The 97,197-nt window shown below is 65.4% G+C and carries 91 protein-coding genes and 1 pseudogene (1 of these 92 cut by a window edge); 52 read left to right on the forward strand and 40 right to left on the reverse strand.

Translation table 11 applies throughout. The annotated features are described in order from the left end of the window. Together ACODSM_RS13800 and ACODSM_RS13805 are read left to right on the forward strand one after the other, a co-directional pair. Nucleotides 1-309, forward strand: partial view of a glutaminase gene (locus ACODSM_RS13800; RefSeq protein WP_042423665.1) — the 3' end only. Its footprint begins 618 nt before the window's first position; 309 of the gene's 927 nt are visible here — the last part of the coding sequence; its start codon lies off the left edge, out of view; the stop codon is at nucleotides 307-309. Nucleotides 310-780: 471 nt separating this feature from the next. Continuing rightward, on the forward strand, nucleotides 781-1,383 hold the full coding sequence (locus ACODSM_RS13805; protein WP_488805655.1) for an isochorismatase family protein: 603 nt from the start codon (nucleotides 781-783) through the stop codon (nucleotides 1,381-1,383). A gap of 85 nt (nucleotides 1,384-1,468) precedes the next feature. On the opposite strand, the gene chrA is transcribed toward ACODSM_RS13805, so the two are convergent. Then, entirely contained in the window at nucleotides 1,469-2,821 is a 1,353-nt protein-coding gene (chrA, locus tag ACODSM_RS13810; RefSeq protein WP_015014045.1) for a chromate efflux transporter, read from the reverse strand. A gap of 186 nt (nucleotides 2,822-3,007) precedes the next feature. Between chrA and ACODSM_RS13815 the strand changes: the two genes are divergently transcribed. Then, nucleotides 3,008-4,909, forward strand: a complete 1,902-nt coding sequence (locus ACODSM_RS13815; protein WP_488805656.1) for a propionate--CoA ligase — start codon at nucleotides 3,008-3,010, stop codon at nucleotides 4,907-4,909. Between the two features lie 51 nt (nucleotides 4,910-4,960). Here ACODSM_RS13815 and ACODSM_RS13820 read toward each other — a convergent pair whose 3' ends face one another. From ACODSM_RS13820 to ACODSM_RS13840, 5 genes are all read right to left on the reverse strand, one after another. Then, nucleotides 4,961-5,407, reverse strand: coding sequence for a GNAT family N-acetyltransferase (locus ACODSM_RS13820; RefSeq protein WP_295938900.1), 447 nt, complete (start codon nucleotides 5,405-5,407; stop codon nucleotides 4,961-4,963). A gap of 97 nt (nucleotides 5,408-5,504) precedes the next feature. Further along, nucleotides 5,505-9,323, reverse strand: coding sequence for a sensor domain-containing protein (locus tag ACODSM_RS13825; RefSeq protein ID WP_488805657.1), 3,819 nt, complete (start codon nucleotides 9,321-9,323; stop codon nucleotides 5,505-5,507). Between the two features lie 169 nt (nucleotides 9,324-9,492). Beyond that, nucleotides 9,493-10,419, reverse strand: a complete 927-nt coding sequence (locus ACODSM_RS13830) for a DMT family transporter (RefSeq protein WP_015014049.1) — start codon at nucleotides 10,417-10,419, stop codon at nucleotides 9,493-9,495. Then, entirely contained in the window at nucleotides 10,416-10,967 is a 552-nt protein-coding gene (locus ACODSM_RS13835) for a methylated-DNA--[protein]-cysteine S-methyltransferase (RefSeq protein ID WP_015014050.1), read from the reverse strand. The genes ACODSM_RS13830 and ACODSM_RS13835 overlap by 4 nt, the downstream gene beginning before the upstream one ends. Before the next feature lie 80 nt (nucleotides 10,968-11,047). Next, nucleotides 11,048-12,655, reverse strand: coding sequence for a DNA-3-methyladenine glycosylase 2 family protein (locus ACODSM_RS13840; RefSeq protein ID WP_488805658.1), 1,608 nt, complete (start codon nucleotides 12,653-12,655; stop codon nucleotides 11,048-11,050). Between the two features lie 163 nt (nucleotides 12,656-12,818). Between ACODSM_RS13840 and ACODSM_RS13845 the strand changes: the two genes are divergently transcribed. Genes ACODSM_RS13845 through ACODSM_RS13855 form a run of 3 tightly spaced genes read left to right on the forward strand, consistent with a single transcriptional unit; the run spans nucleotide 12,819 to nucleotide 16,377 of the window. Then, nucleotides 12,819-14,207, forward strand: coding sequence for a phosphomannomutase/phosphoglucomutase (locus ACODSM_RS13845; protein ID WP_488805659.1), 1,389 nt, complete (start codon nucleotides 12,819-12,821; stop codon nucleotides 14,205-14,207). A gap of 20 nt (nucleotides 14,208-14,227) precedes the next feature. Beyond that, nucleotides 14,228-15,007: a carbon-nitrogen hydrolase family protein gene (locus ACODSM_RS13850; protein WP_488805660.1), complete on the forward strand. Its 780-nt coding sequence runs from the start codon at nucleotides 14,228-14,230 to the stop codon at nucleotides 15,005-15,007. Continuing rightward, the gene (locus tag ACODSM_RS13855) at nucleotides 15,004-16,377 is read left to right on the forward strand and encodes a 3-deoxy-D-manno-octulosonic acid transferase (protein ID WP_488805661.1); all 1,374 of its coding nucleotides are present in this window, start codon (nucleotides 15,004-15,006) and stop codon (nucleotides 16,375-16,377) included. The genes ACODSM_RS13850 and ACODSM_RS13855 overlap by 4 nt, the downstream gene beginning before the upstream one ends. 55 nt (nucleotides 16,378-16,432) lie before the next feature. On the opposite strand, the gene ACODSM_RS13860 is transcribed toward ACODSM_RS13855, so the two are convergent. The 6 genes from ACODSM_RS13860 to ACODSM_RS13885 form a co-directional block, all read right to left on the reverse strand. Then, entirely contained in the window at nucleotides 16,433-17,767 is a 1,335-nt protein-coding gene (locus tag ACODSM_RS13860) for a TolC family outer membrane protein (protein WP_488805662.1), read from the reverse strand. Nucleotides 17,768-17,869: 102 nt separating this feature from the next. After that, nucleotides 17,870-18,211 (reverse strand): rhodanese-like domain-containing protein, encoded by a 342-nt coding sequence (locus ACODSM_RS13865; RefSeq protein WP_015014056.1) that lies wholly within the window; start codon nucleotides 18,209-18,211, stop codon nucleotides 17,870-17,872. Nucleotides 18,212-18,244: 33 nt separating this feature from the next. Further along, nucleotides 18,245-18,958 carry a protein-L-isoaspartate O-methyltransferase family protein gene (locus ACODSM_RS13870; protein ID WP_422846711.1) on the reverse strand — a complete coding sequence of 238 codons (714 nt, stop codon included), beginning with the start codon at nucleotides 18,956-18,958 and terminating at the stop codon, nucleotides 18,245-18,247. Nucleotides 18,959-18,999: 41 nt separating this feature from the next. Next, a complete protein-coding gene (locus ACODSM_RS13875) occupies nucleotides 19,000-22,182 on the reverse strand; it encodes an efflux RND transporter permease subunit (RefSeq protein ID WP_488805663.1) in 3,183 nt (1,060 codons plus the stop codon). Nucleotides 22,183-22,197: 15 nt separating this feature from the next. Next, nucleotides 22,198-23,391 (reverse strand): efflux RND transporter periplasmic adaptor subunit, encoded by a 1,194-nt coding sequence (locus ACODSM_RS13880; protein WP_488805664.1) that lies wholly within the window; start codon nucleotides 23,389-23,391, stop codon nucleotides 22,198-22,200. A 2-nt stretch (nucleotides 23,392-23,393) separates the two neighbouring features. After that, nucleotides 23,394-24,152, reverse strand: coding sequence for a TetR/AcrR family transcriptional regulator (locus ACODSM_RS13885; protein ID WP_422846708.1), 759 nt, complete (start codon nucleotides 24,150-24,152; stop codon nucleotides 23,394-23,396). Nucleotides 24,153-24,384: 232 nt separating this feature from the next. Here ACODSM_RS13885 and ACODSM_RS13890 point away from each other — a divergent pair, with 232 nt between their 5' ends. The 15 genes from ACODSM_RS13890 to msrA all read left to right on the forward strand — a co-directional run bounded on the left by ACODSM_RS13890 (nucleotide 24,385) and on the right by msrA (nucleotide 40,176). Continuing rightward, entirely contained in the window at nucleotides 24,385-25,197 is an 813-nt protein-coding gene (locus tag ACODSM_RS13890; RefSeq protein ID WP_015014064.1) for a GntR family transcriptional regulator, read from the forward strand. Between the two features lie 47 nt (nucleotides 25,198-25,244). Further along, nucleotides 25,245-26,447 (forward strand): ABC transporter substrate-binding protein, encoded by a 1,203-nt coding sequence (locus ACODSM_RS13895; RefSeq protein ID WP_488805665.1) that lies wholly within the window; start codon nucleotides 25,245-25,247, stop codon nucleotides 26,445-26,447. 96 nt (nucleotides 26,448-26,543) lie between these two features. Beyond that, complete coding sequence (locus ACODSM_RS13900) at nucleotides 26,544-27,416, forward strand: branched-chain amino acid ABC transporter permease (RefSeq protein ID WP_110959148.1); 873 nt, start codon at nucleotides 26,544-26,546, stop codon at nucleotides 27,414-27,416. Further along, complete coding sequence (locus tag ACODSM_RS13905) at nucleotides 27,413-28,384, forward strand: branched-chain amino acid ABC transporter permease (RefSeq protein WP_343736262.1); 972 nt, start codon at nucleotides 27,413-27,415, stop codon at nucleotides 28,382-28,384. The genes ACODSM_RS13900 and ACODSM_RS13905 overlap by 4 nt, the downstream gene beginning before the upstream one ends. Continuing rightward, nucleotides 28,374-29,135 carry an ABC transporter ATP-binding protein gene (locus ACODSM_RS13910; RefSeq protein WP_110958648.1) on the forward strand — a complete coding sequence of 254 codons (762 nt, stop codon included), beginning with the start codon at nucleotides 28,374-28,376 and terminating at the stop codon, nucleotides 29,133-29,135. The genes ACODSM_RS13905 and ACODSM_RS13910 overlap by 11 nt, the downstream gene beginning before the upstream one ends. After that, on the forward strand, nucleotides 29,132-29,848 hold the full coding sequence (locus ACODSM_RS13915) for an ABC transporter ATP-binding protein (RefSeq protein ID WP_488805666.1): 717 nt from the start codon (nucleotides 29,132-29,134) through the stop codon (nucleotides 29,846-29,848). Before ACODSM_RS13910 ends, ACODSM_RS13915 begins: the two co-directional genes overlap by 4 nt. A 67-nt stretch (nucleotides 29,849-29,915) precedes the next feature. Beyond that, nucleotides 29,916-30,881 (forward strand): tripartite tricarboxylate transporter substrate binding protein, encoded by a 966-nt coding sequence (locus ACODSM_RS13920; protein WP_488805667.1) that lies wholly within the window; start codon nucleotides 29,916-29,918, stop codon nucleotides 30,879-30,881. After that, complete coding sequence (locus tag ACODSM_RS13925) at nucleotides 30,878-32,164, forward strand: 3-isopropylmalate dehydratase large subunit (RefSeq protein ID WP_488805668.1); 1,287 nt, start codon at nucleotides 30,878-30,880, stop codon at nucleotides 32,162-32,164. The genes ACODSM_RS13920 and ACODSM_RS13925 overlap by 4 nt, the downstream gene beginning before the upstream one ends. Then, nucleotides 32,161-32,661, forward strand: coding sequence for a LeuD/DmdB family oxidoreductase small subunit (locus ACODSM_RS13930; RefSeq protein WP_060984377.1), 501 nt, complete (start codon nucleotides 32,161-32,163; stop codon nucleotides 32,659-32,661). The genes ACODSM_RS13925 and ACODSM_RS13930 overlap by 4 nt, the downstream gene beginning before the upstream one ends. Further along, nucleotides 32,654-34,375: a hydantoinase B/oxoprolinase family protein gene (locus ACODSM_RS13935; RefSeq protein ID WP_296337652.1), complete on the forward strand. Its 1,722-nt coding sequence runs from the start codon at nucleotides 32,654-32,656 to the stop codon at nucleotides 34,373-34,375. The genes ACODSM_RS13930 and ACODSM_RS13935 overlap by 8 nt, the downstream gene beginning before the upstream one ends. Beyond that, a complete protein-coding gene (locus tag ACODSM_RS13940) occupies nucleotides 34,372-36,456 on the forward strand; it encodes a hydantoinase/oxoprolinase family protein (RefSeq protein WP_488805669.1) in 2,085 nt (694 codons plus the stop codon). The genes ACODSM_RS13935 and ACODSM_RS13940 overlap by 4 nt, the downstream gene beginning before the upstream one ends. Continuing rightward, nucleotides 36,453-37,100, forward strand: coding sequence for a cysteine hydrolase family protein (locus tag ACODSM_RS13945; RefSeq protein WP_488805670.1), 648 nt, complete (start codon nucleotides 36,453-36,455; stop codon nucleotides 37,098-37,100). The genes ACODSM_RS13940 and ACODSM_RS13945 overlap by 4 nt, the downstream gene beginning before the upstream one ends. Before the next feature lie 8 nt (nucleotides 37,101-37,108). Then, nucleotides 37,109-38,533, forward strand: a complete 1,425-nt coding sequence (locus ACODSM_RS13950) for an FAD-dependent oxidoreductase (RefSeq protein WP_295938818.1) — start codon at nucleotides 37,109-37,111, stop codon at nucleotides 38,531-38,533. A gap of 4 nt (nucleotides 38,534-38,537) precedes the next feature. After that, on the forward strand, nucleotides 38,538-39,401 hold the full coding sequence (locus ACODSM_RS13955; protein ID WP_488805671.1) for an isocitrate lyase/PEP mutase family protein: 864 nt from the start codon (nucleotides 38,538-38,540) through the stop codon (nucleotides 39,399-39,401). Between the two features lie 229 nt (nucleotides 39,402-39,630). Beyond that, nucleotides 39,631-40,176: a peptide-methionine (S)-S-oxide reductase MsrA gene (msrA, locus tag ACODSM_RS13960; protein WP_488805672.1), complete on the forward strand. Its 546-nt coding sequence runs from the start codon at nucleotides 39,631-39,633 to the stop codon at nucleotides 40,174-40,176. A 30-nt stretch (nucleotides 40,177-40,206) separates the two neighbouring features. On the opposite strand, the gene ACODSM_RS13965 is transcribed toward msrA, so the two are convergent. Next, nucleotides 40,207-40,653, reverse strand: a complete 447-nt coding sequence (locus ACODSM_RS13965) for a GNAT family N-acetyltransferase (RefSeq protein WP_488805673.1) — start codon at nucleotides 40,651-40,653, stop codon at nucleotides 40,207-40,209. A gap of 294 nt (nucleotides 40,654-40,947) precedes the next feature. Between ACODSM_RS13965 and ACODSM_RS13970 the strand changes: the two genes are divergently transcribed. From ACODSM_RS13970 to ACODSM_RS14005, 8 genes are all read left to right on the forward strand, one after another. Beyond that, nucleotides 40,948-41,373 carry a transcriptional repressor gene (locus ACODSM_RS13970; RefSeq protein WP_488805674.1) on the forward strand — a complete coding sequence of 142 codons (426 nt, stop codon included), beginning with the start codon at nucleotides 40,948-40,950 and terminating at the stop codon, nucleotides 41,371-41,373. Next, on the forward strand, nucleotides 41,370-42,053 hold the full coding sequence (locus tag ACODSM_RS13975; RefSeq protein ID WP_488805675.1) for an ABC transporter ATP-binding protein: 684 nt from the start codon (nucleotides 41,370-41,372) through the stop codon (nucleotides 42,051-42,053). Before ACODSM_RS13970 ends, ACODSM_RS13975 begins: the two co-directional genes overlap by 4 nt. Next, complete coding sequence (locus tag ACODSM_RS13980; protein WP_488805676.1) at nucleotides 42,050-43,288, forward strand: ABC transporter permease; 1,239 nt, start codon at nucleotides 42,050-42,052, stop codon at nucleotides 43,286-43,288. Before ACODSM_RS13975 ends, ACODSM_RS13980 begins: the two co-directional genes overlap by 4 nt. 65 nt (nucleotides 43,289-43,353) lie before the next feature. After that, nucleotides 43,354-43,605 (forward strand): hypothetical protein, encoded by a 252-nt coding sequence (locus ACODSM_RS13985; RefSeq protein WP_488805677.1) that lies wholly within the window; start codon nucleotides 43,354-43,356, stop codon nucleotides 43,603-43,605. Nucleotides 43,606-43,647: 42 nt separating this feature from the next. Continuing rightward, a complete protein-coding gene (locus tag ACODSM_RS13990) occupies nucleotides 43,648-44,277 on the forward strand; it encodes a DUF3299 domain-containing protein (protein WP_488805678.1) in 630 nt (209 codons plus the stop codon). A 74-nt stretch (nucleotides 44,278-44,351) separates the two neighbouring features. After that, a complete protein-coding gene (locus tag ACODSM_RS13995) occupies nucleotides 44,352-44,804 on the forward strand; it encodes a hypothetical protein (RefSeq protein ID WP_488805679.1) in 453 nt (150 codons plus the stop codon). 484 nt (nucleotides 44,805-45,288) lie between these two features. Further along, the gene (locus ACODSM_RS14000; RefSeq protein ID WP_488805680.1) at nucleotides 45,289-47,406 is read left to right on the forward strand and encodes a TonB-dependent receptor domain-containing protein; all 2,118 of its coding nucleotides are present in this window, start codon (nucleotides 45,289-45,291) and stop codon (nucleotides 47,404-47,406) included. 298 nt (nucleotides 47,407-47,704) lie between these two features. After that, nucleotides 47,705-49,327 (forward strand): PAS domain-containing protein, encoded by a 1,623-nt coding sequence (locus tag ACODSM_RS14005; protein WP_488805681.1) that lies wholly within the window; start codon nucleotides 47,705-47,707, stop codon nucleotides 49,325-49,327. Between the two features lie 41 nt (nucleotides 49,328-49,368). Here ACODSM_RS14005 and modC read toward each other — a convergent pair whose 3' ends face one another. From modC to modA, 3 genes are read right to left on the reverse strand one after another with little or no spacing between them, the layout of a single operon-like run. Further along, nucleotides 49,369-50,457 carry a molybdenum ABC transporter ATP-binding protein gene (gene modC, locus ACODSM_RS14010; RefSeq protein ID WP_488805682.1) on the reverse strand — a complete coding sequence of 363 codons (1,089 nt, stop codon included), beginning with the start codon at nucleotides 50,455-50,457 and terminating at the stop codon, nucleotides 49,369-49,371. Then, nucleotides 50,454-51,137 (reverse strand): molybdate ABC transporter permease subunit, encoded by a 684-nt coding sequence (gene modB / locus ACODSM_RS14015; RefSeq protein WP_488805683.1) that lies wholly within the window; start codon nucleotides 51,135-51,137, stop codon nucleotides 50,454-50,456. Before modB ends, modC begins: the two co-directional genes overlap by 4 nt. Before the next feature lie 38 nt (nucleotides 51,138-51,175). Next, nucleotides 51,176-51,883: a molybdate ABC transporter substrate-binding protein gene (gene modA, locus ACODSM_RS14020; protein ID WP_488805711.1), complete on the reverse strand. Its 708-nt coding sequence runs from the start codon at nucleotides 51,881-51,883 to the stop codon at nucleotides 51,176-51,178. A gap of 155 nt (nucleotides 51,884-52,038) precedes the next feature. Here modA and ACODSM_RS14025 point away from each other — a divergent pair, with 155 nt between their 5' ends. After that, a complete protein-coding gene (locus ACODSM_RS14025) occupies nucleotides 52,039-52,791 on the forward strand; it encodes a TOBE domain-containing protein (RefSeq protein WP_209819638.1) in 753 nt (250 codons plus the stop codon). 65 nt (nucleotides 52,792-52,856) lie between these two features. Here ACODSM_RS14025 and ACODSM_RS14030 read toward each other — a convergent pair whose 3' ends face one another. Next, nucleotides 52,857-53,252: a DUF2845 domain-containing protein gene (locus ACODSM_RS14030; RefSeq protein WP_488805684.1), complete on the reverse strand. Its 396-nt coding sequence runs from the start codon at nucleotides 53,250-53,252 to the stop codon at nucleotides 52,857-52,859. 138 nt (nucleotides 53,253-53,390) lie between these two features. On the opposite strand from ACODSM_RS14030, the gene ACODSM_RS14035 reads away from it, so the two are divergent. The 5 genes from ACODSM_RS14035 to ACODSM_RS14055 all read left to right on the forward strand — a co-directional run bounded on the left by ACODSM_RS14035 (nucleotide 53,391) and on the right by ACODSM_RS14055 (nucleotide 58,511). Then, complete coding sequence (locus ACODSM_RS14035) at nucleotides 53,391-54,116, forward strand: response regulator transcription factor (protein ID WP_060985401.1); 726 nt, start codon at nucleotides 53,391-53,393, stop codon at nucleotides 54,114-54,116. Next, a complete protein-coding gene (locus tag ACODSM_RS14040) occupies nucleotides 54,113-55,510 on the forward strand; it encodes a sensor histidine kinase (protein ID WP_488805685.1) in 1,398 nt (465 codons plus the stop codon). Before ACODSM_RS14035 ends, ACODSM_RS14040 begins: the two co-directional genes overlap by 4 nt. 1 nt (nucleotide 55,511) lies before the next feature. Next, nucleotides 55,512-56,612 carry an ABC transporter ATP-binding protein gene (locus ACODSM_RS14045; protein ID WP_488805686.1) on the forward strand — a complete coding sequence of 367 codons (1,101 nt, stop codon included), beginning with the start codon at nucleotides 55,512-55,514 and terminating at the stop codon, nucleotides 56,610-56,612. 84 nt (nucleotides 56,613-56,696) lie between these two features. Next, on the forward strand, nucleotides 56,697-57,401 hold the full coding sequence (locus ACODSM_RS14050; protein ID WP_488805687.1) for an HAD family hydrolase: 705 nt from the start codon (nucleotides 56,697-56,699) through the stop codon (nucleotides 57,399-57,401). Between the two features lie 153 nt (nucleotides 57,402-57,554). Beyond that, a complete protein-coding gene (locus ACODSM_RS14055; protein WP_488805688.1) occupies nucleotides 57,555-58,511 on the forward strand; it encodes an AEC family transporter in 957 nt (318 codons plus the stop codon). A gap of 27 nt (nucleotides 58,512-58,538) precedes the next feature. On the opposite strand, the gene pdxH is transcribed toward ACODSM_RS14055, so the two are convergent. Further along, nucleotides 58,539-59,180 (reverse strand): pyridoxamine 5'-phosphate oxidase, encoded by a 642-nt coding sequence (gene pdxH / locus ACODSM_RS14060; RefSeq protein ID WP_488805689.1) that lies wholly within the window; start codon nucleotides 59,178-59,180, stop codon nucleotides 58,539-58,541. Nucleotides 59,181-59,284: 104 nt separating this feature from the next. Between pdxH and ACODSM_RS14065 the strand changes: the two genes are divergently transcribed. The 3 genes from ACODSM_RS14065 (at nucleotide 59,285) to ACODSM_RS14075 (ending at nucleotide 62,763) form a co-directional block, all read left to right on the forward strand. Continuing rightward, the gene (locus ACODSM_RS14065) at nucleotides 59,285-59,857 is read left to right on the forward strand and encodes a TetR/AcrR family transcriptional regulator (RefSeq protein WP_260667284.1); all 573 of its coding nucleotides are present in this window, start codon (nucleotides 59,285-59,287) and stop codon (nucleotides 59,855-59,857) included. Nucleotides 59,858-60,003: 146 nt separating this feature from the next. Next, entirely contained in the window at nucleotides 60,004-60,465 is a 462-nt protein-coding gene (locus ACODSM_RS14070; protein WP_056744839.1) for a (2Fe-2S)-binding protein, read from the forward strand. A 15-nt stretch (nucleotides 60,466-60,480) separates the two neighbouring features. Then, the gene (locus ACODSM_RS14075) at nucleotides 60,481-62,763 is read left to right on the forward strand and encodes a xanthine dehydrogenase family protein molybdopterin-binding subunit (protein ID WP_488805690.1); all 2,283 of its coding nucleotides are present in this window, start codon (nucleotides 60,481-60,483) and stop codon (nucleotides 62,761-62,763) included. Between the two features lie 213 nt (nucleotides 62,764-62,976). Here ACODSM_RS14075 and ACODSM_RS14080 read toward each other — a convergent pair whose 3' ends face one another. The 4 genes from ACODSM_RS14080 to ACODSM_RS14095 form a co-directional block, all read right to left on the reverse strand. After that, nucleotides 62,977-64,134: a Shedu immune nuclease family protein gene (locus tag ACODSM_RS14080; protein ID WP_488805691.1), complete on the reverse strand. Its 1,158-nt coding sequence runs from the start codon at nucleotides 64,132-64,134 to the stop codon at nucleotides 62,977-62,979. A 146-nt stretch (nucleotides 64,135-64,280) separates the two neighbouring features. After that, entirely contained in the window at nucleotides 64,281-64,490 is a 210-nt protein-coding gene (locus ACODSM_RS14085) for a hypothetical protein (RefSeq protein ID WP_488805692.1), read from the reverse strand. Between the two features lie 29 nt (nucleotides 64,491-64,519). Beyond that, nucleotides 64,520-64,936, reverse strand: a complete 417-nt coding sequence (locus ACODSM_RS14090) for a hypothetical protein (RefSeq protein ID WP_488805693.1) — start codon at nucleotides 64,934-64,936, stop codon at nucleotides 64,520-64,522. A gap of 448 nt (nucleotides 64,937-65,384) precedes the next feature. Next, nucleotides 65,385-66,620 carry an alpha-hydroxy acid oxidase gene (locus ACODSM_RS14095; RefSeq protein WP_488805694.1) on the reverse strand — a complete coding sequence of 412 codons (1,236 nt, stop codon included), beginning with the start codon at nucleotides 66,618-66,620 and terminating at the stop codon, nucleotides 65,385-65,387. Between the two features lie 119 nt (nucleotides 66,621-66,739). Here ACODSM_RS14095 and ACODSM_RS14100 point away from each other — a divergent pair, with 119 nt between their 5' ends. Together ACODSM_RS14100 and ACODSM_RS14105 are read left to right on the forward strand one after the other, a co-directional pair. After that, nucleotides 66,740-67,639, forward strand: coding sequence for a LysR family transcriptional regulator (locus ACODSM_RS14100; RefSeq protein WP_395454625.1), 900 nt, complete (start codon nucleotides 66,740-66,742; stop codon nucleotides 67,637-67,639). 87 nt (nucleotides 67,640-67,726) lie between these two features. Further along, entirely contained in the window at nucleotides 67,727-68,290 is a 564-nt protein-coding gene (locus tag ACODSM_RS14105) for a nucleotidyltransferase family protein (protein WP_476016686.1), read from the forward strand. A 28-nt stretch (nucleotides 68,291-68,318) separates the two neighbouring features. On the opposite strand, the gene ACODSM_RS14110 is transcribed toward ACODSM_RS14105, so the two are convergent. Beyond that, the gene (locus ACODSM_RS14110; RefSeq protein ID WP_488805695.1) at nucleotides 68,319-68,843 is read right to left on the reverse strand and encodes a superoxide dismutase family protein; all 525 of its coding nucleotides are present in this window, start codon (nucleotides 68,841-68,843) and stop codon (nucleotides 68,319-68,321) included. A 99-nt stretch (nucleotides 68,844-68,942) separates the two neighbouring features. Then, nucleotides 68,943-69,536 carry a gamma-glutamylcyclotransferase gene (locus tag ACODSM_RS14115; protein ID WP_488805696.1) on the reverse strand — a complete coding sequence of 198 codons (594 nt, stop codon included), beginning with the start codon at nucleotides 69,534-69,536 and terminating at the stop codon, nucleotides 68,943-68,945. Between the two features lie 106 nt (nucleotides 69,537-69,642). Here ACODSM_RS14115 and ACODSM_RS14120 point away from each other — a divergent pair, with 106 nt between their 5' ends. Beyond that, nucleotides 69,643-70,164, forward strand: a complete 522-nt coding sequence (locus ACODSM_RS14120) for an OmpA family protein (RefSeq protein ID WP_488805697.1) — start codon at nucleotides 69,643-69,645, stop codon at nucleotides 70,162-70,164. A gap of 114 nt (nucleotides 70,165-70,278) precedes the next feature. On the opposite strand, the gene gloA is transcribed toward ACODSM_RS14120, so the two are convergent. Both gloA and ACODSM_RS14130 read right to left on the reverse strand, forming a co-directional pair. Continuing rightward, nucleotides 70,279-70,692 (reverse strand): lactoylglutathione lyase, encoded by a 414-nt coding sequence (gene gloA / locus ACODSM_RS14125; RefSeq protein ID WP_015014110.1) that lies wholly within the window; start codon nucleotides 70,690-70,692, stop codon nucleotides 70,279-70,281. After that, nucleotides 70,689-71,240 (reverse strand): PaaI family thioesterase, encoded by a 552-nt coding sequence (locus ACODSM_RS14130; protein ID WP_422849595.1) that lies wholly within the window; start codon nucleotides 71,238-71,240, stop codon nucleotides 70,689-70,691. The genes gloA and ACODSM_RS14130 overlap by 4 nt, the downstream gene beginning before the upstream one ends. A gap of 73 nt (nucleotides 71,241-71,313) precedes the next feature. Between ACODSM_RS14130 and ACODSM_RS14135 the strand changes: the two genes are divergently transcribed. The 4 genes from ACODSM_RS14135 to ACODSM_RS14150 are packed head-to-tail and all read left to right on the forward strand — an operon-like array spanning nucleotide 71,314 to nucleotide 74,990. Beyond that, nucleotides 71,314-71,793 (forward strand): MarR family winged helix-turn-helix transcriptional regulator, encoded by a 480-nt coding sequence (locus tag ACODSM_RS14135; protein WP_476016682.1) that lies wholly within the window; start codon nucleotides 71,314-71,316, stop codon nucleotides 71,791-71,793. Then, complete coding sequence (locus tag ACODSM_RS14140; RefSeq protein WP_488805698.1) at nucleotides 71,783-73,042, forward strand: MFS transporter; 1,260 nt, start codon at nucleotides 71,783-71,785, stop codon at nucleotides 73,040-73,042. The genes ACODSM_RS14135 and ACODSM_RS14140 overlap by 11 nt, the downstream gene beginning before the upstream one ends. Before the next feature lie 36 nt (nucleotides 73,043-73,078). Further along, nucleotides 73,079-73,582 carry a MaoC family dehydratase gene (locus ACODSM_RS14145; RefSeq protein WP_488805699.1) on the forward strand — a complete coding sequence of 168 codons (504 nt, stop codon included), beginning with the start codon at nucleotides 73,079-73,081 and terminating at the stop codon, nucleotides 73,580-73,582. A 31-nt stretch (nucleotides 73,583-73,613) separates the two neighbouring features. Further along, complete coding sequence (locus ACODSM_RS14150; protein ID WP_488805712.1) at nucleotides 73,614-74,990, forward strand: MATE family efflux transporter; 1,377 nt, start codon at nucleotides 73,614-73,616, stop codon at nucleotides 74,988-74,990. Nucleotides 74,991-75,065: 75 nt separating this feature from the next. Here the strand turns inward: ACODSM_RS14150 and ACODSM_RS14155 are convergent, their stop codons facing one another. The 6 genes from ACODSM_RS14155 to ACODSM_RS14180 all read right to left on the reverse strand — a co-directional run bounded on the left by ACODSM_RS14155 (nucleotide 75,066) and on the right by ACODSM_RS14180 (nucleotide 79,405). Next, entirely contained in the window at nucleotides 75,066-75,863 is a 798-nt protein-coding gene (locus ACODSM_RS14155) for an SDR family NAD(P)-dependent oxidoreductase (protein WP_488805700.1), read from the reverse strand. A gap of 185 nt (nucleotides 75,864-76,048) precedes the next feature. Next, complete coding sequence (locus ACODSM_RS14160) at nucleotides 76,049-77,788, reverse strand: SulP family inorganic anion transporter (RefSeq protein WP_488805701.1); 1,740 nt, start codon at nucleotides 77,786-77,788, stop codon at nucleotides 76,049-76,051. 16 nt (nucleotides 77,789-77,804) lie between these two features. Continuing rightward, entirely contained in the window at nucleotides 77,805-78,161 is a 357-nt protein-coding gene (locus ACODSM_RS14165) for a protein tyrosine phosphatase family protein (protein WP_488805702.1), read from the reverse strand. A 1-nt stretch (nucleotide 78,162) separates the two neighbouring features. Then, nucleotides 78,163-78,612, reverse strand: a complete 450-nt coding sequence (locus tag ACODSM_RS14170; protein WP_488805703.1) for a DUF6691 family protein — start codon at nucleotides 78,610-78,612, stop codon at nucleotides 78,163-78,165. 32 nt (nucleotides 78,613-78,644) lie between these two features. Next, complete coding sequence (locus tag ACODSM_RS14175; protein ID WP_488805704.1) at nucleotides 78,645-79,076, reverse strand: YeeE/YedE family protein; 432 nt, start codon at nucleotides 79,074-79,076, stop codon at nucleotides 78,645-78,647. Beyond that, nucleotides 79,070-79,405, reverse strand: a complete 336-nt coding sequence (locus ACODSM_RS14180; protein ID WP_488805705.1) for an ArsR/SmtB family transcription factor — start codon at nucleotides 79,403-79,405, stop codon at nucleotides 79,070-79,072. The genes ACODSM_RS14175 and ACODSM_RS14180 overlap by 7 nt, the downstream gene beginning before the upstream one ends. Nucleotides 79,406-79,505: 100 nt before the next feature. Here ACODSM_RS14180 and ACODSM_RS14185 point away from each other — a divergent pair, with 100 nt between their 5' ends. The 7 genes from ACODSM_RS14185 (at nucleotide 79,506) to ACODSM_RS14215 (ending at nucleotide 86,474) form a co-directional block, all read left to right on the forward strand. After that, nucleotides 79,506-80,366 carry an MBL fold metallo-hydrolase gene (locus ACODSM_RS14185; protein WP_488805706.1) on the forward strand — a complete coding sequence of 287 codons (861 nt, stop codon included), beginning with the start codon at nucleotides 79,506-79,508 and terminating at the stop codon, nucleotides 80,364-80,366. A gap of 46 nt (nucleotides 80,367-80,412) precedes the next feature. Further along, nucleotides 80,413-80,793 carry a rhodanese-like domain-containing protein gene (locus tag ACODSM_RS14190; protein WP_108498613.1) on the forward strand — a complete coding sequence of 127 codons (381 nt, stop codon included), beginning with the start codon at nucleotides 80,413-80,415 and terminating at the stop codon, nucleotides 80,791-80,793. 85 nt (nucleotides 80,794-80,878) lie between these two features. Next, the gene (locus ACODSM_RS14195; RefSeq protein WP_015014124.1) at nucleotides 80,879-81,070 is read left to right on the forward strand and encodes a YgaP family membrane protein; all 192 of its coding nucleotides are present in this window, start codon (nucleotides 80,879-80,881) and stop codon (nucleotides 81,068-81,070) included. A gap of 65 nt (nucleotides 81,071-81,135) precedes the next feature. After that, nucleotides 81,136-81,501: a carboxymuconolactone decarboxylase family protein gene (locus ACODSM_RS14200; protein ID WP_488805707.1), complete on the forward strand. Its 366-nt coding sequence runs from the start codon at nucleotides 81,136-81,138 to the stop codon at nucleotides 81,499-81,501. Between the two features lie 139 nt (nucleotides 81,502-81,640). After that, nucleotides 81,641-82,177 (forward strand): putative pterin-binding protein, encoded by a 537-nt coding sequence (locus ACODSM_RS14205; protein ID WP_488805708.1) that lies wholly within the window; start codon nucleotides 81,641-81,643, stop codon nucleotides 82,175-82,177. Nucleotides 82,178-82,204: 27 nt separating this feature from the next. Continuing rightward, nucleotides 82,205-85,291: a hybrid sensor histidine kinase/response regulator gene (locus ACODSM_RS14210; RefSeq protein WP_488805709.1), complete on the forward strand. Its 3,087-nt coding sequence runs from the start codon at nucleotides 82,205-82,207 to the stop codon at nucleotides 85,289-85,291. Further along, nucleotides 85,284-86,474 carry a response regulator gene (locus ACODSM_RS14215; protein WP_209819665.1) on the forward strand — a complete coding sequence of 397 codons (1,191 nt, stop codon included), beginning with the start codon at nucleotides 85,284-85,286 and terminating at the stop codon, nucleotides 86,472-86,474. Before ACODSM_RS14210 ends, ACODSM_RS14215 begins: the two co-directional genes overlap by 8 nt. 26 nt (nucleotides 86,475-86,500) lie before the next feature. On the opposite strand, the gene bioB is transcribed toward ACODSM_RS14215, so the two are convergent. The 8 genes and pseudogenes from bioB to ACODSM_RS14255 all read right to left on the reverse strand — a co-directional run bounded on the left by bioB (nucleotide 86,501) and on the right by ACODSM_RS14255 (nucleotide 97,106). Next, the gene (gene bioB / locus ACODSM_RS14220) at nucleotides 86,501-87,544 is read right to left on the reverse strand and encodes a biotin synthase BioB (protein WP_488805710.1); all 1,044 of its coding nucleotides are present in this window, start codon (nucleotides 87,542-87,544) and stop codon (nucleotides 86,501-86,503) included. A 620-nt stretch (nucleotides 87,545-88,164) separates the two neighbouring features. Continuing rightward, nucleotides 88,165-88,515 (reverse strand): Tn3 family transposase post-transcriptional regulator TnpC, encoded by a 351-nt coding sequence (gene tnpC, locus ACODSM_RS14225; protein WP_219165064.1) that lies wholly within the window; start codon nucleotides 88,513-88,515, stop codon nucleotides 88,165-88,167. Further along, on the reverse strand, nucleotides 88,512-91,550 hold the full coding sequence (locus ACODSM_RS14230) for a Tn3 family transposase (protein ID WP_219165066.1): 3,039 nt from the start codon (nucleotides 91,548-91,550) through the stop codon (nucleotides 88,512-88,514). Before ACODSM_RS14230 ends, tnpC begins: the two co-directional genes overlap by 4 nt. A 19-nt stretch (nucleotides 91,551-91,569) precedes the next feature. Beyond that, nucleotides 91,570-91,760: pseudogene (tnpA, locus tag ACODSM_RS14235) on the reverse strand (IS200/IS605 family transposase); the annotation flags it as partial. Between the two features lie 144 nt (nucleotides 91,761-91,904). Beyond that, nucleotides 91,905-92,237: a DMT family transporter gene (locus ACODSM_RS14240; protein WP_219165068.1), complete on the reverse strand. Its 333-nt coding sequence runs from the start codon at nucleotides 92,235-92,237 to the stop codon at nucleotides 91,905-91,907. 87 nt (nucleotides 92,238-92,324) lie between these two features. Further along, nucleotides 92,325-95,423: an efflux RND transporter permease subunit gene (locus tag ACODSM_RS14245; protein ID WP_219165070.1), complete on the reverse strand. Its 3,099-nt coding sequence runs from the start codon at nucleotides 95,421-95,423 to the stop codon at nucleotides 92,325-92,327. Then, nucleotides 95,420-96,532 (reverse strand): efflux RND transporter periplasmic adaptor subunit, encoded by a 1,113-nt coding sequence (locus ACODSM_RS14250; protein ID WP_105749573.1) that lies wholly within the window; start codon nucleotides 96,530-96,532, stop codon nucleotides 95,420-95,422. Before ACODSM_RS14250 ends, ACODSM_RS14245 begins: the two co-directional genes overlap by 4 nt. A 19-nt stretch (nucleotides 96,533-96,551) precedes the next feature. Next, entirely contained in the window at nucleotides 96,552-97,106 is a 555-nt protein-coding gene (locus ACODSM_RS14255) for a TetR/AcrR family transcriptional regulator (RefSeq protein ID WP_105749572.1), read from the reverse strand. Nucleotides 97,107-97,197 lie beyond the last annotated feature (91 nt).

Raw genomic sequence — 97,197 nt, forward strand, 5'->3', positions numbered from 1 at the left:
CAGCAATTGGCCAGCGTCGGCCGGTTCCTGGCCGGCTTCGACTCCGCAGCCCACCTGCTGAGCCCAGCTCAGGCACGCAGTGTCAACGCCTTGATGCTGGTCGCGGGGCACTATGATGGTTCAGGCGACTTCGCCTATTCGGTCGGCTTCCCCGGCAAGAGTGGCGTCGGAGGCGGCATTCTTGCCGTCGTTCCGGGACATGCATCGATCGCTGTCTGGTCTCCTGGCCTGAATGCGTTTGGCAATTCACTGCTCGGCACGCGCGCGCTGCAAGAGTTGTCAGAGTTCACTGGCTGGTCGGTGTTCTGAGGTGCAGACTTTATCGTTTACCTCGACATGAACAGCCCCGGATTTTGAGCAGGCTGGTTGGTTTGAATGAAGGTCGGTGAGACTGCCTCGCCCGCCGATTGCCGCCAGACGGCTTGGAGCTCCGGCATGATCGGCCAGCCTGAGCAAGGCAATCCCAGCGACTCTGCGATGACGTTGCACTCCAGCTTGGCAAGGCACTCCTGAATCAACGGAGGCCCGGCAAGACCGGCCCGTGATGTTGCCCTTTGCGTCATCCCGGGTGGTCATGGCGACCGCCGGCCCGGATTCCAGCGGGTAAGAGCCTTGTTCAGAGCCAAGGGTTGCATGAAGCTACCGCCCAGCTCCTGCCAGACAAGCGCGCTGGGGCCTGCCCGCAAAGTTCAAGATACGCCTGCTGGTGCAAAGCCCCCGGCGCTGCGCCACGGCTGCGACAATCCGGCCCTTGCACCCACCAGAGAGAAAGACCCTGCCATGCTGCTTGACGCCGCCGAATCCCAACTCGTCCTGGTCGACTACCAGGAGCGCCTGATGCCCGCCATCCACGAAGGCCCCGCCGTGCTGGCCAACGCCCGCCGCTTGGCCGAGATCGCCCGCATGCTGGACGTGCCCGTGTGGGGCACCGAGCAAAACCCCTCTCGCCTGGGCGCCAACGACGCCGCGCTGCGCGCCCTGTGCCAGAAGACCCTGGCCAAGATGCACTTCAGCGCCGCCGAAGAAGGCCTGGGCGAATGGCTGCGCCCACCGGCCAAGCCCCAGGGCGGCAACGCGCGCAGCCTGCCCAAGCACCTGCAAAAGCCCGCCCAGCAGGCGCCCGAGCGTGGCACCATCGTCATTGCCGGGTGCGAGGCCCATGTGTGCCTGCTGCAAACCGCGCTGGACCTGATCGACGACGAGTTTGAAGTCTGGGTGGTGACCGACGCCTGCGGCTCGCGCACCGAACGCAACCGCGACGCCGCCTTCGACCGCCTGGCCGGCGCAGGCGCTGAGCTGGTGACCACCGAGATGGTGGCGTTTGAATGGCTCGGCAGCTGCGAGCACCCGGCGTTCAAGGACGTGCTGGGGCTGATCAAATAATCAGTTTTGAGCCAAATTGGCTGCTAGCGCTTGATATTCAAGCGCTAGCAGCTATCAAAATCATAGTGATTGGAGTGAGTTTCGGTCAGGCGAAGTAGGGCACGGCCACTTTGACCAGCAACCCCACCACCGCACAGCCGCCCAGCAGCGGCATGACGCCTAGCTTGAAGCGGAACAGCGCCACCAGCGCCCCCACGGCGATGACGGCCGATACGGCGTCAAAGCGGCCACCAAAGCCCTGCGGCCACAGCAGGTGGTAGGCAAAAAACAGCGCCAGGTTCAGGATCACGCCCACCACAGCGGCTGTGATCGCCGACAGCGGCGCCGTAAAGCCCAGCTTGCCGTGCGTGGCCTCCACCAGCGGGCCGCCGGCCAGGATGAAGATGAACGAGGGCAAAAAGGTCACAAAGGTCACGATCGTGGCCGCCGCCACGGCGCCTGCAAAGAGGGCGTCCGGCCCCCACACCTGCTGCAGCCAGCCGCCCACAAAACCCACAAACGCCACCACCATGATCAGCGGGCCGGGCGTGGTCTCACCCAGGGCCAGTCCGTCAATCATCTGCGGGCCGCTGAGCCACTGGTAGTGCTCTACCGCGCCCTGGTACACATACGGCAGCACGGCGTACGCGCCCCCAAAGGTGAGCATGGCCGCCTTGGTGAAGAACCAGCCCATCTGCGTGAGCGTGCCTTGCCAGCCCTGCGTAGCCACCAGCAGGCCCATGGCCGCCAGCCACAGCCCCAGCCCTGCCAACAATACCTTGACCAGGTGGACGCGGGAGAAGCGCGCATGGGTGGGCGTTGGCGTGTCGTCATCGATCAGCGCCGGGCCATAGCCCTTGTGGGCGTTGGCATGGCCGCCCCCCAGCGCAAACACGGCGGGCCAGCGCTGCGCGCCAAAGTAGCCGATCAGCCCGGCCGCCAGCACGATGGCCGGAAAGGGGGTGTCGAACGCAAAGATGGCCACAAACGACGCGGCAGCAATGCCCCACATCCAGCCGTTCTTGAGCGCGCGGGTGCCGATGCGGTGGGCGGCATGCAGCACCAGCGCCGTCACGGCGGGCTTGATGCCGTAGAAGATGCCCGCCACCACCGGCACATCGCCAAAACGCAGATACACCCACGACAGCCCGATCAGGATGAACAGCGAGGGCAGCACAAACAGCGCCCCCGCCACGATGCCGCCCCAGGTGCGGTGCATGAGCCAGCCGATGTAGGTGGCCAGCTGCTGCGCCTCGGGGCCAGGCAGCAGCATGCAGTAGTTGAGGGCGTGCAAGAAGCGGTTTTCGCTGATCCAGCGGCGGCGTTCCACCAGCTCGGCGTGCATGATGGCGATCTGGCCTGCAGGCCCGCCGAAGCTGATGAACCCGAGCTTCAGCCAGAACAGAAAGGCGTCGCGGAACGGGACGGACGTGGGGGCAGGGGACGGTGCTGGGTGCATGGTCCGGGAGTGTGACAGGCCGGTATGACGTTTGCCGACATATCAATATGCCTGCTGCATCTGGAGCCATGGATGATGAGGCAGAGGGTTGGCTGCGTCAGTTTGCCGCAAGCCCGTCATGAATAATTATGAATTCAAAACCTGCTGTCCTGGCAGGGCGAGAGAGATGCCGAGGAGACACCCACAATGACCGCACACAGCACCTACGCCGACTTCTACCGCCAGTCCATCGACCACCGCGACACCTTCTGGAGCGAGCAGGCGAAGCTGATCGACTGGAAGACGCCGCCCCAGCAGGTGTGCGACTACAGCAATCCGCCGTTTGCCAAATGGTTTGTGGGCGGCACCACCAACCTGTGCCATAACGCGGTAGACCGGCACCTGGCCACGCGAGCCAGCCAGGCGGCGCTGGTGGCGATCTCCACCGAAACCGACACCGAGCGCAGCTACAGCTTTGCCGAGCTGCACGCCGAGGTGCAGCGCATGGCGGCTGTGCTGCTGTCGCTGGGCGTGAAGAAGGGCGACCGCGTGCTCATCTACATGCCCATGATTGCGGAGGCCGCCTTTGCCATGCTGGCCTGCGTGCGCATTGGCGCTCTGCATTCGGTGGTGTTTGGCGGCTTTGCCTCGGGCTCGCTGGCCTCGCGCATCGAAGACGCCGAGCCCGTGGCTGTGGTCAGTGCCGATGCCGGGTCGCGCGGCGGCAAGGTGGTGCCCTACAAGCCACTGCTGGACGAGGCCATTGCGCTGTCCAAACACAAGCCCGCCGCCGTGCTGATGGTGAACCGGGGCCTGGCGCCCATGCACCTGCAGGCGGGCCGCGACCATGAGTGGGCGCCGCTGCGCGAGCAGCACCTGAACACCGTCGTGCCCTGCGAATGGGTCGAATCCACCCACCCCAGCTACACGCTGTACACCAGCGGCACCACCGGCAAGCCCAAGGGCGTGCAGCGCGACACGGGCGGCTACACCGTGGCGCTGGCGGCGAGCATGAAGCACATCTTTGATGCCAAGGCGGGCGATGTGTACTTTGCGACCAGCGACATCGGCTGGGTGGTGGGGCACAGCTACATCGTCTACGGCCCGCTGATCGCGGGCATGACCACCATCATGTACGAAGGCCTGCCCACGCGGCCCGATGCGGGCGTGTGGTGGAGCATTGTCGAGAAGTACCAGGTCACGCACATGTTCTCGGCGCCCACGGCGGTGCGGGTGCTCAAGAAGCAGGACCCGGCCTACCTCGCCAAATACAACGTGAAAAGCCTCAAGGCCCTGTGGCTGGCGGGCGAGCCGCTGGACGAGCCCACCGCCCAGTGGATCAGCGACGCGCTGCAAGTGCCTATCATTGACAACTACTGGCAGACTGAAACCGGCTGGCCCATTCTGACCCTGGCCAATGGCGTGGAAAAACAAACCACACGTTTCGGCAGCCCGGGCAAGGCCATGTACGGCTACGGCGTGAAGCTGATCGATGAGGCCACGGGGGAAGAGCTGACAGGCCCCAACCAGAAAGGCGTGGTCGCCATCGAAGGCCCGCTGCCCCCCGGCTGCATGCAGACCGTGTGGCGCGACGACGCCCGCTTTGTGAACACCTACTGGAAGAGCATCCCCGGCCGCCTGATCTACAGCACGTTCGACTGGGGCATCCGCGATGCGGACGGCTACCACTTCATCCTGGGCCGCACTGACGACGTGATCAACGTGGCCGGCCATCGCCTGGGCACGCGCGAGATCGAGGAGAGCATTGCCTCCCACCCCAACATCGCCGAAGTGGCTGTGGTGGGCGTGGCGGACAGCCTCAAGGGCCAGGTGGCCATGGCGTTTGCCGTGGTGCGCGACGCCTCGGGCCTGACCGATGACGCCGCACGCCTCAAGCTCGAAGGCGAGGTGATGAAGCAGGTGGATCACCAGCTGGGCGCCGTGGCGCGACCGTCGCGCGTGTACTTCGTGACCGTGCTGCCCAAGACCCGCAGCGGCAAGCTGCTGCGCCGCGCCCTGCAGGCCGTGGCCGAGCGGCGCGACCCGGGCGACCTGACGACGATGGAAGACCCGGCTGCGCTGCAACAGGTGAAGGACCTGGTGGGCTGATTTCAACTCACCGCCAACCAGCAGGGTGGGCGCCGTGCTGGTCCTGCCGAGTCACTGCGGTGGCTTGGCCACAAACGCCTGTTTGCCGTGCCGGTCAAACCCCGCTTGCTCGTAAAAACGCAGGGTGTGTTCGTCCTTGCGGCCCGTCATCAGCATGACCTTGTAGCAGCGCTCCCGCCAGGCATGTGCCAGGGTGTGCTGCAGCAGCGCGTGCCCCCAGCCCTGATTGCGATGGGCCGAGTGCGTCACCACGTTCTCGATGACGCCATAGGGGCGGCAGGCGCGCGTGAGGTTGGGGATGACGGTCAGCGTGCAGGACGAAACCAACTGGCCTTCATCCCACCCTCCAAAGTACCGAATGCGTGGGTTGGCGAGCGCCTCAGTCCATACGGCTTGCACCTCGGGTCCAGAGGGCAGCGGGTCGTCATGCTCGTGCAGGTGGGTGTACAGGCCAAGCAGAGGGGCAAGGTCTTCGGCGCGGAGTTCGCGGATGTTCAAGGCCAGCCTCCAGGAGACGAAGAGAATGCTTGGTTACTACCAAAATCATAGCTTCCGGCGCATATGGCACTAGCGCTTGGCAACGATTTCAGTGTTTTCAAATGGGCCGGTTGCGCTGCCACCCTGCAGGGGGCTGCCAATGGGGTGTCCAGCCGATGAAGTCCTCCAGCGGCATGGGCCGGGCGATGCAGTAGCCCTGCGCCTGCAAACAGCCCAGCTGCAGCAGCATCTGCCCCTGTTCGACGGTTTCCACCCCCTCGGCAATCACCCGGTAGCCGAACGAGCGGGCCAGGCCGATCACGCCCTGAACGATGGCCAGGTCGCCGGGGTCACCCATCATGCCGTGCACAAAGCTCTGGTCGATCTTGAGCGTGTCCATGGGCAGGCGGCGCAGGTAGGTCAGCGACGAGTAGCCGGTGCCAAAGTCGTCCAGTGCCACCGTCACGCCCATGGCGCGCAGGGCGTTCAGGGTGTCGGCCACGGCGCTCAGGTCGTACAGGGCAGCGCTTTCGGTGATCTCGATCTCGACCAGGTGCGCGGGCACGCGGGGGTGCCGCGCCAGGCAACCGGCAACCCAGTCGGCAAAGCCCGGCTGCTGCAGGTGCTGGGCGGCAATGTTGATGCTCAGCGGCATGGGCATGCCCCGATCCTGCAACTGCTCCAGCACCGTGAGTGCCGCCTCGGCCACCCATTCGCCAAAGCCGATCTCCAGATCGGTGCCCTCCAGCAGCGGCAAGAATTCGCCCGGTGGCACCAGGCCCCGCTCGGGGTGTAGCCAGCGCGAGAGCACTTCGGCGCCCACCACGGTGCCGCTGCGCATGTCCACCTTGGGTTGCAGGTACAGGGTGAACTGGGCTTGCGCCAGCGCCTCGCGCAGGTAGTGCCCCTGGGCGCGCAGCAGTTGCACGGCGCGCTCCTGGGCGGCGTCGAACTGGTGAAAACGGTTGCGCCCGGCCTGCTTGGCGGCATACATGGCCTGGTCGGCATGGCGCAGCAGGGTGTCGGCGTCGGCGTCGTCCTGCGGGAAGATGGTGTAGCCAATGCTGGCCGTGACGACCACGCGCTCGGTGTCCAGCGTATAAGGGGCCGAGACGCTTTCCATCACGCGGCCCAGAATGCGTTCGCAGTCGGCCACCGACTCCAGCCCGGGCATCAGGATCACGAACTCGTCGCCCCCCAGCCGGGCCACCGTGTCCACCGGCTGCAGTGCGCGCGTGAGCCGGCCGCCCACCACCACCAGCAGGCGGTCGCCCGCGCCGTGGCCCAGGCGGTCGTTCACGGGCTTGAAACCGTCCAGGTCCAGGTAGGCCACGCCCAGCTGCTTGCCGGTGTCACGGGCCTGGGCCATACATTCCTGCAGCTTGCGCGCCAGCAGCACGCGGTTGGGCAGGCCGGTGAGGGCGTCGTACAGCGCCAGGCGCTGCAGCATGACCTCTTGCTCGCGTTGCGGGGTCACGTCGATGGCCACACCCAGCATGCGGGCTGGCCGGCCTTGCTCGTCAAAGCCGACGATCTTGCCCAGGTTGCGCACCCAGCGCACCGGTTCGCTCGGCTGGTTCAGCCGCCAGGTGGCGTCGAACGGTGTGCCCAGGTGGGCGGTGTGGCGCGCCAGTTCCGCAGTGATGCGGTCGATGTCGTCCGGGGCGATGGCCGTGGTCCATTGCACGGCCGCCGTGGTGTCGCCGGTCGCCGCCAGCCCGCGCATTGCGCGCCAGCGGCGGTCGCCTGTGACCAGGCCGGTCTGCAGGTCCCAGTCCCACAGGCCCAGCGATGCGGCGGAGATGGTGAGCGACAGCAGGGCCTCGCGTTCACGCACCTGTACCTCGTTGCGCTTGCGGTCGGTGATGTCGTGCACCGAGAACAGCCAGCAGGGCTCGCCGTCAAACTCGGTGGCGCGCATCGACTGCAGCACCGTGCGTCGGGGGCCGTTGCGCACGTTCAGCGTCACTTCGTAGTCGCTGAGGTGGCCGGTCTGGCTGATTTGCTCCATCAGGCGTTGGCGGTCTTCGGCCGTGAAGATGCCCAGCTCCACGGCGGTGCGGCCAATCGCTTCCTCGCGGGGAATGCCCAGCATGTCGACCCAGGCGGGGTTGATGTCCACATAGCGGCCGTCGCTGCGGTGCGACAGGCCCATGGGGTAGGGCATGAGGTGGAAGATGCGGGAGAAGCGCTCCTCGGACTGGCGCAGGCGCTGGTCGGCGCGCTTGGCCTCGTCGATGTCTTGCATCACGCCGCGCACCTTGACCACGCGGCCGTTCTCGATCACCGGTTCGCCGCTTGCGCGCACCCACAGCAGGTGGCCGTCGGCGTGATAGACCTCCATCTCCATGCTCCACTCGGTGCGCGAACGGATGCTCTGGCGGAACTTTTCGCGCAGCGCCTCGCGGTACTGCGGGGCCACATGGCGGTCGATGTAGTCGCTGGGCGGCGGCTGGTTGGGGGACAGGCCGTGGATGTCAAAACACACGTCCGACCAGTACACCAGTCCGCGCCCGCGCTCGTCCTCCCACGCGCCCAGCCGGGCCAGGCGGCCGGCTTGCTGCAACTGGTGGTACAGCGCCCGAAGTTCGTCGCTGGTGCGTTGGGCTTCGGTCATGTCGTGGAAAACGAAAACAAAACAGTTTTCGCCATTCACAAGCACAGAGCGTGCCGACATCAGGCCCGGCACCTGCACCCCTTTGCTTTGCGCGACCAGGGGCAACCGGTCCACCTTGCCCTCGCGCTGGTAGGTCTCGAGCAGCCGCTTGCGCTCGTGCTCGTTGGCCCAGACCTGCAACTCTGACGAGGTGCGGCCCAGAACCTCCTCGCGCGTGAAGCCCAACAGCTCGCAGAACGCGGGGTTCACGTCGATGTAGCACCCGTCGGCAATGCGGGTGATGCCCGCCGGGTCGGGCAGCGTTTGGTAGAAGGTGGTGTATTTGGCCTCGGCAGACTGCAGCGCCTCCTCGGCCTCGCGGTGGGCGGTGATGTCCACGTCCATGCCGATCAGGCTGGCCGGGCGGCCCTGGGCGTCGCGCTTGGCAACAATGCCGCGCGACATCAGCCAGCGCCATTGGCCCTTTGCGTCCATCACGCGGAACTCGGCCTCGTAGCTGTCCTCCAGCCCGTCCATGGCGCGCGCCAGCTTGGCGGCATTGCGTTCGGCGTCCAGCGGGTGTCGCCGGGCGTACCAGCGCTGCCAGAGGTCGGGCGACTGCATGTCGGCACGGGTGATGCCGTAGGCCTCGTAAAACCGGCCATCACACGAAAACCGGCGCTCGACCACATCCCACTGCCAGCGGCCACCCCCCAGGGCGTCCAGCGCCAGGCGCAGCTGGTGCTCTTGCTGGCCCAACTTCTGCTGGATCTCGCTGCGCGCCAGCTTGGCGCGAGCCCTGTCTGCGATCACCAGCCAGCCAATCCCCAGCATTAGCACGCCAGCGCCGTGATGCCAGTGCAGGGTCTGGGTGCCCAATCCGGCGTCCGTTGTGGCGCCCATGGCCAGCGAAACCACCAGCGGCAGCGTGAGGGTCAGGCCCGCCAGCGGTGCCCAGTCGGGCCAGGCCCAGCGCCTGCCCAGTCTGCGCCAACCCCAGCCAGTGGCCAGAGCGCCCCCCAGAACGGTGGTGGCGGGCCAGGCGGTGGAGGTGTCGGTCCAGAGCGAGGCCTGCAAGGCCAGCAGGGCGGTGATGGCCGCCGCTGGCACGCCATAGAACAGCGCCATGAACGCCGTGGCAGTGGGGTACGCCACGATGTGCAGCTCGGGCGCGTTCCAGCGCAGGGCCTCAAAGGCGGCGATGGAGACCAGCCCACCCGCTACGCCGAGCAGGATCAGGGTGCGCCGGGAGGGGTGCAGCGACTCTTGTGGTGACAGCCAGACCGGCACCAACAGCAGCAGCATGAGGGTCGCGCCTGCCAGCAGCGCGTTGTTACCCATGGCGTTTTCCTTGGGCGGCCTGGTGCCGCGAATACGCCTTAGAGGGGGCTGGAGGGGCGCTAACGACTGGCGGGCGACCCTGCGGGAGGAGCGGGGGCATGTCGCGACCCGTGTCGCATGGGGCTTTCCTCAGAAAGCATGCACCCGATAAAAAAACCATGTGTCAAGTTTAGGCCTGTTCTGAGGCGGCCCGGGCGGGACGCAGCGTCCTGATAAGTCCGGTTGACAAGAGGGTGCCACACACGATCACCAGTGCGCAGCCCACCATCCATGGCGTGATGCTCTCGCCCAGGAACAGCGTGCCATACAGCACGGCAAACACGGGTGTGATGAACGTGACGGCCAGCGCCCGGCTGGGGCCTGCGTGCTCAATCAGGCGAAAGTAAAGGATGTAGGCAATGCCGGTGCACAGCACGGCAATGGCCAGGATGGCCGCCCAGGCACGTACGCCGGGCATCTGGGCCGGCCACAGCCACAAGGTGGGCAGGGCCAGGCCGAGCGCCGCGCCCAGCTGGCTGCCGGCGGCCGTGGCCAGCGGCGGCAGGCCCGTGAGGTGGCGCCGCGCAAAACTGGCCGACACGCCGTAGAACGCCGACGCCAGCAGGCAGGCCGCAATGGCCCAGTGAGCATGGTCGGTCTTGAACCCGGCACCAGCGGGGGCGCGCCAGGCCAGCAGGGCCACGCCCACAAAACCCAGCGCCAGCCCCACCCAGCGCAGGCGGTTGATGCGGTCGCCCAGCCACATCCAGGCAATCAACGCGCCAAACAGCGGCACGGTGGCATTGAGGATCGAGGTCAGGCCCGTGGCAATGTGCAACACCGCCCACGAGAACAGCGAGAACGGAATCGCCGAATTGATGACGCCCGCAAACAAAATGGGCCGCCAGTGCGCGCGCAGCGCAGGCCAGTGGCCCTGGCGCAGCATGATGGGCCACAGGAACACCGTGGCCAGCGCCACCCGCAGGCCGGCAGTGGGCAGCGGGCCAAAGTCGGACGCGCCCAGGCGCATGAACAGGAACGACGCGCCCCACAGTGCGGCCAGCAGGATGAATTCACCGATCCAGGTGGAGACGGGCCGGGTGGCGGGGCTGTTCATGCAATGGCTTTCATGGGAGGGGTGGCGGCGGCAAAAAGGGGTGCATTCTCCAGTGTCAGCAAAGCCCTCTTGCGATCGAGGCCGCCCGCGTAGCCGGTCAGGCTGCCATCGGCACCCAGCACGCGGTGGCAGGGCACCACCACGCTCAGCGGGTTGCGGCCCACCGCCGCGCCCACGGCCCGCACGGCGCTGGGGTTGCCCAGCTGGCGGCCCAGCGCTCCGTAGCTGGTCGTCTGGCCCCGGCCAATCTGCAGCAGCGCGCGCCACACGGATTGCTGGAATACCGTGCCGCCCGACAGATCCAGCGGCAGGTCGAAGTGCTGGCGCTCTCCGGCCAGGTACTGCTGCAGCTGGTGCGCGGCCTCTTGCAGCACGGGGTGATTGCCTAGCACCAAAGCCCAGGCGCTAGTGCCGTGCAGGTGGGCGGTGGGCTCGTGGCGCTGACCTTCAAACCAGACGCCCGACAAGCCGGTGGGGGAGGCGGCCAGCCGGACGGGCCCCAGCGGGGTGTCTGCCCGTGCCTGCACGGTGAGGGGGTGAAACTGCATATGGAGCGGTCGCTAGAGGGTGATGGGGGACGTTTTGGGGCGAAATCGGCACCATGCGCTAGTGCCTATTGCCTGAGGTGCTATGGTTTTGATAGTTTCTGGGCGTCTGCAGGTGCAGGCGTGCCGGCACCGCTGCTGCCAGCGGCCCAGGCGCGCAACACGGCATAGCTGCGCCAGGGGCGCCAGGCTTGCGAGGCTTCTTGCGCCGCGCGTGCCGGGTTTTTGTGCTGCTGTACCCCCAGCGCTTTGTGCAGCGCCACGTCACCGGCCGGAAAGGCGTCGGGCCAGCGCAGCACCCGCATGGCGATGTAATGCGCCGTCCAGTCGCCAATGCCGGGCAGGGCGCACAGGGCGACGGTGGTGCTGGGCACGTCGGCGCCCGCATGCAGGGCGAGGGCGCCGCTGTCCACAGCGCGGGCCAGCGCCACGATGGCCGCCTGCCGCTGGCGCACGATGCCCAGCTGCCCCAGCATGTCGCCATCAGCGCGGGCCAGGGTGGCTGCGGTGGGGAACAACCGGTGCAGCTCGGGCCAGGGCGTGGCGATGGGCTCGCCCAGCCGCTCCACCAGCCGCTGGCCCAATGTGCGGGCGGCTGCCACGGTGATCTGCTGGCCCAGCACCGCGCGCACAGCCAGTTCAAAGCCGTCAAATGCCCCGGGGACGCGCAGGCCGTCGCCGTCCGGGAAATGCGGGTGCAGTACGGCGTTGATGGCCGCCGGGTCTGCGTCCAGGTCCAGCATGGCACGCACGCGGCGGATGACCAGCGGCAGCACCGGGTACAGGCTGTCGCTGGTCTGCAGCAGCACTTGGTGGCGCGTCACGTCAAAGCGGGCGCTGAACCAGCCCGTGGATTCCGTGGGCTGGCCTGCGCTGCCCGAGGCCGGATGCTGCAGGCGCACTGTGCGGCGCAAGGTGGCCTCCTGGGGCAGCACCCATTCCACCCCGTGGAACTGGCGCCGCTCAAAAAACGCCAGCAACGCTGCCACATCGAACGGCGGCCGCCACGCCAGGCGCAGCGTGCTGCTGGCGCCGGGCCCGTCTGTGCGGACGGGCGCCGCTCCACGGCGGCGCAGTTGGGTGGGGTTTAGGCCGTAATGCCCCACAAAGGCTGCATTGAACCGCCGCACGCTGGCGAACCCGCTGGCCAGCGCCACCTGCGTCACGGGCATGCCGGTGTCGGTGAGCAGCTGCTTGGCCGTGAGCAGCCGCCGCGTTTGCAGGTATTGCAGCGGCGATACGCCCAGGGCGGATTCAAAAATGCGACGCAGGTGCCGGTCGCTCACGCCCAGCCGCTCGGCCAGGCGGGCCACGGTGGCGCTGCCCTCGCCGGGTACAGCCGGTGTGGGCCAGAGGTCGGGGGCATCCAGCAGGCGCACGGCCTGCTGCACCAGGATGCCGCTGGCGTCTTGCACCGACCACGCCATCGCCTGGGGGGCCAGCTCGGGCCGGCAGCGCAGGCAGGGGCGAAACCCGGCGCTTTCGGCCTGCGCTGCCAGCGCAAAAAACCGGCAGTTTTCGCGCCGGGGTGTGCGCACGGCGCAGACAGGGCGGCAGTAGATGCCGGTGGACGTCACCCCGGTGAAAAAATGCCCGTCAAACCGCGCATCGCGCGCCTGCAGCGCCAGGTAGCGGCCTTCGTCGGCTGCCGTGTCGGCGGTAGGGTTGGAGGGCAGGGCGGTGGAGGTCATGGGCCAGATCATAGGAGTCTGGCGCCAGGCCACTGGCCGTTTTCGGACCTGTGCCTTGGGAGGGTGTGGGGCTGGCGCCTGCGGCATTGACTGACAAACACCGGCGAGGCCGCCGCCTACAATGCAGCGGACTTTTCAACCCCTCCGCGAAAGGCCCCCCTGCGTGCAACCGACCCCCGCCATCTTCAAAGCCTATGACATCCGCGGCATCGTGCCGTCCACCCTGAACGAAGACGTGGCCCTGGGCCTGGGCCGGGCCTTTGGCACGGCAGCCCGTGCGGAAGGGCAGACCACCGTGGCGGTGGGGCGGGATGGCCGCCTGTCAGGCCCCGCCATTTCGGCGGCGCTGATCCAGGGGCTGGTGGAGGCGGGCATCGAGGTGATCGACGTGGGCCTGGTCACCACGCCGTTGCTCTACTTTGCGGCCAGCACGCTGTGCAGCAGTGGCATCCAGGTTACCGGCAGCCACAACCCCAAGGACTACAACGGCTTCAAGATGGTGCTGAACGGCCGCGCCATCTATGGTGACGAAATCCAGGCCCTGCGCCGCACCATGGAGCAAGAAAGCTGGCAGCTGGTGCCCGGCGGCGTGGTGCGCCATGTGGATGTGCTGCCTGCGTACCGCGAGCGCATTGTGGGCGATGTGAAGCTGGCCCGCCCCCTCAAGATCGTGGTGGACTGCGGCAACGGCATTGCAGGCGCCTCGGCGCCCGCCATCTTCCGGGCGCTGGGCTGCGAGGTAACCGAGCTGTACTCCGAGGTGGACGGCAACTTCCCCAACCACCACCCTGATCCGAGCAAGCCCGAAAACCTGCGCGACCTGATCGAGGCGCTGAAGACCAGCGACGCCGAACTGGGCCTGGCGTTTGACGGCGATGGCGACCGCCTGGGTATCGTGACCAAGGACGGCACCAACATCTTCCCCGACCGCCAGATGATGCTGTTTGCGCAAGACGTGCTCTCGCGCGTGCCGGGTGGCGAAATCATCTTCGACGTGAAGTGCACCCAGCGTCTGGCACCCACGATTGCGGTGGCCGGCGGCGTGCCGGTGATGTTCAAGACTGGCCACTCGCTGATCAAGGCGCGCATGAAGGAGACGAACTCTCCCCTGGGCGGTGAGATGAGCGGCCACATCTTCTTCAAGGAACGCTGGTACGGCTTTGACGACGGCACCTACGCCGGCTGCCGCCTGCTGGAGATCCTGAGCCGCAGCAGCGACCCCAGCGGCGTGCTGAACGCGCTGCCCACCAGCTTCTCCACCCCCGAGCTGAACGTGGCCTGCGCCGAGGGCGAACCGCACCGCCTGACGGCCGAACTGCAGGCCCTCGCGGCCGAAACCTTTGCCGACCCCGCCGCCATCAGCACCATCGACGGCCTGCGCGTGGACTGGCCCGATGGCTTTGGCCTGATCCGCGCCAGCAACACCACGCCCGTGCTGGTGCTGCGCTTTGAGGGCCACACCCCCGAAGCCCTGGCCCGCATCGAGGCTGCCATGCTGGCGCTGCTGCACCGGGTCAAGCCCGACGCCCATGTGGGCGCAGCCAGCCACTGACATTGCCTGCCGCACGCCCGATGCTCTCGCTCTCCACCCCCCTGTGTGTCGCAGCCGCCCAGACGCCGTCGGCGCCCGGTGATCTCCAGCGCAACCTGCAAACGCACCTGGCCTGCGTGCGGGCCGCTGCCCATCAGGGCGTGCAACTGCTGCAGTTCCCGGAGCTGTCGCTCATCGGCTACGAGCCTTCGCTCATGGCCGACCATGTGCTGACGGCCGACCACCCCGTGCTGGCAGCCTTGCGCCAGGCGGCCCAGAGCCATGGCATGGCGCTGGTGGTGGGTGCTCCGGCAGCACCGGTGGAGCCAGGCGCGCTGCCCGCCATTGGGGCCTGGCTGCTGGGGCCGGATGGCAGCGTGGCGCTGTACCGCAAGCGCCATCTGCACGACAGCGAAGAACAATTTGCCAGCGCGGGCTCGGACGACGCACAGGTGCAGCTGGTGGCGGGCGAGCCCACGGCACTGGCCGTGTGCGCCGACATCACCCACCCCGCGCATGCCCAGGCCGCCCGTGGCGCTGGCGCAGCGCTGTATGCGGCGGGCGTGCTGATTTCTGAGAAGGCCTACGCAGCGGAATCGGCCATGCTGGAAGGCTACGCGCGCGACCACGACATGGCGGTGCTGGCGGCGAACTACAGCGGCACGTCCGGCGGCTACGTGAGTGCGGGGCGCAGCGCCTTTTGGGCGCCCGGTGGCCGCTGTGTGGTGGCTGCGCCGGATGACGCGCCCTGCATCGTCTGGGCTGCGCGCAGCGACAGCGGCTGGGCGGGTGGTGTGCTCAGCCTGTCTGTGCCCGCATGAACGTCGCGCGGGCCCTGTATTCGCTGCTGACCTGGAGCGCGCAGCCGCTGCTGCGCCGCAAGCTGCGCCGCCGTGCGGTGGCCGAGCCAGGGTACGCCCACGCGGTGGGCGAGCGCTTTGGTCGCTACCCGGCCCCCATCGACAGCCTGATGCCCCACAGCAGCACCGACCCGCTGGGCCGGTTTGTGTGGGTGCATGCGGTGTCGCTGGGCGAAACCCGGGCCGCCGCCATCTTGTTGGCCCAGTTGCGCGAGCAACTGCCGGGCATGCGCCTGCTGCTCACCCACGGCACCGCCACGGGGCGGGCTGAGGGCGAAAAGCTCCTGCTGCCCGGTGACGTGCAGGTGTGGCAGCCCTGGGACACGCCGGGTGCGGTGGGGCGTTTCCTGCGCAAGTTCCGCCCGGCCATCGGCATCCTGATGGAAACCGAGGTGTGGCCCAACCTGGTGGCGGGCTGCCGGCAGCGGCGCATTCCGCTGGTGCTGGCGAATGCACGCTTCAACGAGACATCGCTGCGCAAGGCTCAGCGCCTGTCGGCCCTGGCGCGACCCGCCTACGCAGGGCTCGCGGCCGTCTGGGCCCAGACCCAGGAGGACGCCACGCGGCTCGCAGCCATCGGTGCGCCGGTGCGTGGCGTGCTGGGCAACCTCAAGTTCGACGTGGTGCCCGACGCACAACTGCTGGAGCGGGGCCGCGAGTGGCGCACCCGCACCGGCCGCCCCGTGGTCTTGCTGGCCAGCAGCCGCGAGGGCGAAGAGGCCATGTGGCTGGAGCAGATCCAGAAAATACGACAAAAATCGCCCCAAGCGCTAGTGGATCATGCCTCGGCAGCTATCAATAGTGAAGCGTCTGGCGATGATCTGCCGCCCGTGCAATGGCTCATCGTGCCGCGCCACCCGCAGCGGTTTGATGAGGTGCACCAGTTGCTGCAGCGCGCAGGCCTGTCGGTGTCGCGCCGCAGCACCTGGGCCGCAGCGCCTGGAGTGGCTGACGTGTGGCTGGGGGACTCGATCGGCGAAATGGCGCTGTATTACGGCTTGGCCGATGTGGCCTTGCTGGGGGGGAGTTTTGCACCGCTGGGCGGCCAGAACCTGATCGAGGCGGCCGCCTGCGGTTGCCCCGTGGTGCTGGGCCCGCACACCTTCAACTTTGCCGAGGCGGCCGAACTGGCGTGCGCGGCAGGGGCTGCACAGCGGGTGCCTGACCTGGCGCAAGGGATAGCGAAAGCTGCAGCGCTGGCAGGGGCTGCCCGCGCGCACGAAGAAGCCAGCGAGCGGGCCACCCGCTTTGCCGCAACGCACCGAGGGGCTGCGCAGGCCACGGCGCGTGCGATCGTGGCGATGGTGCAGCCCGAGGGTAGCCTGCACTAGGCTTCAGCAGCAGTTCACGCACCCGATGCACCCCGGCGCGGGGCGCAAGGATCTATTACTTGGCCAGCAGTGCGTTGACCGCTTCGATGTCCTGCTGCGACAGCGTGCCCGCCGCCTGGCGCAGCTTGAGGCCGCCCAGCAGCACGTTGTAGCGGGCCTGGGCCAGGTCACGCTTGGTCTGATAGAGCTGGCTTTGGGCGTTGAGCACGTCGATGTTGATGCGTACACCCACCTGGTAGCCCAGCTTGTTGGCGTCCAGCGCGCTCTGGCTGGAGGCTTCGGCTGCTTCCAGGGCCTGCACCTGGCCCTGGCCGGACTGCACGCCGTAGAACGCGGCGCGCGTGGCCTGGGCCACGTTGCGGCGGGCGGTCTCCAGGTCGGCTTCGGCCTTGGTTTCCAGCGCCAGGGTTTCCTTCACGCGGTTTTGCACGGCAAAGCCGGCAAACAGGGGCAGGTTCAGCGCCACGCCCACGCTGGCGGCATTGCTGCGGGCCGTGACGCCGGGCGAGGTGATGGTGCCGTGCAGGTTGCGCGTGACGTTGTAGCCCGCCTGCAGGTCCACCGTGGGCAGGTGGCCAGTTTCGGCCTTTTTGGTTTCCAGCCGCGCGATGTCGAGCGCGATGACAGCCTGGCGCACACCGGGCTGCTGGTCGCGGGCGGTGTCCACCCAGGTGGTGAGGTTGTCAGGCACCACGCTGGGCAGTTGCACGGGCAGGGCCAGGGGCTGGGGCTTGGTGCCGGTGATGCCGACCAGCTGGTCCAGCGCCAGGCGTTTCACGCGCAGGTCGTTTTCGGCAGCGATCTCCTGGGCAATCACCAGGTCGTAACGGGCCTGTGCTTCGCGCGAATCGGTCACCGTGGTGGTGCCGACTTCAAAATTGCGCTTGGCAGCAGCCAGTTGCTCGGACACGGCAGCCTTTTGGGCCTGCACAAAGGTGAGCGTGTCTTGCGCCGCCAGCACATCAAAGTAGGCCTGGCTCACCCGCACCAACAGGTCTTGAGTGGCGGCATCCAGCTGCGCCTGGGCTACATCCACACCGCGCTGGCCTTGCTCCAGCGTAATGCGGTTGGCGGGGCGGTACAGTGGCTGCGAGGCGTTGATGCCCACCGTCTGCGCCGTACCGGTGTTCTCGATCTTGGGTTTACTCAGCTCCACGTTGGAGCGGGTAAGGCCCCCGGTCAGTGCGGCCGAAGGCAGCAGGCCGGCGCGGGCCTGGTCGGCTTTGCGGGCGGCGGCGTCCAGCTGCGCACGCGCCGACTGCCAGGCCGTGTCATAGGTACGGGCGGATTCCACCAGCTCCAGCAGGCTCTGCGCCTGGGCCGGCGCACACAGCGCTGCGCCCAGCGCCAGGGACAGGATGGACAGGGACAGGGGCCTAAACGGTGTCATCGGGGGGTCCTTCGGAAGAGTCTGCGAATCGAATCAGGGCGGGCAACGGCGGGCAGCAGGGGGCCACAAGCTGAAAAGTGCGGTCCATACAACCCCATGGCATCAGTAGCGTGGCACCGCCGGGTCGCTTTCGTGCGACCAGGCGTCGATGCCACCGGTGATATTGGCCAGATGCTCGAACCCGTGGTGCTGCAAGAACGAGGCCACGCGCAGGCTGCGGGCGCCGTGGTGGCACAGGCAGGCGATGGGACGCGCGGGGTCCAGCTCAGCCAGGCGCGCGGGCAACTCGCCCATGGGGATGGCCACCAGCTCAAACCCGTCGGCGCGCACACTGGCGGTCTGCAGCTCCCAGGGCTCACGCACGTCCAGCACCAGGGGCCGGCTGCCTTCCGGCGCGGAGGCAAACCAGGCAGACAGCTGGGCGGGGCGGACGTGATCGATCATGCAAAACTCCGAAGACAACCGAAGGGCAGGGGGTCAGAACGTGAAGCCAGAGGGCTCGGGGAAGTTCACCAGGCGCGGCGCGATGGTGTCCCACGGCGACGTGGTCTCAAAGCGGTCGCCGGTGCGGCGGGTAACGGTGAAACGCATCACGGGCTCGCTGCCCACGATGGCGCCCAGTCGGCCACCGTCACGCAGCAGGGCCAGCAGGTGGCTGGGCACCTCGGCCACGGAGCCGCTGAGCACGATCACGTCGAACGGACCGTCCGGGATCGCATCGCGGGCACCGTCGCCCTGGCGCACGTCGGCGTTTTGCACGCCGGCATCGCGCAGGTTCTCGCGGGCCATTTCGGCCAGCTCGGGGTCGATTTCGAGGGAGACCACACGTTCGGCACGAGCAGCCAGTAGGGCGGCCATGTAGCCCGAGCCTGCGCCGATTTCGAGCACGCGGTCGGTGGGCAAAACCCGCAGGTCTTGCAGAATGCGGGCCTCTACGCGGGGCTGCAGCATGCTGTGTCCCTTGCGGACGGCCTCTTCGGCGTCATTGCCCAGCAGCGGGACTTCAATGTCCATGAAGGCCATGCTGCGGTAGGCCGGGGGCACAAAGTCTTCGCGGCGCACCACGGCCAGCAGGTCCAGCACGTCGGCATCGAGCACGTTCCAGGGGCGGATCTGCTGCTCGATCATGTTGTAGCGGGCCTGGGCGACGGGGTCGCTGATGTTGGCGGACGTGTTCAGGGGCAGGTTCATGGGATTTCTCCGTGGGGCAGATGTAAGGCCGATCGGGACGATCAGGACAAACCTTCGATTTTAGGCGCTGCCGGAGCGCGTCCCATCTTGCGAAGGGCCCACTGGGCCAAGTCGTCCATGTAGCAATACACCACCGGCACCACCACCAGGGTCAACAGGGAAGACGTAATGACGCCGCCAATCACCGCCTGGCCCATGGGCGCGCGCTGTTCCGAGCCTTCGGACAGCGCAAACGCCAGGGGCACCATGCCGAAGATCATGGCCAGCGTGGTCATAAGGATGGGGCGCAGCCGCACGCGCGCGGCCAGCAGCAGGGCGTCGGCGCGGGGCAGGCCGGGCGCGGTCTGGCCCTGGTCGTTCACGTGCTCCTCGCGGGCGCGGATCGCAAAGTCCACCAGCAGGATGGCGTTCTTGGTCACCAGGCCCATCAGCATCACTACGCCAATGATGGAGAACATCGACAGCGTGGAGCGGAACATCAGCAGCGCCAGCACCACGCCGATCAGCGTGAGCGGCAGCGAGGTCATGAGCGCCAGCGGCTGCAGGAAGCTCTTGAACTGGCTGGCCAGGATCATGTAGATGAAGATGATGGCCATGGCCAGCGCCGAGATGGCGTAGCCAAACGATTCGGCCATGTTCTTCGTGGAGCCGCCAAACTGGTAGCGATAGCCCGGCGGGAAGGTCACGGTCTCCAGCGCCTTCTTGATGTCGTTCGACACTTCACCGGCCGAGCGCTGGGACACGTTGGCGTTCACCGCCACTTCGCGGGTCAGGTCGCGCCGGTTGATTTGGTTGGCGCCGGTGGATTCGGTGACGCTGGCGACCTGGTTCAGGCGCACGATGCGGGTCGTGCCGTCGGCGGCGGCCAGGGCAAAGGGCAGGCGTTCCAGGTCGGCCGGGGTGGTGCGGGCCTCCGGCGCCAGGCGCACGTTCACGTCATAGGTCTGGTCGTCGGGTGCGCGCCAGTTACCCACGGTGGTGCCTGCCACCAGCGTGCGCAGCGACGCCGCCATGGGCGCTACCGACAGCCCCAGGTCCGACGCCACTTCGCGCTTCACATCCAGCGCAATCACGGGCTTGTCGGGCTTGGCACTGGTGTCCAGGTCCACCAGGCCCGGGATGCCGCGGATCTTCTCGGTAACGATTTTGGTCAGACGCTCGAGCTCGCGCAGGTCAGGCCCCTGCAGCGAGAACTCCACCTGCTTCTGTCCGCCCACTGCATCCAGCAGCCCCACATGGGTCACGGTGATGCCGGGCACGGTCTTGAGGCGTTCGCGCAGCACGTCCGACATCTGGTCCACGCTGCGGCTGCGGTCCTTGCGGTCCACCAGCCGCACATAGATGCTGGCGTACATCTTGCCCTGGGCGTTGCCGGTGTTGATGGTGGACAGCGTGTAGCGCACCTCGGGCATCTCGCGCAGGATGGCTTCCACCTGCTTGGCCTTCGCTTCGGTGGCTTCGAGCGACGAACCCACAGGGGTGTAGAAGTTCAGCGTGGTTTCCGAAAAGTCGGCCTTGGGCACGAACTCGGTGCCCAGCAGCGGCACCATGACCACGCTCAACACGAACACCACCAGCGCGATCACCATGGTGGCCAGCTTGTGCACCAGCGACCAGCGCAGGATGTGCTGGTAGCCCTCGGCCAGCGCATCGGTGGCGCGGTCAAACCAGCCGGTGACGCGGCCAATGGTCTTGTCGTAGAAGGTGACGGGCGCCGTCTTGTGGCCGTGCGCATGGATGCTGGGGTCGTGCCACACGCTCGACAGCATGGGGTCGAGCGTGAAGCTCACAAACATCGAGATCATCACCGCCGCGACGATGGTGATGCCGAACTCGTGGAAGAACTTGCCGATGATGCCGCCCATGAAGCCGATGGGCATGAACACCGCCACGATGGACAGCGTGGTAGCCAGCACCGCCAGGCCGATCTCCTGCGTGCCGTCCATGGCGGCCGCGTAGGCGCCTTTGCCCATTTGCACATGGCGCACGATGTTCTCGCGCACCACGATGGCATCGTCGATCAGCAGGCCCACGCACAGGCTCAATGCCATCAGCGTGATCATGTTGATGGTGAAGCCGAACATGTTCATGAACAGGAACGTGCCGATCAGCGCGATGGGCAGGGTCAGCCCCGTGATGACAGTGGAACGCCAGGAGTTCAGGAACAAAAACACGATGAGCACCGTGAGGATGGCCCCCTCGATCAGCGTCTGGCGCACGTTGTTCACTGCCACGCGGATGGGGCGGGCACTATCGCCAATGGTTTCGAGCCGCACGCCGGGCGGCAGCTGGTTCTTCAGTTCCACCACGGCGGCGTTCAGGCCATCGACCACCTCGATGGTGTTCTCGCCCTGCGACTTTTGCACCGACAGCAGCAGCGTGCGCTGGCCGTTGTAAAGCGCCAGGCTTTCCACCTCTTGCGCGCCGTCGTTCACGCGGGCGACCTGGTCCAGGCGCACCGGCGCTCCGTTCTTGCGGGCGACGATGATCTTGCCGAAGTCCTCGGGCCGCTCCATGCGCGCGTCGATCTGCACCACGCGCTCCTGCGCCAGCGACCGGATCGCGCCCACGGGCAGGTCCTGGTTCTCGTTGCGCACGGCATTGGCTACCTGGTCGGGCGTCACGCCAAAGGCCTCCAGCGCCTGCGGATTCAGGTAGATGTTGATTTCGCGCTTGGTGGCGCCCACCAGGTTCACCGCGCCCACGCCACGCACGTTCTCCAGGCGCTTTTTCAGGATCTGCTCGGCCCAGGTGGTCAGTTCTACCGCGCTGCGGTCCGACTTTTCGTCAGGCAACACGGCCAGGGACCACACGGCGCGGCTGGCGGGGTCGAAGCGCAGCACGCGCGGCTCCTTCACTTCGGTGCGCAGCAGGGGGCGCACGGTGGCCACCTTTTCACGCACGTCTTCAGCGGCCTTGCGGCCGTCGATGTGCAGTTGGAACTCAATGATGACAACCGCCGTGCCCTCGTAGCTGCGGGAGGTGAGGGCGTTGATGCCCGCGATCGAGTTGACGCCTTCTTCGATCTTCTTGGTGACCTCGCTCTCGACGACTTCAGGCGACGCGCCGGGGTAGTCCACGGTGACCACCACCACCGGGAAGTCGATATTGGGGAACTGATCGACCTTGAGGCGCTGGTACGAGAACAGGCCCAGCACGACGATGGCGAGCATCACCATCGTGGCGAACACGGGGTTTTTGAGGCTGACTTTGGTGAACCACATGGCGAGTCAGCCCGCTCAGGGTGTCGTGCGCGAGGCAGCTTGCGCGGGCGCAGGCGCGGAGGCCTGGGGCACGACAGCGGCCTGCGCTGCGGTCACGGGCGTGCCTTCGCGCAGCGAGCCCATGCGGCCCGCAATGACGGTGGTGCCCACGGTCACGCCATCCACCGCCACCAGGGTCTGTCCGTTGACCATGGCGCGGGCGCCGGTCTGCACCGGTGCATAGGCCACGCGGCCGTCCTTGATGGTCTGCAGGTAGGGGGCTGGCTTGTCGGTGCGCACAGCGTCCAGCGGCACGGTCAACACCTGGGCGCTGCCGGTGGTCAGCAGGCCTTGCACAAACAGGCCCTGGCGCAGGCTGGCGGTTTGGGCCGGCTGGTCTACCCGCAGATAGACCGGCACCGTGCGGCTGCCCGTCTGGGCGCTGGGGTTGATGCGCACCACCGTCGCTTGCACCGGGGTTGTCGCGCCTTCCACCGTCAGTTGGGCCTTCTGGCCCACGCGCACGGCCAGCGAATCGGCGGGGGTGAGCAGGGCTTCGAGTTCCAGGCGGGACAGGTCCACCACTTCAATGATGCGGGCGTCCACCGGCACCCGCTCGCCCGGCTGGGCAAGGCGCTGCGCGACCAGGCCGCTGATCGGGCTCTTGAGCACGGTGTCCTCCAGCGCCTTGCGCGCCACGTCAGCAGCCGACACAGCGGCCTGGTAGCTGGACTGCGCTGCCTCCAGGCTGGCCTGCGAAGTGACCAGCGCGGTGGCGGAGATAAAGCCCTGGTCCACCAGCGCGCGGTTGTTGTTGTACTGCCGCTGGTTGATGTCCACCTGCGACTTGGCGGCGTCGGCTTGCTGCTGGGCCTGGCGCAGTCGAGCGCGGGCTTCGGTGGGGTCGATTCGTGCCACTTCCTGGCCCGCCTTGACGGTATCGCCCTCGCGCAAGGTCAGGCCCTGCAGTTCGCCCGCCACACGGGCCTTCACCATGGCCGAGTCCACCGCGCGCAAAGAGCCCGACACCGGCACCCCCAACGAGAGCTGGGACGACTGCACGGTGACCACCTCATCGGCAGCCAGTTGCAGCGGAGCCTCGGCGCGCTGGGTAGATGCCTCGGCCAACGCCTTTTGCTGCGCCTGCCGCGCCGCCATGGCCCGCCACACGCCACCACCGAGCAACACTACAACGATGGCCGCAGCCATCCAGGGAATCCAGCGTTTCATGGTCAGGAGGTGCGCGAGCGCTTGGCGGAGGGGGTGAGAGAAGAGGGGGAGGGTTGTGCGCCAGCCGACGGATCGTGACTGGCGCTTGTGCCGGCGGATGCCTCAGGGCGCACACACAGGCCGTGGAGGATGTTGTCCGCCTGGGTCTCGATGTACTGCTCGGGCGTCATCTCCATCGAGTCGGGTACGCAGGCGCCCAGCGAGTGTTTCCACAGCGTCAAAAAGATCATGGGCGCCAGCACCAAGTACACCGCGTAGTCCAGGTTCACCGGGCGGAACTCGCCCCGGGCAATGCCCCGCTCCAGGATGCGTCGCACCAGCGCCTGGCCGGGAAGGATGACCTCTTGCTGATAGAACTGGGCGATTTCGGGGAAGTTTTGCGCCTCGCTCAGCATCAGCTTGGTGATGCCGGATGCCTTGGTGGCGCCGATGCGCTCCCACCAGACCTGATAGCAATACCGCAGCACCTCGCTGGTGGTGCCCACGAAGCTTTCCAGCTCGTTGTTCCATTCGGCAAAGCGCCCGGCGATGTTCTCGCGAACCACCGCCTTGAAGAGTTCTTCCTTGCTGGGGAAGTACAGAAACAGCGTGCCTTTGGACACTCCGGCGCGCGCCGCCACCTCGTCCACCCGTGTGGCGGCAAACCCCTTCTCGACAAACAGGTCGAGTGCGGCCTCCAGCAGCTCTCCCGGGCGGGCTTCCTTGCGGCGCTCGCGTTTGGTGCTGGTCGTGGCAGTGGAGGTTGGGGGGGGAGTGGTCAAACCGGCTATTTTTAATGACTGACTGGTTAGTAATGTAGCCAATGCCTGTAGGTGCGTCAATGCGGCCGTGCCCTGTGCCGCCAAAAAAGGCGCGTGTTGGGTGTCGAAGCGCCGTTGGCTGGCACGGCGGTTGCGTGCACTCGGTGCTGTGCACCGGCAACGCAAATGTCCTCAGCATGGCAAATTTCACTCCTAAATGTCTTATTGACAGGACATTAGAACTATTCCTAATATGACCTCCATGCCGTCCAACAACCTGCCACTCCCCAAGTACCACCAGATCTATCTGGTGCTGCGCGAGCAGTTGCAGGAGGGCCGGTTTGCCGATGGCCTGCCGGGCGAGCTGGCGCTGATGCGGCAGTTCGCTGTGGCGCGTGTGACGGTGCGCCGCGCGCTGGAGCTGCTGGAGGGCGAGGGCATGATCTCCCGCGAGCCCGGCCGGGGCACCCGGCCGGTCCCCCCCGCTGCGACCCACGCAAACGACGCAGGTGGCGACGGCGAAAACAGCCGGGCGCACCTGACCGGCCTGCTGGAGAACCTGGTCAGCATGGGCCTGCGCACCTCCGTCAAGGTGCTGGATGTGGATACCGTTACCGCGTCCCGCGCGGTGGCCGGGGCGCTGAACATCGCAGTCGGCGATGCCGTGCAAAAAGCGGTGCGCGTTCGTAGCACCAAAGAGGGGCCGCTGTCGCATATCACCACCTATGTCCCTGCCGACATAGCGCGCCAGTTTGGGCGGCGTGAGCTGGCACGCAAACCCATTCTGGTGCTGCTTGAAGAATCCGGCGTCAAGGTAGGCCGCGCGCACCAGACCATTTCGGCCAAGCTGGCCGATGCCGTGGTGGCCAGGCACCTGGATGTCTCGGTGGGATCGGCGCTGCTGGCCGTGCGCCGCCTTATCTATGACGACCAGGAGCGCCCGGTGCAATGGCTGCACGGGTTGTACCGGCCCGACCGCTACGAATACGAAATGCAGCTGTCCCGCGTGGGCAGCATCGATGCCAAGGTCTGGGTCAGCAAAGAGCTGTCGGCCCAGTTTCACTGAATTTCATCCCCCACCTCCAACCCTACCTACCTGCCAGGAGAATGCCCATGAGTACTCGCCGCCATTTCATCTCCCAGTCGGCCGCCGCCGCGTCGGCACTGGCCTTCCCACTGGTGGGCGGTGCCCAGGCCAAGTCCGTCAAGGTGGGGGTGCTGCACCCCGTGACCGGGGCACTGGCCTATTCGGGCCAGCAATGCCGTGAAGGCGCGATGATGGCCATCGAGGACATCAACAAGGCGGGCGGCATCAAGGCCCTGGGCGGTGCCAAGCTCGAAGCGCTGCTGGGCGACGCGCAGTCGCAGCCCCAGGCCGGTGCCGCCGAGGTCGAGAAGATGAATGAAGCGGGCGTTTCAGCCGTGGTGGGGGCGTTTGCCTCGGCCATCTGCCTGGCCACCACGCAGGCCGCCGCCAAATACAACCTGCCGCACATCGTGGACGTGGGTGTGGCCGACCAGATCGTGGAACGGGGTCTGAAGAACACCTTCCGTTTTGGCCCGGGCTACAAGAAGTGCACTGAAACCGCCATGGCCAACCTGCATGTGCTGAACACCGCAGCCGGCAAGCCCGCCAAGACGGTGATGATCATCCACGAGGAATCGCTGTTTGGCTCAGGCACTGCTCAGCTGCTGTCGCGCGAACTGCCGGGCTACGGCTACGAAGTCAAGGAGGTCATCAAGCACGCCAATCCCACGCGCGATTTCAACAACATCGTGCTGCGCATGAAGGCGGTGAACCCGGACATCGTCATCCCCGCCAACTACTACAACGAATACGCGCTGCTGGTGCGCACCATGCAGCAGCAAAAAGTCACGCCCAAGGCCATCTATTCGGTGCTGGGCGGTGCGGCGTCGAGCTACAAGTTCGTCAAGGAGTTTCCGGACGCAGCCAACGGCATCATCGACTGCAACCACTGGTTCAACCCCAAGGACAAGCGCGCGCAGGACCTCAAGAAGCGCGTCGAGGCCAAGGGCCTGTTCTTCAGCTACGAGCTGTTCATGACTTACACCTCGATGTGGCTGCTGGCCGATGCGCTGGAGCGTGCCAAGTCGGCAGACCGCGCGGCGCTGATCGACGCACTGGAAAAGAGCACCTTTGCCGATCACATCATGCCGTACGGCCCCACCAAGTTCGTGGCCGGGCAGAACCAGGGCGCCCAGCCGCTCATGACCCAGGTGCTGAACAAGGACATCAAGGTCATCATCCCGCGCGACTACCGCGAAGCGGACCCGCTCTTTCCGCTGAAGGCCTGACACCCACCAACTTTCAGCCCTGACGACAGGGGCTGCGGGGCGCTCTTCGCCGGGGCGCCAGGCCGCGCCTTTGCCTGCCGGGCGCCAACTCCCTCCATGTTCGACCTCAGCATCCTCTTTCCGTCGGTCCTCAACGGCCTGACCACGGGCGCGGTGTATGCCCTTATCGCGCTCGGGCTCACTCTGATCTATGGCGTGCTGCACATCATCAACTTCGCGCATGGCGCGTCGCTGATGCTGGCGCTGTACGCGGTGTACCTGCTCAAGCAGCACTTCGGGCTGGACCCCTATCTGGCGCTGCCCATCCTTGTGCCGGGCATGTTTGCCCTGGGTTATGCGCTGCAGCGCCTGGTCATCAACCGCGCCAGCCATGGCAAGGACGAAAACATCCTGCTCGTCACGCTGGGCATTTCCATCGTGATGGAAAACCTCGCGCTGCTGTTCTTCAAATCCGACACGCGCACCATCGACACGGCCTACACCCTCACCACCGTGGCGGTGGGGCCCGCCATGATCGCCTTGCCCAAGCTGGTCGCCTTTGCTGGCGCGCTGGTGGTGTCGGCCGTGCTGCTGTGGATCGTGGGCCGCACCGACCTGGGCCGCGCCATCCGCGCCGTGGCCAAGGAGAAGCACGGCGCCAAGCTCATGGGCATCAACGTGGACCATGTGTATGCCATGAGCTTTGGAATTGGTCTGGCCTGCCTGGGCGCTGCCGCCTGCTTTCTGCTGCCCGCGTACTACGTGAACCCGCAGGTGGGCAGCGGCTTTGTCCTGGTCGCGTTCACCATCGTGGTGTTGGGCGGCATGGGCAGCTTTACCGGCGCGCTGGTGGGCGGTCTGCTGATCGGGGTGGTGGAGTCGCTGGGCGGCCTGTACCTGGGTGAATCGCTGGGCCAGATCGGCATCTTTGCCATCTTCATCGCAGTGTTGCTGTTCCGCCCGCAGGGCTTGTTTGGAGCCAAGGCATGAAGCAGCTTGCAAGCATTGGATTGTTTGCCGTCGTCGTGGCGGCCATCGCGGCGTTTTCCGACTCCGGCGTGTTGCTCAACTTCGTGATGATGTCGCTCTACGCGGCACTGCTGGCGCAGGCGTGGAACATCCTCGGGGGCTTTGGCGGTCAGTTCTCGTTCGGGCACGCATTGTTCTTCGGAACGGGCGCCTACATCCAGGCCATTGCCCAGATGCAAGGGGGCATCAACCCCTGGGTGGCTTTGCCCATGGCGGTGGCTGGTAGCGCGCTGGTGGGGCTGTTCGTGGGCGGGCTGTCGTTCCGCTACGGGCTCAAGGGCTCGTACTTTGCGCTGGTCACGCTGGCTTTTGCCGAGGTGTTTCGCATCCTGGCGCTGTCGGTGCCGTTCACCGGCGCAGGCGTGGGGCTGATGCTGCCGCTCAAGGAGTCGCTCTCCAACATGCAGTTTGGCTCGCGCAAGGGCTTTGTCTTCCTGATCCTTGCGCTGGTCACGCTGGCGCTGCTGGTCAGCTGGTGGCTCAAGAACTCGCGCTTTGGTGCCTGGCTGCAGGCCGTGCGCGACAACGAAGACGCGGCGCGCGCCATCGGCGTCAATCCATTCGGCGTGAAGATGGGCGCCATTGCCCTGTCGGGCGGCTTCATGGGGGCAGCCGGGGCGTTCTATGTGCAGGTGTTCCAGTACATCGACCCAGGCATTGCCTACGGTTCGGTCACGTCGGTAGAGGCCCTGGTGGCGGCCATCGTGGGTGGCATTGGCACTGTCTGGGGGCCTGTGCTGGGTGCGCTGGTGCTGCACATCCTGGCCGACGTCACGCGCAACCTGTTCGGCCAGCTGCCCGGCATCAACATGGTGATTTACGGCGTGGTGCTGGTGCTCATCGTGATGTTCCTGCCCCGTGGCATTGCGGGCATCGGACAGTCGGTGGTGGCGGTGTGGAAACGTTCGGGAGGCCGCCATGGCGAATGACCTGTTGCAGCTCAGCGGGCTGAGCAAATCCTTCGGCGGCCTGAAGGCCGTGCAAAACGTGAGCCTGGCGGTGCCTGAGGGTTCGTTGACCGCACTGATCGGCCCCAATGGAGCAGGCAAGACCACGCTGTTCGCCCTGATGTCGGGCTTTGTGCGGCCCGACACAGGCACCGTGCGCTTTGCGGGCCAGGACATTACCGGCCAGGCCCCGCACCTCAACGCCCGACTGGGCATGACGCGCACCTTCCAGATCGTGCAGCCATTCGCAGCGCAGACCGTGCGTGAAAACATTGCCGTGGGCGCCCACCTCAAGGAGCCCAATCGCCGTGCCGCCCTGGAGTTGGCCAGCGAAGTCGCAGCCCGTGTAGGCCTGGCCCCGCAGCTGGACAAACCCGCGGCCGACCTCACGGTAGCCGGCCGCAAGCGCCTGGAGCTGGCGCGCGCCCTGGCCACCCGGCCGCGCCTGCTGCTGCTCGATGAAGTGCTGGCCGGCCTCAACCCCCAGGAGATTGCCGAGATGATTCCCGTGGTGCGCGGCATTGCCGATGGTGGCGTGACCGTGTTGATGATCGAACACGTCATGCAGGCCGTGATGAACCTGGCCGAGCATGTGTGGGTGCTGGCCCAGGGCCAGCTCATCGCGCAGGGCAACCCCGCGCAGGTCACCTCGGACGAGCGCGTGATCGAGGCCTATCTGGGCCACGGCACCGCCGCCCGTTTGCGCGCCGCCGCACCGCAGGAGGCTGCATGAGCACCTCTCCCTTGCTGGAAATCACCGGCCTGCGCGGCGGCTACGGCCGGGTGGAAGTGCTACGGGGTGTGGATCTGCAGGTGCTGCCTGGCGAAACCGTGGCGCTGCTGGGCAGCAACGGCGCAGGCAAGTCCACGCTCAACAACGTGGTCTGCGGCATCTACAAGGCCTGGGCGGGCAAGGTGGCGTTTGATGGGACCGACCTCAGCGGCGCCCACTACACCGACGTCGTCAAGGCGGGTCTGATCCAGGTGCCCGAAGGCCGCAAGATCTTCCCCAACCTGAGCGTGATGGAGAACCTGGCGCTCGGCAGCTTCACCCGGGCACGCGAGCGCCGCGCCGAGAACATCGATAAGGTGTTTGCCACCTTCCCGCGCCTGAAGGAGCGCACCCTGCAGCTCGCCGGCACCATGAGCGGCGGCGAGCAGCAGATGCTGGCCATTGGCCGCGGAATGATGGCCGAGCCGCGCCTGCTCATCCTTGACGAGCCTTCGTTGGGCCTGTCGCCGCTGCTGGTCGAAGAGATGTTTGGCCTGATCCGACAGTTGCGCTCCACAGGCCTGGCGGTAATGCTGGTGGAGCAGAACGTGGGCCAATCCCTCGAAATCGCCGACCGCGCCTACGTGATGGAAAACGGAAGCATACGCTTCTCGGGTGCCCCCGCCGATCTGTTGCGCAGCGACGACCTGCGCCGCGCCTATCTGGGGCTGTGATGCCTGCACTTGCCCCGCAAGCCACCACCCCACAAGTCACAAAACCACAGGATTGGAGACACACCCCATGACTTTACGCCGTCACATCTTGGTTGCCCTGGGCGCCGCGCCCGCCCTGTGGCAGGGCCCGCTCGCGCTGGCCCAAGGCAATACCCCCATCCGCATCCTGGTGGGGGCGCCAGCCGGTGGCTCCACCGACACGCTGGCGCGCACCCTGGCCATCGAAATGGGCCGCCTGCTGGGCCGCACCGTCATTGTCGAGAACCGGCCTGGCGCGGGCGGCAACATCGCGGCCGACGCAGTGGCCAAGGCCGCGCCCGATGGCAATACCCTGCTGATGAGCTTCACCAGCCATGCCATCAACGCCAGCCTGTACAAGACGCTGCCGTTCGACCCCATCAAGGACTTCACGCCGCTGACCTGCGTGGCGACCTCGCCCTCGGTGCTGGTGGCCAACCCCGCCGTGCCCGCCAAGGATGTGCGGGAGCTGATCGCCCTGGCCAAGGCCAAGCCCGGCAAGCTCAACTTTGCGATCGGCGCCGTGGGCTCGTCGCTGCACCTGGCGGGGGACGCGTTCAAGATGCAGTCGGGTGCTTACATCGTCAACATTCCGTACCGGGGTACTGCGCCCGCGCTGCAGGATGTGCTGGCCGGGCAGGTGGAGCTGATGTTTGCCGCCGTGGGCAACGCCCAGGCGCAGATCCGCGCGGGCAAGCTCAAGGCGCTGGGGGTGACCAGTGCGCAGCGCCTGCCCGCGTTCCCCGATGTGCCCGCGATTGCCGAGGTGCTGCCCGGTTATGAGTCCAGTGCCTGGTTCGGGCTGTTCGGCCCGGGGCAGATGAACCCGGAGCTGGCCAAGCGCATCAGCGATGCCGCGCGCCAAGCCATAGCCTCGCCCGATGTGAAGCGGCGCCTGGAGCACGAAGGTGCCGTGCCCGTGGGCAACAGCCCCGAAGAGTTTGCGCGCTTTGTGCAGGCCGAGATCCCGCGCTGGGCCAAGGTGGTGCAGTTTTCCGGAGCCAAGCCCGAATGAGCCTCCCATCCAGCCCCCCGAGCACGCTGGCGCAGAAGCTCGTGGCCCGCGCCAGTGGCCGCGACCGCGTCACGCCCGGCGAGATCGTCAATTGCCGCGTCGATCTGGCCATGTTCCACGACTCGTCCGGCCCGCGCCGGCTCAAGCCCATGCTGGAAGAGCTGGGCGCCCAGATCTGGGACAAGCGCCGCGTGGTCTTGGTGATGGACCACTACCTGCCCGAGCGCGACGACGAATCCCGCCGCATCGTGCGCATCGCCCGCGACTGGGCGCGCGAGCAGGATTTGCCCCATGTGTACGACGGCCAGGGCATCTGTCATGTGGTGGTGCCGCAGCACGGCCACATCCGCCCCGGCATGTTCTGCGTGGGTGGCGACTCGCATTCGCCCACGGGCGGCGCGTTTGGCGCGTATATGTTCGGCATCGGCAGCACAGAGATGCTGGGCGTTGTCGTGACCGGAGAAATCTGGCTGCGCGTGCCGCACACCCTGCAGATGCACTGGAGCGGCCAGCTGGCTGCGGGCGTGACCGCCAAGGACATGATGCTGCACATGATTGGCCGCTTTGGCATGAACGGCGGCCAGTACCAGGCCGTGGAATTTGCCGGGCCCGCCGTGCAGGCACTGGGCATGCAAGAGCGCATGACCCTGTCCAACATGAGCGCAGAGCTGGGCGCCCAGGCCGGGCTGATTGCCCCCGACGTCACGACAAGCGACTCGCTGCGGGCTGCGGGCGTGCCCGATGCGGACCTGCAGGGGCTGGATGCCTGGCGCACGGACGAAGGCGCCGACCTGACCCGCCACACTTTCGACGCCACCACACTCACGCCCCATGTCGCCGCCCCGCACAGCCCCGCCAATGCAGCCCCCGTGGCGCAGCACACAGGGCAGGGCATCGATGTGGCGTACATCGGCGCCTGTACCGGTGCCAAGCTGGACGACCTGCGCGCCGCCGCCAGCGTGCTGCGCGGCCAGCGAGTGGCGCCCGGCGTGCGCCTGATGGTGGCGCCCGCCAGCCAGCGCGACCAGGCCGCTGCCCAGGCCGAAGGTGTGCTGCAGGTGCTGCAGGACGCAGGGGCCGAGCTGTTTCCCACCACCTGTGGGGCCTGCGCGGGCTATGGCGACACGGTGGGCGACGCCACCAACGTCATCTCCAGCACGGCGCGCAACTTCAAGGGCCGCATGGGCTCGCCCACGGCGCAGGTGTACCTGGCCTCGCCCTACACGGTGGCGGCCTCGGCCCTGCGCGGCTGTATTACCGACCCCCGGGAGGTGCTGGCATGACGAGTATCCACCGCGTCTGGAAGTTGGGCGCTGACATCGACACCGACGTACTGGCCCCCGGCCACGCCATGAAGCACGGCATTGACGTGCTGGCACGGCACTGCCTTGAATCCGTTCGCCCCGACTTCGTGGGAGGAGTGCGCAAGGGCGACGTGATCGTGGCTGGGCCCAACTTCGGCATTGGCTCCTCGCGCGAGCAGGCGGCTGCCGTGCTGGTGCGCCTGGGCGTGGCGGCGGTGATTGCGCCGTCGTTCAGCGGCCTCTACTTTCGCAACGCATTCAACCTGGGCCTGCTGCTGCTGACCTGCCCTGAGGCCGAGTCCATCGGGGAGGGGGAGGGCATCACCCTGAACGAGCAGACACCTTCGGTCACCACCGCCCAGGGGCGTGTGCTGGCCTGCGACCCGATTCCCCCGTTTCTTTTAGACATGGTGCGCGCCGGTGGGCTGATGAACCAGCTGCGCGCCCGCTTTGGCAAGGAGCCCCTGCATGGCTGAACACACACCCACCCCGCGGCCCATGGACCCAGTCATGGACCCGGTCACCTTGGCCGTGCTGCGCGGTCGGCTGGAACAGATCGCCGACGAGATGGACGCCACGCTCTACCGCAGCGCGTTCAATCCCATCATTGCCGAGGCGCATGACGCCTGCCACGGCCTGTACGACGCCACCACGGGCGACACGCTGGTGCAAGGAAAGTCCGGTCTGCCGGTCTTTGTGGGTGCCATGGCCTTTGCCGTGCGCGCGGCCATGCGGGCGGCGGGCGAGCGCGGCGGCATCACGGCGGGGGATACCTGGCTGTTCAACGACCCCTACGAGGGCGGCACCCACGCCAACGACTTCAAGCTGGTGCGCCCGTTCTTCCGCAACGGGCAGCTGTTCTGCTTCCTGGCGTCGGCCGCGCACTGGCACGACGTGGGCGGCAACGTGCCCGGCAACTACAACCCGGCTGCTACCGAGTGCTGGCAAGAGGCAGTGCAGATTCCGCCCGTGCGCATCGTGCGCGGCGGCGTGTTCGACGACGACGTGCTCGCCATCCTCAAGGCCAACACCCGCCTGCCCGACAGCCTGTGGGGCGACCTGAATGGCCAGCTGGCCGCGCTGGACCTGGGCGAGCGCCGCCTGCACGACCTGTTGGACCAGTACGGCGATGCCCAGGTTCAGCAGGCCATGGGCGAGCTGCGCACGCGCGCCGTCAAGCTCATGCAGTCGCACATCGCGGCGCTGCCCGACGGGCGCTACAGCTTCAGCGACATCCTGGACAACGACGGCGTGAAGGACGAGCCGCTGACCATTGCGCTCGACATGACGGTGCAGGGCGACCGCCTGACGCTCGACTTCTCGCGCACCTCGCCGCAGTGCGCGGGGCCGGTCAATATCTCACGCGCCACGGCCATTGCGGCGTGCTATGTAGCGCTCAAGCACTTGTTCCCTGATGTGCCTGCCAATGCGGGCGTGCTGGACGCGGTGGACTTTGTGCTGCCCGAGGGCCTGGTCATCAGCGCCGCGCGCCCGCGGCCCGTGGGTGGCTACACCGAGACCATCCTGCGCATGATCGATGTGATCTTCAGCGCCACCGCGCAGGCTGACCCGAAGCGCGCCATGGCCCAGGCCTACGGCACGATCAACGCGCTGTCCATCGCCGGGCTGCGCACCGACCCAGCGCGCAAGGGCCAACGCTGGGTGATGTTCAGCTTCTTCGGCGGCGGCCACGGCGGGCACAGCGATGGCGATGGCCTGAGCCACGGCAACGCGCCCATCTCCACCGCCACCATCCCGCCGCTCGAAATTCTGGAGGCTGCGTACCCCGTGCGCTTCACGCAGTGGGCGTTGCGGCCCGATTCGGGTGGCGACGGCCAGCACCGGGGTGGCCTGGGCGCTATCTATGAGATTGAGCTGCTGGAGCAGGATGCCGAGGTGTTCATCTTTGGCGAGCGTGGCAAGGCCGCACCCCAAGGCATTTCGGGCGGTAGCGCCGGTTCCATGAACGTCTTCAGCTATGAAAACGATAGTGAATGGAAGCAGCCGCCCATGCGCTCCAAGATGATTGGCATCCGCCTGAAGCAGGGCGAGCGCGTGCGCCTGGAAACCCCCGGTGGCGGTGGCTACGGTGCCCCAGCCGCGCGGGATGCAGCAGCGCGTGAGAAGGATCTGGCGATGGGCTATGTGACAGCCCCTACCGCACTGACAGCAATGAAAGGCAAGGCATGAGCAGCGGCAAGGTTTCGGACAAGGCTTTGAGCGAGGCGTCCTATGTGGTGGGCGTGGACGTGGGGGGCACCTTCACCGACCTGTTCGTGCTGGACGAGCGTGACGGCAGCGCCCGCATCGTCAAGGTGCCCAGCACCCGGGGCGAGGAGGCGCGTGGCTTCATGAATGGCGTGGCGCGTGTGGCCGACTCGGCCGGGCAGATCGCCACCATCGTGCACGGCACTACCGTGGGCACCAACGCGCTGCTGGAGCGCAAGGTGGCGCGCACCGGCATCATCACCACGCGCGGCTTTCGCGATGTGCTGGAGATGCGCCGCCGCGACCGGCCCCAGACCTGGGGCCTGCGCGGCAGCTTCGAGCCCATCGTGCCGCGCGACTTGCGGCTGGAGGTGGACGAGCGCGTGCTGGCCGACGGCACGGTGCACACACCGGTGGATGTGGAGCAGGTCAAGGCGCAGGCGCGCGCGCTGCTGGAGGCGGGCTGCGAGGCCGTCTGCGTATTCTTCATCAACACCTACGCCAACCCCGCCAACGAACAGGCCGCCGTGGCCGCCGTGCGCAGCGTGTGGCCCAACCCGCATGTGACGGCCGCGAGCGAGGTGCTGCCCGAAATCCGCGAGTTCGAGCGCTGCTCCACCGCCACGCTCAACGCATCCCTGCAGCCCGTGGTGGGCAGCTACCTGGAGCGGCTGGAAGGTGACCTGCGCACGCAGGGCTTTGGCGGCGAACTGCTCATCGTGCAGAGCAACGGCGGCGTGATGTCGCGCCAGACGGCCTGCGATGTGCCGGTGCGCACCGCGCTCTCAGGCCCCGCTGCGGGCGTGATTGCCTGCGCGGCCATTGCGCGTGCGGCGGGTTTCCCCGATGTGATCACGGGCGACATGGGCGGTACCTCGTTCGACGTGTCCCTCGTGGCCAAGGGCGAGGCGGCGTTGGCCGCACAAACGGCCATCGATTTCGGCATGGTGGTGCGCTCGCCCATGATCCAGATCGAGACCATTGGCGCGGGCGGCGGCTCCATTGCCTCGGTAGACGCCAGCGGCATGCTGCAGGTGGGCCCAGAGTCGGCCGGCAGCATCCCCGGCCCGGCCTGCTATGGACGGGGCAACACGCGCCCCACGGTGACCGATGCCAATGTGCTGCTGGGCCGCATTGCCGCAGACCGCCCTCTGGGCGGTGGCCTGCTGGCCACCATGGACGCGCAAAAGTCGCGCGACGCCATCGAGACCCATGTGGCCCAACCCCTGGGCCTGGATGTGATGGCAGCCGCCGAAGCCATCCTCACGGTGGCCAACGCCAAGATGGCGGGCGCCGTGCGCGTGGTGTCCATCGAGCGCGGGCACGACCCGCGCCAGTTTGCCTACATGCCGTTTGGCGGCGGCGGCGCACTGCATGTGTGCGCCATGATGCGCGAGGTGGGTGTGGGCACGGGCATCGTGCCGCGCTACCCGGGCGTGACCTCGGCCCTGGGCTGCGTGATGGCTGACATGCGCCACGACGCGGTGCAGACGCTGAACAAGCCCCTGGCCGACCTGGATGTGGCCGACCTGCGCCAGCGCGTGGCCACACTGGCCGCCACCTGCCAGCAGCGGCTGGATTCGGCGGGCGTGAAGTTTGTGGAAGTGCAGGAAATCATTGCGCTCGACATGCTCTACGCCGGGCAGACCCACACCGTGCAGGTGCCCGTGGCTGGCGATGCGCTGAGCCACGAGGGCATCCGCGCCGCGTTCGAGGCTGCCTATCGCGCCGCCTTTGGCCGCGTGCTCGAGGGCATTGCCGTGCGGGTGATGAACCTGCGCTACGCCCGCGTAGGCGTGCGCCCCAAGTTCGATCTGACGGTGCTGGCCCCGCAAACCACCACCGTGAACCCATCGCTGGGCGTGCAGCGCGTGTTTCACGTCGGCCGCTGGTGGGACGCCGCGCGCCACGCACGCCTGGACCTGCCCGTGGGCACCCGCATCGACGGCCCGGCCATCCTGGAGCAGCCCGACACTACGGTGTGGCTGGAGCCTGGCTTCAGCGCCACGGTGGACCCGCTGGGCAATCTGCTGGTGCGGGCCGGCGGGGAGGGCGCAGCATGAGCCACGGCGCATCCACCCTGAGCATCCACCCGCGCCACACGGCGCTGGTCATCATCGACCTGCAAAACGACTTTTTGGCGCCGGATGGCGCCTACGCGCGCGGCGGCGCGGTGAGCGCAGCCGCCCAGGCCTTGCCGCCCCGGGTGGCTGCTGTCGCAAAGGCGCTCAAGGCCGCAGGCGGCATGGTGGTGGGCAGCCAGTTCACCCTGTGGCCTGACGCGCAAGGCGAGCCCATGGTCTCGCCCCACCTCAAGGCCTTGCGCCCCTTTCTGCGGCGCGGCGACTTTGCGCCCGGCAGCACAGGCCAGGCGCATGTGGCCGAGATCGCACCGTGGGTGGACGTGTCGGTGTGCAAGGTGGCGTATTCGGCTTTCTTCAACACCCAGCTCGACTGGGTGCTGCGCCGCGCGGGCATCACCACCGTGGCCGTGTGCGGCATCGTCACCAACGGGGGCGTGGCCAGCACGGTGCGCGATGCGCACATGCGCGACTACCAGACGCTGGTGCTGTCCGACGGCTGCGCGGCCTTCAGGCAGGAAGTGCACGATACCTCGCTGGCCGACATGGCCAACGTGGCCCAGGTGCTGACCTGCGCCGACTTTGCGGCCGCCGTGACGGCCGCTGTTGCGGCCCCTTCCGCATGAATGCGCCCATGAGCACGCCTACGACCACGCCCCGCATCTGCTATGCCGAGCACCTGCCCGGCACCGTGGCGCAAGACGCCCATGTGCCGGTGCTCATCGTGGGTGGCGGTGCCTGTGGGCTGACTGCGGCGCTGATGCTGCACGACGCCGGTGTGGAATGCGCGGTGCTGGAGCGCGATGCCACGCCTTTGGGCTCTTCGGCCCTGTCATCCGGCTTTATCCCCGCGCCTGGTACGCAGGCGCAGAGCGCGGCGGGCATTGACGACAGCCCTGAGCGTTTTGCCGCTGACATCAGCGCCAAGGCCAAGGGCAGGGCGGCGTCCCACTTGGTGCAGGCCTACGCCCAGGCCATCGGCCCGGCGCTCGATGCACTGCAAGCACGCCACGGTCTGCATTGGCAGGTGCTCGATGGATTCTTGTACCCCGGCCACAGCGTGCGCCGCATGCACGCCACGCCCGAGAAAACCGGCGTGGGCCTGATGGGCCGCCTGGCCAACGCGGTGACGGCGGCGGACATTCCGCTCATCACCGAAGCCACCGTGCGCGAGCTGTGGGTCAATGCCCAGCAGCGCGTGATCGGCGTGGGTTACGAGCGGCCCGATGGCACCCTGGAGCACCTGGCCTGCGACGCACTGATCCTGGCCTGCAACGGTTTTGGCGGCAACCCGTCCATGGTGCGCGAGCTGCTGCCCGAGATGCGCGATGCGCTGTTCGCCGGCCACACCGGCAACGACGGTAGCGCCATCGCCTGGGGCCAGGCGTTAGGCGCCCGGCTGGCCGACCTGGGCGGCTACCAGGGCCACGGCTCCTGGGCCATTCCACAGGGCGCGCTGATCTCGTGGGCGCTGATGATGGAAGGCGGCATCCAGGTCAATGCGCTGGGCGAGCGCTTTCACGACGAGACACAGGGCTACTCCGAGGCGTCGGTGCATGTGCTGGCGCAGCCGGGCGGCGTGGCGTGGAATGTGTTCGACGCGCCCATCCTCGCGCTGGCGCGTGGATTTCCGGATTTTGTGGACGCCGAGGCGGCCGGTGCCGTCAAGCACTGTGACAGCGTGCAGGCGCTGGCGGCCACCATCGGCTGCGAAGAATCAAAATTGATAGCTACTCTCGCAAGCCTGGCAAGCGCTAGCGGCCAAAACGACCAAATCCGCCGCATCTTTGCGCGTCCACTGCAGGCCCCGTTCTGCGCCGTCAAGGTGACGGGCGCGCTGTTCCACACCCAGGGCGGGCTGGACATCGACGCCCAGTGCCGCGTGCTCAGCCAGCACGGCCAGCCATTTCCCAATCTGCTGGCTGCAGGCGGCGCCGCGCGTGGCGTGTCGGGCGATGCGGTGTGGGGATATCTCTCCGGCAACGGCCTGCTCAGCGCCGTGGCTGGTGGCTACATCGCAGCGCACACGGCGGCCGATCTGACCCGCCAGAAAGTCTGAAGACATGACCATCTCATCGTTGAAAGAACGCCTGCACGAACCCCGCGCCATCCTGGCCCCCGGCGTGTACGACGCCCTGAGCGCTCTGGTAGCCGAGCAAGCGGGCTTTGAGGCGCTGTACCTCTCGGGCGCCTCCATTGCCTACACGCGCCTGGGCCGCTCCGACGTGGGCCTGACCACCTACACCGAGGTGGAAGACACCCTGGCCCGCATCACCGAACGCGTGCGCACGCCGGTCATCGTTGATGCCGACACGGGCTTCGGCAACGCGCTCAACACCCAGCGCACCGTGCGCGGCTTTGAGCGCGCTGGCGCGGCCATGATCCAGATCGAGGACCAGGGCTTTCCCAAGCGTTGCGGGCATCTGGACGGCAAGACGGTGGTGCCGGTGGGCGAAATGTGCGGCAAGCTCAAGGCCGCGCTGGACGCGCGCTGCAACGCCCACACGCTGATCCTGGCCCGCACCGACGCGCTGGCCGTCGAGGGCATCGACGCCGCCTTCAACCGCGCCGAGGCGTACCTGGAATGTGGTGTGGATGCGCTTTTCATCGAAGCCCTGCGTACTCCCGAGCAGATGGACGCGGCCTGCCAGCGCTTTGCCCACCGCATCCCGCTGCTGGCCAACATGGTCGAAGGCGGCAAGACACCGATCCAGAGCGCGGCCGAGCTGCAGCAGCGCGGCTTTCGCATCGTGATCTTTCCCGGCGGCACCGCCCGCGCCGTGGCGCACACGCTGCAGGGCTACTACGCCAGCCTGCACACGCACCAGACCACGGCGCCCTTCAAGGACCGGATGATGGACTTTGACGGCCTGAATGCGCTGATTGGCACGCCCGAGCTGATGGAACAGGGGCGACGGTACGAGTAAGCCGCCGACGGTTCACGAACCTGTTCTAAGAGCGGCTAACAAAACTCAGCGAAGTGGCCCTGGCTAGGCGTTTCGCCGCAGGCAGTACAAGTAGTACGACAAGGCGAGACAACGACGCCAGGGGAGTTTTGTTAGCCGCTCTAAGGCCAATGCCCCCGCCCGCACTACGGAGGGTGAGGGCGCGTACCATGCATCCAACGTTCTTCCCCCGAACTGCATGGAGACCCACATGGCCCACAGCCCACAAACCATCACTCTCGGCGGCGGCTGCTTTTGGTGCACCGAAGCCGTTTTCGACCGCGTGCGCGGCATCACCGACGTGGAAAGCGGCTACACCAACGGCCACACCATCAACCCCACCTACGAGCAGATCTGCCAGGGCGATACCGGCCATGCCGAGGTGGTGCGTCTGACGTTCGATGCCGACGAGATCAGCCTGGAGGAGATTCTGGAAATCTTCTTCCATACCCACGACCCGACCACCCTCAACCGCCAGGGCAACGATGTGGGCACGCAGTACCGCAGCGGCATCTACTACGACAACCCCGACCACGGCGAGATCGCCAACGCCATGATCCGCCAGATGTCGCAAGACAAGCTGTTTGGCGCGCCCATCACCACCGAGGTGAAGCCGCTGCAAAACTACAGCACGGCCGAGGCCTACCACCAGGACTACTTTGCCAAGCACCCCAACGCGGGCTACTGCGCGTTTGTGGTGGGGCCCAAAGTGGAGAAGTTCAGGAAGACGTTCGCACGGTATCTGAAGGGGGCGTAGCACGGGCTGGATGCGGCAGGAAGTCCTTATCTAAAGCGCCAGCCGGTACGAAACAAAGTCCATGCGTTGGGCGAACTGGGAGTACAGGGCTTGTGTCGAGGTGTTCGACTGCCGCGTGCGCCAGTGCAACACCGAGCAACCGCGCCGCCGTGCCTCGACGGCGACCGCCTCTATGAGCGCTTTCCCCATTTTTTGACCACGGGCTTCGGGCGCTACGTACAGATCTTGAAGATGGCAGTTGTCCTCGGTGCTCCAGGTGGATGCGTGATAGTAAAAATGGGCGAAGCCGACGGCGTGATCTAGGACCGCTGCGATGCCGTGAAGATTGATCTCGGGATGGATAAGCTTTGCGTACGTGGCCTGGGGATCTGGGGTACTTGAGGACGAAGCACTCGTTGCGACGTATGAGAGCCACATCGTCTTCCAGGCTTCGAATGGCAGGGTTTGGATCGGAATAAAGCTGGGTAGCATGGGCATGCTTTCGAAGCAATTTATCTGGGGGCACCCCACAGGAACTGCGCAACTGATTTGCGGGACATTCTAGAAGCCTGTGTTTGCACCGATGTTTCACACTGAGTGGGATGGCAGCGATTGGAGGCGGTGACGCAAACGCATTCCATCTTGTGGCCGTTGTGCGTCACGGGGCGCGATCCACATACCGGGCATAATGCAACCCAATTGCGTTACAGCCTTGGCACAACGCGCAGCGCCATGCCCACCCCAGCCCCCTTATTCCCCGACCGTCTTACAGCCTGGTCCCTCCCGCCCGGCATGCGCGCCACCCGCGCAACACGGGCTTTGGCGGCGCTATACGCGGCACGGCCGAACGCGGCCCTGTCCGAACCCGAGGTTGAAGCGGCCCTGGCCGAAGCAGGTGTTGCAATCAACAAGGTCACCGTCTATCGCATGCTCGACCGCTTTGCTGCCGCTGGGCTGCTGCACAAGCAGGTCGATGCCGCCCGCGTGATGCGGTATGCGCTGGCCCCGCAGGGGGAGGAGGGCGCCGCACCGCGCTTTGAATGCGATGACTGCCATCGCCAGTTCCGCCTGTCGCAGGGTTCGGCCAAGGTGCAAAAGGCCCTCCAGCAGGTGTTGCAGGCGCTGGCCACCGCAGGGCATGAAAGCCTGGCGGTGGACGTTGCCGTGCACGGACGCTGTGCCGACTGTGCTCACCCGGCCGAGGGTGCCGCCGCATGATTCGCACGCGGGGGCTTTCTTACACCTATGCCACGGGCGGTGCGGCGCCGCTGCGCTTTCCGGATGTGGATCTACGCCAGGGCGGCACGCTGCTGCTGCGGGGGCGCTCGGGCACCGGCAAATCCACCTGGCTGGCGCTGATGGCGGGGCTGCGCGGTGCCAGCGGGGGCGACCTGTTTGTGGCGGGCACCCAGCTGGGCACGCAGCGCGGGGCCGAGATTGATGCCTGGCGTGCCCGCAACATCGGCTTTCTGCCGCAGAAGCTGTACCTCAGCAGTGCACTCACCGTGGCGGACAACCTAGCGCTGGCTTACTTTGCGGCCGGGCTGCCGCGCGACGATGCGGCCATCCACCGCGCACTCACCGAAGTGGGCGTGGCCGAACTGGCCGCCCGCAAGCCGCACCAGCTCTCCGGTGGGCAGGCGCAGCGTGTGGCGTTGGCGCGGGCTGTTCTGCTGGCGCCGCAGGTGCTTCTGGCCGACGAGCCCACGGCCAGCCTGGACGACGAGGCGGCTACGGATGCGTTGGCCCTGCTGCAGCAGAGCGCCGCCGCCTGCGACGCCAGCCTGGTGATAGCCACGCATGACCAGCGTGTGGTGTCCGCCCTGGCGGGTGTCCAGACCCTCGATTTGAATGAAATCGGCCCAGAGCGTCGGTTGAATATGCCTGAACAGCTATGAATTCAGGAGTATTCAAGCTCGCTCGCCTGTCGTGGCGCTACCTCTGGTCCCGCCCGCTGGCGGCCGTGCTCAACCTGCTGGTGCTCACGCTGGGTCTCGCAGCCATCACGCTGGTGCTGCTGGTGGCCACGCAGCTCGACAAAGCGTTCGAGCGCGACCTGAGAGGCATCGACCTGGTAGTGGGCGCCAAGGGCAGCCCGCTACAGCTCATTCTGGCGGGCGTGTTCCACATAGACGTGCCCACCGGCAACATCCCGCTGCAAGAGGTGCAGGCGCTGCAGAAGAACCCGCTGGTGGCGCAGGTCATCCCGCTCAGCCTGGGCGACAGCTACCAGGGCTTTCGCATTGTGGGCACCACGCCGGACTACATCACGCACTACGGGGCCACGCTGGCCGAAGGCGCGCTGTGGCAGCAGCCCATGGACGCGGTGCTGGGCGCCAGCGTGGCGCGTGGCATTGTGAAAGCCAGCCACCAAGGCGCGCCGCTGGTCGGCGCCACCTTCATCGGCAGCCACGGCCTGGGTGGAGGAGGGCATGCCCATGGTGACCACCCCTACCGCGTGAGCGGCGTGCTCGTGCCCTGCGGCTGTGTGCTGGACCGGCTGATCCTGACCAGCACCGAATCCGTCTGGATGGTGCACGAGACCGCCACAGCCAACGATGCCGAAGACCTGGAAATTCTGAAGGAAGAGCGCGAGGTGACTGTGGCGCTGGTGCGCTACCGCACGCCCATGGCGGCCATCACGTTGCCGCGCCTGATCAACGGCGTCACATCGATGCAGGCGGCGGCGCCAGCTATCGAAGTCACACGCCTGCTGCGCCTGCTGGGCGTAGGGGCCGATGTGCTGCGCGCCTTTGGCGGCGTGCTGCTGGCCGTGGCCGCGCTCAGTGTGTTCATCGCCTTGTGGAATGCCGTGCGCGAGCGCCGCGCTGACCTGGCCATGCTGCGCATGCTGGGCGCCCCCCCGGGCCGCGTGGCCGGGCTGGTGCTGTGGGAGGCGCTGTGGCTGGCCGCGCTCGCGTCCATGCTGGGGCTGCTGCTGGGCCACGGGCTGGCGCAGGTCTTGGGTTGGGCTTTGCAGGCGCAAGGGTTGCTGCCGGTGACAGGCTGGATCTGGCTGCCCGCCGAAGGCGGGGTGCCGCTGCTGGCCGCAGGCGTGGCGGCGCTGTCGGCTCTGCTGCCGGCCATGCAGGCCTACCGGACCGATGTGGCCGACTTGCTCAGCCAGCCATGACCGTCCCGTTGAACACCCCCGTTTTTGTTTGACCCAATTCTCTGAATCACCTGGAAGGACCCACCATGAAGCACCTCATCTCCACGCTCGCCCTGGCCCCCATGCTCCTCGTTGGTGCGCTGGCCCACGCCCAAGCCCACAACGACAAGGACACCCAGGAAGACATCGCCCGCCACCGTGCGATGGCCGCGGCGCACGAGGCGGCTGCCAAGTGCCTGGAATCCGGCAAGGGCCATGACCAGTGCCAAAAAGACCTGCAGGCGGCATGCCGGAACCTGGCCATCGGAAAATACTGCGGCATGAAGCATGCGCACTGATCGCCTGTTTGTCTTGAAGCTTGTTGGCCCGGAGTCCCCGCCATGCCCCGCACCTTGAACCCCTTGCCCGTCACCGGCCAGATGGCTCGCCTGGCTTGTATTGCCGCCGCGTTGGCAGTGGCAGGCGGTACACATGCGCAGCAAGGCGGTGCCACCAAGCCCGCGCCGGGCGCTTTTGAGCGCGCCAAAGAAGGCGCGGCCGCAGCACCGGTGCTGTCGTCGCCCCTGCCTGCGGGTGCGGGCACTGCCGTGCCAGCCGGGTCGGGTGCGGGCTACCACAGCCCCAACAGCCCGATTGCCCCGCTGCCCCAGCGCAACGACGTGGTGCCCTGGTCGGTGCTGACCGATTTGAGCAAGAAGACCACCAAGGATGGCATCCTGCCCGTGTTCAACGACGCCCAGAAGGGCATGGACAAGACCACGCAGCGCATCCAGGGCTTCATGGTGCCGCTGGATGCCAAGCCGACGCAGACGCACTTCATCCTCACCTCCGTGCCGCTGACCTGCTCGTTCTGCACGCCGGGCGGGCCCGAGAGCATGGTCGAAATCAAGGCCAAGACGCCCGTGCGCTATTCGCTGGAGCCCGTGGTGGTGGAAGGCAAGTTCACCGTGCTCCCCAATGATCAATATGGCCTGTACTACCGCGTGGTGGACGCGGTGCCGGTGAAATAATCCACGGCTTTTGCTGCTGCAGCCTCTACGCCTTCGCCGCAATCCTTTTCCCTTTTGTTCCTGACGTGACCCGCGTGCTTCTTCGCCCCCAGTACCTGCCGTCCGCCGCGCTGCGCAGTGCGGTGGTGCGGCGCGTGGCGTTGGCGTGGCTGCTGCTGGCCCTGGTGGTCGTGCCCACGCTGGGGCGGCTGCACCAGGTGGTGCACGGGGGAGCGCTGGACCAGGCCCATGCCGGTCTGCTGGCCGCGCCGTCGTCGCTGCCCGGACAGCCGGCGTGGGACCCGGCCCCCACTGCGCAGCCCGCTGCCGCACCGGGCCACAGTCTGTGGCTGCCGTATCTGCTGGCCCACCACGCGCCGGTGGACTGCCTGTTGCTCGACCAGCTGGCGCTGGGCGACGCATTGCATGCCGCCCCGCTGGCGCTGCCTGCGGCTGATGCGCCACTGCCGCTGGCCATGCACGCGGCAGGGCGGGCGAGCACACCCCACATTGCGCTGTTCCACGCGCGCGGCCCACCGGTCGCCTGACGCGCAGCGCACCTCTAGGGACCCTCTGCACGAATCAAGCGGCAAGTGGGCGCAGCGGATCGGGAAGGGCTGCAAGGCGCAAAACGCAGCAATAGCGGTAGCTATTGCGAGTATTTGCAACGCGGCAGACCGCCCGAGCCCGCTGATGCACACGGCGCGCTGATCTGTGCAGAGGGTCCCTAGCCCCACCTTCTCAGTCGGCGTACCCGCTGTGTGCCTTGCAGGGCAACGCGGCGGTGTTGTGCCTGCAGGCGAGGGGCGTGGGGCGCGGTCTGTAGACCGCAATACGTAGGCTTGGCTGGCGGTTGCCAGCAGCCGCACCACGGTGTGCCCATCATTACTCCTGTTTTCATAGCTGCTTGCGCATATTTCACTAGCGCTTGCAGCGGTTTTTATTCATCAACTCGCGCCCAGGGCGCGGGTCGGCATGCGCAGGCGCGTTGGCACCGCCAGCGCCGCGCATGCCTTGTTGCAGGCCACCACCATGACCCACACCTTTTCTACCCACCGCTTTGTTTCTCGCCGCGCCCGTCCGGCCCTCCACCCCGTGGCCATGGCAACCCTGCTGGCGCTGTCCGGCACCAGCGTTGCCACCCGGGCGCAGACTGCGCCCGCGCCCGCTGCCGCGGCGGACGCCGCACCCAGCCTGCCCGCTGTCACCGTGTCGGCCAGCGGCCTGCAACTGGGCGCCAGCGACATGACCACCCCCGCCACCGTGCTCGAAGGCGATGAACTGGTGCGCCGCCGCGAGGCCACGCTGGGCGAAACGCTGAACAGCGAGCCCGGCATCACCAGCAGCCACTTTGGTGCTGGCGCCAGCCGCCCCATCATCCGCGGCATGGACGGCCCGCGCGTCAAGGTGCTGAGCGATGGCGCCGAGCTGCACGACGCCTCCACCATCAGCCCCGACCACGCGGTGGTGTCCGAGCCGCTGCTCGCCACGCAGATCGAGGTGCTGCGCGGCCCCTCGGCCCTGGTCTACGGCAACGGCGCCGTGGGCGGCGTGGTCAACGTGCTCGACGGCAAGGTGCCCACCGCCATCCCGCAAAAGGGCTACGAAGGCAGCGCCGAGCTGCGCGCCAACTCGGGGGCGGGCGAGGGCGCTGGGGCCTTCTCACTGACCGGCGGTGCGGGCAACCTGGCTGTGCACGTAGAGGGCGTGGCGCGGGATGCGGGCGATTACCGCGTGGGCAAGGGCTGGTCGGGCGGCAGCAAAGTGCTGGGCAGCTTCAACCGCACCGACACTGGCAGCGTGGGCCTGTCGTGGGTGGGCGACCAGGGCTACCTGGGTGCGGCCTACACCCGCCAGACCGCCAAATACGGCCTGCCTGGTCACAACCACAGCTTTGACGGCTGCCACACCCATGGCGACCACCTGCACTGCGGCGCCCATGCGGACGACGAAACCGACGGCCATGACCACGACCATGACGCTGCGGCAGGCGATGTGCCGGTGGTGGACCTGCGCAGCGAACGCTTTGACGTACGGGGCGAGCTGCGCAACCCGTTTGCCGGCTTCTCGGCACTGCGGCTGCGCGCGGGCGTTACCGACTACAAACACGACGAAGTCGAAGACGGCGCCATCAGCACGACCTTCAAGAACAAGGCCTACGACACGCGCGTGGAGCTGCAACACGAGCCCATCGGCGGCTTCAAGGGCGTGATCGGCCTGCAGACCTCGCAGCGCAAGTTCAGCGCCGAGGGCGAGGAGGCCTATGTGCAGCCCACCGTGACCCGCAAGACAAGCCTCTTCGTGCTGGAGGAGTACCGCTGGAACGACTGGCGCTTTGAAGCCGCCCTGCGCCACGACCGCCAGACGACAGAGGCCCAGACCAGCGGCATCGAGCGCAGCCACAACGGCACGTCGGCATCGCTGGGCGCGGTGTGGAAGTTCACGCCCGGCTACCAGGTGGGCACCTCGTTCACCCGCGCCAGCCGCGCCCCGTCGGCCGAAGAGCTGTACGCCCAGGGCCTGCACATGGCCACCAGCACGTATGAACGCGGCAACGCCGATCTGCGCTCCGAAATCTCGCAGAACATCGATGTCAGCCTGAAGAAGACCAGTGGCGACACCACCTTTGGCGTGAGCGTGTTCCGCAACCGCATCAACAACTACATCTACGGCCGCACGCTGGACGAGCTGGATGGCCTGCAGCTGCTGCAGTACAGCCAGGCCGACGCCACCTTCACCGGCATTGAAGGCCAGGTGCGTCAGCGCCTCACGCGCAATCTGGGCATCACGCTGTTTGGTGACACCGTGCGCGCCAAGTTGGACGGCGGTGGCCTGCTGCCGCGCATCCCGGCCACCCGCGCCGGTGTGCGGCTGGACGCCAACTGGCAGGCGTGGGAAGGGCAGGTGGAATGGGTGCAGGTGGCCCGCCAGAACCGCGTGGCCGACTTTGAAACCGCCACGCCCGGCTACGGCATGCTGAATCTGGGCGTGAGCTACAACGGCCAGTTCAGCAGCGGCACGCCCTGGCAGGTGTACCTGAAGGCCAACAACCTGACGGACCGCCTGGCCTATGCACACACCTCGTTCATCAAGACCGCTGCGCCGCTGATGGGCCGCAACATCACGCTGGGGGTGAAGGTAGCGTTCTGACGGTTGATGCCGTCGTGGCGTGCGTGAGCCAGCGCGGGGGAGGGCGTTGCTGGCTCACGAACCTTCAGGCTCCTAATCAGCCAGACCAGGGATGACTTGGATGCATGCCATACTTGGTTCACATGGTTGATTTTTCGATCCGTGAAGGCGCCGTCGCCTGAGTCCCCGTGATCGCGCACGCCCGGTGCTGGAACGGGAATGGCTCCCCGGCAGGCCGCCCAAAGCCGGCTGCGCGACACACCAAGGACTTGCTCAACGCGGCCCTGCATGTATCTGACCCGTATTGCGATATCCCTGCATGCCCACCACTCCCACGCCGTCCGCAAACCTGTTGCAACTGCTCCCCGAGGCGGTGGTGCAGACCGATGCGCTGTGGGAGATCACCTATCTGAACCCGGCGTGGCACAAGCTCACCGGCCATTCGGTGGAAGCCGCTCTGGGCAGGTCTTTGCTGGAGTTCGTGCATCCCGATGACATTGGCACCATGCGCTCAGGCATGCCGGTGTTCCGCCTGCGCTTTGCCGACGGGGACTACCGCTGGGTGCGTCTGCAGTTCCACCCCGAGACGGATGCGGCAGAGCGGGTGATCAGCCGCCAGGGTGTCCTGATCGAGATCACCGAGGTCACCGAGCAGGTGCTGGTGGAGGTGCGCCAGCGCTTTCTGCGCTTGCTGGAAACCATTGACGGCGTGGTGTGGGAGGCTGAAATTGGCGTGGGCAATACCTTTCTGAGCCCGCAGGTTGAACGCTTGTTCGGCTACTCCGTCGAGGAGTGGCGGGCCGACCCTGGCTTCTGGCGGGCGCATGTGCATCCCGATGATCTGGAAGAGGCCCTGCGCATCGACGATGCGGCCTACAACGCCACGCACAGCCATGCCTACGAGATGAGCTACCGGCTCATTGCCAAGTCGGGCAAGGTCGTGTGGGTGCGTGACCTGTGCCGCGCGGTGGTCGAGCCCGGCCGGCCAAACCGCATGATCGGCCTGATGATCGACGTCACCCAGCAGAAGAACACCGAAATCGATTTGGTGCGCTCCGAAAACCGCTATTCGCTGGCGACGCGCGGGTCCAATGACGGCATCTGGTATTGGGACTTGCGCACGGACACCCTGCATGTGTCAGGGCGCTTTCTCCAGATCGTCGGGCTAGGGAGCCGCGATCATGTGTATGAGGGCGGCTGGCGCTTTCTGGAGCAACTCATCGACCGCGAGGATCGCGCTCGCGTACAGGAGGCCTACAGCAGGCACCTGTCTGGAAACAGCGCGAACTTTTCGGTGGACTTCCGCGCGTTCCACGGAGCGGGGCGGCTGGTATGGGTCAATTGGCGCGGGCTCGCCGAGTTTGAAGACGGCGTTGCGGTGCGCATGGCGGGCTCGTTGAGCGATCTGGCCGAACGCGGCAGCTCCTACGATGCGCTGACCAACTTGCCTGGTCGGCCATTGTTCCGCGACCGCCTTGCGCAACTGATCACGCTGCACCAGGGCGACGGGGCGAACGGGGATGGAGTGCCCATGCGTGGTGGGGCCACTATGTTCGCTGTGCTGCTGCTGGACCTCAACGGGTTCAAGGCGGTCAATGACTGCTACGGACACCATGTGGGCGACCAGCTCTTGCAACAGGTGGCGCGGAGGCTCGAATCCTGCGTGCGGTCGGTGGATCTGGTCGCCCGCATGAGCGGCGACGAGTTCAATGTGCTGTTGGAGTCCATTGACCCCGCTGAAGCCAGCCAACGCGCCCAGCAGATTGCCGTCGCGCTTGCTGCGCCCTATGTGATTGGCGAACACACCGTGATCAGCGGCGCGAGTATCGGGTTGGTCAGCAGCGCGTCCAGGCTGGCGACGGTGGACGACTACCTGCGCGCGGCAGACACTGCCATGTACCGGGCCAAAAGTCAGTCACTCGGAGTGTGCGTGTTTCAGTAAGGCGCCGTATCCAGGCGCGGCTGCGGCGGCTAGTGGCTGGATCAGGGAACAATCGCCACCGATTTGACCTGGGCCCACACCGCGCTGCCGGGCACCACGCCCAGTGCGTGCAAGGACCGGTGGGTGACCCGCGCCAGCAAAAATGACTCGCCACAGCGCAGCCGCACTAGCGCTTGCGAAGGGTGTGCGTCGGGTGCTATGGAGTCGATCACGCAGGGCAGGTGGTTCTGGATGCTGGTCTGCAGGGGTTCCTGCACCGTCAGGCTCACGTCGCGGGCCAGCACCCGCAGCCGCACTGGCTGGCCCACAGGCAGGCCGCTGTCGCGCAGCCACATGGCGCCACCCGCAAAGCCCACGCGCGCCAGGTGCCAAGTAGTGTCCCGATCCAGCACCTGGCCGCGCAGTAGCGCGCCCGCGTCGTCGCCCAGCACCACCGGCAGTTGCACGGACGACAGCACCTGGTCCACCGGCCCGGCGGCCGTTACCTGGCCACCCTCCAGCACCACTAGGTGGTCGGCCAGCCGCGCCAGCTCGTCGGCGGAGTGCGTGACATACAGCATGGGAATGTGCAGCTCATCGCGCAGGCGCTCCAGCCAGGGCAGGATCTCCTGGCGCCGCGCCAGGTCAAGGGCGGCCATGGGTTCGTCCAGCAGCAGCAGGCGGGGGGAGGTTGCCAGGGCACGGGCAATCGCCACCCGCTGGCGCTCGCCGCCCGAGAGCTGGCCCGGCCGGCGTTGCAGCAGGCGGCTGATGCCGAGCAGATCGATGGCGGCCTGCAGCGTGGCCTCCGCCTGCGCAGACCGGACGCGCTTGAGGCCATACCGGAGGTTGCCCAGTACGTCGAGGTGCTCGAACAGGCTGGCCTCCTGGAACACATAGCCCAGCGCCCGCTGGTGGGTGGGCAGAAACACCTGGGCAGCATCGTCTTGCCACACCTCGCCGGCCACGGCCACCAGGCCAGGGCGTGCGCGCTCCAGCCCCGCCACACAGCGCAGCACGCTGGTCTTGCCCGAGCCCGATGCGCCGAACAGCACCGTGATGCCGCTGCCGGGCAGGTGCAGGTCCACATACAGTTCAAAGTCGGCCCGCGGCAGCGCGAGCCGGATGCGCAGGTCGCCGTACGCACTCATGGCAGCACCCGCGAGCCACGGTTCTTGAGCAGCGCCAGGCACAACAGCACCACGAACGAGAACAGCACCATGCCGCCCGCCAGCCAGTGCGCCTGGGCGTATTCCATGGCCTCCACATGGCCGTAGATCTGGGTGGAGACCACCCGTGTCTTGCCCGGGATGTTGCCGCCAATCATCAGCACCACGCCAAACTCGCCCACCGTGTGGGCAAAACTCAGGATGGCTGCGGTGAGCAGGCCGGTGCGGGCCTGCGGCAAGGCCACCGTGAAAAACGCATCCAGCGGGCTGGCCCGCAGGGTGGCGGCCACCTCCATCGGGCGGCGGCCCATGGATTCGAAGGCATGCTGCAGCGGCTGCACCGCAAATGGCATCGAAAACACCACCGAGCCAATCACCAACCCCGTGAAGGTGAACGAAAGCAGACCCCAGCCCATGGCCTGCGTAAGCTGCCCCAGCGGCCCGGCCGGCCCCATGGCCACCAGCAGGTAAAAACCGAGCACCGAAGGCGGCAACACCAGCGGCAGGGTCACGAAGGCGCCCACCGGCCCCTTCCACCAGGACTGCGTTTGCGACAGCCACCAGGCCAGCGGCGTGGCGATCAGCAGCAGCACGAGGGTGGTGAGGGTGGCGAGCTGCAGGGTCAGCCAGACGGCTTGCAGTGCTTCAGGGCCCAGGGGCATGGAGGAAAACGGCGGTGGCGGGGATGGGTGTGAGTATCTCAGTGCTCGTAGCCAAAGCCACGGATCACCGCCCGCGCCTTGTCACCCTTGAGGTATTGCAGCAACGCGGCCGCCGCGGCGTTGCCCTGGCCCTTGTTCAGCAGCACGGCGTCCTGGCGCAGAGGGGAGTAGAGCGTTGCAGGGACAGCCCACACCGAGCCCTCCACCAGGCGGCCATCGGCCATCACCTGCGACAGGGCGACAAAACCGAGCTGGGCATTCTGGGTGGCGACGAACTGATGGGTCTGGGCAATGTTCTCGCCCTGCACAAATTTGGGCCGCAGGGTGTTCAGCACGCCCAGTTGGGTCATCACTTCCACCGCGGCAGCTCCATAGGGCGCAAGCTTGGGGTCGGCCACCGCGATCTTGTCAAAGTTGCCGGATTTGAGCACCTGGCCTTGGGCATCCACCAGACCGGGCTGCTTGCTCCAAAGAGCCAGTTTGCCAATGGCGTAGGTGAAGCGGCTGGCATCGACCGCCAGGCCTTCCTTGGCCAACTTGGTCGGGGTTTCGTCGTCGGCGGACAGCAGCAGGTCAAACGGCGCGCCGTTCTTGATCTGCGCATAGAACCGCCCGGTGGAGCCAAAAGCCAGCGTGGCTTTGTGGCCGGTGTCCTGCTCGAACAGGCGGGCAATCTTTTGCATCGGGGCCGTGAAGTTAGCCGCCACGGCTACCGACACCTCGCCCGCATGGGCTGAAAACGCCATCGCCAAGGAGGTGGCCAGGGACAAAAGAAAACGCTTCACGACAACCTCGCTATTCTTTTATGGAATAGCGAGACTGTAGCATGGCCGCTGCTGCGCTATTCCACTAATGAACAGCGATGACGCAACCGCCTGCATCGCGCAGTTAACATGCGCGCATGAGCAATTCTTCCCTGCCCCTGGCCGATGTGCTGGGCCACGAGGTCACGGACAAACGCATCGACATCCTTCGCCGCATCGGCGAGGTGGGCTCCATTTCCGAGGCGGCGCGGGGCGCGGGCGTGAGCTACAAGGCCGCCTGGCAGGCGCTGGAGACGCTGACCAACCTGGCCGGCGTGCCGCTGGTCGAGAAGGTGGTGGGCGGCACCGGCGGCGGCGGGGCTGCACTTACCCCGGCAGGCCAGCGGGTGCTGCAGGCCGCCCACGCGCTGGCCGCTGCGCGCCGGCAGGTGCTGAGCCGACTGCACAGCGACGACGACGCAGCCACCGGCCGCGCCGCCTTGGCGCTGCGCACCAGCATGCGCAACCAGTTTCCTTGCACCGTGGGCAAGGTGCGGGCCGTGGGCGGGCAGGTGCGTGTGCAGCTGCTGCTGGCGGATGGGCAGGCGCTGCACGCATCCATCACCCGGGTCAGCGCACAGTTGCTGGATTTGAAGGCTGGGCTGGGTGTGCTGGCGCTGTGCAAGGCAACAGCGGTTCAGGTGGCCCCGGACCCGGCCAGTCCCGCAGGCAATTCCATGGCCGGGGTGGTGCGGAGCGTGGCCCGGGGCGCTGCCCCCGAGGTGGTGCTGCAGCTGCCCAGCGGCATCCAGCTGGTGGGCTTTGCTGCTGCGGGGGTCAAGGTTCGAACGGGCCAGCAGGCCACGGCGGTTTTTGACGAATCCAGCATCGTCATCGCCGCGACTTTTTGAGGGTTGACCGCCCTCCAGCGCGTTTAAGAACCTGTTCAAACAGCCAGGAGGGCCAGAGGCCCCCACTACCGGCTGCGGTCGCCGTCGCGCACAGATTCGATGGCGCCGTTGTAGATGCGAACCACCCCCAGAAAGGTGCCAGGCCCCCGGTCGTACGTCCACTCTTCCATGGGTACGCACTGGTTGGCCAGCACCGCAGCGGGGCTACCCGGGCGATTGGGGGTCACCACCCAGCCCAGCTGCAGCATGGAAACGCACACGCCCTGGCGGTAGATGGGGTCACCACATTTCTGGAGCAGGGTCACCGGAGAGTCTCCCTTGCCCACCAGCGAACCATTGCAGCGCAGGGACTGCGAGGCTTGGGCGGGCAGCACCGTGCACAGGGCCAGTGCAGCTGCCAGCAGTTGCAAGGTCTTTCGGCAAGTGCCTGACGGCGCGGGCTGGGTCAAAAGTGATCTCATGGCGGCGGATTCCAAAGGGCTGGACCTCACTGTACAGCGGCCCGCCGCAGAAGGACGAACCCGCCTTTCGCTTCGCTTTCATCGCCCGTCCGTAGAAGCACAGTGGCCCGGGCCTGCCACAGGCGGCATGATCGGGGGATGAAACTGCTGTTGGTCGAGGACGATTTTGATCTGGCTGGCGCCCTGAGCCGCAGCCTGGTGGCGCGTGGATTCGAGGTGTTGTGCTGTGCCGATGGCAAGGAGGCCCTGGCGGCCGCGCGGCGGACCGCGTTTGACGTGATCACGCTCGACTTGTCGCTGCCGGGCCTGGACGGGCTGGAGGTGCTACGGCGCCTGCGCGATGGCGGTAGCACCACGCCGGTACTGGCATTGACCGCCCGCGCGGCCGTCACGGACCGGGTGGCAGGGCTGGAGGCCGGGGCCGATGACTACCTGGCCAAGCCGTTTGACCTGGACGAACTGGTGGCGCGGCTGCGAGCCCTCACGCGCCGCGTGGGGCGCGACGGGCAGTTGCGCTGCGGCGCTCTTTACCGCGAGCCGGGCAGTGGCGTGTTCTACAACGATGCCTTGCCGCTGGAGTTGTCGCAGCGGGAGTCCGAACTGCTGCGGCTGCTGATGTCGCGCGTGGATCGGGTGGTCAGCAAGGAAGAGCTGCGCACCCAGGTGTTTGCCAACACGGACGAGCAGGTGCAAGCCGATGCGGTGGAAGTGGTGGTGCACCGGCTGCGCAAGAAGCTGGTGGGCACCAACGCCGAGATCGTGACCTTGCGCGGCGTGGGCTACCTGCTGTGCGACGCCGACAGCATGGCCGCCCACAAGACGGACAAATCCGAAAAATCCGACAAAGGCGGGGTGGCCCGGTGACGCTGCGCTGGTGGCAGCAGCGGCCCTGGCGGCCGCGTGGCGGCTCGTTGCAGCGGTTGTTGCTGGTGTGCTGGCTGGTGCCGCTGTGGGCGCTGGTGGCCGTGATCTGCGCGGTGCAATGGGCCTACCAGGCGCAGCAGGACGCCGCTGCGCAGGACGAGGCCCTGCGCCAGGCGCTGGTGCATTGGCCTGCTGATCTATCAGTGGACCCGGCTACATCTTTGCCTGCCCAGCCAGCGCCCGGGGTCTGGTACCGCGAGAGCAATCTGGACGGCGAACGCCTGGCGGGCAACGCCGACCTGCAGCGTGTGCCCCCCACCGAGGCGGTACGTGACCCGGGTGCCGTGCATTTCTACCTGGCGCAAGTGGGCGACCGGCTGGTGCGGGTGGCCGTGACCCTGTACCAGCCCACCGTGGCGAAGGGCGGGCAAGCCATGGCTGCGCCCGTGGTGCGCCAGGTGGCGCGCCCGCTGGGCGAGCGCCTGCCCGGTGCGCGCAGCCTGCTGGGCGGTGGCCCGGGCCTGTGGTGGGTGCTTCTGCTGGCCCTGGCCATGACCTTCGTGGCGGTGCTGCTGGCGCGGGCGGCATCGGGCTGGCTGCAACATGCCGATGTGTCGCTGATGGGGCCGCTGAGCACCGACGCTGCGGGCACTGCAGACCGCATTTACGAAGGCCCGTCAGAACTCGCGCCCGCCGTGCAGCATTTTGCCGAGCTGCAACTCAGCCAGAGCCGCTGGATCGAGGAGCAGCGGCGCTTTCTGGCCGATGCCACCCACCAGCTGCGCACCCCCATGGCCGTGCTGCGCACCCAGCTGCAGGCCGCCATGGCAGGCGACATACTGGTGGGCGATGCGCTGCAGCAGATGCTGCACACCGTAGACCGCGCCTCGGGCCTGGCCAACCAGTTGCTCAGCCTGAGCAAGGTAGAACAGCTCAAGCGCATGGGCGAGCTGCCCAGCGTGGACCTGAACGCGATTGCCCGCGAGGCCGTGATGGAACTGGCCCCGCTGATTGCGGCCAAGCGGCTCGACTTTGCGCTGGAGGGGCCTGAAACGCTGTGGGCACCCGGCGACGCGGCGCTGCTGGGCGAGCTGATGCGCAACCTGCTGGCCAACGCCATCCACCACACGCCCGTCCACGGGCGGCTGGGGGTGCTGCTGCGCGACAGCACGGGGCGGCGCGAGGTACTGGTGTGGGACGAGGGCCCCGGTATCGACGATGCTGTGCGGCAGCGATTGTTCCAGCCGTTTTCGGCCGGGCAGGGGGGGGTGGGCCTGGGGTTATCCATCTGCCGGCAGATTGCCGAGGCAATGGGCGCGCAGGTCACGCTGTTCAACCGCATGGATGCGGGGCAGGTCATCGGCGTGGATGCCGTCGTGGCCTGGGAAGAATGAGATGCCCGTGACGCCCCCCTCTGAGACACCAACCGTGCATGGCATCGAGTTCCGGGATGTCAGCAAGCGGTACGGCTCATCGCCCGACGCTCCGCTGGTGGTGGACCACATCAGCTTCAGCGTGCCGCGCGGCACGCTCACCACCATCCTCGGGCCGTCGGGCTGCGGCAAGACAACCACGCTGCGCCTGATTGCCGGGCTCGAATCACCCACATCGGGCCGCATCTTTATCGACGGGCAGGATGTGACCCCCCTCGGCCCGGCGCAGCGCAATGTGAGCCTGGTGTTCCAGAACTACGCGCTGTTTCCGCACATGAACGTCATCGACAACGTGGTCTACGGCTTACACCTTTCGGGCCTGGGCAGCCAGCAGGTGCGCGAAAAGGCCCGCGCCATGCTCGACACCGTGGGCCTGCACGGCCTGGACCAGCGCAGGCCGCATGAGCTGTCAGGCGGGCAGCAGCAGCGCGTGGCGCTGGCCCGCGCGCTGGCGCTGGAGCCCGCCGTGCTGCTGTTCGACGAACCCCTGTCCAACCTGGATGCCCGCCTGCGCCGCGCGATGCGCGAGGAGATTCGCGCCCTGCAGCAGCGCCTGAAGCTCACTGTGGCCTATGTCACCCACGACCAGTCCGAGGCCCTCGCCGTCAGCGACCAGATCGTGGTGATGGACCGGGGCGCCATCGCCCAGCGCGGAGTGCCCAGCGCGCTGTACGAGCAACCCACGTCCGAGTTTGTGGCGGGCTTCATGGGCGAGGCCATGCTGTTCGCAGCCCAGAACCACGCGCCCAGCCCGGGCAGCACCGCAGACACCGGGTATGCGCAGCTGGGCCCGCTGCGCGTACCGTCACCCGCCGCACTGCCTACAGGCCCGGTCAAGATCGCCGTGCGCCCGGAGGCCTGGGTGATTGGCCCGGCCACATCGGCAGGCCTGGCCGCGCGGGTCATCCGCTGCACCTACCTGGGCAGCGTCATGGAATACACGTTTGCCAGCGCCCTGGGCGCCATTTTTGTGGTGTCGCCCCTGGTGGAGTTGCCGCTGGATGTGGGCGCCCCGGTCAGCCTGACACTGGCAGACCATGGCGTATCCGTGGTGGCTGGATAAGAACCTGTTCAAAGGTGCGCGGCTTTTGCCCTGTATGCGCCCGGCATGCGCCACACCGTTTTGTTAACCCCCTTTTGATGAGCCATGCCTCTGGACTACACCGTTGCTGTTTTTGACCTGGATAACTGCCTGATGGATGCGCGGGCGGTGGGCCCTTTGTTTGAGCCCGCTTTCGAGGCTGTGCGGCAAGCCAACCAGGGCGCACTGAGCCCGCAGGCCCTGGACCAGGCGCTGCAGGCTTGCTGGTTCACTGCGTTCGACCTGGTGGCCCAGCGCCACCATTTCACTCCCGCGATGCGTGCGGCCGGGTGGCAGCAGTTCAGCCAGATGAAGGCCAGGCCGCCGCTGCAGGGCTATGCCGACATCGACCTGCTGCCTCGCATTCCGTTGCGGCGCTACCTGGTCACCAGCGGCTTTCAGCGCCTGCAGGACAGCAAGATCGATGCACTGGGAATACGCCCCTGGTTTGAGCAAGTCCTCATCGACGCGATTGACGCACCACCCACCGATGCCGGGCACGGCAAGCAGGCCCTCTTTGAACAGATCCTGGCCCGCGAGGGTTGCACGCCCCGCCAGATGCTGGTGGTGGGCGACAACCCCTTGTCCGAGCTGGCGGCCGGGCGCGCGCTGGGAGCCACCACCGTCCAGACCGTGCGGCCGGGTGTCGAGCCCTGGCCTCTGGCAGACCACCGGGTGGAGGGGCTGCAAGGGCTGCTGGCCCTGCTGTCGGCGGACGCACCGCGCGCCGCAGCAGATACGCCCCCGGCGGGCGCAGGCCAGAGGATTTGAAAGAAATCGGCGCCAAGCGCTAGTGGAGTATGCGCTGATAGCTATTAAAAATATAGCGTGGTATCGCTGTACGCCAGACACACTACGCCTGGTCGGCAGAGATGATGGGAGACAATCGGCGCCCACCCTTGCCGACCTGGCGCGCTTTTCTCCGTGAACTCTCCTGTCTTCACCTCGCTGATCCCCGTCATCCTGTTCATTGCCATCGGCTTTTATGTGGGGCGGCGCGGCTGGATACGTGCCGAGTCCGTCAAGGACCTGGCCAACCTCGTTTTCATGGTGCTCACGCCCGCGCTGCTGTTTCGCACCATGAGCACGGTGCACATCGAAGACCTCAACTTCGGCCCCGTGGGCATCTACTTTGTGGCGTTTGGTGTGGTCTATGCCGCCACGCTGGCGGTGCAGGGCTTCAACACGCTGGGCGCCGCGCGGGCGCTGGCCAACACCTTCAGCAACACGCTGATGATCGGCGTGCCGCTGGTGGGCCTGGTGTTTGGCGAGGCAGGGCTGGTCACATTGTTCACGCTGATCTCGGTGCACTCGCTCATCCTGCTGACTGCGGCCACGGTGGTGTTCGAGCTGGCGGCCGCGCGCGAACATGCCGGGCGCCCGGGCGGGGTGCAGCAGCCCATGTGGCGCACGGTGCTGCAGGCCATCCGCAACGGCATCGTGCACCCGGTGCCGCTGCCCATCATCGCGGGCCTGCTGTTTGCGCAGACCGGGCTGGTGGTGCCCGAGGTGGTGGGCAAGCCCCTGCAGCTGCTGGGCCAGGCGCTGGGGCCGATTGCGCTGCTGCTGGTGGGGGTGACGCTGGCATTCACCAAGGTCGGCCACCAGTTCAAGGCCGCGCTGCGCATTGCGCTGGTGAAGTGTGTGGTGCACCCGCTGGTGCTGGCCAGCATGGGCTGGGCGCTGGGCCTGTCGGGCATGCCGCTGGCCGTGATGATCGTCGCGGCATCGCTGCCCGTCGGGGCCAACGTGTTTTTGTTCTCGCAGCGCTACCGCGTGGCAGAGGAGGAGGTGACGGCCAGCGTGGCGGTGTCCACCGCCATGGGGTTGGTGACCATGCCGGTGGTGATTTTGGCGGTCACTCGCTGGGTCGCGGGCTGAGCCAGCGGCCCAGGGCCCAGGTTCAGGTCAGGGCGCCAGCCGCTCCCGCACCCATTCGCCCGCGTCCAGCCGGTAGCGCAGCCGGTCATGCAGACGGCTCTTGCGCCCCTGCCAGAACTCCCACTGGTCGGGCTTGAGGCGGTAGCCGCCCCAGTGCGGGGGGCGGGGCGGTTTCAGCATGAATTGCGCACCGTACTTGGCCGCGTTGGCCACCAGCACGCTGCGGCCTGCAATGACCTGGCTTTGCGGGCTGGCCCAGGCGCCGATGCGCGAATCCAGAGGGCGGCTGCTGAAGTATTCGTCGCTTTCCTCGTCGCTGACCTTCTCCACCACGCCTTCGATACGCACCACACGCTCCAGCTCCACCCAGTGGAACTGCAGCGCTGCAAACGGGTTGCCCGCAATCTGGCGGCCCTTGCGGCTGTCGTAGTTGGTAAACCAGACAATGCCGCGCTCGTCATAACCCTTGATGAGCACGATGCGTGTGCTGGGCCGCAGGTCGCTGCCCACTGTGGCGAGGGTCATGGCATTGGGCTCGGGCACTTCGGCGCTGATGGCTTCCTTGAGCCACTGGTCAAACTGCTGCAGAGGGGCAGCGTGCGAGGCGTCTTCGTTGAGTTCGGCGCGCTCGTAGCTCTTGCGAAGGTCGGCGATGGAGTTCGTGGTCATGGCCACGATTGTGCATCCCCCGTACGATGTCGCTTTGCGCCAGGGTCTGTGCAGTGGGTTTTTGATAGTGGTCGAATTTATGTTCGTTTATATTCCTGGTTCCGATGAAACCCAAAGACGACGAGAAACAGCGCGCCATTGCCCAGGCCACCTTTGACCTGGTGGCCCAGCGCGGCTTGAGCGGCCTGACCCTGGCCGACATTGCCCGGGCAGCGGGTGTGGCCACGAGCACGCTGTACGTGTACTACCCGTCCAAGGACGAACTGATCAGCCAGCTGTACCAGGATGCCAAGACCGTGACGGCCGCGCGCATCATGGACGGCATAGAACCTGGCATGCCCTACCGCGCACGGGTGCGCCGCGCCTGGGGTAATCTGCTGCGCCATCGGCTGGACCAATACGCCGAGGTGGTGTTCCAGGAGCAGTACTACAACTCGCCCTGGTTCACCCAGGGCAATCGCGAATTTTCGACCCGGCTGATGGCGGGCTTTTTTGCGCTGATGGAAGAAGGCCAGCAGCAGGAGATTCTCAAGGCCGTGCCCATTCCGCTGCTCACGGCCAGCCTGGTGGGCTCGGTGCGGGAGACCGGCAACCTGATCCGCACCCAGGTGCTGCCCGATGACGAGGCCGTGCACCAAATGGCGTTTGGCCTGTGCTGGGACGCCATCAAGGCGTAAATCGTGCCGCTGCAGAAACTCGAATTTTGCGGTTTAATCGAATGGTTATTCTCTTAAAACAACAAAGCGGCTTGATGTCTGCCCGCGCCGCCCTACCGATTGCGCTGTGCTTTTGAGCGCTGACCTTCACCCCAAGGAGTCCCACGATGCCCACCCTCAATATCAACGGCAAAGACACGGCCGTGGATGCCGACGAATCCACCCCCATCCTCTGGGCCCTGCGCGACACGCTGGGCATGACCGGCACCAAGTTTGGCTGCGGCCAGGCGCTGTGCGGTGCGTGCACCGTGCACCTGAACGGCGCGCCGGTGCGGTCCTGCATCACGCCCATCTCGGCGGCGGCAGGCCAGAAGATCACCACCATTGAAGCCATTGCCGCCGACGACAAGGTGGGCAAGGCCGTGCACGCCGCCTGGGTCAAGCACGACGTGGCCCAGTGCGGCTACTGCCAGAGCGGCCAGATCATGAGCGCCACCGCGCTGCTCAAGGGCAAGAAGAAGCCCTCCGACGCCGACATCGACGCTGCCATGGCCGGCAACGTGTGCCGCTGCGGCACCTACGTGCGCATCCGCGCCGCCATCCACGACGCTGCCAAGACCCTGGCCTGATTGAAGGAGACCACCATGCACTTCGAACCCCATGCCCTGCAGGGCCAGGCACAACATTTCATGCCAAAACACCTCCAAGCGCTAGTGGATAAAGCGCAGGGCGCTATGAATTCAGGAGCTTTTGATGCGTCGGAAGGTGTGGCTCGCCGCACCTTCCTCAAGGTGTCGGCTGCCTCGGGCTTTGCGCTGGGCGCATTTCCCCTGGTGTCTGCTGCACAGGGCGCAGCCGCTGCGGCGCCCGCAGGCCTCAAGCCGCACGAGCAGCCCTCGGCCTTTGTGCGCATTGATGCCGATGGCACGGTCACCGTCACCATCAACCGGCTGGACTTTGGCCAGGGCGTGCAGACCGGCCTGCCCATGATCCTGGCCGAGGAACTGGATGCCGACTGGAGCAAAGTGCGCAGCGTGCACGGCGACGCCAACCCGGCCTATGCCGACCCTGCGTTCGGCATGCACCTCACGGGCGGCTCCAACTCCATCAAGAACTCGTACACCCAGTACCGCGAGCTGGGCGCACGCACCCGGGCCATGCTGGTCGGTGCTGCTGCCGCGCAGTGGGGTGTGGACGCGTCGGCCCTGCGCACCAGCAACGGCTTTGTGGTCGGCCCCGGCGGCAAGAAACTGGGCTATGGCCAGTTGGCTGAAGCCGCCATGAAGCAGCCCGTGCCCGAAAAGGTCACCTTGAAGGACCCCAAGCAGTTCCGCCTGATCGGCAAGCCCACCGGGCGTCTGGATGCCAAGGCCAAGTCGAGCGGCCAGCAGCACTACGGCATTGACGTGCGTCTGCCCGGCATGCTGACGGCCGTGGTGGCCCGCCCGCCCGTGTTTGGCGCCAAGGTGAAGTCGCTGGACGACAGCGCCGCCAAAGCCATCAAGGGCGTAAAGGCCGTGCTGCGCGTGCCCACCGACCGGGGCGGCGAGGGCATTGCCATCGTGGCCGACGGCTACTGGCCCGCCAAGCAGGGGCGCGACGCGCTGAAGGTGGAATGGGACACCAGCGCGGTGACCAAGCCCGACACCACCGCGCTGCTGGCGCAGTACCGCGAACTGGCCGTCAAGCCGGGCAACGTGGCCATGCAGGCCGACATGGCGCCACTGGCGGGCGCCCCCCACAAGATCAGTGCCGAGTTCGTCTTCCCCTACCTGGCGCATGCGCCCATGGAGCCGCTCAACTGCACCGTGAAACTGGACGGCGACCAAGCCGAACTCTGGATGGGCACGCAAATGCCCGGCCTGGACGCGATGGCCGCCGCCAAGACGCTGGGCCTGCAGCCGCAGAACGTCAAGGTCAACACGCAGATGGCCGGTGGCGGCTTTGGCCGCCGCGCCATCCCCACCAGCGACTACGTGGTGGAGGCCTGCGGCGTGGCCAAGGCCGCGCGCACTGCGGGCATCACCGCGCCCGTGCGCACGTTGTGGAGCCGCGAAGACGACATCAAGGGCGGCTACTACCGCCCCATGCACGTGCACCGCGCCGAGATCGGCTTTGACGCCAAGGGCCAGATCCTGGCGTGGGACCACACTATCGTCGGCCAGTCCATCACCAAGGGCTCGCCGTTCGAGGCCTTCATGATCAAGAACGGCATTGACGCCACGGCCATCGAAGGCATGAAAGAGCCCTACGACGTGCCCATGAAGCTGTCGGTGCACCACCCGGACGTGAACGTGCCGGTGCTGTGGTGGCGCAGCGTGGGTTCCACCCACACGGCCTACGCCATGGAGACGCTGATCGACGAAGTGGCCCGCACCACCAAGCAAGACCCCGTGGCCTACCGCCTGGCCCTGATGGGCGACAAGCACCCGCGCCACAAGGCGGCGCTGCAACTGGCCGTCGCCCAGTCGGGCTACGGCAAGAAGAAGCTGGCCGCCGGCCGCGCCTGGGGCGTGGCGGTGCACGAGTCGTTCGAGTCGGTGGTGGCCTATGTGGTCGAGGCGTCCGTCAAAAACGGCACGCCCAAGCTGCACAGCATCACCGCCGGCGTGCATTGCAACCTGGTGGTCAACCCCAAGAGCGTGGAAGCCCAGGTGCAAGGCGCCGCGCTGATGGGCCTGGGTACCTGCCTGCCCGGTGCCGCCATCACGCTCAAGGACGGTGTGGTGGAGCAGAGCAACTTCGGCGACTACGCCGTGGCCCGCATCACCGACATGCCGCAGGTGACGGTGCATATCGTGCCCAGCGCCGATCCGCCAAAGGGCATGGGTGAGCCTGGATTGCCGCCGCTGGCACCTGCGTTTGCCAATGCCATCGCACAGATCACGGGCAAGACGCCACGCGAGCTGCCGTTTAAGTTGGCTTGATAAAGCTTGTTGGAGTGAGAGCGCCGGGTTTGGGAGAACCCGGCGCTTTTTTTATGACTCGTTCGGTTGTGTCAGTTCGGCGTGCGAGTCATTTCTCTGTTTGTGTTTGGTGACCAGCATTTAGCCTAATTGAAGCGATGGTGAGTGTGGTGGACAGATTCTCCTGCCTGTCCAGAAGGTTGAAGAGGCGACTGTATGGAGCAGCCCAGTTCATCACGGCTGTGCGGAATCTACGATGAATTTGCTCCGCTCGTACAGTTCATCAAAGGTCATGATGTCTATCCCAGTGATGCTCGCACGATAAAGCTCAAAGGAACGCAGATTGTCTTGGTTAACACCATGCTCGCCCATGCACTCATTGAGGGAGCCAATTACTATGAACGCACGCGGCTTGAAGTTGAAAACATCTTCGCCCGTGGGATTCCCATCGTCGTCAACCATGCGCTGCATGCCATGAAGCTTGTGCATGGCTATTGCGACGGTAGCTTGGACTTGAGCGACCGCGCCTGCCATCTCTTTGGATGGTGCCCAGCAACCTACTCGATAGGCATCAGACTCAAGCAGTTTGGTGTTGTAGTGCTTGATCTCCGCGAAGCAAAGGGAGTTGATGATTCCTCTGGTCTTCAGGACCGCATCCGCTCGCTTGCCTCTATGGAGAAGGTCGTAGCCCTGAACAAACTGCTCAAGCTTTCGCTCTTCAAACCCGGTGACATAAAAGTAGCTGAGTCCGTAGCCAAACACCCATGGATTCTTCTCAAAGTAGGCTTGCCACAGTGGCTCATCTCCCGTGATGGATTTCTGCTTCTTGCACAGGTCAAAAAATTCTGGATCGCTCAGGAGTTGAGAGAACACGCCAAGCTGCTTCTTGCGATAGCCCAAAGCGACAATATCTTCCTTGGTAACTTCGGATTTGAGCGCCTCAAGGAACACTTCCTGGTTGTCATGAACTAAGGTGGCGGCCTGCGCCTTGGAGAGCACCAGCTGGTGCAACTCGGCGTCTGTGATGTTGACTGCTCCTGTGTGCTTGAACTCCACCTCGGCGATGTCGTTGAGAAAGCCCAGAAGCCGTGGGATCTCGCTGCCGACAAATGAGAAGTTCGTGCGGTGGGGCTGGCCGTTGTTGCCGTTGAACTGCTGGAATGTCAGCACCGTGAGCTTACGGTCATCCTCAAGAAACTTAGCAACGATTTCGGTTCTTGCTGTTGGAGTACGACGAAGGACAATCTCCTTCTTCACCTTGGCGTAGTAAGCCCCCTCGGAATCGATTACCTTGGATGCGATGCGAAGAGGTCCGTTCAGCGTAGGAACCTGCGGGCTAATGTAGGTCTTACCCGTCAGTTTGTTGCGATGGATTTCCTCTTCGTTTGCCATAAGTGCCGCCTTAATCTGGTCCTACAACTTGCTCGGTGTCGCCGTCATAACGATTCTGTTTTCAGTTTGCGAAGTTTATTTTGACGACCCGGCCCCGTTGTGCGCGGTCGCCAAGGGTGGGTGTTACGCCATGGGCTTGGCGGCGCTCAATACTTGAGTACCACTCCCAGATCGCCCAGCTTTTTCGCAAAAGAGTCCCTGCGTTTTGCCGCCTTTGCCGCTGTTTCTGTGGCGGCTTGTATTGCCTTCGGACCCTTATTCGCCGCCGCTTGGATCAGCCCGAATTTGTGAGCGGCATCTGCCTCAGCCCGCTTGAACGTGGCGATGAGTTCAGCATGTGCAATGGGTGGATTCACGGTAGACCCTCTATCAATCAGCGTCGTGATTATTCGATTTCGACGTTGGTGCGGAGCAAGGCAGTTCTCAATTCGCGAGTAGCAGGTTTGGCAATATCCACCTTTTGCACCGCTAGGTCGAACGAAGAGCCTGGTTTGATGCTGGTGGGCAGTATCTTTTTGGCTGGCAGCTTGGCAGGGTAGGTGCCTTTACCCGGACACATGCGAACGGAAAACCCGAATTCTTCGAGCAAGCCTTTTGCATACAGCTCCGCCAATTGGTGAAACGATACGAAGGTGGAGCGTTTCACGTCTTTGAGTCCGGGCTGGCTGACGTCGCGAACGAGCTCGAATTTGCCCAGCGAATCGCGCTGCGTATCGGTAAACGGGTGCAGCAAGAAAGTCTGGCGAACGCCATCCTTTTTGGACACCAAAGTGTGCTCGACGGTTATATCGGTCAGCAGCATATTTTTCTATCTCGGCGAGTTGCGGTTGGCACGGCCACATCCGTCGGCGTGCCTCACCCGAAGTCGCTGATTTTGTTTTCAAACCCCGTCACCGGGGAGCACCATGCGGTCAAAAATCGCCCGCGGGGCGGGGACTTTAACTGAAGGGCCGCCCATGGAAGTTCCATAGTGCAAGGCAAACAAACCGGTTCGAACCAAAAACGGCCTGCCAATAGTGGAGTGGTCGAGTGAAATTTGGAAATCAACCTGAGGCCGTCTGTGGCGCTGCAGACCAACCCTATTGAATGAAAAGTGCTATTAGCGCTTTGCAGATAAGCGTTAACAGCTATCAATATTGAAGTGATCGACAGGGGATTGTTGGCGGCGCGGCCATCACTTCATTTCAAACTACGTTGATTGCCCTTGCGCCCTGGAGACCCTCCGAGAAGCGTGCGCCGCCGTCCCTCCCTCAGCGTGTCCGCCGGTCCATGAGATGCTCTGGCCCTAGCGCCGCGCAGGTGGTGGCGCCAAGCATCGCCAGGTTGCGGTCCACCTCGGCACGCAATAGATCAATGGCCGCTGTCACGCCCGCCTCGCCGTCCACTGCAGCGGCGTAGTTGAAGGGCCGCCCCACAAACACCGCCTGCGCGCCCAGCGCCAGGGCCTTGATCACGTCGGTGCCCCGGCGGATGCCTCCATCCAGCATCACTGTCATTCCGCTGCCCGCTTGCTCGACAATCGCGGGCAGCACGCGCAGCGGGGCCACGGCACCGTCAAGCTGGCGGCCGCCGTGGTTGCTGACGATGATGCCGTCCACCCCGTGCTGGCGGGCGAGGGCGGCGTCCTGCGGGCTAAGGATGCCCTTGACCACTAGCGGGCCGCGCCACTGGCGGCGGATGTGGGCGATGTGACTCCAGTCAAAGTGGTCGCGCGCGGCAAAGTCGCGCTGCACGCGCGAAGACAGGATGGGTGCGCCGCGCTCGGCAAACGAGTTTTCAAAATGTGGCATGCCGTGGCGTGCCAGCGTGCGCAGCAGCGTGCCCGCCAGCCAGCGCGGGCGCACCATGCCGTCCCACGCCAGGCGCAGGCTGGGGCGCAGTGGGGTGGAGAAGCCCGCGCGGATGTTGTTCTCGCGGTTGCCGGCCACGGGGATGTCCACCGTCACCACCAGGGTCTGTACGCCTGCCGCAATTACGCGCCATAGCAAGGCGTCGATGCGTTCGGGGGTGCCGGGCAGGTAGGCCTGGAACCAAGTGCCGGGGGCGGCGGCCATTACTTCTTCAAGCCGGATGAGGGAACTGCCGCTCTGCACGGCCGGGATGCCCGCCGCTGCCGCCGCACGGGCCAGCACGATGTCGCCCCGGTAGGCCGACAGCGCTGCGATGCCCATGGGCGCGATCCCGAAGGGGCTGGCGTAGCGCTGGCCGAACAGGGTCACGCCCTGATCGCGCTCAGCCACGTTGCGCAGCACGCGGGGGACGAGGGCGATCTCGCGGAACGCCTGGCGGTTGTCGTCCAATGCCAGGTTGTCCTCGGCCGCACCGGCCACGTAGCCAAAGATGGGGCGTGGCAGCACGCGGCGGGCGGCGGCTTCAAAGTCGTCCAGCGACAGCAGATCGGCCGTGCGGCCGCTGCGGCGCGTGCCGTTGAAAGCGCCCCAGGCGTTGGGGGAGGGTGGCTGGGGCGTGGGGGAGGGGGTAGACATGGCGTGGTTCCAGACAATGGCATACGGGTGCTGGAAAGCAGTGTCCTGAAACCGCAATAATCAAGAAAGCGAATTTATTACAAATGATTTGTTCGCCAAATTGAAAATGAATCCACAGCATGACCCTCAAGCAGCTCGAAGCCTTCTACTGGGCCGCCACCTGCAGCAGCTTTGCCATGGCGGCCGAGCGGGTGCACCTGTCGGTGTCCTCCCTGTCCAAGCGGATCGCCGAACTGGAGGCATCGCTGGGCCAGGTGCTCTTTGACCGCGCCGGGCACCGCGCGGCGTTGACGGAGGCGGGCACGCGGCTGCTGCCGCTGGCGGGTGGGTTGCTGCAGCAGGCAGACCGTTTGCAGCAGGAGATGGGCAGTACCGCTGGCCTGCGCGGCCCCTGCCGGTTGGGGGTGGGCGAACTGACGGCAATCACCTGGCTGCCTCGTTTGGTCTCGGCCCTGGCGGCGACGCACCCGGCCCTGGAAGTGTCAGTGCATGTGGATGTGGGCGCGGCCCTGGCGGAGCGGCTGGACAAAGGCGAGCTGGACGTGGCCGTGATTGCAGGCCCCGCCAGCCGCAGCGCGCTGACGTCAGTGCCGTTGGCGCAGGCGCGCTTTGCCTGGTGCGCAGGCCTTGGCGTGGCACGCGGCCTGCACCAGATGGATGCCGAGGCCGTGCAGTCGTACCCGCTGGTGACCCTGCCGCAGGGCTCGGGGGTGACCCACCTCATCGACGACTGGCTGCGACAGGCCGATGCACGCCCCGCGCGCCGACTGATGTGCAACCACTGGGGCGCCATCGTGGGCTTGCTGGCACAGGGCAGCGGCATTGGCCTGCTGCCCGAGGGCTGGGCGCAAGCCCTGTGCGAACGGGGCGTGCTGCAGCTGCTGGCCAGCCCGGTGCCCCTGGGCTCGCTCGGATACGCTCTGCACAGTCGGCGGGACGACCTGCGGCCCCTGGTGGGTATGCTGCACGGCATGGCGGCGCAGCACGCGGATTTCACGGTAGGGAGCGGCGCTTTCTGACGGCCTGATGCGCGGATGGCGGCCCTAGAATCGCGTCGACTGCAAGCCGCAGCCGCCGGCCCTCGGAACCTGTTCAAGCGCAACCCCATGCTCCAACCAACCTCGCTCCCCGTCGTTCTGGTGCTGGCCTCGGGCCGGGGAGCGCGTTTTGCCGCATCCGGCGGTGCGGTGCACAAGCTGCGCGCGCCCCTGGGGGCAAAAACCGTGTTGGAGCACACCCTGGATGCCGTGCGCGCTAGCGGTTTGCCTTGGCACCTGGAAGACGCAGGCCACCCGGGCATGGGCGATTCGATCGCAGCGGCTGTGCGCGCCACGGCCCAGGCGCCCGGCTGGCTGGTTTTGCCGGGGGATTTGCCACTGATCCGCCCCGACACCTTGCGCACCATGGCCGCCGCGCTGGCAGACCCGGACTGCGCCGTCGCCATGCCGGTGTACCAGGGCGAGCGCGGTCACCCCGTGGGGTTTGCGGCTGCATGTTTGCCCAGCCTGCTGGCGCTGACTGGCGAGCAGGGCGCCGCCAGCGTGGTGCGTGCGCAAGCGCAGCAGGGCAGGGTACGGCAGGTGGAGGTGGATGACGCAGGCACGGTGACCGACATAGACACCGTGCAAGACCTGGAGCGCGCCGCACAGTTGCTGGCGGCGCGCGGGTAGCGGCGGCGAAGGCCGCTTTCCCTTTCCTTCACTTGGACGCGATCACCGCACAGGCCAGGCGCGGGCCTGCGTTGCCGGTGGGCTGGGTCTGGTAATCGTCGGGGTCACGGTGAACGATCAGGCCCTTGCCGACGATGTCGGTGGTCGGACCGCCCACACTGATGGATTTCGACACAAAGCTGAAGGCGGCCACGCCGTACTTGTCGGCCTTGAGGCTGGGCAGGTCGCCGGTGTGGTGTTCGGCAGCGCCGTGGGCACCGTGGGGTTTGGCGGTGGGATTGAAATGTCCGCCGGTGCTCATGCCGTCGCCGCTACTGCAGTTACCCTTTTCGTGGACGTGAAAGCCATGCTCTGCGCCCGGCTTGAGGCCACGGACCTCGCCAGACACCTGAACGCCATCACCCGTCTGCACGAACGTGACCGTGCCGTTGGCGGTATTGCCACGGGTGGGCTCCAGCTTGGCGGTGGCGCGGTTGCCGGACAGATGGGAGGCGCAACCCACCAGCGCCACAGCAGCCAGGGAACACAGTGCAAAAGCAAAACGATTCTTCATGACTCAAACTCCTCGGTGCGAATGAATGAACGCGGGATTGAACCCGATACAAAGGCGCAGTCTCGCAAGCCAGTGCCCACGAGTCCAGAAAAATGTGCACTATGACTCTTTTTGGGCCAGTGCGATCAACCGGGCCAGCGCCCGGTCATGGATGCCGTGCTTTCGTAACTCGTCATAAGTGGCCTGGGCGTAGTCCCGTGTGGTGCCGTAGCGCCCGCAGGCCTCATCAAAGATGCGGCGGTATTCATGGTCGGGCAGCTCGCCGGTGTGGTTGGGGCTTTTGCGGGACAGGGTGAACGCCAGCGCACTCACCGGCCCCTCTGGTGTCTGGCAGGTGAGCCAGCGCGGGTCATACACGCCGGTAGGCATCTCGCGCTGCCACAGGTTGATCATCACCTGCCGCGCATGGGCCTTGTCTATGCGGAACACCATGCCCCTGCAGCTGCCGCCCGACAGCATGCCGAACACCAGGCCCGGGCACTCGGGCGTGCCCCGGTTGATGCGGCTCCACATCTTCAGCGCCCGGTGCCAGCCGTGCACCTTGGCGGGGCGGCGCTCGGCGTAGTCAAAATCCGGCCGCCAGATGAGCGAGCCATAGCCAAAGATCCACAGGTCCTGATGGCCGCCCCATTCCTGGAGGGCACGCTCCAGCATGGGTGCCGGGTCTCGCAGTGGGGCGGGCAGATTCGTCATGGCTTCACTCTACAATCGAAAGCTTTGCTGCAATCGGCCAGGGCCTTGTTTTCGCACCCTCTGCAGGGCCGGCCAACCACTTTTTTCATCACTACAGGGATCCTTCATGTCCAGCTCTGACGACGATAGCCAAGAACGTTTTGCCCTCGGTTTTCTCTTTGCACTGATTGCGTTGGTGATCTCCGTGGTGGTGGGCACCGTGGTGGTCAAGCGTCTGGGTGCCAAGGCCCCGGCACAGCCCGCAGCGGTGGTTGTGGACGCTGCTCCGGCCGCACCGGTTGCCGTCGAAGAAGACGTGGCCAGCGTGCGCGTTGAAAACGGTGTGGTGAAGTTCTACTTTGCCACCGCCAAGGCCGAACTGGCCGCAGGCGCCAACGAAGCCCTGGCCGATGTGGTCAAGGGTGTGGCCGAAGGCAAGAAGGCCGTTGTTTCGGGCTTCCACGACGCGACGGGCGACGCCGCCCTGAACGCGGAGCTGGCCAAGCAACGCGCAGTGGCCGTGGCCGAAGCGCTCAAGGCCTTGGGCGTGACTGAAGACAAGGTGGAGCTGAAAAAGCCCGAAGAAACCACCGCAACCGGCAGCAACGCCGAAGCACGCCGCGTGGAAGTGACGCTGGGCGGCCTGTAAGCGCTGCCTCCTTCCCCAACAAAAAAACCCGGCAATGCCGGGTTTTTTTGTGGTCAAAATGGCCGCTTGCGCTAGTGGAGCATGCGCAAGCAGCTATCTATTTGATAGTAGAAATTACCGCAGCCCCTGGCCGCCTGCGCCTTCGGCGCGCTGGATCAACTCGATCTTGTAGCCATCGGGGTCGGTCACAAACGCGATCACCGTGGTGCCGCCCTTGACCGGGCCGGGTTCGCGCGTCACGTTGCCGCCCGCCGCCTTGATCTTCTCGCACGCTGCATACGCATCGGGCACACCCAGGGCAATGTGGCCGTAGGCCGTGCCCATGTCGTAGCTTTCCACACCCCAGTTGTAGGTCAGCTCGATCTCGGCCTGGCCGGGGTTGCCGCCCTCAAAGCCCAAAAAGGCCAGCGAGTATTTGTACTCGGGGTTCTCGGACTGGCGCAGCAGCTGCATGCCCAGTACCTTGGTGTAGAAATCAATCGAGCGTTGAAGGTTGCCAACGCGCAGCATCGTGTGGAGGAATTTCATCCCTTCGATTGTGCAGGCAAGTCAAAAACCAGGCAGGTGGTGGTGGCGTGGGCGTACAGCGTGCCGTCCGGCCCCACCAGCCGCGCCTCGGCGGTGGCCAGCTGGCGCCCGCAGTGGATCACGCGGCCCTCGGCACGCACCCGCTGCACCTTGGGCGTGATCGCCCTGACCAGGTTGATGCCCAGCTCGGCTGTGGTGTAGCCGCGCCCAGGCTCCATGCGGGTGTGGATGGAGCAGCCCAGGGCGGAGTCGAGCAGGGTGGCAAACCAGCCGCCGTGTACCGTGCCCATGGGGTTCAAGTGCTCTGCACGAGGTGTGCCCTGGAAGATGGCGATGCCTTCGCCCACTTCGACGATCAAGAAGTCCAGCGTCTTGGCAATGGCCGCGTAGGGCAGCTCGCCGCGCAGCATGGCCTGCATTTGCTGCAGGCCGTTCAGGTGGGCAATCTGGTCGCGGGTGGCCACGCCAGGGCCAGGGCCGGCATCCAGCGTGGCGAGGATGTCGCGCTCCTGCGCCAGCCAGTGTTCGAGGTGATTGTTAGAGGTCATGGTGTGTCCGGGTTGTTGATGGGGGCGAAACTTTTAGATTGCATATGCAATTATTGCAGATACAATCAAATCCATGCAAGCCGAACCATCCACCCTGGCCCCCGTGCTGCCGCAGGGCTGCACCAACTTCAAGCTGCGCCAGCTGATGCGCCGCGTCGCCAACCACTACGACGCCGAAATGGCGAAGTGCGGGCTCAAGACCACGCAGTATTCGCTGCTGTCCCATGTGCTCAAGCTGGGCCCGATCCGCCCGGGTGACCTCGCCACAGAGATGAAGATGGATGCCTCCACGCTCACACGCAACCTCCGCCCGCTGGTCGATGCCGGCTGGGTGACGCTGAAGGCGGGCACGGACGCTCGCAGCCGCTTGGTCCACATCACCGACGCAGGCCGCGACAAACGCGCGGAAGCGCAGCGCCACTGGAAGGCCGCGCAACTGGCGCTGAATGAAACGCTGGGTGTGGAACGCGTGATGGCGCTGCATGCGCTGGTGGACGACTCACTCGATTTGCTGGCAGCGCTGCCAGCGCAGGAGGCAGGGCATGACGAATAACACGACCCCTCAAGCCGCAGCCAGGTCTGCCGCGCCACTGGCCCTGTGGCTGGTGCTGCTGGCCGCAGCAGGCACCTTTGCGATGACGATGGGCACGCGCCAGACCATGGGCCTGTTCCTGTCTGCGCTCAACACTTCCACGGACCTGGGCATTGGCAGCATCAGCCTGGCGTTTGCGTTTGGGCAGCTGTGGTGGGGCCTGACCCAGCCGTTTGCTGGGGCTGTGGCAGACCGCATCGGCACGGGCCGTGTGATCCTGATAGGTGTGGCGCTGGTGGCGCTGGGCACCTTCATCACGCCATACATGACCACCACGGCAGGGCTGATCTTTGCGATTGGCGTGCTGGCCGCGGGTGGCGCGGGCATGGCCGGGCCGTCGGTGCTGATGGCGGCCACTGCGCGGTTGGTGCCGCTGCAAAAGCGCGGACTGGCCAGCGGCATCGTCAACGCGGGCGGCTCGTTCGGTCAGTTTGTGATGGCGCCCATCGCCATCAGCCTGACGGCCGCCGTGGGCTGGGCCAGTGCCATGCAGTGGCTGGGCGTGCTGGTGCTGCTGGCGCTGCCGGCGGTGTGGGTGCTCAAGGGCAACTCCAACGCGCTGGCGGCGCAGGCTGCGGCGGCGTCCGGCCAGAAGGCACTGACCGCGCGCGAGGCCATTGCCCAGGCGTTGGCCACGCCCAGCTACCGGTATCTGGCGGCGGGCTTTTTGGTGTGCGGATTTCACGTGGCGTTTTTGGCCACGCACTTGCCCGGCGTGATTGCGGCCTGCGGGCTGTCGCCCGAAATAGGCGGCTGGTCGCTGGCAGTGATCGGGCTGTTCAACATTGTGGGCAGCCTGGCCATGGGCTGGGCGGTGGGGCGCTGGCGCATGAAGTCGCTGCTGTCGCTGTTGTATGCGGTGCGTGGCCTGGCGGTGCTGATCTTCCTGTTCGCCCCCAAGACACCCGCCGTGGTGCTGATCTTCGCCGCCGTCATGGGCATCACGTTCCTGTCGACGGTGCCCCCCACAGCCGGACTGGTCGCCAAGATGTTTGGCACAGCCAACATGGCCATGCTGTTCGGCATCGTGATGCTGTCGCACCAGGTGGGCGGCTTCCTGGGTGCCTACCTGGGCGGCAGCGTGTTCCAGGCCACCGGCAGCTATGACTGGGTCTGGTACATCGACATCGTGCTGGCCCTGGGCGCAGCGCTGGTCAACCTGCCGATCCGTGAAGCACGCCTGGCGCGGCCCGCCGCCACGGCTGCCTGAACGAACCAACATCCCCTCCCCAAGAAAGCCATCGACATGACGCAGTCCACGGCCAGCCACGCCTCGACAACCACCAAGCCCCCGATCTATCTGGACGACCTGTCGGTGGGCGACCAGTTCACCAGCGGCGAACACGCCATGGACGAGGCGCAGATCACCAGCTTTGCCGCGCAGTTCGACCCGCAGCCCTTTCACCTGGACGACGCCGCAGCACGTGACACGCTGTTTGGCGGCCTGGCCGCTAGCGGCTGGCACACAGCGGCCGTGACCATGCGCTTGCAGGTGAAGAGCGGTCTGCCGATTGCGGGCGGCATCATCGGCGCTGGCGGCGAACTGACCTGGCCCCGGCCCACGCGCGCCACCGATGTGCTGCATGTGGTGAGCGAGGTGGTGCAGATCCAGCCCTCCAAGTCCAAGCCCGACCGGGGCATGGTCACCGTGCGCAGCGAGACGCGCAACCAGCACGGCGACGTGCTGCAGCTGACTACCGTGCGCATCGTCGTGCCACGCAGGCCTGCGGCCGGTGGGGCAGGGGCTTGATGTGACCGAGGCCCTGAATCCGCGCACCCGCATGCTGCTGGAGGCGCCCATCGCCCCCACCTTGCTGCGGCTGGCCGCGCCCAATGTGCTGGTGATGCTGGCGCAGGCGGGCGTCGGACTCATCGAGACCTACTTTGTCGGCAAGCTGGGCACGGACGCGTTGGCAGGCATGGCCCTGGTGTTCCCCGTGGTCATGCTGATGCAGATGACCTCGGCAGGCGCCATGGGCGGCGGCATTGCGTCGGCCATTGCCCGTGCCCTGGGCGCGCGGCGACGCCAGGATGCCGATGCGCTGGTGCTGCATGCGCTGGCCATTGCGGCGGTATTTTCGCTGGTCTTTACCGTGGGCGTGGTGGGAGGAGGGCGCTGGCTCTACACCCGCATGGGCGGCACGGGCGGCGCGCTGGATGCGGCGCTGGTCTATTCCAACTGGGTGTTTGCGGGCGCGTTTCTGGTCTGGCTGTTCAACACACTGTCGGCCGTGATCCGGGGCACGGGCAACATGGCTGTGCCGGCGTATGTCACGGTGCTGGGTGCGTTTGTGCTGGTGCCGCTGTCGCCGCTGTTTATCTTTGGCTGGGGCCCCATGCCCGGGCTGGGCATTGCCGGGGGCGCCATTGCGCTGATGGCGTACTACCTGATCGGCAGCGTGGTGCTGGCCGCGTATCTGTGGTCGCCGCGCAGCCTGCTGCGGCCTTCGCTGGCACACATCCGGTTTCGCTGGGTGTTGTTCAAGGACATCCTGCGGGTGGGGCTGGTGGGTACGGTGTCTACCGTTGCGACCAATCTGGCGATTGGCGTGACCACCGCATTGGTGGGTGGTTTTGGCACGGCGGCCATTGCGGGATACGGCACCGCGTCGCGGCTGGAGTACCTGCTGGTTCCGCTGGTGTTTGGCCTGGGCGCACCGCTGGTGGCCATGGTGGGCACCTGCATAGGCGCCGGCCAGCGCGAGCGTGCCTTGCGCGCCACCTGGATCGGCGCGGCCATGGCGTTTGTGATGGCCGAAGCGATTGGTCTGTGGGCGGCGGCGTTTCCCAGTGCTTGGCTGTCACTGTTCAACAGCGACCCCGCCATGCTGGAGGCGGGTGCGCTGTATCTGCGCACCGTCGGTCCGGTGTACGGGTTTTTTGGCCTGGGACTGGTGCTGTACTTTGCCTCACAAGGGGCAGGGCGCCTGCTCTGGCCCGTGATCGGCAATATCGTGCGCCTGGCTGTGGCCGTCACTGGCGGCTGGCTGGCCCTGCGCTGGGGCGGTGGATTGGCTGCCGTGTTTGCGGCGCAGGGGGCGGCGCTGGTGCTGTACGGCCTGGTCAACGCGTGGGCGATTGCAGGCGGCGCCTGGTTCGGCCCGGTCGGCTGGCCGCGCAGCACCTCAGGGCTGCTACAGCGCATGCCACAGGTCTGAAAGTCATAAAAATAGCCGCTAGCGCTAGTGAATCATGCGCTAGCAGCTATCAAAACAGGAGTGACCAGGAGCGCGTCAGACCGGTACGGTGTAGTTGAGCGTCATGCGCCCGCCGTCCACGGTCACTATCTCACCAGTCACATAGCTGGCCGCATCGCTGGCCAGCCAGGCCACCACATCGGCAATCTCCGACGGCTCGCCCAGCCGCTTCATGGGCGTGCGGCTCATGATCTTGTTCTTGGCCTCATCACTCGTCAGCACGGCCTTGGCGGCCAGTTCGGTGGCAATGGTGCCTGGGGCCACGGCGTTCACGCGAATGTTCTTGTCGGCCAGCGCCAGGGCCATCACGCGCGTGAGCTGGTTCACGCCGCCTTTGCTCACGTTGTAGCTGGAGATGTTGGGAATGGTCAGCACCCCGTTGACCGAACTCATGTTGACGATGGCGCCTCCGCCCGCATCGACCATGGCCCGCGCCACCGCCTGACCGACCAGGAACGAGCCCTTGACGTTGACCCGCAACACGGCGTCAAAGTCGGCCTCGGTCACGTCCAGAAAATCTGCCGCACGGAAGATGCCGGCGTTGTTCACCAGCACGTCGATGCGTCCATAGGCAGCGAGGGTCTGGGCCACCAGCGCATCTACCTGCGATTTATCGCCCACATCGCAGCGGACATACAACGCGCCCAGTTCCTGCGCCAGCGCCTGGCCGCGCGCATGGTCCACATCGACGATCACCGGCTTGGCGCCCTCGGCTGCAAAACGGCGGATGCAGGCCTCGCCAATGCCTTGGGCACCGCCGGTGACGATACAGACGCGATCACGAAGGCCGAAGTGGATGTGGGATGTGGAAGGGGCTTGGGTGGGAAGTGTCATGGGCGATGATGGTAGCGGCATAGGTAATTGGGAGAGACCACCGAGCCCATATCGACCGATGAGATACAGCCGTGAGACTTGCCAATAAATAGATACGATGTATATTATGTAAAATACTAAATCTGCTTTCCAAGGGGCCTCTGCAGATCGGTGCTCCGTTTCAACGTCCCCCATCCCTCGCTGCACTAGATAGCCGCCGCCGGATCCCCGTACCGCGCCACCATGCTGCCAGCCCACCTTGCGTATTCAAACGCCGCATGGGTACTCAAAAAGATCCGTCCCTCCAGCCGCTGGCCAAGTTCTGTGCCCTGCAAACGGTCGAGCACGGGTCCTTTCACCTCGGACAGCAATAACGCCGCCCCTCGCTGGGCTAGGCTTCGCTCCAGATCGGTCAGTACGCCCAATGCCGTCGTGTCGATCTGGTTGATGGCTGAGCACACCAGAAGCACGTGGCGCGTATCCGGTTGGGCGGCCACCAGTTCCTCCACGCGGTCCAGCAACGCGTCCGAATTGGCGAAATACAGGCTTTCATCCACCCGCACGGCAATCAGGCCGGGCTCTGTATTCACCGTGTGACGGGTCACGTTACGAAAGTGCTCCGTGCCTGGCACGCGCCCCACCACCGCAATGTGAGGATGGCTGCTGCGCCACACCAACGTGCCCAGCGATAAAGCCACACCCATCAGGATGCCGACTTCCACGCCAAAAGCGATCACCCCCCCGGCAGTGGCCAGCAAGGCCATGGCGTCGGCCTTGTCATAGTGCCAAGCCTCGCGCAGTGTCTCCACGTCGATCAGGGACACCACCGCGACGATGATGGTGGCTGCCAGCACGGCATGGGGTAAATAGTGAAACAGTCCGGTCAGCGCGGCAATCACCACACCCATCAGCACGGCAGAAATGACACCTGCCAAGGGCGTATTCGCGCCCGCTGCAAAATTGACAACCGAGCGCGCAAAGCCACCCGTGACGGGGAAACCACCCGACAGCGCACTGGCAACGTTGGCAGCCCCGAGCCCCAGCAGTTCCCGGTTCGGCTGAATGCGCTGCTGCCGCTTGAGCGCCAGCGATTGCGCCACAGACACGCTTTCCACAAAGCCCACCAGCGAGATCAACAGCGCAGGCAACCACAGCGAGCCCACAGACGCCATCGAAACCGCCGGCAACCCGAGCTGCGGCAGGCCTTGGGGAACCGTGCCCACAATGCTGACCCCCGCCGTCTGGTCCCAGCGCATGGCGGCGACCAAGGCGGTCGACACCATCACGGCCAGCATGGGCGCCAGCTTGGATGCGATATCCGCCAGGCGCGGACTGGCACCCAGGCGCACCAGCCATGGGGACAAGGACTTGCGCGCCAGCACCAGAAACAACACGCTGCCCGCACCAATGCCCAGCGTGACCAGGTTGGTTCCGGGCGCTGCGTGGACCAGCTGAACCACGGTGTCAAAGACATCGGTGCCGCCCGCCTTCACGCCCAGCAGGTGCTTGACCTGCCCCACAGTAATGAGCACAGCCGAGCCAGAGATAAAACCGCTGATCACCGGGTGGCTCAGAAAATGGGCCAAGAAACCCAGCCGCAACCCCCCAAACAGCAGCAACATACCGCCGGAGAGCAGCGACAGCAACATGGCCAGCGCCACGTAGTCGGGCGAGCCAGCGGCGGCCAGGGGCTGCAGGGCGCTCGCCGTCATGAGCGAAGCCACCGCCACAGGCCCGACAGCCAGCGTCATGCTGGACCCCAGCATCGCATAGGCAATGATCGGCAGGATGCTGGCGTACAAGCCCACCTCGGGTGGCAAGCCCGCCAGCAGCGCATAGGCCAGGCTCTGCGGGATCAACATCACCGTCACGATCACACCGGCGACCATGTCGCCGGAGAGCCAGGCCTTCTGGTAGTTACGGACCCAGCCGGGAATGAAGTTCATGAGGGTTCCCGGGTGATCAGGACGCTTCGGCGTCCAAGTCCTGCGCCAGCCCAAACAGCTGTGCAGACCGGGCGCCTGAACGGCAAAACGCCAATGTGGGCTTGGGGACAGTGATCAAGACCTTGTGCATGGCCTGCACCTGTTCCGGCGTGATAGAGCCGCTGACCACAGGCAGATACACGTAGTGCAGCCCGGCCACCGTGGCAGCGCGCTCCATTTCAGGGCTGGTGGGCTGTGCGCCACCGCCCTCCCCGTCGGGCCGGTTATTGATGACGGTCTTGAAGCCTTGCTGGACCAAAGAGGCAAAGTCCGTGGTCGCCAGCTGTGGCGACACAGCGAAGTCAGGGGTCAGGGCAATGATTTGCAGCGGCATATCAGCGGCCTCCGATCTGTGTGGTTGGGGTACCGTGGGACATGCGCTCGGCCAATTCAAACAGCCACATGCCCGCCAGCATGGCGATCACAAACACGATGGCTTTGGGCTGGCCCGCACCCGCCGAAACAATGGCTGGGCCCGGACAAAACCCGGCGATGCCCCAGCCCGCGCCAAAGATGAGGCTTCCGACGACCAGACGGCGATCAATGTCGCGCGACGTGGGCAGGTGCATGGCACCGCCCAGAAAGCTGGTGGTCCGTTTCTTGGCCACGGCGAAGGCAAAGACGCCCACCGCAATGGCTCCGCCCATCACAAACGCCAGCGATGGGTCCCACAAGCCAGCCAGGTCCAGAAAACCCAGCACCTTGCCCGGGTCGGTCATGCCCGAGACGATCAGGCCCAGTCCGAAAATCAGGCCCACTACAAACTCCGAAATACGATTTTTCATAGCGATCAATGCTCCGATGAATGGGGATGCACTCAGGCCAGCGCGTGCCGGATGAGGAAGACGGTGACGAACCCTGCCCCCATGAAGGCCAGGGTGGCCACCAGGGAACGGGGCGACATGCGCGAGAGTCCGCACACGCCGTGGCCGCTGGTGCAGCCCGATCCGTAGCGGGTACCGACACCCACCAGCAGGCCAGCGATCACCACCATGCCCCAGCTCGCATCAATGCGCGGCTGCGTGGGGCCGACTACCAGCCAATAGAGACTGGGGGCTACCAGCATGCCCAGCACAAAAGCCAAGCGCCAACCAATGTCCCCAGCGCGGGGGCGCAACAGCCCGCCCACAATGCCGCTGATGCCCAGGATGCGCCCGTTGAGGAGCACAAAAAGCGCCGAGGCAAGGCCCAGCAAAACGCCGCCAGCGAGCGCCGCCCAGGGGGTGAAATGGGTCCAATCGATCAGCATGGTTTGCTCTCCTGCGCAGGGCCACAAAATTGTTCAAACAGCACATTCATCACCGCCAGGGCCTGGGGGCTGGCGATTTCGTAATAGATGTTTTTGCCTTCGCGGCGGGTGTTGACGAGGCCCTCCTCGCGCAATACGCCCAGCTGTTGGGACAAGGTGGGCTGGGAGATGCCCACCAGTTCCTCCAGCTCGCCCACCCGCTTTTCACCCTGCGTCAGCTGACACAGCAGCAGCAGGCGGTCGGGGTTGGACAAAACCTTCATCAAGCGGCAAGCGCTGTCGGCGGACGTGCGCAAGGCCTCCAGGTCCATTTGTGCTTCTGCGTGCATGGTGGCGCGCTCCTTTTCAGATTCGATGTTGATATTCTATTGACTAACAATCTATCTGTCAATAAACTATCAACATCGAAATTAAATACGGAGCCCTTCGATGAAGCCCCAGATAGAAGCCTTCTTTGATGACGCCACCTGGACGGTGAGCTATGTGGTGTTCGATCAGCCTGGCGGCCACTGCGCGGTGGTGGATTCGGTGCTGGACTACGACCCGAAGTCGGGCCGCACCCGCACACGGTCTGCCGACAAGATCGTGGCGTTTGTGCAAGGTCAGGGATTGACGGTGCAATGGATTCTGGAAACCCATGCCCACGCGGACCACCTGTCGGCCGCGCACTACCTTCGCGACAAGCTGGGCGGAAAAATCGCCATTGGCGCGTCCATCACGCAGGTGCAGGACGTGTTCAAGAAAGTCTTTCATCTGGAGCCCGAGTTCCGTCCGGATGGCAGCCAGTTCGACCAGCTGCTGCACGACAACGAGGTGTTCCGCATCGGCCAGCTGGAGGCCCAGGCGCTGGCAGTGCCCGGCCATACCCCCGCCTGCATGGCCTACCAAGTCGGTGACGCCGTGTTTGTGGGCGACACCCTGTTCATGCCCGACGTGGGCACAGCGCGCTGTGACTTCCCCGGCGGCAATGCCCACACGCTGTACCAATCGGTGCGCAAATTGCTCAGCCTGCCGGCGGAAACCCGCCTGTTCATGTGCCACGACTACCCCCCGGCAGGGCGCGCCGTGGCGTGGCAAACCACCGTTGCCGACCAGCGGGCCAAGAACATCCATGTGCACGACGGAGTGAGCGAAGAGGCCTTTGTAGCGCTGCGCACCCAGCGCGACGCGACGCTGGAGATGCCCGTGCTCATCCTGCCCTCGGTGCAGGTCAACATCCGTGCGGGGGAAATGCCGCCGCCGGAAGCCAATGGCGTGACCTATCTCAAGATTCCCGTCAACGCGCTGTGACACGCTGCCGCATCCGCGCCACCCTACCCACCGCAGGAACGCCGACATGAAAACAGCCCATGATCTCGTCACCGCCGCCAAGGCCCTGGTACAGGAGGTCCCACTGGACCAGGCAGACGAAGCCATCCGCACCGCCGACGTGCTGATCGATGTGCGAGAGGCGGACGAATACCAGGCAGGACATATCCCAGGCGCGATTCACGCATCGCGCGGGGTGCTGGAGTTCCGCCTCAGCAGCACACCCGAACTCAGCGCGCGCGACCTCAAGGTGGTGCTGTATTGCAAGACCAGCGGCCGTGCCGCGCTGGCCGCGCGCGCCATGCACGACATGGGCTATCTGCAGGTGCAGTCCATTGCTGGCGGCTTTGACGCCTGGGTGGCTGCGGGCAAGCCTGTCGCTGCGCCTGCGTCCCCCTCATTCGACTGACCGGGCAGCGAGCGCATTCCGCGTTCGCTGCGCTTGTGCAAGCAGGGCCCATCACGGGCCACAACCTCAGAGCAAGGAAATCATCATGAACATCAACGTAGGAACCGTGGACCGCGTGCTGCGCGTTTTGGCAGGCCTGGTCCTGATCGCACTGGCCGCCACCGGCACGGTGGGCTGGTGGGGATGGCTGGGCGTGGTGCCACTGGCCACCGGCCTGTTTCGTTTCTGCCCGGCTTACACGCTGCTTGGCATCAACACCTGTCCCATGAAGAAATAAACCGCCGGCAGGCGCCGGCACGCGCAGAGTCCGGCGCCCTCAAGGCCCCAGCAAGGAACCATTCCATGAGTACGTTCGACCACACCAGCCTGATCCAGGGCATCAACGAAAGCCTGGCCACCTTCCGCAAGGCCCAGCCAGACGCCATGCGGGGCTTCGCGCAGCTTGCGCAGGCTTCCATGGCGGAAGGGGCGTTGACCAGCAAGCACAAGGAGCTGATTGCCCTGGCCATTGGGGTCACCCAGCGCTGCTCCGGGTGCATTGGTTTTCATGTCAAGGCACTGCAAAAGCTCGGTGCCACCCGCGCAGAGCTGGAAGAAATGTTGGCCGTGTGCGTTTACATGGGCGGTGGCCCGGCACTCATGTACACGGCTGAGGCCCTGAAGGCCTGGGACACCTTGGCTGCCGCCAGCGCGCCCGCCGCAGCCTGACGCAGCAGCCCCGCCACCCGTCCGCTGCCGTCGCACGCTCGACACCCCGGCGGGCCATCCGTCCAACCGATGGTGATAAATCGGTTTACATTTTGGGCATCTATCCGCGAGACTGTTACCAAAACAGGAGGGGGTGTCCATGCAATCTCATCGTCGTTATGGGTTGGAACGGGTGTTGTCCAAGGCGTGGGCCGCAGGGGTCATCTGCGCGGCATTGCTGGCCGCGAGCAACGTGCAGGCACTGGAGCCACCCACCGGCCCTGTCATCCTCACCATCGACGGCGCCATCACGCAGACCAACCGGGGCCCGCAGGCGCAGTTCGACATGAAGATGCTGGAGAAGCTGCCGCAGCACAGCTTCTCCACCCAGACCCCCTGGTACCCCAGCGCCGTCACTTTCACAGGCCCCCTGCTCCGCGATGTGCTGGCAGCGGTGGGTGCCAAGGGCACCAAGATCACGGCAGTGGCCCTCAATGACTACAAGACCGAGATCCCGGCAGACGACTCCACCAAGCACGACGTGATCGTGGCGCGCCTGATGAACAACCGGCCCATGCCCATCCGCGAAAAAGGTCCGCTGTTCATCGTGTACCCGTTTGATACCAAGGCCGAGTTGCGCAGCGAGCTGTACTACAACCGGGCAGCCTGGCAGCTCAACGCACTGCACATCCGGTAGTCGCCCTCCCCGCCCCGGCCCACCCGTATGCTGCGCAGCCAACACATCCTGCGGCTCATCATTGCGGGGCTGGTGCTGGCTTATGTAGCCATTGCAGCGGTGCAATACAGCCAGTACCGCAGTGTGGAAGCCGTGATGCGGCGCGGCGATGTGAATGCGCTGTGGTCGTTCTTGCAGCTCAATGTGGAGTATGAAAAGCTGGACCACGCGCTGCACCAGTTCGAGCTGGACCCCACCAGCATCACGATGGACAAGCTGGAGCTGCGCTACGACCTGTTCCTGAGCCGGTTCAGCGCGCTGGAAAGCGGTACCTCGCGCACGCTGATGCAGGACGAGCCCATCTACAGCACTGCGCTGGCCGCCCTGCAGCGGTTTGTGGCAGCGGGCGACAGCTACTTTGGCGCCAGTGTGGACGCCACCTCCAGCCAGACCAACATGCGGCGCCTGCGCATCGAGCTGGATGGCTTGCGCGAGACGGTGCAAGAGCTGTCGCTCAGCGCTTCGCGCGTGTCGGCCCTGCTGGGCGACTCGCGCAACGCCGAGGTCAAGCACCAGACCTTGTTGACCACCGGGCTCACCGCTTTCCAGGCGCTGCTCACCTTTTTGCTCGCTTTTGCCATGGCGCGGCAGTTCTTGCAGCGCGAAAAGGCCACGGCCCAGGCCATGGCAGCGCAGAGCGAGCTGGTCGAGGCCCTCAAGCGCAATGAAGAGGTGCTGGAGGCGCGTGTGGCGGAGCGCACGGTGGAGCTGCAAAAGGTCAACGCGGCCCTGCGCGAACACGAGGACGAGCTGGAGATAGCCCGCGCCCGCGCGGAGGACGCATCGCAGATGAAGTCGGACTTTCTGGCCAACATGAGCCACGAGATCCGCACCCCCATGAACGCGGTGATCGGGATGAGCCACCTGGCCCTGGGCACCGACCTCACGCCGCGCCAGCGCGACTATGTGGAAAAGATCCAGCGCTCTGGCCAGCACTTGCTGGGCCTGATCAACGACATCCTGGACTTCAGCAAGATCGAAGCCGGCAAGCTCGAAGTGGAGGTCGTGGACTTTGACCTGCGCGGCGTGCTGGACAACGTGGCCAATCTGGTCAGCGACAAATGCGCCCACAAGGGCCTGGAGCTGCTGTTCGATGTGGACCCGGCCCTGCCCGATGACCTGCGCGGCGATCCGCTGCGCCTGGGGCAGATCCTGGTGAACTACGCCAACAACGCGGTCAAGTTCACCGACACCGGGGAAATCATCGTGCGCGTCACCGAAACAGAGCGCGACGACACCGGCGTGTTGCTGCGATTTGAGGTGCAGGACACCGGCATCGGGCTGACGACCGAGCAGCAGTCGCGGCTGTTCCGGTCGTTCGAGCAGGCTGATACCTCCACCACGCGCAAATACGGCGGCACCGGCCTGGGGTTGGCTATCTCCAAGAAGCTGGCCGGGCTGATGGGGGGCGAAGTGGGGGTACAAAGCCAGCCGGGGGCCGGCAGCACCTTCTGGTTTACCGCCCGTCTGGGGCTGGGCAACCCAAGCCATGCGCCTCTGCTACCCACGCCCGACCTGCGCGGGCGGCATGTCTTGGTGGTGGACGACAGCGAGCAGGCCCGGCACATCCTGGGCGAAATGCTGGCCCGCATGAGCTTTTCGGTCACCACCGCCTCTTCCGGAGAGGAGGCCGTGGCCCAGGCCCGCGCCGCCGAACAGGCTGGTCGCCCCTGCGAGATCGCGTTCGTGGACTGGAAGATGCCCGGCATGGACGGGTTTGACACCCACCGCGCCCTTGCCCGCCTGCAGCACCCGCCACTCACGGTCATCGTGACCGCAGCAGGCCGCGACGATGTGCAAAGCGAACTGGAACGCGCCGGGCTGCAGCTGATGCTGTCCAAACCCGTCAGCCCCTCGCAACTTTTTGATGCCGCCATGCAGGCGCTGGGCGGGCAGGTCCGGTCGTCCGACGGGCGTGGCACACAAATACCCCGGCGCGCTGCGCACCTTTCCGCCATTGCTGGCGCACGGGTGCTGCTGGTGGATGACAACGACCTGAACCAGCAGGTGGGCGCCGAGCTGCTGAGCAGCGCTGGCCTGGTGGTGGACGTGGCCCAGAACGGGCAGGTGGCGCTGGACATGCTCGCCCAAGCCCCCTACGACCTGGTACTGATGGACATGCAAATGCCCGTGATGGACGGCCTGACCGCCACCAGGCACCTGCGCCAGAACCCGTCCTGGGCCCAGCTGCCCGTGCTGGCCATGACGGCCAACGCCATGAGCCGCGACCGTGACCTGTGCCTGGAAGCGGGCATGAACGGTCACCTGGCCAAACCCATCGACCCGGACGAACTGTTTGCCGCGCTGCTGCAATGGATTGCCCCAAGGGCCACCGGCGCGGCTGCGGCAGACCGCCTCAACGCCGAACTTCAAGGGCAGCCAGCGGGTGACGCAGATAACCCGCAAGCACCGCTCCACACCGCCCCCGCGCCTTCTGCCGATGACGCATTGCGCCACATCCCAGGGCTGGACGTGACCGCCGGCCTGCGGCGCGTGCTGGACAAACGCCCCGCGTACGAGGGCCTGCTGCGCAAGTTCGTGGCGGGGCAAGCACATGCCGTACAGGCCACGCGCACGGCCCTGGCCGCCGGGCAGCACGACGAAGCCCAGCGCGCCATGCACACACTCAAAGGCACAGCCGGCACCATCGGCGCCAGTGCACTCGCTGCCCTGGCGCAACGGGCGGAAGAAGCCATCGCCCAGAAGACCTCACCCGAACTGACAGAGCCATTGCTGGAGCCCGTGGAAGCAGCATGCCGGGCACTGGTCACAGCGCTGCAGCAAGCCCTGCCCGCAGACGAAGTTGCTGACGCGGACACTGGTCCTGGCCTACAGATCGACGCATCGGCTGCGCGTGCGCTGGTGGCGCAGCTCGACGCCCTGCTGTCAGACGACGATTCCGACGCCATCGAAATCTTCAAGGACTCCGCGCCCGCCCTGCAAACCCTGCTCGGGCCCGCGTATGGCCAGATGAAACGGTCGCTGGACAGCTATGACTTTGTGGAGGCACTGGCCATACTGCGGCAGGCCCCCATCGCACACCATGATTACAAGGAGGACCCGGTTCATGAATAGTCCATTCGCACCCAGCGGCAAATGCACGGTGCTGGTCGTAGACGATACGCCCGACAACCTCTCGCTGATGAGCGACCTCCTGCGCACCGACTACAAGGTCAAACTCGCGCCCAGTGGTGAGCGTGCGCTGCAGATCGTGGCAGGCGACAGCAAGCCCGATCTGATCCTGCTGGACATCATGATGCCGGACATGGACGGCTACGAGGTACTGCGCCGCCTGCAGTTCAACCCCGACACTGAAGACATCCCCGTGATCTTCCTCACCGCCATGAGCGCGGCCGAGGACGAGAGCATTGGCCTGGAGCTGGGTGCGGTGGACTACATCACCAAGCCCATCAACCCCGCCATCGTGATGGCACGGGTGCGCAACCACCTGCAGCTCAAGCGCGCGCGCGACTTTCTGGCCCAGCACAACCATTTTCTGGAGCAAGAGGTCGCCAACCGCACGCGCGCCATGGCCGAGCTGCAGGACGCCACCATCCGTGCCATGGCCTCACTGGCCGAAACGCGCGACAACGAAACCGGCAACCACATCCGGCGCACGCAGCATTACATGGAGACGCTGGCCCGCCACTTGCAGAACCACCCGCGCTTCAAGGACGAGCTGACCGACGCCGCCATCGAGACCATCTTCAAGTCCGCCCCGCTGCACGACATTGGCAAGGTGGGCATCCCGGACCGCATCCTGCTCAAGCCCGGCAAGCTCACGCCGGAAGAGTTCGAGATCATGAAGACGCACACCACCCTGGGGCGCGACGCCATCATCGCGGCCGAGACGGGCACCACACAGGACAACCCGTTCTTCCGGTACGCCAAGGAGATCGCCTACAGCCACCAGGAGAAATGGGACGGCTCAGGCTACCCCGAGGGCCTGGTGGGCAACACCATCCCGCTGTCTGCGCGGCTGATGGCCGTGGCCGATGTGTATGACGCACTGATCTCCGAACGCGTCTACAAGCCCGCCTACTCCCACGAGCAGGCAGTAGAGATCATCCGCGACGGCCGGGGCAGCCACTTCGACCCCGACATGGTCGATGCCTTCCTGACCTTGTCCGAGGAGTTCCGGCGCATCGCCCAGCAGTTTGCCGACGCCGAACCCGCGCGGCTGGCCGAGGTGGACCGGCTGGCCGCCGATCTGCCCATGGAACGCATCGAACTGACTTCGCGCGAAGAGCCACTCTGAGTGGCTGTGCCCTGCGCGGGGGGGCCTCAAGCGCTGTGGCTGTGCCCGTCCAAAGTGGTGGTCGTTGTGCGGTGCCCATTCAGCCCCAGCTTGGCCAGCAGTTGCACATCGGCATCCACATCGGGGTTGCCCGTCACCAGCAGCTTGTCGCCATAAAAGATGGAATTGGCCCCGGCCATGAAGCACAGCGCCTGCACCGCTTCACCCATCTGCTGGCGCCCGGCCGACAGGCGCACGCGCGCCTTGGGCATGGTGATGCGGGCCACCGCAATCACGCGCACGAAGTCAAATGGGTCGATAGGTTCGCTGTCGGCCAACGGTGTGCCGGGCACGCGCACCAGACTGTTGATGGGCACCGACTCAGGGTACGGCTGCAGGTTGGCCAGCTGCGCAATCAGGCCCGCACGGTGTACCGGCGCCTCGCCCATGCCCACAATGCCGCCGCAGCACACGCTGATGCCCGCGTTGCGCACGTTCTCCAGCGTGTCCAGCCGGTCCTGGTAAGCGCGGGTGCTCACCACGTCGGTGTAGTACTCGGGCGCGGTGTCCAGGTTGTGGTTGTAGTAGTCCAGCCCGGCGTCCTTGAGGGCCTTTGCTTGGTGCGATTCGAGCATCCCCAGCGTGGCGCAGGTCTGCAGGCCCAACCCCTTCACGGCACCGATCAGCGCGCTGACTTTTTCAATGTCGCGGTCCTTGGGCGCACGCCAAGCGGCGCCCATGCAAAAGCGCGTGGCGCCAGCGTCCTTGGCGGCCTGGGCGGCACGCACCACCTCCTCCACTTCCATGAGTTTTTCGGCTTTCACGCCCGTGTCGAACTCGGCCGCCTGCGGGCAGTAGCCGCAGTTTTCAGGGCAGCCACCGGTTTTCACCGACAGCAGTGTGGCTAACTCGATGTCGCCTGCCGGCCAGTGCTGGCGGTGCACGGTTTGCGCCTCAAACAGCAGGTCCATCAACGGCTTGTCGAGCAGCGCCTGGATGGCCTCGACCGACCACTCACCCTGCACGGCCGGCGCAGGGACGGGGCGATGGATCTGGATGGGCTGGGGGGCGGAGAGGGTTGCATTGGCCATGGGTGGATTCCTTTCGAGAGCCTGCTGCTGCAAGCACCAGGGATTGCATCAGTGATCACACAAAGCGCCACATCACGGTGTTCCAAAGAGCCACCCTGCGTCGCTATCGCCATGATTTTGAAGGAGATTTTGGTGCAATTGCCCTCAACATGGTCACAAAAGGTGCCACTGTTTTTAGGCCCGTAACTGCCCCGATCTTTCCGGACAAAACGCAGAAAAAGGCGGCCGTTGGCCGCTGTAGAGAGCACGTTAAAACAGCGGCAAAACCCGCCCTCACAACATGCTCCCAACGGGCGGCTTTGGCTTGCATCTTGCAGCCGGGGGCCGCTTGCGCGGCCCGAAGTTAGACCAAGTTAGATGCAGGCCGGGTCCCGCTCGGACCGCGCTCTGGCCACAGTGCCCGCAACCAGGCACGCCAAAGCCAGCCCGTCAGCCACCACAACGCGCTGCAAATGTGTGTTGAAGCCGCCGGTGGACCACGCCAGCAGCAGGAACGAGAGAACACTGACCGCGCCCACAGTCAGCCCCAGCCACTGGTAGAGGGCAAGCCGGGATAAAGCCAGTTTTGACTCATAAGCCTTTTGGTTATGTCAAATGGCCCCCTTATTTCAAATCGAAACTCAATGGGTTGCCTGTAGTGTTTCCAGCGGTTCAATCAGCTTCACCCAGCCTTGCAGCGTAGCGATTGTTTGACGAATCTCTGACGTTGCTTCAAGCGCCAGTTCAGGCAAGCTCTCTTCGTCAGCAGAGCCTGACAAACCCGCCCCGTTGACCACAGCGTGCGCCATTCCGTGGAGCCGCAGCAGTACGTCCCGAAGACCGTCCTGGCCCCGTGCGTTGCCCACAACTCTGTCTAGCTGTTCGACTGCGTGCAGCAGTTTTGAGGTGTCGTAGGTGCTCTGTAGCTGTGTCAGTGCCGCCCTGTCCAGCCGACCATAGGCCGTGAGGACGGTGGTTTCTGGATCGCTCATGCTCCTGCTCCCTTTTGGCCGGCTCGCTGCCCCTCCGCTGCCACTGCAGCTGCCGCAGCTCGTGCACGCTTGGCCGCCTCACGAAACTGTGATTCCTTGACCCAGGGCTCCGGGGGCCGCTTCAGGTCGAGGTGATAGTTGCCAAACCGCTTGATACCCGAGGTCATGTACGGACTCAGGTACTCAACATCGGCCGCAGAAACGGGCTCCCCATCTGCGTACATTTCCTGCAACACCCGCATCATGTCCACCGTGTTTTGCAGGATCACCGATGAGGCAACGAGGTCGATGAAGCGCACCCGCTTTTGCTGCTCGTTCGGATCGTTCTCATTGATCACGTCGCCGCCGAAGTCCAGCCATTTCGTGAATGCATGGTACGACTCGATCTTGTTGGTCGTTGCGCTTACCTCCTGTCTCATTTCCTTGCTGGAAATCCAGCGCAGCAGGTAGATCGTGCGCAGTACGCGGCCAAGTTCGCGTGCCGCAGCAAACAGTCGGTTGTGACGCCCTTCCTGGCTGAGCTTGCGCAACAGCATCGGTGAAGCGATTTTTCCAGCCTGAATCGATATCGATACCTGCATCAGATCTCGCCAATGGTCGTGGATGAGCTTCCAGTCCACGACGTCGCTGAACAAGCGGTCAATATGCCGTAACCGCATCCCCTTCTCGGGGCGATAGAAGCGCAGATCCTTCCAGTTCCGAATGCGCGGCATCAATTGAATGCCGGCCAGATGCGTGAAGGCGAATACCGTTTCCGATTGACCATGGGTGTCTGAGTACACCGTATCGGCCTGAACACTCAAGCCTGCCTTCATCAGGCCCTCGATGACGTAGACAGCCTCAAGAACCCCTGGTGGTATGAAGTGCCGAAACACCGCGATGTAGTTGTCGGCGACGTGCCGGTAGGCCACCGCCCCCATGCGCCGATACCGGAAATGCATGCCCACCAGCAGGTTCTGATCGTAGAAGTCGTGCTGGGTGCCATCTGCCGCGACCTTTTTGCCTTCGCCCCACAGCTTGGGTAGCTCAAGCCGCAGATAAAGTTCGGTCAGATCCCGGCAGGCGTTGTCCAACTGGTCCAGGCTCATGTGCCGCTGGTTGGCATAGGACAGTTGATGTGGTGTCACACCGTTGGACAGATGACGCGCTGCCTGGTTGGGTCCCAGGTTGCAGCCCATGGCGAACACGGTGAGCAAGTAGCGCTCGCGTGCGTTGCGAAGTTTGGGATCGTCGCCGGACTGCGGCCCAAAGTTGCGGGTGAATCCTGTCCAGTGCTCGATGTTGGCGAGAACATCCAGCAGGTTGCGAGGGGCTGTGCGATTTTCGATGGCGGCGTGCAGTGCGATGGCAGAGGCCGGCACTTCGCGTGCAACAACACGCCGCAGGGTCGGTTCGCCGTTGACTCCGATCATCACGTCTCCTGCATGTTGCGGAAACTCGTCATCGATCTTTTTGGCCGTCTCGGTGAGCAATTGCTTGAGCCCGTCTACGAAATCACCCGCATTGGCGGGTATCCCAATCCGGTCGCAATACGTTGGCAGCAGCGCTTCGCACTCCTTCCAGGGCAGCAGTTGCAAGCGGTAGTCGGCAAATGACTCTGAGCCTTCGATGCACACATCGCCAGAACGAAGATCCCCACACAAATAGCTGAACACGCACACCTCGAGGTAGCGGCGGTTCGTCGGATGCCCCAGACCATGCGAACGACGCACCAGCTTGCGCCAGCGCTCGGAGGCGAACGCAAGCGCCAGGTCATCCTCGATCCACTCCACCTTGCGATGATCGTTGGCCAGAACGACCTGCAGGGCATCCAGCAGACTGCGGTCCTGAGTAGCTGCCTCAAAGCGCAACGCCTTCGCCATTCGGAACATCGCCGCACGCCAACTGCTGAACGCCTTCCAGACCAGCGGCAGATGGTTTCCCCCGCTCCACACTCGGATGGCCTCACAGTCCATGGTCAGTTGTTCCAGGTTGCCGTGCGGAGCGAGCAGATCTCGAACGCGCTGCCCGGTACTGGCGTCATCCAGGTTTTCTGCGAGGATCTCCAGCACCTGCTCCAGCGTGGCGACGAGTTCTTCACTCAGCTCGCGTTGGCGCGCCTGGATCACCTGCAGCTCCTCTCTTGCGGTCTTGTGGATGGCTCCGATGCGGCGAATGAACATTTCAGCCACATCGTCGCGGGCCCTCACTCGCATCTGTCGGATCAATGCCAGGATCAATGTGTAGCGCTTGGCGGGCAGCAAGTCCTTCATGTCGCCCGCATCGAGCGCCGATGCCATGCCAGCCATGTAGTTGAGCTTGGTAACCGGAACGCCATCGAGCAGCGCATCGCTGTCAGGCAGGGACTCAAGCCATGTCAACTGGTCCAACAGCAAATCGAGATGCTTGCGTGAGGCTTTTTTTGCCGATTTCTTGATCTGGTTGTACAGAGTTCGCCTTGCCGGCAATTCCGACTCCAGCAATCGGTCAAGCCATGTTCGTTGGGCCGAACTCAGGCGCTGGTTGATTCGCTCGTTCAATGCGGCCTCCGCAGCCGAGTGGGCTTGTTCAGAGATTTCGTCGAGCGTGCGGAACACCGGAAGCTCGTAACCCAGCCGCACCAACTCCTCAACGGTGATGTTGATGATGTCAACGCGGGTCTCCACGACACTGGCGACCTGTTGGGCTATCTGGATAGCCAGCGCTCGTGTTTGCCCGTCGGTGTAGGGCTTCACACCGAGCAGTTCTCGAATCGCTTTGTGGTGGCGATACAGCGTGGCGAGCGAAGCAAATTCGATCTTGTCAGTCGGGGCGATGCCCAGCGTTGCGGAAACATGCTCGATGACCTCGGCTGGAATCGCATCGATCGCGGGGAAGTGGCGCAGGAACTCAAAGCATTTGAGCAGCACCAACAATGCCAAGCGACGTTGCGCAGTGCGTGACTGTTGCTGCGCCCATTCAATCTCCTCGGGCTTCGGAGTGAACGACGCTCGCAGGTCTTTGAGCGTCAGTATTCGAGGAAATCGAGGGTACGCAGTCCGTTCAATGCTCGCCATGGCGAATCCCCCCCACAATCATGTGCATATGGTCCGGCATCAGATGCCTCTCTTCCGTCTGGCTCTCCTTTTGACGCGCCAATGTCCTAAAACCTCCCCGAAGTGCTTTCGCAACTTCAGGTACAGCGTCTTTTTTCGACATTTCGGTATGAATACAAGGTGGTACTTACAGTCCCATTTCGTGTGATTTGGGCTTTCCATCTTGTCCATCCAGTTCTTCCTTTCGTTTGCTTGGCGGCCGGGTTATGGATAGGCGCGTTCGTGGTGTGGTATTCCGATGCCTAACTGTCGCATCCCGCCCGACCAAGCAATCTTGAGTTGTCGCCATGCTTCGGCTGTATGCGGCTTTCAAATTTAGTGGGGACTACTTTTTGAAAAGACGTTGATCACGATGACTCCAGAAACGATTAGGGCCATGCCACCGATTGCTGCAGCATCAAGCCGCTGTTTGAAAACGATCCAGGCAACAATGGCGGTAAGCACGATGCCAGCGCCGGACCACAGTGCATACACGATGCCAACCGGCATGACCTTGAGCGTCAATGAGAGACAGTAGAAGGATCCGGCATAACCTAGCGCCGTAGCCAGACTTGGCCAGAGATTGGTGAACCCGTCAGATGCCTTCAGGAAGGACGTTGCAATGACCTCGAGAACGATGGCCGCGGTGAGATAAAGGTAAATGTTCATGGTGCAATTTGTCTGGTGATAATGTGCAATGCCCCTGGTACCAGGCATGTTCTTTCGCATCGAGTTTTGAAAGGCAGCAAGTGACGTTCAGATGGGTGCCGGCGTGGCTTGAGACTCGTACTTTCGGTCCAGCCACCGCGATAAACGGCTATCGAACAGCAGCTCATATAAAGCGGGAACCATCCCGAGCGTGACCAGGGTGCCCAGCGCCAGGCCACCGATGATGGTGATTGCCATGCCCGACCAGAGGGGGCCGCCAAACAGCAGCAGTGGCACCAGGCCGGCCACGCAGGTCAGCTTGGTCATCACGATCGGCCGCAATCGTTGAACGGCCGAAGTGATGACGGCGTCTCTCGAACTGCGCCCTGCGTGGAGTTCGGCTTCGATGCGTTCCAGCAGCAAGACAGCGTTGTTGACGATGATGCCGGCAAGCGAAAGCAGGCCAAAGTTCGCCATGAAGCCCAAGGGCTCGCCAGCCAGCTTCAGCGCCGGTGCCACCCCGATCAGCGTGAACGGAATGATGGACAGTATCAGCATCAGTTTTCGGAAAGATCCAAACTGCCAGATGAACAGTATCAGCATGGCGATACCCGCATGGGGAAGGTACTCACTGAGCGCCGCATTGGCTTCTGCGGCCTCTTCGATTTCCGCTCCGAGTTCAATGCTGTAACCTGGCGGCATTTTCAGTCCGGCGATGACCGGGGCCAATCGATCAACAACCTGCTGGGCGGTTTCTGTCTCGCTGCGTCCCTCCACCGTCAGCGTGCGAGAAAGATCTCGCCGCCGGATGACCGAAGGCTCCGAGCCTATGGACACTTGAGCGACGGCCGACAGCGGCACCGGCGTGGCCCCTGCTGGATACACCAGCGTATTGGCTACGTCTTGCGTTTGCTGCCGCTGGGCCGCAGTGCCACGGACCACCACAGGCACGAGCGTGTCGCCATCGCGCAGCATGGAGACATCAACGCCAGAGAACCGGGCTGCCAGCGAATTGGCGATGTCTTCACTGGTCACCCCGAGTCGGCGTGCTTTGGCCTGGTCGATCTGCACGTCGACACGCGGAACGCGGTTGTTCCAGTCGTCGCGTACACCGACGACACCTGCCACCTTGCGCAGTTCTCCCTTGATCTGTTCACCCAATCCCTTGAGCACCGTTTCGTCAGGGCCGAAGATGCGGTACGCCACCGTGCCCGAATCACTGGACCCCAGGGAGAACCGCTTCACCTCGCCTCGGACCTCAGGATAGGTCTGCGATAGATAGTCGCGCGTGCGCGCAATCATGGTGTCGAGCTCGTTCTTGGAGGTTACGCCCACCGTGAAGTAACCAATGTGCGAGGCAGGAAGCGGTGGATTCAGCCCCAGGATGATGCGTGGTCCGCCATCGGCGACATAGCCGATGCTGGTGGTGACCTCTGGATTGACCTGCTTGTCAGACAGCCAGCGGCTGATCTCTTGAACCTTGGCCAGCGTGGTGCGTGAATCGCTACCAGGTTGCAGCTCGATGGAGACCTGGTATTGAGGGCGGTCTGATTTCGGAAGGAATCCCGCAGGCACCGTCGATAGCAACAACATTGCAAGCGTAAGGAGAACGGCCATGGCGCCGAAGAATGCGAGCTTGTGATCAAGGACCAAGTTGATGGCGCGGCGGTAGATGCGGTAGAAGCGGGTCTCGGAATTGGCTTCGTGTGTTGCGTGAGGTGAGACTTTCAAAAAGTAGTAGCACAGCAGCGGGGTCACCGTCAGGCACAAGAGCCAGGAACCCAGCAAAGCGAGAGCCAGCACCACTACCAGGGGGCGGAGATACTCGTTGATCGAGGTGTCGCCGAAGAAGAAGGGGGAAAACGCAAAGATGATCACTAGCGAGGACGTGAGCAACGGGATCGCCAGCGACTTGCCGGCCTGGATGCAGGCCTCGCGCCGCGCCTCACCTGCCACCATTCGGCGTTCGATGTCTTCGGCAATCACGATACCGTTGTCCACCAGCAGGCCCAGTGCGATGATGATCGCAGCCATCGAAACGCTGTGTAGCTCGATGTGCAGGAACTGCATGGCGATCAAGGTGCCCAGGATGGTCAGCGGCACGATGCTGCCAACGATGACGCCGGCGCGCCAGCCAAGGAAAAGCACGACCACCGCCATCACGATCACGATGGTCTCTCCCATCACCTGGTTCATCTTGCCCATTTCGCGTTCCACGACGTCGGCCTGGAAGGTGACGTAGTCGAGCGTGAAGCCTGCGGGTAGTTGCTGCTGGAGCTCGCTGACTCGCGCCTTCAGACTGCGTCCGAATGCTTGGATATTCTGGCCTGAGCGCATCGACACACCAAGCACCACCGCCGGCGCACCCTGATAGACGGCGGCGGAATCTGGCGGGTCGGCAGGCAGCACCTTGATTTGCGCAATATCGCCCAGACGAATCGTGTTCTCAGAGCGACCATGGCGATCAGGCACGCTGAGGACGAATTCCCTCAGCGCTTGGAGCGACCGAATTTCGCCCGATGCCACCAGCGCGCTATTGATCCCACTCATCACCATCTGACCACCGGACAGCACGACGTTTTGTTGCTGCAATTGCTGCAGCAAGGCCGGTGCAGCCAGGCCAAGGCCGGCCAGGCGAGCCTGATCGAACTCGAGGTAGACACGCTCATCCTGCAGTCCGTGAAAGCTGATGTTCTGCACACCGGGCAGTTCATAGAGCCGATCACGCAATCGTTTGAGCGGCTCCCGCATCTCGCTCATGGTGAAGCCTGGCGCGGTCACCGCAATCGAGGCCACTGCCACGCGGCCGAAATCATCGTTGATGACCGGTGGGAAGGTGCCGCTGGGGAACTGAGGTGATACCTCAGCGACCTTTGCCCTCACTTTTTGCCAGATCGGCGCCAGGTCGGGGTAGCTCTCTTGTATCGTGACTTGCACAATGACCGTACCGGTACGCACCGTGCTGACCACATGCTTTAGCTCTGGAAGCTCACGCAAACGCTGCTCAAGTGGTCGCGCAACCAGTTGCTCCATCCGCTCGACTGGCAGCCCGGGGTTGGAGACAAAAATCATCGCGTCGCGAATGGTGGTCGACGGCTCCTCCTGGGACGGAAAGCGCAGGAATGCAAAGACGCCTGCGACCAGTACCAGCACCGCGACGAACAACGTGAGTCGACTTGAGCCCAAGGCCGATTCGGTGATCTTCATGGCTTTGCTCCGTGAAGCAGGGTCGTGGCCGTGTGCTCGACAGCGGCCTGGCCATCGCTCAGGAAGGAGACTCCTGCAACTACCACCCGTTCACCAGCGCTCAACCCGGATTTAAGGGGGATGCGTCCATCGGGCAGCAACCCATCGCCGAGTTGCACAGCGCGTCCCACCAGTCTGGAGTTTTCCAGCACGAAGACGCTGCCTTGGCCGGGATCGACGCCTGGCAACAATGCTGCAGCGGGTACCGACAATCCTCTGCTTGCAATTGCGGGTAGCTCGACTGAAACCATGGCGCCGCTGCGAAGAGCAGGCGCAGTCTCGATAAAGCGAAAGACTGCCTGCACCAGCGAACCGCTCTCATTGCGGCTGGAAATTCGGTCCAGCTTCAGCTGCATTGCTTCGGCTGGTTGATCGGTTTGGGAGGCAGTCGCCTGCGCAAACTGCCCTGGCGCAATGCGCGCTGCCACTCGCTCCGGGAGCATGGCGACAACCTCTAGGGAGCGACCTGCTTCGAGTTGGAAAACAGGCAGACCCGCACTGATGTCGGCGTAGGGCTGGGCATTGCGTGCCACGATCACGCCGTCGAACGGCGCGGTAATACGCGACAAGGCCAGCTCCCGTTGCGCCAGCGCCAACGCGGCTTCAGCCGCCTGAAGCTGGCTTTGGGCGATGCGATACTGGGTTTGGACGGACTCCAGCGTGGGAGCGGAAATGATCTGGTCTTTGGCAAGCGACTCGTTCTGCCGCAGTTGGGTTGTACGCTCAGCCAGCGCCGCGACAGCTGAAGTGCGATCAGCCTGGGCCTTCTCAATGCGCCGCAGCGCGGGCGATTCGTCGAGGCGGGCCAGCACCTGCCCCGAACGTACGCGGTCTCCCACATCGACAAGGATGGCGCTGATGCGCCCAGCCGACTCGAAGCCGAGTTCGGCACGTTGGCGCGCGCGCAGTGTTCCGATGAACGATTCTCCCGTTCGCGCTTCACCGCTGGCGATGACCTCCACCTTGACGGGGCGAGGCGCTGCTTGGGAAGGAGGCGGTGTCCGGGAGCAGCCGGTGATGATTGCAGCCAGCAAGGCGAGGGCTGCGGTCGCATAGGTCGAGGATTGCATGTGGATACAGGGGCAGGGGTTAGGTGAGATCTTTGGCCAGCGTCTGAAGCGCCTTGCGCATGGCTTTGCGCTGGTCCTCGCTGAAATGATGGAAGTCCAGGAGCTCAAGCAGCGAGATACCGTCTATGGCTGCAGTGATCACCAGAGCAATGCCGGTCTGCGCACTCGATCCAGCGAAATCCCTGTAGGTGCGGTCATACAGCTCGCGTACAGGCCCCAACAGATGGGGGTAGCTTGAAGCGGCGGCCAGCAGATTGCGCATCAGCTGCTTTTCGCTCGGCTGCATATCGAACGTGTCATTGATGAGAGCCAGCAACATGGCGCTGCTGTTGCTGCCGCTCTCAGATGCCTTGGCGCGGGTGCGTTGGTCCCACTCGTCAATCATGGATTGCACAAGTGCTGCCAGCAAATCGTCTTTGGTTTTGAAGTGGTAGATCAGCCCGCCCTTGGTGATGCCAGCGGCGGCCGCGACGCCCTCCAGCGTCAATTGCTGAACACCTTGTGTCGAAACTATCTCGGCTGCGGCTTCAATGAGCCGTTGCTTGCCGCTGCTGCGCTGGGATGAATTGGGCATATCGATGATTGAGTGGTTGAAACTATACTGCACGTAGGGAGTGTCAGAATTTCTGTGTGTGAGGCGGTTTCAGAAATCGGCTAGTCGTTAA

The organism is Acidovorax sp. FG42, from assembly GCF_057809195.1.

Coding starts and splice junctions, on each gene's coding strand:
- ACODSM_RS13805 (WP_488805655.1), top strand. CDS start 781: ATGCTGCTTGACGCCGCCGAATCCCAACTCGTCCTGGTCGACTACCAG.
- chrA (WP_015014045.1), bottom strand. CDS start 2,821: ATGCACCCAGCACCGTCCCCTGCCCCCACGTCCGTCCCGTTCCGCGAC.
- ACODSM_RS13815 (WP_488805656.1), top strand. CDS start 3,008: ATGACCGCACACAGCACCTACGCCGACTTCTACCGCCAGTCCATCGAC.
- ACODSM_RS13825 (WP_488805657.1), bottom strand. CDS start 9,323: ATGGGTAACAACGCGCTGCTGGCAGGCGCGACCCTCATGCTGCTGCTG.
- ACODSM_RS13830 (WP_015014049.1), bottom strand. CDS start 10,419: ATGAACAGCCCCGCCACCCGGCCCGTCTCCACCTGGATCGGTGAATTC.
- ACODSM_RS13835 (WP_015014050.1), bottom strand. CDS start 10,967: ATGCAGTTTCACCCCCTCACCGTGCAGGCACGGGCAGACACCCCGCTG.
- ACODSM_RS13840 (WP_488805658.1), bottom strand. CDS start 12,655: ATGACCTCCACCGCCCTGCCCTCCAACCCTACCGCCGACACGGCAGCC.
- ACODSM_RS13850 (WP_488805660.1), top strand. CDS start 14,228: ATGCTCTCGCTCTCCACCCCCCTGTGTGTCGCAGCCGCCCAGACGCCG.
- ACODSM_RS13855 (WP_488805661.1), top strand. CDS start 15,004: ATGAACGTCGCGCGGGCCCTGTATTCGCTGCTGACCTGGAGCGCGCAG.
- ACODSM_RS13860 (WP_488805662.1), bottom strand. CDS start 17,767: ATGACACCGTTTAGGCCCCTGTCCCTGTCCATCCTGTCCCTGGCGCTG.
- ACODSM_RS13865 (WP_015014056.1), bottom strand. CDS start 18,211: ATGATCGATCACGTCCGCCCCGCCCAGCTGTCTGCCTGGTTTGCCTCC.
- ACODSM_RS13870 (WP_422846711.1), bottom strand. CDS start 18,958: ATGAACCTGCCCCTGAACACGTCCGCCAACATCAGCGACCCCGTCGCC.
- ACODSM_RS13875 (WP_488805663.1), bottom strand. CDS start 22,182: ATGTGGTTCACCAAAGTCAGCCTCAAAAACCCCGTGTTCGCCACGATG.
- ACODSM_RS13880 (WP_488805664.1), bottom strand. CDS start 23,391: ATGAAACGCTGGATTCCCTGGATGGCTGCGGCCATCGTTGTAGTGTTG.
- ACODSM_RS13890 (WP_015014064.1), top strand. CDS start 24,385: ATGACCTCCATGCCGTCCAACAACCTGCCACTCCCCAAGTACCACCAG.
- ACODSM_RS13895 (WP_488805665.1), top strand. CDS start 25,245: ATGAGTACTCGCCGCCATTTCATCTCCCAGTCGGCCGCCGCCGCGTCG.
- ACODSM_RS13900 (WP_110959148.1), top strand. CDS start 26,544: ATGTTCGACCTCAGCATCCTCTTTCCGTCGGTCCTCAACGGCCTGACC.
- ACODSM_RS13905 (WP_343736262.1), top strand. CDS start 27,413: ATGAAGCAGCTTGCAAGCATTGGATTGTTTGCCGTCGTCGTGGCGGCC.
- ACODSM_RS13910 (WP_110958648.1), top strand. CDS start 28,374: ATGGCGAATGACCTGTTGCAGCTCAGCGGGCTGAGCAAATCCTTCGGC.
- ACODSM_RS13915 (WP_488805666.1), top strand. CDS start 29,132: ATGAGCACCTCTCCCTTGCTGGAAATCACCGGCCTGCGCGGCGGCTAC.
- ACODSM_RS13920 (WP_488805667.1), top strand. CDS start 29,916: ATGACTTTACGCCGTCACATCTTGGTTGCCCTGGGCGCCGCGCCCGCC.
- ACODSM_RS13925 (WP_488805668.1), top strand. CDS start 30,878: ATGAGCCTCCCATCCAGCCCCCCGAGCACGCTGGCGCAGAAGCTCGTG.
- ACODSM_RS13930 (WP_060984377.1), top strand. CDS start 32,161: ATGACGAGTATCCACCGCGTCTGGAAGTTGGGCGCTGACATCGACACC.
- ACODSM_RS13935 (WP_296337652.1), top strand. CDS start 32,654: ATGGCTGAACACACACCCACCCCGCGGCCCATGGACCCAGTCATGGAC.
- ACODSM_RS13940 (WP_488805669.1), top strand. CDS start 34,372: ATGAGCAGCGGCAAGGTTTCGGACAAGGCTTTGAGCGAGGCGTCCTAT.
- ACODSM_RS13945 (WP_488805670.1), top strand. CDS start 36,453: ATGAGCCACGGCGCATCCACCCTGAGCATCCACCCGCGCCACACGGCG.
- ACODSM_RS13950 (WP_295938818.1), top strand. CDS start 37,109: ATGAGCACGCCTACGACCACGCCCCGCATCTGCTATGCCGAGCACCTG.
- ACODSM_RS13955 (WP_488805671.1), top strand. CDS start 38,538: ATGACCATCTCATCGTTGAAAGAACGCCTGCACGAACCCCGCGCCATC.
- msrA (WP_488805672.1), top strand. CDS start 39,631: ATGGCCCACAGCCCACAAACCATCACTCTCGGCGGCGGCTGCTTTTGG.
- ACODSM_RS13965 (WP_488805673.1), bottom strand. CDS start 40,653: ATGCCCATGCTACCCAGCTTTATTCCGATCCAAACCCTGCCATTCGAA.
- ACODSM_RS13970 (WP_488805674.1), top strand. CDS start 40,948: ATGCGCGCCACCCGCGCAACACGGGCTTTGGCGGCGCTATACGCGGCA.
- ACODSM_RS13975 (WP_488805675.1), top strand. CDS start 41,370: ATGATTCGCACGCGGGGGCTTTCTTACACCTATGCCACGGGCGGTGCG.
- ACODSM_RS13980 (WP_488805676.1), top strand. CDS start 42,050: ATGAATTCAGGAGTATTCAAGCTCGCTCGCCTGTCGTGGCGCTACCTC.
- ACODSM_RS13985 (WP_488805677.1), top strand. CDS start 43,354: ATGAAGCACCTCATCTCCACGCTCGCCCTGGCCCCCATGCTCCTCGTT.
- ACODSM_RS13990 (WP_488805678.1), top strand. CDS start 43,648: ATGCCCCGCACCTTGAACCCCTTGCCCGTCACCGGCCAGATGGCTCGC.
- ACODSM_RS14000 (WP_488805680.1), top strand. CDS start 45,289: ATGACCCACACCTTTTCTACCCACCGCTTTGTTTCTCGCCGCGCCCGT.
- ACODSM_RS14005 (WP_488805681.1), top strand. CDS start 47,705: ATGCCCACCACTCCCACGCCGTCCGCAAACCTGTTGCAACTGCTCCCC.
- modC (WP_488805682.1), bottom strand. CDS start 50,457: ATGAGTGCGTACGGCGACCTGCGCATCCGGCTCGCGCTGCCGCGGGCC.
- modB (WP_488805683.1), bottom strand. CDS start 51,137: ATGCCCCTGGGCCCTGAAGCACTGCAAGCCGTCTGGCTGACCCTGCAG.
- modA (WP_488805711.1), bottom strand. CDS start 51,883: ATGGCGTTTTCAGCCCATGCGGGCGAGGTGTCGGTAGCCGTGGCGGCT.
- ACODSM_RS14025 (WP_209819638.1), top strand. CDS start 52,039: ATGAGCAATTCTTCCCTGCCCCTGGCCGATGTGCTGGGCCACGAGGTC.
- ACODSM_RS14030 (WP_488805684.1), bottom strand. CDS start 53,252: ATGAGATCACTTTTGACCCAGCCCGCGCCGTCAGGCACTTGCCGAAAG.
- ACODSM_RS14035 (WP_060985401.1), top strand. CDS start 53,391: ATGAAACTGCTGTTGGTCGAGGACGATTTTGATCTGGCTGGCGCCCTG.
- ACODSM_RS14045 (WP_488805686.1), top strand. CDS start 55,512: ATGCCCGTGACGCCCCCCTCTGAGACACCAACCGTGCATGGCATCGAG.
- ACODSM_RS14050 (WP_488805687.1), top strand. CDS start 56,697: ATGCCTCTGGACTACACCGTTGCTGTTTTTGACCTGGATAACTGCCTG.
- pdxH (WP_488805689.1), bottom strand. CDS start 59,180: ATGACCACGAACTCCATCGCCGACCTTCGCAAGAGCTACGAGCGCGCC.
- ACODSM_RS14065 (WP_260667284.1), top strand. CDS start 59,285: ATGAAACCCAAAGACGACGAGAAACAGCGCGCCATTGCCCAGGCCACC.
- ACODSM_RS14070 (WP_056744839.1), top strand. CDS start 60,004: ATGCCCACCCTCAATATCAACGGCAAAGACACGGCCGTGGATGCCGAC.
- ACODSM_RS14075 (WP_488805690.1), top strand. CDS start 60,481: ATGCACTTCGAACCCCATGCCCTGCAGGGCCAGGCACAACATTTCATG.
- ACODSM_RS14080 (WP_488805691.1), bottom strand. CDS start 64,134: ATGGCAAACGAAGAGGAAATCCATCGCAACAAACTGACGGGTAAGACC.
- ACODSM_RS14090 (WP_488805693.1), bottom strand. CDS start 64,936: ATGCTGCTGACCGATATAACCGTCGAGCACACTTTGGTGTCCAAAAAG.
- ACODSM_RS14095 (WP_488805694.1), bottom strand. CDS start 66,620: ATGTCTACCCCCTCCCCCACGCCCCAGCCACCCTCCCCCAACGCCTGG.
- ACODSM_RS14100 (WP_395454625.1), top strand. CDS start 66,740: ATGACCCTCAAGCAGCTCGAAGCCTTCTACTGGGCCGCCACCTGCAGC.
- ACODSM_RS14105 (WP_476016686.1), top strand. CDS start 67,727: ATGCTCCAACCAACCTCGCTCCCCGTCGTTCTGGTGCTGGCCTCGGGC.
- ACODSM_RS14110 (WP_488805695.1), bottom strand. CDS start 68,843: ATGAAGAATCGTTTTGCTTTTGCACTGTGTTCCCTGGCTGCTGTGGCG.
- ACODSM_RS14115 (WP_488805696.1), bottom strand. CDS start 69,536: ATGACGAATCTGCCCGCCCCACTGCGAGACCCGGCACCCATGCTGGAG.
- ACODSM_RS14120 (WP_488805697.1), top strand. CDS start 69,643: ATGTCCAGCTCTGACGACGATAGCCAAGAACGTTTTGCCCTCGGTTTT.
- gloA (WP_015014110.1), bottom strand. CDS start 70,692: ATGAAATTCCTCCACACGATGCTGCGCGTTGGCAACCTTCAACGCTCG.
- ACODSM_RS14130 (WP_422849595.1), bottom strand. CDS start 71,240: ATGACCTCTAACAATCACCTCGAACACTGGCTGGCGCAGGAGCGCGAC.
- ACODSM_RS14135 (WP_476016682.1), top strand. CDS start 71,314: ATGCAAGCCGAACCATCCACCCTGGCCCCCGTGCTGCCGCAGGGCTGC.
- ACODSM_RS14140 (WP_488805698.1), top strand. CDS start 71,783: ATGACGAATAACACGACCCCTCAAGCCGCAGCCAGGTCTGCCGCGCCA.
- ACODSM_RS14145 (WP_488805699.1), top strand. CDS start 73,079: ATGACGCAGTCCACGGCCAGCCACGCCTCGACAACCACCAAGCCCCCG.
- ACODSM_RS14150 (WP_488805712.1), top strand. CDS start 73,614: ATGCTGCTGGAGGCGCCCATCGCCCCCACCTTGCTGCGGCTGGCCGCG.
- ACODSM_RS14155 (WP_488805700.1), bottom strand. CDS start 75,863: ATGACACTTCCCACCCAAGCCCCTTCCACATCCCACATCCACTTCGGC.
- ACODSM_RS14160 (WP_488805701.1), bottom strand. CDS start 77,788: ATGAACTTCATTCCCGGCTGGGTCCGTAACTACCAGAAGGCCTGGCTC.
- ACODSM_RS14165 (WP_488805702.1), bottom strand. CDS start 78,161: ATGCCGCTGCAAATCATTGCCCTGACCCCTGACTTCGCTGTGTCGCCA.
- ACODSM_RS14170 (WP_488805703.1), bottom strand. CDS start 78,612: ATGAAAAATCGTATTTCGGAGTTTGTAGTGGGCCTGATTTTCGGACTG.
- ACODSM_RS14175 (WP_488805704.1), bottom strand. CDS start 79,076: ATGCTGATCGATTGGACCCATTTCACCCCCTGGGCGGCGCTCGCTGGC.
- ACODSM_RS14180 (WP_488805705.1), bottom strand. CDS start 79,405: ATGCACGCAGAAGCACAAATGGACCTGGAGGCCTTGCGCACGTCCGCC.
- ACODSM_RS14185 (WP_488805706.1), top strand. CDS start 79,506: ATGAAGCCCCAGATAGAAGCCTTCTTTGATGACGCCACCTGGACGGTG.
- ACODSM_RS14190 (WP_108498613.1), top strand. CDS start 80,413: ATGAAAACAGCCCATGATCTCGTCACCGCCGCCAAGGCCCTGGTACAG.
- ACODSM_RS14195 (WP_015014124.1), top strand. CDS start 80,879: ATGAACATCAACGTAGGAACCGTGGACCGCGTGCTGCGCGTTTTGGCA.
- ACODSM_RS14200 (WP_488805707.1), top strand. CDS start 81,136: ATGAGTACGTTCGACCACACCAGCCTGATCCAGGGCATCAACGAAAGC.
- ACODSM_RS14205 (WP_488805708.1), top strand. CDS start 81,641: ATGCAATCTCATCGTCGTTATGGGTTGGAACGGGTGTTGTCCAAGGCG.
- ACODSM_RS14210 (WP_488805709.1), top strand. CDS start 82,205: ATGCTGCGCAGCCAACACATCCTGCGGCTCATCATTGCGGGGCTGGTG.
- ACODSM_RS14215 (WP_209819665.1), top strand. CDS start 85,284: ATGAATAGTCCATTCGCACCCAGCGGCAAATGCACGGTGCTGGTCGTA.
- bioB (WP_488805710.1), bottom strand. CDS start 87,544: ATGGCCAATGCAACCCTCTCCGCCCCCCAGCCCATCCAGATCCATCGC.
- tnpC (WP_219165064.1), bottom strand. CDS start 88,515: ATGAGCGATCCAGAAACCACCGTCCTCACGGCCTATGGTCGGCTGGAC.
- ACODSM_RS14230 (WP_219165066.1), bottom strand. CDS start 91,550: ATGGCGAGCATTGAACGGACTGCGTACCCTCGATTTCCTCGAATACTG.
- ACODSM_RS14240 (WP_219165068.1), bottom strand. CDS start 92,237: ATGAACATTTACCTTTATCTCACCGCGGCCATCGTTCTCGAGGTCATT.
- ACODSM_RS14245 (WP_219165070.1), bottom strand. CDS start 95,423: ATGAAGATCACCGAATCGGCCTTGGGCTCAAGTCGACTCACGTTGTTC.
- ACODSM_RS14250 (WP_105749573.1), bottom strand. CDS start 96,532: ATGCAATCCTCGACCTATGCGACCGCAGCCCTCGCCTTGCTGGCTGCA.
- ACODSM_RS14255 (WP_105749572.1), bottom strand. CDS start 97,106: ATGCCCAATTCATCCCAGCGCAGCAGCGGCAAGCAACGGCTCATTGAA.